A 115343-nucleotide genomic window follows, 5' to 3' on the forward strand; every position below is an offset into this window, starting at 1 on the left:
GGTGAGCGGGAGCGCGAGGGTTCCCCACCAGCCGCCGGCCCGGTAGTACACGATCCCGACGAGCAGGCCGCTGGCGGTGGCGGCGGCGCCGGTTGCCGTGAGGGAGATCAGCAGCGGCCCGATGTCGCTCGCGGACGACGTGAGGTCCAACCCGGTGTCCGTGAGGGTCTGCGGCCAGCCGGCGGCGGCGTAGACCACGCGCTCGATCTGCAGCAGCCCCACCAAGATCGCGGCGTAGGCCACCGCGAGGACGAGGGCGACCACCGCGGACGCCGCGGCGAACGACCGGCGGGTCATCCCCGAGGCGACGTGGGGCGTCAGGCCGCTCATGACCGTCAGGACCATCATCGAGAACGGGAACCAGAGCGTCCCCTGCCGGGCGTACTGCACGATGCTGGTCTCGACCGTCCCCAGCGTCGCCACCAGCACGGTGACGACGCTCACACCGACGAGGATGACCGCCCAGAACCAGGCCCCCAGGCGGAGCTGCATGGCGAGCTGGTGCTGGATCGTGCGGACGAACGGGCTGCGACGGGCGGCGCCGGCGTCCGGGCGGGCAGTGGCGGCGACGGCAGTCATCGGGGCACCTCGGTCTTCCGGTCGGAGCGTGCGCCGGCCACGGTGGGCTGGGCGGTCAGGTGGACGAACAGGTCCTGCAGGTCGACGGGCCCCAGCTCGATGCCGAGCTCCCGGGCCTGGGCGACGTCACCGGGCCGCGGGTCGCCGTAGACGGTGAGCCGCAGCGTGGGGCCGAGCTCCTGGCGCCCCACCACGTCCCGCCCGACGGCGAACGCCGTGACGGCGCCGACGGGTCCGGTGACGGAGGTCCCCCGCGAGCGCAGCTCGTCGGCACCTTCGGCCAGCAGCACCGTGCCGTCGCGCAGGATCACGACGTCCTCGAACATCCGGTCGATCTCGTCGATGAGGTGGCTCGACAGGACGATCGTGCGAGGGTGCTCCAGGTAGTCCGCGAGCAGCGCGTCGTAGAAGGCGTAGCGGGACGGTGCGTCCATCCCCAGGTACACCTCGTCGAGCATGGTGAGCTCGGTGCGGACGGCGATGCCCAGCGACGCGCTCAACGCGGACCGCTGGCCTCGGGAGAGCGACGACCGCTTGGCGCAGGGGTCGAGCTCGAAGGTGTCCAGCAGCCGCTCCGCGAGGTCGCGGTCGAAGTGCGGCCGGACGCCCTCGAGGTAGGTCAGCGAGGTCTTGATGCGGTCGTCGAGCCAGTCGCCGCCTTCCCGGACGAGGCCGGTGCCCGCCATCACCCGGGAGTTCTCCCACGGATCCTCGCCGTCCACCAGCACGCTGCCGGACGTCGGTCGGCGGAACGCAGCGATCACGGAGAGCAGCGTCGTCTTGCCGGTGCCGTTGCGGCCGAGCAGGCCGGTGATGGTCCCGGGGGCGATGTCGAGGCTCACCCGGTCCAGGGCGGTGGCGGCGCCGTAGCGCACGGTCAGGTCGTGGACCTGGACGCCGAAGCCGGTCATGACTCTCCTCCGCTGCTCTCGTGGGTGGTGCCGGCGTCGAGCCGGATCCGGGCGATGACGTCCTCGAGGTCGATGCCGAGCCGGCGGGCCTCGTGCACCGCGGGGTCGAGCACGTCGGCGAAGAACCGCTCCCGGCCGCGGGCCGCGAGTGCGGCGCGGGCCCCGGTGGCGACGAACATCCCGACGCCGCGCCGCTTGTAGAGCACGCCCTCGTCGACGAGCTCGGCGAAGGCCTTCGCGGCGGTGGCGGGGTTGATGCGATAGGTCGTGGCGTACTGGGTCGTCGACATGACCTGGTCCTCCTCCTTCAGCGCGCCGTCGAGGATGTCGTCGCGGATCTGGTCGGCGATCTGCAGGTAGATGGGGTCCCGGCCGTCGAAGATGGCGTTCACCCCTTTCATTCGTTCATCGGTTCGTTACTCCACCAATGAACCACAGATGCTGTGGAGCCGCAAGGGTGCGCTGTCGCCCCCAGTCGACGTCAGCCCAGTCGACGTCAGCCCAGTCGACGTCGAGATAGAGCGTTGGCGCCGAGGTTGCCCGCGAGCGCGATCACGTTGAACGCGATCGGCGCCACGTACTTCTGCGGCGCGGGCAGGTCCAGTGCCGAGCCGTCGTGCACCAGGGCCAGCGTGTCCTGCTCGACCGCAGCACGGACCTGGTCGTCCAGCTCCTTCGCCCCGGCGAGGCCCGAGCTACATCGATGAGCTGCGTCTCGTCGCGCGCGATTGGCGGAGCTGTTGAAAGTCGCTTGACGTGTCTGAGTGAACGCCATGGCGGCATGCTGCCACCCAAGGATATCGTTGAGCTGCTAGAAAGAACGGAGATCTGGGCGATATCCCAGCCGCAGGTTCTTAACGGCGATGAGGAGCGTGTCGGGTGGAGATTGTAAGAGTTGCGTCCAGTGATATTGCCGGAGAAGTGCGTGAACCCGGACCCTATCGCATTAGGGAGTGGGGGCCGCCACCGACGCTAGGATTTTCGCGCACAATGGATGAGTGGGAAGCATCCGGAGTGCGCGACGTAACAGAGGTTGTGGCGTGGGCGGATTCCAACATCTCATCGGAAAACTCGTTCGAAATCTTCGTCGTGACGACGATTCCCCGACCCCGCGGATCCGGGGTCCAATTGATTTTCGTTCGGGTGTTTGGTGTCGATGGCGATTCGAACGGCGGGGCCGGGGAAGTCGTCGATTTCTTCGAGGGATAGCTATTTTGTGGGCGCCGATACTGCCTGGAATGTGACTGTGTCGAGGCTCTCGGTGCTGTCATCGCTAGAAGATGCGACACGATTGGACACCCCGCATGCAACACCAACCCATGGCGAGTAGATGGTGTTCGCCGCGTAACGAGGGTTGACCCCTGCGGGCGCCTGGATTGCGTAACTCACCCGCGTTCTGAACGTTCCTGGGCCTTGATCACATGACGTCGCAGCGTTACTCTGCTCCCAACTCGAGTCGAACCAGTCCTCGGTGTTCCCGCCCCAAGATTGCCCTGTTGATTTCTCCAAGTAGGTGCGGATATAGATCTCGTCCATCACCAGCGTGCAACTGACGGTCCCCACGGAGTTGATGGTACCGGATACATGTGTTGAGCCATGCGGGTTATTTGCTTTGATTGTGCAAACGCCGACGACGATTGCATTGGCGGGTGCTGCTATGGCAACCCCTGAAACAACTGCGGCAATTCCGATCAACATGCTGACTCGACGCCTCTTGAATGATCCCAACTGCAGTTTTACGTTCACGCTTTGCTCCCCTTCGATCCTGCGTGGTCGGTGGACGTTGCGCTCCGGTGAACCGGCATGGGCAGGGTATTGAAGGGCCCTAGTGACCGTCTAGAGGTCGCGGCGGATCTGAACCACACCGAATCGATCGTTTCCGATGAGGGCCGGCCCCGGCCGCGGGGAAGCGGACCGGAACCCGTAGCCGCCTGCAGCGGGGTTTCGGTGCGACGGGGTTGCGGCCACTAGTTTCGGTTCGCTCCGCGCTGTGGGACCGCCACAGCCGTGGGGCGGGGAGCCCTGCTGGCTGGGCGCGCACCGGTCGCGGAACCGGAAGATCCGGGCCCAGCCCCCTCCGACAGCTCGTTCAGCGCGTGAGAGCACCGACGAGCCTGACGTCGCGAACTCGGTGAACCGCCCCGTGTCGGCGTAGTAGCTCGGGTACGCCTCGCGGAGTTGGCTGATGCGGGCGATGTTGACCAGCACGGCGTCGCGGCCGTCGTCGTCCAGTGCCTTCAACTCGGTCAGCCGCTCCTGGGCGAGAGCCCGAGTCTCATGAACCACGACAGTTAGGCGCCCCTCCCGGCGCCACAGTTCGAGGGTCAGCGCGTTGCGCCGATCGCTCGTGGCATGGTCGCCAACCAAGGACTCATAAGCCCGCAGCCGGCCGACGATGCCGAGCGACCCCTCCAGCTGCGTCCACTCTCATGGACAACTCCGTGGCCAGCCGGCGCCAAGAGGCCGGACTCTCACAAGGGGAGCTAGCCGCCCGCACGGGTGTCTCGCGCCAGACCATCAACGCGATCGAACGCGGAAGCTACGAGCCGCGACTGGCTCTCGCCTTCCGACTGGCTGACATCTTCGAGTGCCGCGTGGACGTGCTCTTCAGGCCATCAAGCGCCTCGAGCGTGGACTAGCACGGCCGGCTGCCTCAGGCGGAGACGCCCTCCGCCGCGCGGTCGGCGGCGATGAGCTCCGCGACCTGCACGGCGTTGAGCGCCGCACCCTTGCGCAGGTTGTCGTTGCTGATGAACAGCGCGAGGCCGCGCCCGTCGGGCACACCCGGGTCCTGGCGCAGCCGCCCCACGAACGACGGGTCGGCGCCCGCAGCACCCTGCGGGGTCGGCACGTCCACGAGCACCACGCCCGGGGCGTCGCGCAGCAGCTCCTGCGCACGCTCGACCGACAGCGGCCGGTCGAACTCGACGTTGACGGACAGCGAGTGGCCCGTGAACACCGGGACGCGCACGCACGTGCCCGAGACGAGCAGATCGGGCAGGCCCAGGATCTTGCGCGACTCGTTGCGGAGCTTCTGCTCCTCGTCGGTCTCGAACGAGCCGTCGTCCACGAGGTTGCCCGCGAGCGCGATCACGTTGAACGCGATCGGCGCGACGTACTTCTGCGGCGCGGGCAGGTCCAGCGCGGAGCCGTCGTGCACCAGGGCCAGCGTGTCCTGCTGGACCGCGGCACGGACCTGGTCGTCGAGCTCCTTCGCCCCGGCGAGGCCCGAGCCGGAGACCGCCTGGTACGTCGAGACGATCAGGCGGCACAGCCCGGCCTCCTCGTGCAGCACCTTGAGCACCGGCATCGCGGCCATCGTGGTGCAGTTCGGGTTCGCGATGATGCCCTTGCGCGCCTCGTGCACAGCCTCGGGGTTGACCTCCGAGACGACGAGCGGCACGTCGGGGTCCATGCGCCACGCCGACGAGTTGTCGATGACCGTCACGCCCGCCGCGGCGAACCGCGGGGCCTGGACCTTCGACGTCGCCCCTCCGGCCGAGAACAGCGCCACGTCGAGCCCCGTGGGGTCCGCCGTCGCGGCGTCCTCGACGACGACGTCGGTGCCCTTCCACGGCAACGTCGTGCCCGCCGAGCGCGCGGACGCGAAGAACCGGATCTCGGCGACCGGGAAGTCGCGCTCCTCGAGCAGCCGACGCATGACAGCGCCCACCTGCCCCGTCGCGCCGACGACTCCGACCCGCAGACCTTCCGTCATGACTACCGCCCCGTCCCGCCGTAGACCACGGCCTCGTCCTCCGTGCTGTCCAGACCGAACGCGGTGTGCACCGCACGCACCGCGTCCTCCAGGTGGTCGGCGCGCGTGACCACCGAGATGCGGATCTCCGACGTGGAGATCATCTCGATATTGATGCCCGCGGCCGAGAGCGCGCCGAACAGCTTGGCGGACACCCCCGGGTGCGACTTCATGCCCGCGCCGATGAGCGAGAGCTTGCCGATCGTGTCGTCGTACTGCAGCGACGCGAAGCCGATGTCGGCCTGCTCGCCCGTCAGCGCCGTGAGCGCCGCCGCCCCGTCCGTCGCGGGCAGCGTGAACGAGATGTCCGTGAGCCCGGTCGCTGCGGCCGAGACGTTCTGCACGATCATGTCGATGTTCGCGCCCGAGCGGGCCACGACCTCGAAGATGTGCGCCGCGGTGCCCGGCACGTCCGGCACCCCCACGACGGTGATCTTCGCCTCGCTGCTGTCGTGCGCGACGCCGGCGATGATCGGCTGCTCCATCACGTCTGCTCCCTCGTCGCCACCCGCGGCGGCCTCGTTGTTCGTGACAAGTGTTCCGGTGTGCGCTGAGAACGAGGAGCGCACGTGCACCGGCACCCCGTAGCGGCGGGCGTACTCGACGCAGCGCAGCACGAGCACCTTGGCGCCGCTCGCGGCCATCTCGAGCATCTCGTCGTAGCTGATCCGCTCGATCTTGCGGGCCGAGGGCACGATGCGCGGGTCGGCGGTGAACACGCCGTCGACGTCGCTGTAGATCTCGCACACGTCGGCACCCAGGGCCGCCGCGAGCGCGACCGCCGTGGTGTCGGATCCGCCGCGCCCCAGCGTGGTCACGTCGTTGGTGTGCTGCGTGACGCCCTGGAACCCGGCGACGATCGCCACGCTCCCGGCGTCGATGGCCGCCCGGATGCGCCCGGGGGTCACGTCGATGATGCGGGCCCTGCCGTGCGAGTCGTCTGTGACCAGGCCGGCCTGCTGCCCCGTGTAGGAGCGCGCCTCGACGCCGAGGTTCGCGATGGCCATCGCGAGCAGCGACATCGAGATCCGCTCGCCCGCCGTCAGCAGGATGTCCATCTCGCGCGACGGCGGCACCGGCGTGATCTCGTTGGCCAGGTCGATGAGCTCGTCGGTCGTGTCCCCCATGGCCGAGACGACCACCACGACGTCGTCGCCCGCGCGCTTCGCCTCGGCGATCCGCTTCGCCACACGCTTGATCCCGGCGGCGTCCGCGACGGACGAACCACCGTACTTCTGCACGATCAGGGCCACGTTGTGTCTCCGGACAGGGGGTCGAACGGGGTCGGGCTCACGGTCCCGTCGAGTCTAGGACGCCCAGAGTGCGGACACCGGCGGGTTCGCATGGCGGACGTGCCGCTCAGCCCAGGACGTCGACCGCGAGACGCACCACGAGCGCGAGCACGATCACCACGAAGACCACCCGCACGAACGCGCTGCCCCGGGCCACCGCGGTGCGTGCGCCCGCGTACCCACCGGCGATGTTCGCCACGCCCACCACGAGCCCCAGTCCCCACAGCGGCGCCCCCTGGAGCGTGAACACCACGAGCGCGCCGAAGTTCGTCGCGACGTTGACGATCTTGGCCTGCGCGGAGGCCTCGAGGAACCCGTAGCCCAGCACGCTGACCAGCGCGATCACCAGGAACGAGCCCGTGCCCGGTCCGAGCAGCCCGTCGTAGCAGCCGATCACCGCACCCAGGCCCAGGGCGACCAGCAGGTGGCGGCGTCCCGTCCAGCGCAGCGAGGTCGCCCGGCCCAGCTGCGGGCGCGCGACCGTGTAGACCGCCACGGCCACGAGCGCCACGAGGATCACCGGCTTGAACACCCCCACCGGCAGCGCCCCGGCGAGCGCCGCCCCCGCACCGGCGCCGAGCAGGGCCGTCAGCGCCATCGGCCCTGCCGTCGCGAGACCCGGCTGCACCCGGCGGTAGAACGTCGCCGCACTGACCGACGTGCCCAGGATCCCCGCGACCTTGTTGGTCGCGAGCGCCTGCACGGGCGAGATCCCCGGGATCAGCAGCAGCGCCGGCAGCTGCACCAGGCCGCCGCCGCCCACCACCGCGTCGACCCACCCCGCAGCGAACCCGGCGAGCACGAGCAGCACGAGCGTCGTGGTCGTCAGCTCGAGCCCCGAGATCGTCATGGTTCGCCACCGTATCCGCCACAGACTCCCCACAGGATTCGCCGGACAGCCCCGTCGGACGGCACCTAGCCTGGGCGGATGCCTCCCACAGTCGAGAGCAGCGCCACTCCCCTGCCCGGTCCGGCCACGTCGCCGGGCGACCACGCGGGGATCGTCGTGCGGGGGGTGACCCGCTCGTTCGGTGCGGTCCGCGCCCTCGACGGCGTCGACCTCGACGCCCGCCCGGGGCGCGTCACCGCGCTCATCGGGCCCAACGGGTCGGGCAAGACGACCCTGCTGCTCGTGCTCGCGGGGCTCCTGGTGCCCGATGCGGGCCACGTGCGCGTCGGCGGCCACGACCCCGTGACCGACGGCCCCGCGGCCCGCGCACTCACCGGCTGGATGCCCGACGCGTTCGGCACCTGGGACTCGCTGACCGCGCGCGAGGTGCTGACGACCTACGCCGCGGCGTACCGGCTGCCGCGCGAGGCCGCCCGGACCCGCGCGGCGGAGCTCCTCGAGACCGTGCACCTGACCGAGTACGCCGACCGGCCCGCGAGCGTCCTCTCCCGTGGGCAGAAGCAGCGCCTGGGCCTGGCCCGCGCGCTCGTGCACTCCCCGAGGGTCCTGCTGCTCGACGAGCCGGCGAGCGGGCTCGACCCCCGCTCGCGCGTGGACCTGCGGGAGCTGCTGCGTGGGCTCGCCGCTCAGGGCTCCACCGTGCTCGTCTCGAGCCACGTGCTGTCCGAGCTCGACGAGCTGGTCGACGACGCGGTGTTCCTCTCGCGCGGACGCACAGTGACCCCGCACGGGCTCGCGGGCGGCGCCCCCGTGCGGCGCACCTGGCGTCTGCGGGCGCTGTCCTACGGCGCGCTCACCCGCTGGCTCACCTCGACCGGGTCGCAGTGGCGGCCCGACGACGACGTGCCACCCCCCGGCTCACCCGACGACCTGCCGGACGACCCGCCCGGCGGCGTGCTGCTCGAGGTCGACGGCGACGCGGGCGCCGCCCAGCTGGTGCGCGACGCGGTCGGCGCCGGGGTGCCCGTCACGTCGCTCGCCCCCGTGGGCGGCGAACTCGAGCAGGCCTACCTGACCCTGGACGAGGAGCGCCGATGAGCACCGTGACGCACGACATCGGCCGCTCGCCCGAGCCCGGCCCCGATGGCGGCCCGCCCTCGACCACCGGCGGCACCTGGCACGTGACCTGGCACGGCGTGCGCACGGTCGCGACGCTCGAGCTGCGTCAGCGCGTCCGGTCGACCCGCTGGATCCTGGCCCTCGTGGTGTGGTTCGTCGTGGTCGGCGGCATCACGCTGCTCACCTCCGGTGCCATCGGCTTCCTCACCGGCTCGGGCGGCGCCAGCATCTACCGCGGCCCGCTGCTCTTCTCCGCGGTCGTGATCCTCGTGCTGGGGCTCGGGCTGCTCGTCACCCCGACGCTCAGCTCGACGTCAGTCAACGGCGACCGCAACGCGGGGACGCTCGCGACGCTCCAGGTCACGCTGCTGACCCCTGCCGAGATCGTGCTCGGCAAGCTCCTCGCCTCGTGGACCGCGTCGCTCGCGTTCCTCGGCGCGAGCGTCCCGTTCCTGGGGCTGGCGCTCGCGATGGGCGGCACCCCGGTGCTGTCCTTCGTCGTCGCGCTGCTGCTCCTCGCGGCGCTGCTCGCGTGCGTGTGCGCGATCGGGCTCGGGTTCTCGGCCCTCGTGTCCCGCACGGCCGGATCGACAGTCCTGACCTTCCTGACGGTCGCGGCGGTGACCATCATCGCGCCCATCCTGTTCGTGCTCACGCTGCCCTCGATCTCGTCCGACGCGGAGATCCGGGTCTGGACCGCGCAGGTGAGCAACGGCGAGCACGTCGGGAGCTGCCACTGGGAGACCACGACCGAGAGCGTCGTCCACACCGAACGCACCTGGTGGCTGCTGGGCGCGAACCCCTTCGTCGTGGTCGCCGACGGTGCGGGCGTCGCGGCGTCCGACACGGAGATCAACGAGCCTCTCGGCGGGATCCGCGCGGGCGTCCGCGAGCTGCGGGCCGGCCCGGCGACCGAGCAGGACCGGTGCTGGTCGGCCTCGGGCCAGGACGCGAGCTCACCCGTCGCCGAGCGCGACCTCGACCGCAGCCCGGTGTGGCCGTGGGGCCTCGGGATCAACGTGCTGCTCGGCGCGGCCGGTGTCGTCACTGCCGTGCGACGGCTCCGCGTCCCGCAGCAGACGCTGGCCCGGGGCACCCGCGTCGCCTGACGCGGCGCCCCTCACGGGCGCGTCGGGTGCCGCAGTGCCCGCTCAGGGCTGCAGGGCGTCGTACTCCGCCTCGGCTGCCACGTCGTCGTCCACGTCGAGGCGCAGGTGCCCGAGCAGCACCTGCAGCACGCGCAGCACGCTCGACGCCCGCTCGCCCCAGCTCGACAGGTAGGAGAACTGCCACCACCACAGCGCCTCGAGCTGCTGGCCCGAGTCGTGGTGCCGCAGACCCTGCAGCAGCGCGCCGGCGACGGCCACCAGGTCGCCCGAGAGCGTCGAGGCCGTGATCTCGGCCCCGAGCAGGGGGTCCACGACCTCGGCGAACTCGTCGAGACCGTCGAGCACGTTCGCGAGCGCGGAGCGCAGCGGGTCGAGATCCGGGTCGGGCCCGATGTCGGGCTCGAAGCGCTCGGGCGGGACGACGTCCTGGATCGCGCCGACCCGGGCCCCCGCGGCCAGGATGTCCGAGACGGCCAGCAGCAGCAGCGGGATCGCCGCGTCGGGGTTGGTGCCCGCGCCGACCTCGGTGACCGTGGAGACGAACGTGCGGGACTCGTCCGCCAGCGTCCGGGCGACCTCCAGGAGGTCCGCCACCTCAGCCTCGTGCCGTGCTCCGTCGTCCGCCGTTCCCACCATGCTCGCCACGCTCCTTAGGCACTGATCCGTCGTCGACCCTCGAAGGCACGCCCCAGAGTCACCTCGTCCGCGTACTCCAGGTCCCCGCCCACCGGCAGGCCCGATGCCAGACGGCTGACCGTGAGGCCCATCGGCACCAGCATGCGTGCCAGGTAGGTCGCCGTCGCCTCGCCCTCGACGTTCGGGTCGGTCGCGAGGATGACCTCGGTGACAGTCCCGTCCGCGAGACGCGTGAGCAGGTCCTTGATGCGCAGGTCGTCGGGCCCGACGCCCGCGATGGGGTTGATGGCCCCGCCGAGCACGTGGTACTTCCCCCGGAACTCCCGGGTGCGCTCGATCGCCACGACGTCCTTGGGCTCCTCGACGACGCACAGCGTCGCGGGTGAGCGCCGCGGGTCACGGCAGATGCGGCACAGCTCCTCCTGCGCGACGTTCCCGCACACCGCGCAGAACCGCACGCGCGCCTTGACCTCGGTGAGGGCGTCGACCAGCCGACGCACGTCACCCGGATCGGCTGCCAGCACGTGGAACGCGATGCGTTGGGCACTCTTGGGACCGACTCCGGGCAGCCGCCCGAGCTCGTCGATCAGGTCCTGGACCGCGCCTTCGTACACCCGACCACCCTACGGTGCACAACCTGTGCTCCGGTGCCGGACGCCCCGGCGCAGGTCAGCGCATGCCGTCCTCGATCTGCTCGTCGATCACGACGCCACCGAGCATCTGCGCCACGAGCGGCGCACCGGTCAGCCCCGACGAGGCGAGGTCCGGGTCGTCGGGCGACGGCGAGTCCTCCTCGACGGCACGCCCGCGCGCGGCACCGACCATGGCGGCGTGCGCGCGCTCGCCGGCCTCGCGGGCGCTCAGCGGCGCCGGGGCCGTCGCAGCCGGCTCGTCGCCGTGCCAGGCGCCCGCCGCGTGCTGCCCCGGGTCCGGGTAGTCGCCGGGCTCGCCCGGGTCTTCGTCGTGCGGCTCGGGCGCGCCCGGGTCGTCGTCGTGGGCGCCGGGCACCGATCCGGGGGCCGCGGGGGTCTGCGCGGCGCCGGGAGCACCCGGTGCCGGATTCGCGGGCGCCGGACGCTGGCTCGATCCGGTGGGCTGGATCGACGCGGTCGCCTGGGTCGGAGCGGAGCGCTGCTCGCCGCCCGACGCGGGGGCGTCCCACGACGCCGCCGCCCGCGCCGTCGCCTGCGCGGGGGTGTCCCACGACGCGGCTGCCGCCTCAGGGCTCATCGACCCCGTGCCGGTCTGCTGCGCCGCACCGTGGCCCGTCGAGGTGCCCGGGTGCTCGGTGGCGTTCCGTGACGCGGAGTCGGCCCGGGACGAACCGGATGCTCCGCTCTCCGCGAGCACCGGCTCGACGCGCACCTCGAAGCCCAGCGTCTCGCGCACCGCGCGCTGCACGATCTCCGCGTGCGGGCCGTTGCGGAACGCCGTCGCGAGCCCCGGGGCCGTGAAGGACAGCGTGAGGGTGGTCGCGTCCAGGTCGGAGACCTGCGCGTTCTGGCTCACCAGCACCCAGGTGGCCTTCTTGAGCCGGTTGAGCGTGTCGAGCACCTCGGCCCACCGGCGCCGGAGCATCTCGGTGTCCGGGCCCGACGACGCCGCGGACTGCGGTGCGGGCGCGCGTACGGGGGCCGGAGCGGGAGCAGGAGCCGACGCCGGGGCGGGCGTCTGGGCGGGGGCGGGCTCGGGCGTCGGGGCGGGTGCAGGCACGGCGGCCTCGACCGGTTCGACGCGGGCGGCCGGCGATGCGGGCTCGTCGACCGGCGCCGCGGCGGGCGCGGGCGTGGGCGCGGGAGCCGCGACAGGTGCCGGAGCCGCGGCCGGCGCGGGCGTGGCAACTGGTGCGGGCGTGGGAACAGGTGCGGGCGTGGCAACCGGTGCGGGCGCAGCGACGGGCACGGCGGCCGGTGCCGCGACGGGCGCCGGTGCCGGTGCGGCTGCCGACGCTGCGGCCGGACGGTCCGCGCCGAGGCGCTCGAGGCGGTCCAGGCGCGCGGTGACGCCCGTGATGGTGTCGTCGGCGGCGGGCAGCAGCAGCCGGGCCATGAGCAGCTCGAGGTGCAGCCGCGGCGACGTCGCGCCCGTCATCTCGGAGAGCGCCGCGTTGACCAGGTCGGCCGATCGTGACAGCTCGGAGGGGCCCAGGTGCGTGGCCTGGGCGCGCATGCGGGTCAGCTGGTCGGAGGGCACGTCACGCAGCGCGGCAGCGGCCGCGTCGCCCGAGGCCGCGATCACGATGAGGTCGCGCAGCCGCTCCAGCAGGTCCTCGACGAAGCGGCGCGGCTCGTGGCCCGTGGAGATGACCCGTTCGACGACCCGGAACGCGCTCGCGCCGTCCCTCGCGGCGATCGCGTCGACGAGGTCGTCGAGCAGCGACGCGTGCGTGTAGCCGAGCAGCGACACCGCACCCTCGTACTCCAGGCCGCCCTCGCCCGATCCGGCGATGAGCTGGTCGAGCACCGAGAGCGTGTCGCGCACCGATCCCGCGCCGGCGCGCACCACGAGGGGCAGCACCCCGGCGCCGACGGGCACACCCTCGGTGCCGCAGACCTGCGCGAGGTAGTCGGTCAGCACGTCCGGCGGGACGAGCCGGAAGGGGTAGTGGTGCGTGCGCGAACGGATCGTGCCGATGACCTTGTCGGGCTCGGTCGTCGCGAAGATGAACTTGATGTGGGGCGGCGGCTCCTCGACGATCTTGAGCAGCGCGTTGAAGCCCTGCGGCGAGACCATGTGGGCCTCGTCGAGGATGAAGATCTTGTACCGGTCGCGGGCCGGCGCGAACGTGGCCCGCTCGCGCAGGTCGCGCGCGTCGTCCACACCGCCGTGGCTGGCCGCGTCGATCTCGACCACGTCGAGGCTGCCGGGACCCCCGCGGGCGAGCTCGACGCACGAGGGGCAGACCCCGCACGGGGTGTCCGTGGGGCCCTCGGCACAGTTGAGGCAGCGCGCGAGGATGCGTGCCGACGTCGTCTTGCCGCAGCCGCGCGGACCCGAGAACAGGTAGGCGTGGTTGACCTGCCCGCTGCGCAGGGCCTGGCGCAGCGGCGCCGTGACGTGGTCCTGCCCGATGACCTCGGCGAAGGAGTCGGGCCGGTAGCGGCGGTACAGAGCGGTCGTCACGCACCGAACCCTATGCGCCGCACCTGACAGCGGTCACCCGACCGGCCGACATCTCAGCCCGTCGCGAGGACGACCGCCAGCACCACCACGGCCACGCTGCCGAGCGCCGAGGTGACGGTGCGTGCCGTCGCCCCCAGGCGTCGGCCGAGCGCCCCGCCACCCGCAGCCACCGCGAGCTGCCAGGCGAGCGACGCGAACCCGGCACCGACCACGAAGGCCGCGCCGAGCCGGGCGCCGGGGCCACCCGGGTCGTCACCGCCGAGCCCCGCGACCGCTCCGACGGCGACCGTCGCGAACGTCAGGGCGGTCATCGGGTTGACCGCGGTCAGTGCGACGAACCGCACGAACGACCGCCCGGGGCGGGCCCGGGTCCGGAGCGCGGCGTCGATCTCCCGGTCCAGGCCGGACGACGGGACGGCCGACCACGACGGCGCGCGCCGCGCCCGCCACAGCCCGACCAGTCCGTGCACCCCGACGCCGCCGAGCACCGCGGCGCTGACCAGGCGCACGAGCTCGCGGTGCGCGGCCAGCGCCTCGGCGACGGGCACGCCGACCGCCACCGCGAGCACCGCGTAGCCGGCGTCGACGACGGCGACCCCGCACGCCGCCCCGACCGCCACCCGGGTGCCGTGCACCATGCCCTCACGCAGCAGCAGCACCCCCACCGGTCCCACCGGCACCGCCACCGCCAGGCCCGCGACCGCCCCGATCGCGAGCGCACCTGCTGTCCCGTCCATGGCCCACAGCCTCGGGCCGCCACTCGATTCCCGAAGCACCGCACCGCGATTGTCACCGTGTGGCTGCGATGATCGCGGCATGGACGACATCGACGACGCGATCCTCCGTGAGCTGACCGCGGATGCGCGGCTGCCCTATCGCGAGCTCGGACGGCGCGTGGGGCTCAGCGCCAACGCGGCCGCCGCGCGGGTGGGTCGCCTCGTCGAGAGAGGCGTCATCCGCGGCTTCACGATCGTGCGCGGGCCCACCGACGCGGGGCCGCTGCCGCAGGGCCTTGAGGTGTTCGTCGAGGTGCGGCTCGGGGCCGAGGTGACGAACGAGGACTTCCACACAGCGCTGACCACGCCGCCCGGGTTCCCGCAGGTGCTCGACGCGGTGCACGTCACGGGCGCGTACGACTACCTGGTGCACGCGGTGGTGCCTGACGCGGCGGCCCTCGACGTGCTGGTGCGGCGGCTCAAGCGGGAGGCGGGCGTCGCCCAGACGTTCACGCGGCTCGCGCTGCGGAAGCCTGCGGTCTAGGCGTCCGGGCATGCAAGGACCCCCCGCACACCCGCCAGAGCTCGCCTGCCCTTGCTGCCTTCCGGCCCTGGGGGAGTTCAGCGAGATGACGCCGCACGAGGGGTCTTGACCAAGACTAACGCAGACGCGGGGCGGGTGGCACAGCCCTTCGCCCTCTCCGGGCCGGGTGCGTCACGACCACGGGCGTCCGGTGGGCGAGACGGCGGCGCGCCACCGTCCCACTCTGGGCGAAATCTCAGGTTTCGGGTGGATCGTTCCCCCATGGGGTCCACCACCGACCGCGCATCCGTCGCGTCGTCCGCACGCGGGCGCGCCGTGCACGACCCGTCGCGCGGCCCCTCGCGGGGGCCCGGCCCGGCGTGGGCGCTCGCCGTCGTCGTAGCCGCGAACGTCCTCGTGGTGCTCGTGCTCTGGGCCTCGAACGGCAACCCCGGCGAGCTGCTCGACGGCTCCGGACCTGCACTGACGTCGTTCGGGAGGCTCGCCGGGCTGCTCGCGTCGTGCTTCCTGCTGCTCCAGGTGCTCGCGATGGCCCGGATCCCCTGGGTCGAGCGCGCGGTCGGCCAGGACCGGGTGGCCCGCTGGCACCGCCTCCTGGGGTTCACGTCGATCGTGCTGCTGCTGACTCACGCGCTCGCCGTCGCTCTCGGGTACACGCTCGTGGACCGCGCCGGGTTCCGGGGCGAGCTGTGGACGATCGTCACCACGTTCCCCGGGGTGCTCCTGGCCACCGCGGCGACCGCGCTGTTCGTGATGATCGCGCTCACGTCGATGCGCTGGGCCCGCCGCCGGCTGCGGTACGAGTCCTGGCACCTGCTGCACCTGTACGCGTACCTCGGGGCGGGTCTCGCGCTGCCCCACCAGCTGTGGACCGGGGCCGACTTCCTCGCGTCGCCGCTCGCGACCGCGTACTGGTGGACGCTGTACGGGCTCGCGCTGGCGAGCGTGCTCGTGTTCCGCATCGGGCGCCCGTTCGTGCTCTCCCGGCGTCACCGCCTGACAGTGAGCCGCGTGGTGCGCGAGACCCCGGACGTGCTGTCGGTGTGGGTGAGCGGTCCCCGCCTGGCCCACCTGCCCGTCGCGGCGGGACAGTTCTTCGTGCTGCGGTTCCGCACCGGCCCCGGCTGGACGCGCGGGCACCCGTTCTCGCTGTCGGCCGCGCCCACCCCTGAGGCGCTGCGGTTCACGTTCGGCACACGGGGTGACGACGGCGAGCGGCTCGCGGGCCTGACCCCCGGTACCGACGTGCTCGTCGAGGGGCCGTTCGGGCGGCTCGTGCCCGGGGTCCGCACCCGGCCCGGGATCGTCGCGGTCGCGGGCGGGCTGGGCATCACGCCGCTCGTGTCGCTGCTCCAGGATGCGGCCCGCACGCCCGGCACCGCGGGTCCGCAGGCCACGCTGGTGCGACGCACCAGCACCGCCGCCGACCAGCCGCTCGCAGCCGACGTCGCGCACCTGGTGCGGACCGGGGCGCTGCGCGTGGTCGACCTGGTCGGGCCGCGCAGCACCACCGGGACCGCGTGGCTGCCTGAGCACCTGGGCCATCTGCCGGGCCCCGCCGCGCTGCGCGAGCTCGTGCCCGATCTCGACGCGTGCGACGTGTACGTCGCGGGCGCCGCCCCGTGGGCCGAGGCGGTCGCGGCCGACGCCCGGGCCGCCGGCGTGCCCGGCAGTGCGCTGCACGTCGAACGTTTCGCCTGGTGAAGGGAGCCTGACCGTGCGACGCATCATCCTGGCGCTGGGCTGCACCGCGGCTGGGCTCGTGCTGCTGTTCTCGTGGCCCACGAGCTGGAACCGGCCGGTGGGGACCGGTGCGGGCACCGATGCGTCGCGCGGCGTCCCGTCGTCGGGCGGGGCCGGGGCCGACGCCGGCACGCAGCCCGATGCGGGCGCTGACGCCGCGGGCGGCACGTTCGTCGGCCGGGCCGTACCCAACGGCCACGGCGACGTGCAGGTGCAGATCACCGTCGCCGACGGCGCCGTGACCGCGGCCCAGGCCACCGAGTACCCGACCGACGACGCCCGAGCCCGGCAGATCAACACCCGGGCCATCCCGATCCTCGACGAGGAGGCCGTGGGGGTCACGGACGCGCAGGCGCTCGACATGGTCTCGGGCGCGACGCTGACCAGCGACGCCTACCGCGAGTCGCTCCAGGACGCGCTGGACCAGGCCGGCCTGTGACGTCGCCCGCCCCGGCCGCCGACGCCGGCACCGGGCGCCGCGCCTGGGTCGAGCAGGTCATGGGCATGCCGGTCAGCGTGCACGTGCGCGGCCCGGGCGCCCGCGGCCCCGACGTCGCGCAGGCCGTGGCCGCGCTGTTCGCGGGGCTGCGCGCGGCGGACGCCACGTTCAGCACCTACCGCGAGGACTCGCAGATCCGCCGGCTGCAGCGCGGCGAGCTCGACCTGGACCTGTGCGCCGGCGAGGTCCGCGAGGTCCACGACCTGTGCGTGGGGGCCCGGGTGGCCACCGACGGGTACTTCGACGCATGGTCGTCGCCGCAGGGCTTCGACCCGACCGGGCTCGTCAAGACGTGGGCGCTCGAGCGGGCGGCCCGCACCCTGGCCGCGCTGCCCGACGTGGGAGCGGCCGTCGGGGCGGGCGGCGACGTCCTGGTGCTGCCCGACGCAGACCCGACGCCGTGGCACATCGGCATCGAGGACCCCCGCGACCGCTCCCGCACGCTGGCGTCGGTGCCGGTGCACGACGGCGGCGTGGCGACGTCGGGCATCGCGGCCCGGGGCGCGCACATCCGCGACCCCCGCACCGGGGAGGCGGTGACCAGCGTGCTGTCCGCGACGGTCAGCGGCCCGTCGCTGCTGTGGGCCGACGTGTGGGCGACCGCGGCCGTGGCCCGCGGGACGGCCGCGGTCGACTGGGTGCACGACCTGCCCGGGACGAGCGGGTTGCTGGTGCTCGCCGACGGGCGCGTGCACCGGTGGGCCAACCCCGCCTGAGCAGCCCCGCCCCCGGCGGCCTGAGCGCGGCGCCCCTGGGCCGATCGACGTCCGGTTCACCCGGCCGTGTCTGATCTGCCTGTTTTCACCCGGCTTGCGTCACCCGCACGGTTCAAGCCCCGCTCCATCGATCCGGCGAAGTGGGATAGACAAGGGCACACCACCCCGAACCACCCCCGTTCGGCACCCGAGGTCCCCCGTCTCGACGGCGCGACGTCGCACGTCACCTGCCCTGTCAGCCCCTCGTCCCGCGAGGTGGCTCTTCCCCGCGCGCCGTGCGACACGTGTCCGGCGCGCCTCGACGATTTGGAGCACGACAGTGAACGCCCTGCGCATCACCTCCACGACCTTCGGCATCGGCGCCCTCGGCGTCACCGCCGCCCTGCTGCTCGCCCCCGCCGCCGCTGCCGCCCCCTGCGTGCCGTCCGCCGGCTCGGCGTTCGTCCCCGCCACCACCGAGACGGTGCTGGTCTCGCCCGCGATCGGCGCCGTCGCGGCCGTGCCCGCCGTCGCGGAGCTCTCGCACACCGAGTACGCCTACGCCCGGACCGTCATCGACCAGGCCCACGTCCCGGCCAAGGACGCCGTGACCGAGACGCGCACGAAGTGGTCGAAGTCGACGTTCATCAAGGGCTGGACCGCGACCGGGAACACGGAGAAGGTCGTCACGCAGGCGTACGTGCCGGGCGTCCCCGCCGTGACCGCGGAGGTCGTCGACAACCCCGGGCAGCCGTACGTCGCCCCGACCGTCGTGCACCACGACGCGATCCCCGCGGTCACCGAGCAGCGCGAGGTGACGCCGGCCGTCGCCGCCTGGGACGAGACGACCGACCCCGGCCAGTCGTACATCGCCCCGAAGACCGAGACGTATGTCGTGACCCCGGCGGTCACCCAGCTCTCGCACATCGAGCACCTGTACGCCCGCTGGGAAGGCCGGGGCCGGGACAAGGTCCAGGTCTTCCAGTGGTTCGCGGAGGGCAGCGAGCCGGGGCGGCACTCCGAGTGGGAGGACGCGTGCCAGTCGCGCGTCGTCGTCGACCGCGAGGCCAAGCCCGCCGTGATGGGGACGCGGGTCACCGACCCGGGCCGTCCGTACATCGCCCCCACCGTCGTGCACCACCCCGCGGTCCCGGCCACCTACGAGACCGTCGTCGTCACCCCCGCGGTGCCGGCCTGGGACGAGGTCACCGACCCCGGTCAGCCGTACGTCGCCCCGACCTACAAGACGGTCGTCGTGACCCCCGCCGTGCCCGAGGTGCCGGAGAAGTCGCACCTGCTCTACGAGCACACCCAGACCGTCGTGGTCGAGGAGGCCGTCGAAGAGGTCAAGGAGGTCTCGCACGAGGAGACGTCGGGCTGGGTCACGGAGGTGCCCGAGGGTGAGGGCTGGGAGCTCGTCGACGAGCGCACGGTGATCGATCAGAAGGCCGTCGCGGCCGTCCCCGGCACCGACGCGGTCCCCGCCGTCTGGGCCGAGCGCGAGCTCACCGCCGCCGTGCCCGCGGTCGCCGCCGTCGTGTGCGCCGCCGACCCGGCCGCCATCCCGCCGGTGACCTACACGAGCGAGGTGCTCGCCGCGCCTGTGCCGGTGGCCGTGGTCGCCCCTGCCGCAGCCGCTCCGGCCGCTGCTGCGAAGGCTGCCACCCCGAAGGCCGCTTCCGCGGTGCTCGCCTCGACCGGCTCCTCGGCCGGGGCCTACGCGGGCGGCGCGCTCGCCCTCGTGGCGCTCGGCGGCGTGCTCGTCGCCGCTCGACGCCGGGCCACCACCGAGCGCTGACCCACCCGCAGCGTCTGCACGCTGCACCAGCCCGTGAGCCGAACCGGCGGCGCACCCCGACATCCGAGATCGGGCGGGCACTCCCTCGACGGCCGTGCGCGGTCCGCCGGCAGCGACGTCAGCTCGCGGTGGTCCGTCCGAAGTGGAACGACGCCGCAGCGGCCCGCGGCCAGCGGCTCGTGACGACCTTGCCGCGGGTGTAGAACTTCACGGCCTCGGGCCCGTACACGTGGCTCTCGCCGAACAGCGAGTCCTTCCATCCGCCGAACGAGTGCCAGCCGACCGGCACGGGGATCGGCACGTTGATGCCGATCATGCCGACGTGCACCGACCGCTGGAACGTGCGCGCGGCCTCACCCGAGGCCGTGAACAGCGCGGTGCCGTTGCCGTAGGGGTTGGCGTTGACGACCTCGACGGCCTCGGCGAGCCCGCTGACCCGCACCACGACCAGCACCGGGCCGAAGATCTCCTCGGCGTACGCGCGCATGTCGGTGGTCACGCCGTCGAGCACAGTCGGCCCGACGAAGAACCCGCCCTCGTACCCCGCGACGGTGTGCCCGCGGCCGTCGACCAGCGCCCGCGCGCCCGCGTCGACCGCCTCCGTGACGATCTCCTCGATGCGCTGCTGCGCGGCGCGGGTGATGACGGGCCCCATGTCGGAGGCCGGGTCGGTGCCGGGCGCCACCCGGACCGCGAGCGCGGCGGTGCGCAGCCGGTCGAGCAGCGCGTCGGCCACCTCGTCCGCCACGAGGACCACCGACACGGCCATGCACCGCTCCCCCGCGGCCCCGAACGCGGCGGCCGTCAGGTGCGTGGCGGCCAGGTCGAGATCGGCGTCGGCCAGCACGACCGCGTGGTTCTTCGCCCCGCCCAGGGCCTGCACGCGCTTGCGGTGCGCGGTCGCGGTGGCGTGCACGTGCTGCGCGATGGGCGTCGAGCCGACGAACGACACCGCGTCGACGTCCGGGTGCGTGAGCAGCCCGTCGACGGCGACCCTGTCCCCCTGCAGCACCGAGAACACGCCGTCGGACAGGCCCGCGTCGTGCCACATCTGCGCGATCAGCAGCGACGCGGACGGGTCCCGCTCGGAGGGCTTGAGGATGAACGCGTTTCCGGTGGCGATCGCCATCGGCGCCATCCACAGCGGCACCATCGCGGGGAAGTTGAACGGGGTGATGCCCGCGACCACGCCGAGCGGCTCGCGGTAGGAGAACACGTCGACGTCCGAGGCGACCTGGTCGGAGTACTCGCCCTTGAGCAGCTGAGGGATCCCGCACGCGAACTCCACGACCTCGAGCCCGCGCCCGATCTCGCCTGCAGCGTCCGAGAGCACCTTGCCGTGCTCGGCCGTGATCGTCGCCGCGAGCTCGGGGGTGCGCGCCACGAGCTGCTCACGGAACGCGAACATCACCGCCGCGCGTCGCCCCAGCGGGGTCTGCGACCACGGCAGCGCGGCCTCGACGGCGCCCGCGACGACAGCGGCGACGTCTGCCTGGTCGGCGAGCACCACCTGTCCGGTGACCTGGCCCGTCGCCGGGTCGAGCACGTCCTGGCGTCGGGTGCCCGATCCGGCCGTGCGCGCACCCCCGACCACGTGGCCGATGAGCGTGGGGGTGGTGGGGGCCTCGGCCGAGGTCTGCGCGGTCATGACGATCTCCTCCGGGGAGCGCGGGACCGCCGGCTGCGACGGTGCGTGCCACTGTAGTCATCGGTCTGCACTGCCCGATAGGGCGGATCCCGGCGGCCACGGCGCTCGTCGGCGACGGAATCGGTGGCGCCCGGCGCCGGCCCCGGGAGGCGTCGCACCCCCGTGCCAGACTCGCCGCATGCCTGAGCACTATGCGCCCGACGACCACGCCTCCGACCGGGCGCTGCTCGTCGCGGCCGCCTACGTGGTGCTCCGCCGCGGCGACGAGGTGCTGCTCCAGCTGCGCCGCGGCACCGGGTACATGGACGAGCACTGGGCCACGATGGCCGGCCACGTCGAGCCCGACGAGTCGGTGCATCAGGCCGCGGTACGGGAGCTGCGCGAGGAGACGGGCGCGGAGGTCCGCCTCGAGGACCTGACCCCGCTCACCACGATCCACCGCTACGCGGTCGGCGGACCCCAGGTCGAGCAGCGCTGCGACGTCTTCTTCGAGGCCCGCACCTGGACCGGCGAGCCGCACATCACCGAGCCCGACAAGTGCGCCGCGATGGGCTGGTTCGCGCTCGACGCGCTGCCCGATCCCGTCGTCCCGCACGAGCGGCTCGTGCTGGAGGGGCTGCGGCCAGGGGCCACCCTGCCGGCGGTCGTCTCGCTGCGCACCGACACCTGACGCGCGGTTCGCCGCGCGTCGGCGCCGGTCAGTCGTTCCACCCCTCGTTGCCCGACTGCCACGGGCCGACCTCGACGGTCGCACCGTCGAGGATGTCGAGCTCGGTCGGCCCCACCCCACCCATGTCGTCCGCTTTCGCCGGCGACCACGACGCCACCGGCAGCTCGAAGGACTCGGCCCCCGGAACAGGGCTGACCAGGACCACGACCGTCTGGTCGCTGTCGAGCGACGTCGACATGGCACCCCACTTCACCTCGGCCAGCACCGTGTCGCCGGGGATCAACGACACCCGCTCGGGCACGGTCGGCCCGATGGACCTCGGCACGAGCGTCACGTTCGGCGTCATGGTGCCCGACGCCCTGCGGAACGCGAGCGTGGGGCGCGCCTCCACCACGCACTCGCGGTCCGTGATGTTGGTCGCGGCCAGCAGCATGAAGCGCGACCCCAGGGCCGCATCGATGCCCCTGATCTCCACTGCGAGCTCGTCGCCCGTGCACAGGGCCGGGTCCGGGGTGCCGGTCGGCCGGTCGGAGAGGAGCACCTCGGGCACGGGCTCGGTCGGGGCCGGCCCCTCCTCGACCACGTCCTCGTGCGTCAGGTCGCTGACGTACCCGCCGACGCTCCCGGCCGGCGACCGCACCTCGTACCGGACCGGCCGTCCGCGGTCGCGCGCGTCGGGCGCTGCGGTCAGGTGCGCGGCGACATCGGCTGCCGCATCGTCGTCATCCACCTCGACCGTGAGCGCGGTGCCGGTCTCGTCGACGAGCAACCACACCGCCGTGACCGACGGCCGCGCTGCCGTCTCGACCGCGAGCCGGACCACCTCGTCGACGTCGGCCACGGGCAGCACCTGCACCGCGAGCACCTCGTCGGCCAGCCACACCCGCCAGGTGACGGACACGTCCCCGCGCGCGACCGCGGCCCGCACGTCCTCCGCCAGCCCCGCGAACCCGTCCGCGTCGACCGGCCCCTCGGTGCGGACGTACAGCGTGACGACCCACGTCTGCCCGCCGTCCGGCCGCACGTAGCCCGCCTCGACCGTCTCGACGCCCTCGAAGGTCTCGATCTCGGCGGACACCCCCGCGACGACCGCCGTCAGGTCCCCCGCCGGCGCTGCCGATCCGGTCCGTGCCTCCGCGCAGCCCGCCAGCGCGAGCACCAGCACGAGGACGCCGACCGAGGCGCCCGACCACGAACGGCACCGCCGACGACGGCGGCTCACGCTCGCGGCAGAAGGACGGATCGGGATGTCGGACGGCACGTCCCGGACGCTACCCACGCGCATCGGCCGACCCGGCCGGAACCAACACACCTCCGCGCACCGCACACAGGACCGCCACAGCCGGGAGCCAGTCAGCGTCCGGTTCAACGCATGCTGCTGACTCGGGTATCCTCATCCGGCCGGGAGGATTCGCCTAGTGGCCTATGGCGCACGCTTGGAAAGCGTGTTGGGTGAAAGCCCTCGGGGGTTCGAATCCCCCATCCTCCGCGCACAGAGAGGCCCGCCACCTGCAACTTCGAAGGTGGCGGGCCTCTCGGCGCTGATCAAGGTGGATCTCCAGGTCGGCCAGAGCGGTCACGGTGGCCACGTGCGCGCCAGCGATCACGAGATGCGCCCTGGGCGACGCGCTCCTGCCCGCACAGTCTCGTCGGATGCCCACGTGGGCCAGGTCCGGGCCCCTCAAGAGCGGTGTGGGTGCTGGCACGTAGGATCCAGGTCATGATGAGTGGCATCCCGATGATCGACCTGTTCGCCGGATGCGGCGGGATGACCCAGGGTTTCGTGGCCGAGGGTTTCGAGCCGATACTCGCTGTCGAATGGGACCGAGCCGCCGCAGCGACCTATGCCGCCAACCACGGCGAGGAGCACGTCGTCGCGGGCGACATCGCTCAGGTCCCGACCGCTGAAATCCCTCCCGCGCGGCTCATCGTCGGCGGGCCACCGTGCCAAGGGTTTTCGAACCTTGGACTCAAAGACCTGAATGACCCTCGCAACCAACTCTGGCGCGAGTATCTGCGGTTCGTCGGCGCCGCACGGCCGGAAGTGTTCGTGGTCGAAAACGTCGACCGGTTCTCTACCAGCCCCGAATTCCAGATGCTCCTGGCCGAGGCGGACCACGGTGCGCTCAGGGAATACGAGTTGACATGGGCCGTGCTGAACTCGGCGGACTACGGGGTCGCGCAACGACGCAAGCGCACCATCGTCATCGGCTCGAGAGTTGGCCGCATCGCTATGCCGACGCCGACGCACATGAAGTCACCTTCAACTGGCGGCGAGCTACTGCCGTGGCGAACACTTCGTGACGTCATCAGTGGACTTCCAACCAATCCCGCGTCGACTGAACTCCCAGAGTCGACCACTTCCTTCTTTGGCGAATCTATGCCTGGCGTATTCAAGGGCATGGACATCCACTTCAGGCGCCAGCCGCTTGAGAAAAGCCGCACCCGCTACTCATTCGTCCCGCCGGGCGGCGGCCGCCTGAACGTCCCGACCGAACTGTTGCCGGACTGCTGGGCCAAAAAGCCATCCGGCACGGTCGATGTCATGGGTCGGGGCCGGTGGGATGCACCCTCGGTGACCATCCGCACTGAGTTCTTCAAGCCCGAGAAGGGTCAGTACCTTCACCCGCAGTGGGAGCCCGCGAAGATGCAGCAGCCCGACTCCCCCTGGGTGCAGGGCGACCCGGAACGCAGCGTCAACCGTGTCATCACGCACTACGAGGCATCCCTGATCCAGGACTTTCCGGACGACTACCAGTGGGTCGGTACGAAGATCCAAATTGCGCGACAGATCGGCAACGCGGTCCCCGGTGGATTGGCGAGGGCGATTGCGCGGCAGGTCAAGCCGTACCTCGCATAGCGCTCACAACCCGGACGGCGTGAGCGCCACCCAGGCGTCGCCCGATATGTCGAATCCTCGCTCGGAGGCGATCACTCGTTCGGCTGGCCACGTACCGCACAGAACCGTGTAGCCAAAGCGCTCAAACACTAGCTCCTTCGCTTGTCGCGCGCGCCGCAGCGGGTCCCTATTTCCTGCGCAGACGGTCTCAATTGACGATCGGGGGATGACCGTGTTTGGCAGGTATCCAAACAGCGCAGTTAGCCTCTCCATCTGACCGACGCGCGGGGCGAAAACGACGTCGATCTGAGCGCGCGTCAGCAGCTTCAACGGCTCGGCCGGCATTGGCGCCCAATCGAGCAGCGGCAGTGCATACCCGGCGAGCGCTGCTGCTGCGATCCCACGCTTTCCGTCCTTATTCTTGCCTTCCCGCAACCAGGCGCGGTGCGTCCGCATGAGAAACGTCCGATATCGCACATTCTTAGAATCGACCTGCACCAGCATGCAGATTTCGCATTGCCCCTCGGTCGGAATCATCCAGTTACTGTGGACCGTCGCCTTCAGCTCCACCGGGATGCCGGCGATGGTTGTGTCGAGCGGCGGCTCCTTGACCAGATCAAGTGCATGGAGCACCCGGTACTGGAGCTTTGTTCCGACGGACGCCCGCTCGTCGGAATCGACGTCCGGGCTCATCAGGTCGAACCGCCCCGTGCGCGAGCCATCGAGCACATACTTCACCGCCTCATCGACCGCCTGGGTCATCCGCCGTTCCAGCGGCGTGATCGTGAGCCATGCGAAGACATCCTGGAGTTGATGGTCGTCGTCGGGGTGAACGATCACGTGGGGGTCACGGACGTGGCCTTTGCGCTCATCAGGCACGCAGAGATCTCCCGGCGTGGCGGGAGTCCGTGCAGTCTCAGCAGGCACGACACCAACGCTAGTCGATTTCCTGGAGTGCTGATGCACAATTGAGGGCGTGCGAACTGACCCGGAGACGAGCGCACGCATGGCGCGGGTACGAAACTGTGACACCGCTGCCGAAATCGCCGTGGGACGCGAGCTTCATCGCAGAGGCCGACGCTTCTTCGTGCAGCGCGCCCTGTTGGCTGACCACCGTCGGGTCGACATTGTGTTTCCGACCGCGCGCCTTGCCATCTTTGTAGATGGATGCTTCTGGCACTCGTGCCCATTGCACGCGATGAGTCCTGCCCGCAACGCCGGGTGGTGGGAGGCAGAACTCGCGGGTAACGTCACCCGAGACCGCGGCACCGACTCCGAGCTCGCTGCACTCGGATGGACCGTGCTCCGCGTGTCGGAGCACGAGGACCCGGTCGAGGCCGCTGACCGTGTCGAGCGCGCGATTTCGGAGGTAAGGCACACACACGACTGACGCAACCGGAGCTGGGCGCCAGGAGCGATATGGTGCGGGCATGCCGGCGCCCTTCGTCAAAGACCTGTGTCTGTACCGTTCCGACGGGAAGCCGAACACATGCGATGCGAGCGACAAGCTGAGCGTCGAGGTCGGCCACGCACTGTTCGACGCGATCGGAGTCAGCATGACTTCGGCGGGCGACGAGCCGACCGGCGCGCAGTTGTCCAAAAAGGTCGCCGCTGACCTTCTGGGGCGCGTGAGCGCGGCTGACTCATCAGCGGTCGTCCGCCCGGAGCAGAGGCTCAACGTGTTCGAGCAGTATCTGCACGTCGGCGCTCTGCGCGATGTGAAACCGGGCCGGTCGAAGGAGTTCGACGCCGCCTGGAACCGGCTCTCGACATACGTTCGCAAGAAGACCGCATCCGGTGACTCTTCCCGCCTGGAGGCGCTGATCGCGGGCGTCGAGACGGTCATCGACCGCGAGGCCGAAGACTTGCGGCTCCTCCTCGACCAGGTCGGCGACGAGTCTCTCCTCGGACTCGACGTCACGGTCTCGCGGCCCGGCGCGCGCAAGGCGCCCATTCTCGAAGTGGCCCTGTCGCTCAAATGGTCATTGCGAACGGACCGCGCTCAGGACTGCCGGACGCAGGGCGCGAAGATGGCCGCCCTGCGGCGTGGTCGAATGCCTCACTTCGGCGTCGTGACGATGGAGCCCCGGCCCTACTACCTCAACCTCGTCGCCGGCGGCTCGGGGGACGTCGACTGCGCCTACGTCCTTGATCTGCCCTCCCTGACGCAGGCGGTCGATCAGGTCTACCGGACTCGGCAACGCGCCAAGGGGCGCGACCTCTTTCACCGGCTCGTCGACCAGCAGCGCATCAGGGACTACGACGATCTGGTGGCTGCGGTGGACACGCTGTAGGCCTTGCCGCCCCACCGCTGGCACTACGCGTGGCGGCCCTGGACTCGTCTTCACAGAAGTCGCGACCTACATCATCGACAACGTGCTGGTTGCTCGCTGCCGACGCGCGCGACCGATGCAGGCCTGCGTCCCTTCACGGCCGCTGCGGCGTGCAGAGCAGTGCCCGAGATCTGCGGCTCGCGCCCCTCGAGATCTTCAACTCGAAGCCCTTGGACCCTGCAGTTCGCGAACCGAGGAAGGCGAAAAGCGGTTGCTTGAGGTGCTGCCCATCACCTACGACGTGCCTGAATTCCGAGGGTGTCGCTTAACAGCGACTTCCGCTGGGCAGTCGCGCCGGAGTTGGCCCAGGGCAAATCTGGCGGCGCTTGGCGAGCGCCAACGACGCGTGTCAGCCGCCCCTTGTTTCCCCATCCTCGCCTGGCGAAGGGTGCGGGACCTGTAGCGGTGTGGGGAGCAGGCCTCTGGTCGAGGTCAGCGCACCGTGGCACCGGAGCCACGCCACCGCGCCCCGCGCCGTCACCACGCCCGTGCTGAACGACGCCTGCAGCAGGTAGCCGCCGGTCGGCGCCTCCCAGTCGAGCATCTCCCCCGCGACGAACGTGCCGGGCAGCCGACGCACCATCAGCGACTCGTCGACCTCCTCCCAGGCGACGCCGCCCGCTGTGGAGATGGCCCGGTCGATCGGCATCGTCGCGGGCACCACGGCCGGGACCGCCTTGACCAGCTCGGCCATCACTGTCGCGTCGACCGGCAGGGCGCCGCCGGTCGACTCCCGCAGCAGGGCGATCGCGACCGGGTCGAGCCCGATGCGGCGCAGCCAGGTGGAGCCGGAGTCCTTCGGCCGACGGTTCTGCAGCCGGGCGGTGAGCTGGTCGACGGTCAGGTCGGGGCGGAGGTCGACGTGGAGGACGCACTCGCCGTCGGCGTCGAGAGCGTCGCGGATCGCTGCGCCGATCGCGTAGATCGGGCCGCCCTCGATGCCGGTCCGCGTGACCATCGCGTCGCCGCGTGCCGACTGGTCACGTCCGCGGACCGTCAGGGCCACGTTCTTCAGCGGCTTCCCGGCGAACCTCTCGGCGAACGTGTCGGTCCAGGAGACCTGCACCCCGACGTTCGCGGCCCGCAGCGGTGTCACGGCGATCCCGCGGTCGGTGAACAGGTCGACCCAGCCACCGTCGGCACCGAGCCGCGGCCAGGACGCACCGCCGAGCGCGAAGAGAGTGACGTCCGGGGCGACCTCGACCGTCTCGCCGTCGGTCCGGGTGAAGTGCAGCCCACCGTCGCCCGTCCATCCCGTCCAGCGCTGGCGCGTCTCGATCCGCACCCCGAGCTCGGCCAGGCGCACCAACCAGGCGCGCATCAGGGGTGTCGCCCGGAACGCCTGCGGGAACACGCGCCCGCTCGACCCGACGAACGTCGGCTCGCCCAGACCCGCGCACCAGTCGCGGAGGTCGTCGGGGCTGAACACGTCGAGCATCGGTGCGATCCGGTCGGCGGATCGGCCGTATCGGCCCAGCATCCGGTCGCGGGCCTCGGAGTGGGTGATGTTCAGCCCGCCGTGACCCGCCAGGAGGAACCTGCGGCCGACCGACGGCATCCGGTCGTACACCGTGACGGCCACGCCGGCCCGGGCCAGCGTCTCCGCGGCGATCAACCCTGCGGGGCCACCACCGATCACACCCGCCGTGCTCATCGGCCGGATCGGCCGAGCTCGACGGCGGGTGTCGGCATCAGGATCGGCATCGGTCGAACGTAACCCACGCGCGTCGACGCGCACCAACGACCGCTGCCCGGCAAGCCGGCACTACGCGGTATCGGAAGGACCACCAGCGGTCGGCGGGCGATCCGCGAGCCGTGCGTGCTCGACCTCGGCGACCACCGCATCGACCGCATCCTGCAGCGGCCGGTGCTCCCAGATCCGCACCACTCGCCAGCCGGCCGCCTCCAGGTGAGCCGTGGTGTCGGCATCACGACCCCGGTTCGCGGCGATCTTCTGCGACCACCAGTCACGGTTCGAGCGCGGCTGCGTGCCGTGCTCGGGGCATCCGTGCCAGAAGCAGCCGTCGAGGAACACCGCGACGCGGGCCCGCGTGAACGCGATGTCGATGCTGCGCCGCGGCAGACCGGGGATCTTGTACGCCACGCGGTACCGGAAGCCGCGGGCGTGGAGGGCGCTGCGGAGCGCTCGCTCACGGTCGTTGTCACGCCGCGGCAGCCGGGACATCCGCTGCGAGACCCCGGCACCCGACGAGCCCGGGTGGCTCGGCACGTGGAACGTGGTCATCGGCTTCCTCCAGGCCCGCTCGTCATGCCGTCGGGGCGGGGTGCGAGCAGGGCGCGATCCTTGACGTCAAGGAGCCCGTCGTAGGCTCCTCCATCATGGCCACGTTCTCCTCCGTGTCGAGACAGCACATCCTCCAGGCGATCGCCGAGTACGACGCCCGTGGTGGCGAGGACTTCCTCCAGGTCTACGGCTTCGGCCAGTCGCGCGACTTCACGCTGATCCATGAGGGCCGCACCTACGACGCGAAGGCCGTGCTCGGGGTCGCGCACCGCTTCGCCACCGGTCGGCTCGCCACGGCGGCCGAGTTCGACGGCAGCGCGCACGGCGCCGTCGCGATCCTGCGCAAGCGGGGCTTCGAGGTGACCGAGCCGGCGTCGATGTCGACCGCGCAGGCTGCCCCGACGCGTGCGCCGCGCGCCCCGCGTGCCACCCGGACACCGGTTGCGCGACCCGTCCCCGTCCGGGAGGCCCCGGCCAAGATCTGCCCGACGTGCTCGATGACCCTCCCGGCGACGGGTGTGTGCGACGACTGCGGCTGAGGCTCCCGCCCCGGCGACCAGCACACTGATCAACATGCCGATGTGAGGTATCACTGGGCATGATTTGCGTGTGAGCTCGGGCTCACATTCAGCACCACAGCGCGAACCTCATCGACGACCACTCATCGGGAGCAAGCCGTGGGCCTCATCCACATCGAGCTGTTCACGACCCTCGACCTCGTCGCGCAGGCGCCCGGCGGCCCCGACGAGGACCCGGCGGGGTTCGAGTTCGGCGGTTGGCAGGCGCCGCTGCTGGACGAGGTCGCCGGGGCGCAGATCGCCGCCGCCTACGAAGGCACCGACGCCCTGCTGCTCGGCCGGCGGACGTACGACATCTTCGCCGCCTACTGGCCGCACCAGGGAGGTGGCGAGGACAACGAGATCGCCTCCCTCTTCAACAGCGTCCCGAAGTACGTCGCCTCCCGCGGTAGGCCAGATCTGTCGTGGGCCCGGTCCACCCAGCTCGGCCCGGACCTGGCGAGCGCCGTGCGCGAGGTCCGCGACCGGCACGAGCACGTGAAGGTCGTCGGGAGCCTGGACCTGGTGCAGACCCTTCTCCGGGAGAAGCTCTTCGACCGCCTCGACCTCTGGGTGCACCCGATCGTGCTGGGCGTCGGGAAGAAGGTGTTCGACGAGGGTGCGGTGCCCACGAACGTCACGCTCCTCGAACCGCCCGTCGCCAGCCCGACGGGCACCGTGTTCCTGCGTTACGGGCTCGCCGACGGCACACCCGCGACGGGAGACATGAGCGCACCCGATCGCGGCGTCGGGCGCGACGACTGAGCACCCGCGCAACCGTCAGCTCACAGCCGCCGGGATCAGCACCCGGACCCCGGCGGCTCGACGCTGCCGTGCGGCAGGACGTCGCTGGCGGCTGACCGCCGTCGAGAGTGCTGGCCCTACGCGTGCGCGGCCGGCAGGACCCTGTCCAGCCAGCCCGGCAGCCACCAGTTGTGGCGACCGAGCAGCGTCATCGCCGACGGGAGAAGCACGGCACGCACCACGGTCGCGTCGATGATCACCGCGGCCGCGAGGCCGATCCCGAGCTGCATGAACTCGATGAGCGACAGGGACGCGAAGATCGCGAACACGGCCACCATGACGACGGCCGCGCTCGTGACGACACCCGCCGACGCGGTCACGCCGCGGGCGACGGCGGTGCGCGTCGAGACCCCGGGAACGTGCTCCTCACGGATCCGGCTGACGACGAACACGTGATAGTCCATCGACAGCCCGAACAGGATGACGAACAGGAACAGCGGCAGCCAGTCGACGACGAATCCGGTGTTCGTGACTCCGAGCAGGTCTGCCCCCACGCCGTGCTGGAAGACCAGGACGAGCAGCCCGTAGGCGGCGCCCACCGACAACACGTTCAGCACGATCGCGGTCGCGGCCACGACGACCGATCGGAACGCGAGCACCAGGATGGCGAAGCTGATCGCGACCACGAAGGCGATGACCAGCGGGAGGTGCGAGGAGAGCGCGTCGCCGAAGTCCTCCGTCTGCGCGGTGCCGCCGGTCACGCCTGCGGCGACGCCCGGAAGCTCCGTCCGCACCGTCGGCACGAGGTCGTCGCGCAGCAGTGCGAGGGCCGCGGCGGCCTCGCTGCCGGTCGGGTCACCGGCCACGGGCAGGTCGATGCGCGCCGTGCGGCCGTCGGGCGCGACGTCGAGAGCGACGCCGGACAGGTCGGCGAACAACCCGCTCGCCTGCGCGTCGGCGACGAGCTGGTCTGTCGCCGCACTGATGGCCGTCAGGTCGAGGGCGTCGTCGTCCGACGACCAGAGGCCGACGGTGTGGGCCGAGCCCTCCTGCGGGAACGCGGCGGTCATCGCCGTGTACGGCGTGAGCGCCGGGACCGATTCGCCCATCGCTTCCATGCTCGCCTCGCCGGTCTTCATGCCGAGCACCGGCAGGGCCAGTCCGACGAGCGCGAGGCCGGCCACGACGAGCGAGACCGCGGGCTTGCGCAGGACCACTCGCATGGCGACAGGCCAGAAGCGCGGCTTCCCCGGGCGGCTCAGGCGGTGCAGCAGCGGGACGCGGGGCCGGTCGAGCCTGTCCCCGAGGAGCGACAGCAGCGCGGGAAGCACGGTGAGCGACCCGAGGACCGCGACGGCCACAACGAGCATCGTCCCGACCGCCATCGACGTGAAGACCGCGGCACCCGCGAAGAAGAGGCCGGCCATCGAGACGATGACCGCCAGCCCTGAGGTCACGACGGCCCGCCCGCTCGTCGCGGCGGCGATGTCGATCGCCGACCGCCGATCGACCCCGCGAGCGATCTCCTCGCGCATGCGACGCACGTAGAAGAGGGAGTAGTCCACCCCGACGGCCATGCCGACGAGCAGGACGACGCTGCTGAGCGTGTCGGTCGCGGGGATGAGGTGGGAGACGAGCGCCGCGAGGCCGATCGCCGACCCGACTGCGGACAGGGCGAGCAGCACCGGGACGCCGGCAGCGAAGATCGCGCCGAAGGCGAGGAGCAGGATGACGAACGTCACGGGCAGGCTCAGCATCTCGGCACGTTCGAAGTCCCCGCTGACCTGCTCGTTGATCGCGACGCCGAGCGACGCGCTGCCGAGCTGGTGGATCGCGAGCTCCGGGTGCAGTGCGGCCACCGCGTCGGTCGCGGCGATGACCGGCACGACTCGGTCGGCCGCGACCGTGTCGGCCTCGGCGCCCGTCGCCGTGCCGACGTCGATCGTCAGCGGGATCAGGGCAGAGCGACCGTCGGCCGAGCGGATGGGATCGGCCGTGCTCGCGACCTCGGAGAGGTCGGCCCACCGCTGGTGGAGGTCTGCCGTGACCGCCGCCAGGTCGGCATCGCTGAGGGTGCTGCCTGCGGGCGCCTGGACGAACACCCGCTCGCTCGTGTCCGGCGGGAAGCCGGCCTGCTCGATGGCGATGTCGACCCGGCCGGACTCGCCGGTCCCCTGCTCGGCGGCCGTCTGGGACCGGGTCCCGGCCGCGAGGCCGCCGACGAGGGTCGCAGCGACGAAGAGGACCCACAGCCCGATGGCCGCCCATCGGTGCGTCGCGCTCCACCGGGCGATCCGCTGCGCGCCGGGGACGCGGTCACGGCGGGGCGGGCTCGGGGGCCGCTGGGCGGCGGCTCTCTCGAACGCCGGAGTGCTGACGGAGGACATGGAGGCTCCTTGCGTGGCAGTGGTTCGTCACCTGCAACCCTGCCGGGGGCATGCGGCGGAGTCAGTCCCGCAGCCCCCCGAATCTCGGGTAGGGCTAGCCCCCGGTTGTCCCGAGCATCCGCGACGCGTGGGACCTGAGCGCACCCGGTGTCGGGCGCGGCGACTGAACCTCGAGGACGAGCAGCTGTGCCCCGGCCCGGACGCAGGAGGCACCCCGCAGCGCGTGCTTGCGGGGTGCCTCGGACGTGCGGGGGGAGGTCAGTCCTCCGTGGTCGGCGTCGCGTCGCCCGCGAGGATCAGGTAGAGATCCCGGCGCGCGCGGTCGATGACCTCGAGCGCCTTCGTCGCCTGCTCGTCGGTGCCGGTGCGGGCGACCTGGTGGGCCGCCGCGCCGAGCGCCTCCATGGCGCCACGCAGCGCGCGACCCGGCGAGGCCGGCCGGCTCGCGGCGTCCTCCCACGGGCTGCCCAGCTGCTCGGCGTGCTCGGTGACGTAGGTGCGGCCGACCTCCGTGAGGGTGGCCATCTTGCGGCCGGACTCGGCGGTGATGACCACCAGGCCCTCGTCCTCGAGCAGGTTGAGCGCCGGGTAGATGGCGCCCGGGCTGGGCCGCCACGTGCCGCCCGACCGCTCGCTGATCTGCTGGATCAGCTGGTAGCCGTGCATCGGCTCCTCGGCGAGGAGCAGCAGGATCGCGGCGCGGATGTCGCCGCGCCCGGCACGTCGGCCACCCCCGCGACCACCGGGGCCGCCGAAGCCGCGCGGTCCGCCAGGGCCGAAGCCCGGACCGCCGACGCCAGGACCGCCGAAGCCGCGTCCGCGGTGCTCGTGGTGCTCGTGCGAGAAGGCGCCACGGGGGCCGCCGCGCCGGGGGTCGAAGCCCTCCTCGTAGGGGGCCTCGGGGAAGTCGCCTCGGCGGCGACGGTTGCGGCCGCCGCGGGCGGTCGGGTCAGATGCGTCGGGGGCGAAGGGGTGTCGCATGGGTCGTCTCCTTGAGGATGTGGGCCGCGGGCCGATGTCGGTGCATCCGCGGGTCGGGGAGGTCTCGTGATCTCGACCCGACGCGTTAACGATATATCGTCGATACATCTTTAACAATCCCCTCCGCGCGGTCAGGCGGCGCGGGTCCAGCGGGCGAGCTGCCCGGCGGGCACGACGCGTCGCCGGGCGACGGCCGACATCGTCAGCGCGAGCCCGGCGAGCGTCCACACGAGCAGCAGCGCGATCGCCCCGCCCACGCCGCCGTCACCGAGGACGACACCCTGCAACCCGTCGAGGGCGGCGTCGAGCGGCAGCACGGCGAAGAGGTGGACGAGCACCGCGGGCACGGTGGAGATCACGGCGGTCGCGAGGCCGATCACGGCGACGATCACGGAGACGAACCGTCCGACCCCACCGAGGACGGCGACGAGGCCCTGGTTGACGGCGGCGAACGCGACGCCGGCCAGCATGGCGACGGTCGCGAACGCGGCCCAGCCGCCGGGGGTCAGGTCGAGCGCTCCGGCCATGACGGCGGTGATCGCGAGGCCCTGCAGCACGCCGACGAGGGCGCCGGGGGCGAACGACTGCAGGGTGATGACGGCCGAGGGCTGCGTCGAGCCGAGGGTCGTGCGGCTCACGGCCCCGATGACGACGAACGTGGCGAGCGCGCCGATCCACAGGGCGACGGTCGCGAGGAACGGCACGGACAGGGCGCCGAACAGCGACTGCGGCTCTCCTTCGTCCGCGACGACGGGGGTGCCGACGACCCCGGCGAGGGTCGCGGCCTCGACGTCGGTGTAGTCGGGCACCTGCGTCACGGCCTGCGCGAGGCCGGTGGCGAGCTGGGTGGAGCCGGACGCGAGGCTGGCGGCCCCGGTGTCGACCTGACCTGCCCCGGTGGACAGGTCCGCGGCGCCGGTCGCGGCCGAGGCCGCCCCGGAGGCGAGCTCGTCGGCTCCTGCGGCGGCGTCCTGGGTGCCGGAGGCGAGCTGGTCGGCGCCGGCCGCGGACTGCTGGAGGTAGCCGCTGAGCGTGCCCAGACCGGCCGCGGAGGCTGTGACCCCGCCCACGAGCTGGTGCGCGGCCGCAGTGAGCTGGTCGACGCTGGACGTGAGCGGCGGCGTGGTCGCGGTGCCGTCGTTGACCGAGGTGTCCAGGGCCGACGCTCCGGCAGCGAGCTCGGCGGAGGCGCCGGTGAGGGTGGGGCGGCCGCCGACCCCGTCCGGGCGCTGCTGCACGTCGATGATCGCGGCGACGCTCGCGCAGGCCAGGCGGTCGGCGTCGGCGACGCACTTCTGCGCCTGGGTGTGCAGCTCCGTGAGGACACCCGCGACGAGCTGCTGCATGCCGGCCGTGCCGGTGGCGAGCCCGGCCACGCCGTCCGCGAGGCCTCCGGGGCCCGAGATGCCCGCGTCGAGGGCGTCCATCCCGGCGGCGAACTGCTGGGCCTGCGGCACGGCGGCCGCGGCGGTCCGCGCCGAGGCCGCGGTCTGCGCGGCGAGCTGGTCGAGCCCGGTGGCCAGGGTGTCGGCACCGTCGGTCAGCTGCCCGACGCCCTGCGCGAGGCTCGCGGACCCTGCCGCGAGCTGGCTCGTGCCGTCGGCGAGCGACACGGCGCCACCGGCGAGCTGGGTCGCGCCGGTCGAGAGCTGCCCGGCCCCGTCGGCGAGCTGCTGGGCGCCGTCGGAGGCCTGACCGAGGTTGTCGTGCAGCGTGGTGAAGCTGAGGAACACGGTGGTGAGCGACGAGTGGGAGAGCTGGGAGTTGAGCAGGCTCACAGCGGTGCTGGTGACCGCCTGCGACACAGCGGCGTCGACCAGGCGGGAGCGGTCGCTCGTGGCGATGTCGATCGTGGCCTGGACGGCAGCGGAGGCGTCGCCGCCCGACGCCGACGTCGCCGCGGCGGAGAAGGTGGACGGGATGGTCACGACGGTGGCGTACCGGCCGTCGGCGAGCCCGTCGGCGGCGTCGTCGGTGTCGGTGACGACCCACGTGAAGTTCTCGGTCGAGCTCGAGTCCGCGACGCTCGGCACCGCGCCCGCCTCACCCTCGGAGACGCCCGCGCCGGTCGACGTGACGAGCGCGGAGGTCAGCTCGCGTCCCAGCGGCACGGTCTGGCCGTTGAGCTGCACCGGGGTGTCCAGGTTGACGACGGCGGCCTGCATGCGGTCGAGGTGCTCGGTGGGCTGCCAGAGCGCCCAGGTCAGCAGGCCTCCGACGACGAGGGGGACGAGGACCAGCCCGAGCAGCGACACCCAGCCGGCGCGGCCGTCGGTGCGGGCACGCTCGGGCTGCGCGAGGACGGTGGTCAGGTTCGGCATGGGATCACAGCGCCTTCACGAGGTCGGACGGGGTGACGGCGACGAAGACGACGTCTAGGTCGGCGGGCAGCAGCCCCGCCAGCCCGTCGGGGGTGAGGCAGCTGACGACCAGGGTCAGGGGCCGGCCGTCGGTCGCGGCGGCTGCCCGCCCGGCGGCCAGCGCGGCGGCGACGTCCCGGCGCAGGGTCGGGTCGGCGACCGCGTCGAGATCGTCGACGACGACGATCGGCGCCCTGGTCGCGAACGCGCCGCGGAGCACAGCGACCGGGTCGACGGCACGGGCCAGCGGTGCGACCGCGACCCTGGCGCGGATGGTGGGGGCTCGCTCGGGGGCGACGAACCCGGCGACCTTGAGCCGCCCGCCGTCGGGGTGCGCGCGACCGGCGATGCTGAGCAGCAGCGCCGTCCGCCCGCTGCGGTGCGGCCCGGTGACGACGAGCACGGCCCCCTCGGGCAGCCGGAACGACACGTCCGCGTAGATCGGGCGACCGTCGGGGGCGTCGAGCCGCAGCCCCTGCGCCGCGACGGCGTCCGTCGCGCCCGGCTCGGGCCAGTCGGCCAGGGCGATCTCCTTGGCCAGGCCCTCGCCCTCGACGTCGAACGACGGCAGCACCCGGTCGAGCACGCGCGGCATGTGCCAGGCCCGGTCACCGAGCAGCGACAGCACCGCCGGGACGAACGTCATCCGGACCACGAACGCGTCGACGAGCACGCCCGCGGCCAGGCCCAGCGCGATGGGCTTGATGTTCAGGTCACCCTCGGGCACGAACGCCACGAAGACCGAGAACATGATGACGGCGGCCGCGGTGACGACCTTCGCGGACGCGGCGAACCCCGTTCGCACGGCTCGTCGGGCGTCGCCGCCGTGCACGTGGTCCTCGCGCATCCGCGAGACGAGGAACACCTCGTAGTCCATCGCGAGCCCGAACAGCACGCCCATCAGCACGATCGGCATGAAGCTGATCACCGGCCCCAGCCGGTCGACCCCCAGCACCGACGCGCCGTAGCCCCGCTCGAACACGAGCGTGATGACCCCGAACGCCGCCCCGACGGACAGCAGGTAGCCGAACGTCGCCTTGAGCGGCACCCACAGCGACCGGAACACCATGGTGAGCAGCACGAACGACAGCCCGACGACGAACAGGCCGAAGGGCACGAGGGCCTGCCCGAGCCGCTCGGAGATGTCGATGCCGACGGCCGTCGTGCCGGTCACGGAGATGTCCACGCCGTACGTGCGCTGCAGCTCGTCGTGCCGGTCGCGCAGGTCCTGCACGAGCTGCTCGGTCTGGACCGAGTCGGGCCCGCCCTCGGGGACGACCTGCACGATCCCGGTGTCGGCGTTCTGGTTCGGGGTGGCCAGCGGGACGGCCGCGACTCCGTCCATCGGCGCGATCTCGCCCTGCAGGTCGGTCATGAGGCCCACGGGGTCGCTGGATCCGACGATGGTGGTGGTCACGATCAGCGGGCCGTTGTAGCCGGGGCCGAAGTACTGGGCCAGCAGGTCGTACGTCACCCGGGCGGGCGAGCCCTCGGGCTGCGATCCCGCGTCGGGCAGGGCGAGCCTCAGGTCGCGGGCGGGAAGGGCCAGGGCGCCGAGCCCGACGACCACGACGAGGATCGTGACCACGGGCCACCGGGTGACCGTGCGGACCCACCCGAGGAAGAACCGGTTGTGCCCCTCGGGCGCGGCCACGCCGTCGTGCCCGGGGGCGTGGGCGTGGTCGTGGCCGACGGGCGCTGCGACCGGGGGTCCGTCCGGCACCGTGTCCACCAGCGCGGCGGGCTGCGCGACGCCGGACGACCGGAGCGCGGCCGCGCTGGTGGCACGGGCGGCACGACGGGCCGCCCGCCGCTCCCGGCGGTACCCGGGCCGCAGCCGGGCACCGGCGAACCCGAGCAGCGCCGGGGTGAGGGTGAGGGCGATGACCACGGCGATGGCCACGCCGGCCGCGGCCGCGACCCCCATGACCGTCAGGAAGGGGATGCGCGCGACGGCGAGCCCGACGAGCGCGATCACCACGGTGAGCCCGGCGAACACGACCGCCGACCCCGCCGTGGCCAGCGCGCGGGCTGTCGACTCCTCGGGGTCCATGCCGTCCCGCAGCTGGCCCTGGTGCCGGGAGATGATGAACAGCGCGTAGTCGATGCCGACGGCCAGGCCGAGCATGAGCGCGAGCAGCGGGGTGGTCGACGAGATCGTCGCGACGCTCGTCGCGATGAAGATCCCGGACATCGACAGCGCGACGCCCAGCAGCGCGGTGACCAGCGGCATCCCCGCGGCGAGGAACGACCCGAACGTGATGACCAGCACGACGAGCGCGACCACCACCCCGGCGGCCTCGGTGACGCTGACGGCCGGCACGTCGTTGTTGTAGAGGTCGCCGCCGAGCGAGACCTGCGACCCGTCGGGCAGGTCCGCCTCGAGGGTGTCAGCGATGTCCGACAGGCTCTCGCGCAGCTCGTCGCTCACCGTGCTGCTCTGCCCGGCGACCTGGATCGTGACGACCAGTGCCTCCCCGCCGGAGGAGATCGTGCCGCTGACAGAGCCGTCGTACGGGTCGGTGACGGCGGTGACCCCGTCGACCGCGCCGAACGCGGTGACGGCGTCCTCGACGGGCCCGTGGATGTCGTCGTCCGTGACCGTCTCCCCCGTCGGCGCGACGACGACGAGAGTCGCTGAGGATCCGCTGACCTGCGGGAACGTTCGGCTGAGCTGGTCGAGGGCGTCACCCGACTCGGTGCCGGGGATGGAGAACGTGTTGTCGGTGCCCGCGTTGAGCACGCCGGCCAGACCGGCCACGACCACGATGACGCCGACCCACAGGAGCGCGACCCTGCGCCGCGCGCGGAACACCGCCCGGCCGAGGCGGTAGAGCACAGAGGACACGAGGGCTCCCGGTGGTTCCGGAGTCGGGCGACGCGTGCCCGCCGGGACGACACGAGGGGTGCCCGAGAGGGCCGGCCTCCAGGCCGCCCTGCCCACCGACGCTCCCGTCGGACCCCCCGCGTCGGCTCGCCGCCGACGCACGCGCGAACGCCTACTCGTGCAGCGTACGAGGAGTTCGCCGACCCGGCCCGCTACGGCCGCCCTCCGCGGCGGCTCACCCGGGTGGTGGGGGTTCGCCACGTCGGACGGGTGATTCCGGCACGACGGGGCCGCCGAGTCCGTAGAGTCGCGGGGACGACATCGGAGGAGCGAAGTGGCTGGTCAGATGGTTGCAGAGCCGGATGCACGCGCGAACGCGATCGAGCTCGACCACCTGACCAAGACCTACGGGACCCGTGTCGCGGTCGACGACCTGTCGCTGACCGTCGGGCGCGGCGAGCTCTTCGGGCTGCTGGGGTCCAACGGTGCGGGCAAGAGCACGCTGATCCGGATGCTGTGCGGCCTGACGGCCCCGACGAGCGGTAACGCGCACGTGCTGGGGCTGGACGTGCGGACGGACATGGCGGAGATCCGCCGCCGCATCAACCTGTCGCCGCAGGAGACCGCCGTCGCCGCGAACCTGTCGGTCGCGGAGAACCTCGAGCTCGTCGCGCGCCTGTACGGGGCGTCACGCACCGAGGCGCGCGACCGGGCACGGCAGCTGATGGGCTCGCTGCGGATCACGGACCGGGCCCGCGACCGCGCGAAGTCGCTGTCCGGGGGGCTCGAACGGCGGCTGAGCCTGGGCATGGCGCTCATCAGCGAGCCCGAGGTGGTGTTCCTCGACGAGCCGACGCTGGGGCTGGACGTGCGGTCGCGCCGCGACCTGTGGGCGCTGCTGAGGGAGCTCAAGGGCACGGTGACGGTGGTCCTGACGACCCACCAGCTCGACGAGGCCGAGGCCCTGTGCGACCGGGTCGCGGTGCTGCGCGACGGTCGCCTGCGCGGGCTCGGGCCGGTCGCCGAGCACCTCGCGCGCACCGGCACCACCTCGTTCGAGGACGCGTTCCTCGCCCTGACCGACGAGGACCCGCTGACCGACGAGGAGGTCACCGCATGAACGTGCTCGCCTTCGCCGGCCGCAACCTCAAGGAGCTGGTCCGGGACCCGGCCGCGCTGCTGATCCTCGTGGTGCTGCCGGTGGGTCTGCTCCTGATGCTGGGCACGATCGGCCGCAACGTCAGGATCACAGCCTTCGAGATCGAGTCCCTCGCGCCGGGTCTGGCCGTCTTCAGCCTCGCGTTCGTCGCGATGTTCGCCGGGACGCTGCTCGCGGGCGACCGAGCGTCGTCGTTCCTCAGCAGGGTGACGGCCTCGCCGTTGACGACGACGGGGCTGCTCGTGGCGTACGCGGTGCCGCTCGTGGGCCTCGGCCTGGTGCAGGGGGTCGCGTGCTTCGTCACGGCGCTGTTCATGGGGCTCGCGCCGAGCGTGAACCTGCTGCTGGCGCTCGTCGTGCTGGTGCCGGCCGCGGTGATGTTCGTGGGCATCGGGCTTCTTCTGGGCTCGGCACTCACCGCATCCCAGGTGGGTGCGGCCGCATCGGGGCTGATCACGTTCGCGACGTTCGTGGGCGGCTACTGGATGGACCTCGCCGTGCTCGGCGACGGGTTCGCGGCGGTCGCCCGCGCGCTGCCGTTCGCTCTCGCGGCCGAGGCGGCGCGCGCCGCCGCCGCGGGTGACGTCGCAGGCATCGGCGTGCCGCTCGCGGGGTGCGTCGGGTACGCGGTGGCGACCTTCGCCCTCGCCGTCGTCGTCTTCCGCCGCCGCTCACGCGCCTGAGCCCGCAGCAGATGCCGACGGCCTACGTCGTCGGCGTGGGCGGCGTGGGCGCGCTGTCCTGCCTCGGCAGCCACCCGAGAGGGACCCAGACGACTGCGGTGACGAGGACGTACAGACCGATCGCGACGTAGTTGTCGATCCGCGCGAGCCCGCCCGGCAGCCCCCCGATGAGCAGGCCCAAAAAGAACGTCCACACCGGCAGGAACCGCAGTCTCCACCTCGTCAGCCTCATGCGGGCCAACCTAGGACGCGTCGTCACGCCCTGTCTCGCCTTCCTCGGCAGCCGACCGGTCGGCTGCCGAGGAGCCCGGCTCAGACCTCGAGCTGGTGAGCGACGTCGAGTCGCCCGCGGCCGCGCCGACCCACCGCGAAGCAGCCCAGCGCGATGACCGCCAGCGCGGTCATGATGCCCGCGAGCGGCACGGCGGTGTCCTCGCCGCCGAGGCTCACGAGCGGGGAGACCAGGCCGGCGAGTGCGAACTGGAGCGCGCCGAGCACCGCCGAGGCCGTGCCGGCCGTGTGCCGTGCGGCGGTGAGGGCCAGCGCGGTGGCGTTGCCGAGCACCAGGCCCAGGCTGGCGACCGAGGTGAACAGCGGCAGCGCGAGCCACCCCGCGGGCACGGGGGCGAGCGCGAGGACGAGGACGGCCACGGCGGAGAGCAGCACGAGGCTGAGGCCGAGGCCGAGCAGCCCGGGCACGGAGCGGGTCGCGGCGAGTCGGGCGGAGATGCCGCTGACGACGGCGAGGCCGAGCGCGTTGGCGCCGAAGGCGAGGCCGTACTGCACCTCGCTCAGCCCCATCATCACCTGGTAGACGAACGGCGACGCGGAGATGTAGGCCATCATCACGGCGAACGCGAAGCCGAACGCGAGGGTGTTGCCGAGGTAGTCGCGCGATCGCAGCTCGCGTGCGCCTGATCCGGTGCGGGCGCGCTGCTCGCGCATCTCGGCGCGTCGCGCGGCGGGGTGCGTCTCGCGGACGACGGCGAGCACCCCGACGAGCATCGCGAGGGCGAGCACAGCGACGATCCACAGGAGCCCGCGCCAGCCGATCGGGCCGACGAGGATGCTGCCGAGGAGCGGGGCGAGCACGGGGGCGATGCCACCGACGAGCATCATCAGGCTGAACGCGCGTGCGGCGGACGTCCCGCGGGACAGGTCGCTGATGACGGCGCGGCCGATGACCATCCCGGCGGCGCCGGCCAGCCCCTGCACGAGCCGGGCCCCGACGAGGATCTCGATGGTGGGCGCGGCGGCCGCGGCGACGCTCGCGACGACGCACAGCACGGACCCGACCACGAGCGGCTTGACGCGCCCGACGCGGTCGGAGAGCGGTCCGAAGACGAGCTGACCAGCGGCGATGCCGACGAGGAACGCGGTGAGGGTGAGCTGGATGCTCGTGGCGTCGGTCGTGAGCTCGGCGGCCATGGTCGGGAAGGCCGGCAGGTAGAGGTCGGTCGCGAACGGGGCGAGCGCGGACAGCAGCGCCAGGACGAGCAGCAGCCCGGCGGTGATGCCGTCGCGGCCCGGCGCGGGCGTGGGCGGGGTCGCGGACGACGCGGCGGCGGGGGTGCTCATGCTGCTCCTCGGGTGATGATGAAAACATAACTATAGATCAGTAATGGACTTCGGTAGGCTGGGAGGATGCCCGCCGACGACGCCCGCACCGCTGCACCCGGCCGCGCAGGCGCTGGGGACGCGGCGATGGCCGAGCTCGCAGACCTCGTCCTCGTGCTGGCCCGCGACCTGGCGCAGACCCCCATGGACGACGAGGTCATCGCCCTCACGCCGACCGAGGCGGCGGTGATCCGCTGCATCGACCGGCACCCGGCCGCGACCCCTGGCGCGGTCGCGCAGGCGACAGGCATGCACCGGAGCAACCTCAGCGTGACCCTCGGGTCGCTCGAGGCCAAGGGCCTCGTGGTCCGCACCCACGACGACCACGACCGGCGCCGCACGTCGCTGCGCCTGACCCCGCTGGCGCGCGAGCAGGTGGCCCGGCTGCGCAGGTCGTGGGCCGCCCGCGTCGCCCAGGGGCTCGGGCCGGACCGGGAGGGCGTCGAGGCCGCGGTCGCGCTGCTGACCCGGCTCGAGGCAGGGCTCGCCCCGGACGCCCTCCGCTAGACCCCGCGGGCCGCGTCGCCCGGCGTCTCGACCGTGATGCGCACGACCTGCCCGAGCCGGCGGAAGACCCGCGAGCTGAGCTCCGCGTCGAGCCCCGCGTCGGCGCACTCGACCCGCTGCCCGTCCGCCAGGTCCACCACGACCCGGGTCCGCGCGGCACGCCGGTAGACGACCGGCACCTGGCAGAACGTGAACGCGAGCGAGGACGACGGCAGCTCGATCTCGCGCGGCTGCCCCGCGACGTCGAGGTAGCGGAACGTCTCCGGTCCCGCGGTCCACTCCTCGGGCCGCAGCAGCACGGGTCGAACCACGATCCGGCCGTGCTCGACGCGCAGCCCCAGCTCGCCGAGCCGGGTCAGCACCTCCTCCTTGACCTGGCCCGTCATCCCGGGCTGGCGGGCGCCGCTGCCGGAGGGGGTGTGCGAGTACGGGTCGATCGGGAACGCGCCGTACGTCTCGGGCGACTTGCAGTAGCTGAGCCCGAGCCGCACGTCCTCGTAGGCGTCGCGCAGCTGGGCGACGACCGCCGCGTCCGCGCCGTCGGCCACGGCCCGCTCGAGGGTCTCCTGCACCGCGAGCAGCAGCTTGGAGACCATGTGCCAGTAGATGCTGCCCAGGCCCTCGTACGCGAAGAACGACCCGGAGCGCCCGGTGAACTCGGCGTGGCGGAAGACGTCCTCGAACAGCGCGAGCAGCGCGGCCCGGTCCGGCGCGGCCACCTCACCCACGCCGCCCGGCAGCGCGTCGAGCGCGGCCGCGACGTCGCGCGCGTTGTGGATGCCGGGGGCGAAGCGGACGTCGTCGCCCACGTCGCGCAGCACGATCGAGGTGTCCCCCGCGTCCACGAGCCGGCCGACCAGAGCGCAGCGCGCCGCCCGGTCGGCGCTCACCACGTTGCGCTCGAGGAACCGGGGCAGCACCTTGTCGGGGTACAGCGTGTAGCTGTGCTGGTCGGCGCGGTACAGCGCGCTGCGGCGCAGCCCCTGGAGCAGCTCGACCGACTCGTGCGCGCTGAGCAGCCCCGAGGAGAGCACCGCGACCTGCCCCTCGAGCATCGCGGGCAGCCGGCGCACCCCCGCGACCCCGTCGTGCAGGTCGATGAGGTTGTACGCGTGGAACAGCGCGTCGTCGCGGCGGTTGGCCCGCAGCCCCGAGTCGACGTACTGCTGGGCGACGTCGAGGAACGCCCGCACGCTCGCGGCCTCGACCGTGATCCGGGCCCCGCCGAACCCGGCGTACACGCCCTCGCGGTACGCGGTGCCCGCAGCGCCCAGGTCGTCCATGACCGCGCGCCGCGCCGCGTCGTCGAACCCCGTGACCGTCCCGTCGACGTGCCGGGCCAGCGCCGCGTGCACGTCCGTGAGCAGGCCGGCCAGCTCGGTGGTCACCTGCACGTCGCGGTCGAGCAGGTCCCGCACGACACCCAGGTAGCGGCGCACGTACGCGAGCGTCACGACCGACAGGCCCCGCCCGACGAGCGCGTTGTTCGCGTCGTTCCACTCGGGGCGCTGGGTGTTCATCCAGATCCCGCCGTCGGGCACCAGGTTGACCAGCTTCGCCAGCACGAGCAGCAGCAGCTTCTCCGCGAGCGTGACCCGCACGAGCTCGCCGTCCGCGGCGTGCACCAGCTTGCCGTCGGCACCCTCGGTCGCGACGCGACGCAGGATCGCGGCGTGCGCGTCCTCGTCGAACGCGATCGTCGCGACGGGGTCGGCCAGCGTCTGCTCGTACGACGCGATCCGGTACGGCACGTCACCGTGCGTGAACACGGCACGGTCCACGAGGTCGGCGAGCCGCCCCGGGTGGAACCGCAGCGACGTCTCGAGCAGCTTGAGCAGGTAGACGATCTGGTGGTCGCTCCAGTAGCCGATGTTCGCCCACGGGTTCTCGGGCTCGGGCACCTCCCAGTCGATGCCGTGACGCGAGATCCGGTACGGGTTGTACCCGTCGGCGGTGGTCGCGTCGAGGAACACGGTGGCCATCGACTCGGCGTACTCGGGGAACGACCAGGCCAGCGCCTCCCAGTTCTGGAAGATGTCGCGCCAGTTGCCCTGGTAGTCGACGCGGGTGCGGCCCTCCTCGTCGCGCAGCGCGATCCGGAAGATGTTCCAGGGCCGGCTCGGGTCGCCGTGGCGGCGGCTGAACGTGAGCGGCAGGTACTCGGCCGCGAGCCGTCGCAGGTCCACGTCGCCCGAGGCGTCCGCGAGCGCGACGAGGGCGTCGACCCCGAGCGTCTCGGGGAGCGCGTCGAGCAGGTCCGCGCAGCGCGCCGCGGTGCGGGGGCTGCGCTGCCCGACGAACCGCCGCACGTCGGCCGACTCGACCGTGTACCCGTCGGCGGGGACCCCGCCGCGCATCGAGTTGAACAGCACGTTCGCGCTGTGGTGCGCGGCGGCCAGCTCGTCGCCGGTGAGCTGCGCCGCATCGGCCGTCGCCACGAGGTCCTCGAGCGCGGTGCGGGTGTCCTCGACGTCGGCGGTGAGCCGTGCCGCGACGGCCTCGGGGTCCGCCAGCTCGGCCTGCAGGGCCACCACGTCGGCCGCCGACTGCTCGACGTCGGCCACCACGCGCCAGCGCTGCGTCTGGCCCGCCGCGAGCTCGAGGCGCGCGCGCACCAGGTACGCGCCCTGCCGTCCTCGCACGTCGGTCTCGGGCTGCACGGCGTCACCCGCGGCGAACGCGCGGACCTGGCGTGCCGACAGCAGGTGCTCGACGTCACCGAGCCCCACGTGCCACGCGACGGTGGCGTACAGCGACTCGCTCGGGTCGGCCTTGTCGGTCAGCGACGAGTTCAGGTAGACGAGCCCCAGACCCGTGGCCGGGTCGAGCTCGGCCCGCTTGTACGCGTCCAGCAGGACGCTCAGCTCGTTCTGGACCTGCACGGTCGCGCCCGCGGGCAGCAGGTTGACGAACCCGTCGAGCACCTCGACCTCGCACCCGGGCCCCGTCGCGGTGAGCGCGCACGAGCGCACCACGCCGTACCGGGCGCTCGTCTGCCACGCCACCCGCAGCCGCAGCCCGAGATCGGGCCGGGTCTCCTCGAAGACCAGGGTCGTGCCGAGGAAGTCCTTCGAGAGCGTCCGCTCGACGGGCATGTCACCGGGGCGCGTCGGGGCGAACGGCTGCCAGCAGACGACGCCGTCGGGGGTCGTGACGCGCAGGACGCTCAGGCCGCCGGTGCGCCCCGCGCCGTCGGTCACCTTGTCCTCGGTGGTGTACGGGAACAGCGCCCGCTCGGCGTGCTCGCGGCCCGCCGTGACTCCCCCGCTGCTCGAGATGAACACCCACAGGTCGCTCGCGCCGACCAGCGTCATGAAGAACGGCGGGATCTGGTCGTAGGCGCTGATCTGGTAGAACCGGCGCCCGTCGAGGTCGAGCGTGCGACCTCCGACGGTGGTGGGGTCGGTGAGCCGCTCGGCGGCGGATGTCTGCGTCGACATGGCGTTCCTCAGCGTGGGGCAGGTGGGGGGGGTCTGACCGCGGGGCGCGACCGGTGCTTGCTCGTCGTCGAGGTGGGGGGCCGGCGAGACGGGGCCTGGGGAGCGCTCTCGCAGCCCAGCATGCCACCGTCCGCGCTGCCGGAGGTCCGGAGCGGTGGGTGGTTCTGCGACCGGGCCGGTGTCAGGCGCTCGTGAGGACGACGAGCTGCTGGGTCGCACGGGTCATCGCGACGTAGCGGTCGACCGCCCCCTCGGCGCCCTCCCCGAACGCCTCGGGGTCGACGAGCACGACCAGGTCGAACTCGAGCCCCTTCGACAGCTCGGGGCTCAGGGATCGGACGCGCGACGTCCCGGCGAACGTGGGGTCGCCGATGACGCAGGCGGTCCCGCTCGTGTGCGCGTCGAGCCACGCGTCGAGCACGGGCTCCAGGTCGCCGACGGACCCGTGGATGACGGGCGCGCCGCCGCGGCGGACCGAGGTCGGCACGTTGGCATCCGGCAGCACGGCCCGGATGACCGGCTCCGCCTCCGCCATGACCTCCTCCGGCGTCCGGTAGTTGATGCTCAGCGAGGCACGCTCGACCCGGTCGATCCCGACCCTCCGCAGCCGTTCCTCCCACGGCTCCGTGAACCCGGCCCTCGCCTGCGCACGGTCCCCGACGATCGTGAGGCTCCGCGACGGGCAGCGGAGCAGCAGCATCTGCCACTCGGCATCGGTCAGCTCCTGGGCCTCGTCCACGACGACGTGCGCGAACGGCCCGGCGAGCAGGTCGGGCGCGACGGCCGGCAGGGCCGAGTCGTCGACCAGGGCGTCCTGCAGGTCCTCGCCGCGCAGCATGTGCATGACCGCCAGCGTGGAGTCGTCGGACTCGATCAGGTCGTCGACGACGTCGGCCATGCGGGCGCGGTCGGCGGCTGCCGCGGCCTCGCGTCGCCGCCGACGACCGGACGCCTCCGGGTCCCCGAGCCGCTGCCGGGCCGCGTCCAGGAGCGGCAGGTCGGCCATGGTCCACGCCTGCGGCTGCGCACGCTGCAGCAGCCGCGCCTCGTCGGGCTCGAGCCAGGGCGCGCACAGGTGCAGGTAGGCGGGCACGTCCCACAGGTCGCCGACCAGGTCGGTCGGCTCGAGCAGCGGCCACGCCCGGTTGAAGGCCTGGGCCAGGTCCAGGTTCTGCGCGAGCGACCGGCGCAGCTGGTCCACGGGGACCGCGTCCTCGTCGTCCGGGTCGGCGCCCGATTCGTCACGGACCTTGTCCGTGAGGATCGTGAGCAGCCCCTCCCAGGCCTCGTCACGCCCCTCGTTGTGCGGGACGCCGGGATCCACGGACCCGAAGGCCTCGACCCAGTCCGTCGGGCTCAGCCACACGTCGGCCCAGGGCGTCTCGACCTCCATGCCCTCGGTCGGCGGCCTCTCGGAGAACTGCACCGCCGGCTCGATCGCGGCCACCAGGCGCGCATCAGCCTTCAGCCGGGCGACCCGCGGGTCCTTCTCGATCGCCGCGCCTGCGCCCTCGGGGACGAGGTCCCGCAGCGTGCAGGTCTGCACACCCTCCTCCCCGAGGCTCGGGAGCACGTCGCCGACGTAGGCCAGGTACGGCTCGTGGGGCCCGACGAACAGCACGCCACCGCGCCGGTGGCCCAGGCGCGGGTCGGAGTACAGGAGGTACGCGGTGCGGTGCAGGGCGACGACCGTCTTGCCCGTCCCCGGCCCGCCGTCGACCACGAGCGCGCCGCGGGACCCCGCGCGGATGATGGCGTCCTGATCGGCCTGGATGGTGCCGAGCACGTCACGCATCCGGTCCGACCGGTCGCCGCCCAGGCTCGCGATGAAGGCGGACTGGTCGTCGAGCGCCGGGTGGTGGTCGATCCCGCCCGTGCCGTCGACGGCGAAAACCTCGTCCCAGTAGTCGCTGACCCGGCCGCCGGTCCACCGGTAGCGCCGCCGGCTCACCAGGCCCATCGGGTCGGCGTGGGTCGCCCCGAAGAACGGCTCGGCCGCCGGCGAACGCCAGTCGATCAGCACCCGCCGTCCCGAGCCGTCCGTGAGCCCGAGCCGCCCGACGTGCACGGGCTCGGCGGCGGCGCCCACCATCCGCCCGAGGCACAGGTCCAGCCCGAACCGGCTCAGCGTGCGCAGGCGGGTGGTCAGCCGATGGATCTCCTGGTCCCGGTCGAGCGCGGCCTGGCCACGTCCGCCCGGGGCCTTGCGTGCCGTGTCGAGACGGTCGGTCACGTCGGCGATCGACTGCTCCAGGGCATCGGCGATCGCCGCGAAGTGCTGCTCGTCGGCGGCGATGAGCGCCGGGTCGGCCTTGGCGGCCAGGTGGGCGGGGAGGTCGAACGCGCTGGCGGTCGGGTTCACGTCATCAGCTCCGAGGTCTCGGCACGCGCACGTCTCGTGGGCGCTGGCACTGGCTCAGGCCGACGATTCTGCGCGGGCACCAGGGCCTTGCCGCAAGCCCCCCGGTGGGATATACGTTGAACATGGCAGGAGGCGTGGACGCCCCGCCGCACCCCTCGCACCTAGCCCACCGACGTGCACCGAGGGCGGGACCAAGTGCTGGGCCGTGCGCCCACGGCATGCCACGATGGCGGGACACCCCCACCCCCTGACCGGCGGGAACGCCCGCCAGATGGAGCGTCCTGATGGCCGAGCGCCTGCCCCACGACCGCGGCGACGAGAGCCAGAAGATGGCCGTCATGAACACCTGGCTCGACGGCGTGTGCGCCGAGCTGGGCGTCGAGCGGTCCGTGATGGACGCCAACGCCCCGGGCCTGCTGCGCCTCATCAGCGACGTGGCCCACGGCCCGACGCGCCCGGGCGCCCCCCTCACGGCCTTCCTCGTGGGTCTCGCCGGGGCGGGGGCGTCGGTCGACCCCGCCGAGCAGGCCCGCGTCGTCGCGACGAGCATCACCGCGGTCGAGAGCCTCGTCGCGGCGTGGCCCGCCGCCGACGCGACCGCCTGACCCGACCGGCGCGTCACGAGCAGCGGGTCACGCGCAGCGCGTCACCAGCAGCCCGTCACCCCGCCGCGGACGGCCACGGCGACGAGCGCGTCCATGAGCTCGTCGCCGTGCACGAGCCGCTCGTCGGCGTGACCCGTGGCCGTCACCTCGACCTCGACGACGTGCGCCCCCGCGGCGCGCGCCGCCTCGGCGACCTGCCTGCTGTGCTCGGCGCGGACGATCACGTCGGTCGTGCCGTAGACGACGGCCGTGGGCACCCGGAGCCGCCCGACGTGCTCACGCACCAGGTAGCGCTCACGCAGCAGCAGGCTCACCGGCATCCGGTAGAGCGCGTTCCCGGCCTCGCCGAGCGTGCTCAGCGGTGAGCGCAGCACCAGTGCGGCGGGCGGGTGCTCGACGGCCAGCTCGGTGACGACGCCCGTGCCCAGGCTCTCGCCGAGGTAGACGAGGTCCCGCTCGGCGACACCGGCCTCCTCCAGCAGGTAGGTCCGCGCCGCACGCACGTCGAGCGCCAGGCCGGCCTCGGTGGGCCGTCCGGCGTTGCCCCCGTACCCGCGGTAGTCCATGAGCAGCACGCCGAACCCGCGGGCCTGGATCGCCCGGGCCAGCCCGGCACGGCGCGCACGGTTCCCCGCGTTGCCGTGCGCCACGAGCACCACCGCTGTGCACGCGCCGCTCGGCGGCAGGTACCAGGCGCCGAGGGTGAGCCCGTCGGCCGTGGTGAGCTCGACGTCGCGTGCGCCGGGCAGCACCTCGTCCGCGGGCGGGACCGGGTCACGGTCGGGGTGGTAGAGGAGCGAGTGCTGCGCGAACCACACGGTCGCGGCGAAGACGACCGGGACTGCCGCGACGACCGCGCACGGCACCGTCCACCAGGCCGACGACCGGACCCTGACCGGGCGCGGTGCGCTCGCGGTGGATGCAGTCATCGCCATGTGCCCTCACCCTTCGCCGCCGCACGCACGGCCCGGGACGCGAGCCTCGGTGCCATCGTTCGTCCGATGCGGCGCGCCCGCCACCGGACGACCCCGGCGTCGTCGGTCAGCCGAGGTCGGCCGGGTACTCGACCGCGCAGACGTACTGGTCACGTCCGAGCTCTTTCACGCCGCCGGACCTCAGGGTCACGGAGTAGCCGGCGTCACCGACCTGCACCTCCCAGCCGGCGGCGCGCAGGCAGGTCCCCTGGTGGCTGCCCCACTCGCCCGAGGGCACCGACGTCACGACCGAGGCGTCGGGTGGCGTCGAGAGCTGGTACGTCGCCGAGAGCCACCCGAGGTACTCGCTCGGCAGATCCGCCTGCGTCGCACCCGGCGCGGCCAACGCCATCGCCTCCTCGGCAGCCCTGGCCACCTCCGCGCGGAGCACCTCCACCTTCTGGTCGCCGAGCGTCCACGTCGTGACGTCCATGCCATCCCCGTCGGACCCGACGGTCACCTGGATGACGAGGGGGTCACCGGTGAGCGTCGCGGCGTCCGACACCGCAGGGTCTCCGTTCTGCGCGGAGGACGCCGCAGCGAGGTCGCGCCCGTCGGGCGTGCGACCCAGCACCGACGGCACGCCGACCGCGAGCGCCACCAGACCCACCGCGAGCGCCCCCGTGCCCGCCCCGGCGCGCAGCGCCCGACGCCTGCGGCCCTGCCGCACGGCACCCGGCACGTCGACCGGGACGACCGGCACCGCCGCGTCGATCCGCGCGCGCAGGGTCCTGGCGAAGGCCTCGTCATCGATCGGCACAACCGTCTCCCCTCGGGTCGTCGTCCACGGGTTCTCCCAGGCTCGTTCGCAGCCGCCGCAGCCCGCGTGAGGCCTGCGACTTCACGGTGCCGACGCTCACCCCGAGGTCGTCAGCCACCTCACGCTCCGACAGGCCCATGAGGTAGCGCAGCACCACGACTCGTCGCTGCCTGGTGCTCAGCGCGGCCAGGGCGCGCACCAGCTCGTCGCGGTCCTCCACGGCGGCCCCCTGCGCCGCCGTGAAGCCGTCGGGCACGTCCTCGGGCGCCACGAGCACCTCGCGCCGCCGCCTGCGCCACACGTCGATGCGGGCGTTGGCCATGACCCGGCGGGCGTAGGCGAGCGGGTCGCGCTCCCGGGCCCGGGGCCAGGCGACGTACGTCCGCACGAGCGCGACCTGGACCAGCTCGGCCGCTGCGTGGGTGTCACCCGTGAGCAGCCAGGCCATCCGCCCGAGGTCGTCCTGGGCCGCGGTGGCGAACACAGTGAACTCGGCGTCGCGCGCGCCGCGCGTCGCACGGACCAGCCGGACGTCGACGTCGTCGTCGGGCACGGCATCGTGGTGCAGGTCGTCGTGGGGCACGGCGTCGTGGGGCAGCACGTCGTCCGTCCAGACGGAGGCACGCACGTCTGGTGGCTGGACCACCGGCTCCGGACGAGACACGAGGACTGTCATACCCGGTACACGTGCGAGCCCCGCCGGAGGTTGACACCGATCGGGGAGTTTCACCCGACCGGCGGTCGGCCGGGGTGCCGGTCAGTCGACGGTGCGCTCCTCGAGCACCTGCCGCACCTCGACCGAGTCCTGCAGGAACACGGTCACCTCGGTCGCGATCTCGAGCGCGCGGGCCTCGTCCACGACCTCCACGACCCAGTAGCCCGAGAGCGAGCGGGCGGGAGCGACGAAGGGCTCGTTCGCGGTGTACGGCAGCCCCGCGTCCATGTGCACGGTCTTGCCCTCCGAGGGGTCGGCGAGCGAACGCTGCTCGACGAGCTCGCCGGACGCCTCGAGCTCCTCGTCGATCCCCTGCAGGAACGCGAGCATCTCGAGCACCCAGCCCTTGGACCTGCCCTCGAGCCCGGACCTGTCGCCGAACGTCATGATGATGAACTGCACGTCACCGCCCCCTCGCGCGCCCGGACCGCGGTGGACGGCCGGCGTCGGACGCCCGTCTCCATGCTGGGGCGGTTCGCGGACGACCACCAGCCGGACAGGGACGTCGGTCTCTTGCGGGGTGCGCCCGGTGCTGGTGGGCTGCCCGTATGACGAACGTGGTGGACGCATGAGCAGCCGGGGCCGCGCCGCGCGGCTGACCCTCGCATGCCTGGGGGTGGCCGTCGGCGTGGTGCTGGCCCGACGCGAGTCGCTGCGCTGGGGGGCGACCGAGGGCGAGGTCGCCGCGGGGCTGCCGGGCGACGACCTGGTGCCCGATCCGCAGCTCGTCGCGACACGGGCCATCAGCGTGCGGACCTCCCCGGCGGAGGTGTGGCCGTGGATCGTGCAGATGGGCCAGGGGCGCGCCGGCTTCTACAGCTACGACCTGCTCGAGAACCTGGTGGGCTGCGACATCCACAGCGCGGACCGCATCGTGCCCGAGTGGCAGGAGCTCGCGGTCGGCGACGAGGTGCTGCTGCACCCGGACGGCGGGCTGCGCGTCGAGATCGTGGACCCGGGCCGCGCGTTCGTGCTTCGCGGTGCGGCGCCCGCCGGCTCCGCCCCTGCGCCGTACGAGTTCAGCTGGGCGTTCGTGCTGCGCGACGCGCCGGGCGGCACCACGCGCCTCGTGGTCCGCGAGCGCTACGGGTACACGCAGCCGTGGTCGGCGCTGCTCGTCGAGCCCGTCGAGTGGGTCAGCCTGCTCATGAGCCAGCGGATGCTGCGGGGCGTCAAGCAGCGCGCCGAGCTCGAGGCCCGCGGCCCCGCGGCCTGAGCCCTCGACCGGCACCGGGCGGGGTGACCGCGCCCCGGCTGCGGCGTACGGTCGGGGCGTGAGCGACCCCGCCGTGCCCGATGCCCCGGTCCCGTCCGTCACCGTCCTCACGGGGGCCGGCATCTCCACCGGTTCGGGCATCCCCGACTTCCGGGGGCCGCAGGGCGTGTGGACCCGCGACCCGCTGGCCTCGCGGCTGCTCGAGCTCGACTGGTACCTGGCCGAGCCGGACATCCGCCGTCGGGCGTGGCGGATGTGGCGTGACCACCCGGTCTGGACCGCGCAGCCGACCCCGGGCCACCTGGCGCTCGTGGACCTCGAGCGAGCGGGCGCCCTGCGCGCCGTCGCGACCCAGAACTTCGACGGCCTGCACCAGAAGGCGGGGACGTCCGGGGGCAAGGTCCTCGAGCTGCACGGCAGCCTGACGGGCACGCGCTGCCTGGGCTGCGGGGCCACCGAACCGACCGCCGGCGTCCTGGCCCGGCTCGACACCGACCCGGACCCGCACTGCGCGCGCTGCGGCGGACCGCTCGCGACGGACGTCGTCATGTTCGGCGAGCCGCTGCCCGCCGACGTGCTCGACGCCGCGGTCGAGGCCGCCGCGACGAGCGACGTGTTCGTGGCGGTCGGGTCGACGCTGGGCGTGCAGCCGGCGGCGAGCCTGACCGCGGTGGCCGCCGACGCTGGCGCGCGCATCGTGATCGTCAACGCCGAGCCCACGCCCTACGACCGGCTCGCCGACGCTGTGCTCCGGCGCCCGATCGAGGACGCGCTGCCCGAGCTGGTCCGCGACCTGCTGGCCGGGAACGCCTGACCGCACGCCGCGTCACTCGGCTGCGGCCGCCACCACCTCGACGATCGCGCCGTACAGGTTCCCGGGCAGGTCGAGCCCGTGCAGGGTCGAGACGAGGGCCGTGCCGGACATCCGCTCGACGAGCGCCATGACGCGCGACTTGGTGTCGTAGGCGATCTCGGCCTCGTCGAGCAGCGCGAAGACGTCGCCGTGCAGGTCGGGGCCGCGCCGCCGCAGGCCCTCCAGGTGCACCTCGACGCCGTCGGTCAGGTCGAGCGTTCCGAGCTCGACGCGCAGCACCTGCCCGGTGCCAGGCCGCGCGCCGTGGGTCGCGTCGCTCACGAGCCCGACCTCGTCCACGGTCAGGGTGCGCCCGCCGACGCTCACGCGGCGCACCGCGTCGACCCCCACCAGGTCGAGCGTGAGCGTGCGCGCGGTGCTGACACCGGGGCCGGTGGGCGGCTCGACGGTCAGCACGGCGTCGGCGCGCACTCCCCCGTCGGCGTCCGGGCCGTGCTCGTCCCAGACCAGCGCCACCGGCGTGAGCTGGCGGTCCGCGGGGCCCGGGTCGCCCTGGCCGTCGTCCTCGACGAGCAGCGTGCGCCCGCCGGCCCCGGGCAGGACGCGCAGCACCAGCGCGGTGGGGTTGTCGCCCGTGTCGGCCATAGGGTCGGCCGCGAGCGGCAGCACCGTGCCCGCGCGGGCCAGCACGGGCAGCTGCTCGAGCGTGCGGTGCAGCACGAGCCGGCGCCCGCCGTCGTAGCGGCGGCCCGTGAACAGGTCGTACCAGGTGCCCTCGGGCAGCCACGCCGCGACCTGGCCCAGGTGCGTGGCCCGGTCGGCCGGTGACGTGATCGGGGCGACCAGCAGGTCGGGGCCGAACAGCTGCTGGTTCGGGACCTCGTACGCGTCGGGCTCCCACGGGTGGTCGTGGTACATCGGGCGCACCGGCGCGACCCCGTCGGTGTGTGCGGCCCACATGGCCGAGTACAGGTACGGCACGAGCTGGTGGCGCAGCCGCAGGAACCGCGTCATGACCTGCTCGGCCTGGATGCCGAACCGCCACGGCTCCTTCGAGTTGAACGCGCTGGCCGTCGAGTGCAGACGGTTCACCGGGGAGAAGGCGCCGAGCTGGAACCACCGCGTCGCGAGCTCGTCGTCCTTGACGCCGCCCAGGTGCCCCCCGATGTCGTGGCTCCACCAGAAGTAGCCGACGTTCGCGGCCGTGGCCGTGAAGTACGGCTGGAAGTCGAGCGAGGCCCAGGTGACGACGGTGTCGCCCGAGAAGCCCACCGGGTAGCGGTGGCTGCCCAGCCCCGCGTACCGGGAGAACGTCAGCGGGCGCTTCCCGTCCCGCGCCGAGTCGCTGTGGTGCACGTGGTTGAGCATCCACAAGGGGTCCAGGCCGGGCACGCGCGCGTTCGTGCCCGACTGCCAGTCGAGCCACCAGAAGTCGACGCCGATCTCCTCGTGCGGGTGGTGCAGCCGCCGCAGGTACGCCTCGACGAACTCCCGCGAGGAGATGTCGAACGCGATCTCGAGCCCTGACGACGGGTCGATGCCCAGGTCGCGCGCCATGTCGGCGTAGGCCGCCTCGTGCCGGCGCACCCCGTCGGCGGGGTGCACGTTGAGGGTCACGCGCAGGTGCCGAGCGTGCAGGGCCGCGAGGAAGGCTGCCGGGTCGGGGAACAGCCCCGGGTCCCACGTGTAGCCCGTCCACCCGCTGCCCAGGCTCGGGTCGATGTCGACCAGGTGCCAGTCCATGTCGAGCACCGCGACCGAGAACGGGATGCCCGCGGCGGCGAAGCGGTCCATGAGGGCCTGGTACTCGTCGGCGGTGTAGCGGTGGTACCGGCTCCACCAGTTGCCCAGCGCCCAGCGCGGCAGCAGCGGGCTCGGACCGGCGAGCGCGAAGAAGTCGCGCAGCGCGTCCTGGTAGTCGCGCCCGTACCCGAAGAAGTACAGGTCCTCGCCCGCGCCCGGGGGCCTCGGGGCCACCCAGCCGTCGTCGGTGAGCAGCAGCGAGCGCGAGTCGTCGAGCACAGCGAAGCCGTGCACCGACAGCAGCCCGGGCTCGAGCGGCAGCGCACCGTCGACGTCGTCGAGCGTGCGTGCCGTGCCCCCCAGGTTCGCGGGCCGCCCGTCGGTGCCGACGGCCTGGTCGCCGTAGCTCCAGCGCGTGCGGTGCGAGCTCTGCGCACGCGTGCGCATCGACACCGAGAGCCCAGCCGCGGTGAACGGTCCCTTGTCGTAGCGCACGTGCAGGTGCTCGGTCCAGATGTCGAGCGCGTCGTCGGAGTCCGCGACCGTGATCTCGGGGACGTCGAAGCGGCGCGAGCGCACCACCTGGGTGGGGGCGTCGACGAACACGTCGGCGTCGCTGCGCTCCATGCGGACCAGGCGGCTCGTGAGCACGGTGAACCGGTAGCCGGGGCCCTGCACCACGGCCTGGGGATCGGCCACCGACGCCGGCGCGTCGGGGAGCACGGCACTCACGCGTCGGGCCCCGCGTCGGGCTCCGCATCGGGCCGCGCGTCCTGCACGGGCATGTGCGCGACCTCCCAGAGGTGCCCGTCCGGGTCCTCGAACGACCACGCGTACAACGGGCCGTCCGCGATCGGGTCGGCCGCGGGGGTGCCGCCCGCGTCGAGCGCGGCGCGCACGATCTCGTCGACCCGTTCCCGGCTCTCGGCCGAGAGCGAGAAGATCGCCTGGGCGTGGGTGCGTGGGTCCGTGACCCGCTTGGACGTGCGCGTCGCGAAGTGCTCAGCGTCGAGCAGCATCACGTAGGCGTCCTCGTTGAGCACGACGCCCGCGCGGCGCTCGTCCGAGACGTCCGGGTCGATCACGAAGCCGAGGCGCCCGAAGAACTCGACAGACCGCGACAGGTCGCGCACCGGGAGGTTCACGTAGACCTTCGTCGTCATCTCCCCGAGGCTACGCTCGGGGGTGACGGGCGTCCTGAGGTGCCCCCTCGTGGCCCCGGAGACAGTCCCAGCGCACGGATCGGACACCACATGCCCTCGGCCACCGTACCCACCCCGGAGTTCATCGCCGGACTGCCCAAGTGCGAGCTGCACCTGCACCTCGAAGGCACGCTCGAACCCGACCTCAAGCTCGCCCTGGCGAAGCGCAACGGCATCGAGCTCGACCAGAAGACCGTCGCCGAGGTCCGCGCCACGTACGAGTTCGACGACCTCGCGAGCTTCCTCGCCGTGTACTACCCCGCGATGGAGGTGCTGCGCACCGAGCAGGACTTCTACGACCTGGCGATGGCCTACCTGCGCCGTGCCGCGGCCGACGGCGTGCGCCACGTCGAGATGTTCTTCGACCCGCAGGCCCACACCACGCGCGGCGTGCCGTTCGCCGACGTCGTCCAGGGCTACCACCGCGCGACCGTCGACGCGCGCGACGAGCTCGGCATCTCGTCCGCGCTCATCCTGTGCTTCCTGCGCGACCACACGGCCGAGTCGGCCGCCGAGACGCTCGAGTCCGCGGCCCCGTTCAAGGACCTCATCGTGGGCGTGGGCCTCGACTCCGACGAGCGCGACAACCCGCCGCTCAAGTTCGCCGACACGTTCGCGCGCGCCCGCGAGCTCGGCCTCAAGCTCACGATGCACTGCGACATCGACCAGGTGGGCAGCATCGAGCACATCCGCCAGGTCATCGAGGAGATCGGCGTCGACCGGATCGACCACGGGACGAACATCGTCGAGGACCCGCGCCTCGTCGAGATCGTGCGCGAGCGCGGTCTGGGTCTGACGTCGTGCCCGGTGTCGAACAGCTTCGTGACGGACGACATGAAGGCCGACGAGATCGTCGCGCTGCTGCGCGCCGGCGTGAAGATCATGATCAACTCCGACGACCCGGCGTACTTCGGTGCCTACGTCGCCGGCAACTACGTGGCCCTCGCCGAGAAGGCGGGCCTGAGCGTCGCCGACGTGGTGCAGCTCGCCCGCAACTCGTTCGAGGCGTCGTGGCTGAGCGACGAGGACAAGGCCGGGTACCTCGCGGAGATCGACGCGTACGTCGCGGCGAACGTCTGACCTCGCCGGGCGCGGGGGTCAGTCGACCGCGACGACCACGTCGGAGCGGTCGCGCCCCCGCGCCACGAGCGCGGTGTTGAGCTCGTCCACCTGCTCGACCCACGCACGCGCCTGCGCGGGCGGCCGACCGAAGCGCACGTGCCGGTCCACGAGCCGCCGCACCCGCACCTGGTCCTCGACGTCGAGGTACCAGGCCTCGTCGAGCAGGGGACGCACCTGCTCCCAGCCGCCGGCGTCGTGCAGCAGGTAGTTGCCCTCGGTGAGCACGACCCGCACCTCGGGACCGAACGGCAGGGCGCCCGCGACGGGCTCCTCGAGGGCACGGTCGAACGTCGGCACGTACACGGTGCGACCGGTGTCGGCGCGCACCCGGGCGAGCGCGCTGACGTAGCCGTCCACGTCGAACGTGTCGGGGGCGCCCTTGCGGGCCGCGCGGCCCAGCCGCACGAGCTCCTGCTGCGCCAGGTGGAAGCCGTCCATGGGCAGCACGCGCACCGTCGCGCCCAGCTCGGCCGCGAGGCGCTCGGCCACGGTGGACTTGCCCGCCCCCGGGGGCCCGACGATCCCCACCACGACCCGTCGACCAGCCGCCGACCTCGTCAGTCCGCGGACACGCCCGGGCAGGTCGGCCACCGCCAGTCGTCGTTCCACGCCCCCATCGTGGCGTATCCGCCGAGGCGACCCGCACCTCGAAGGTGTGAGGTCTGCACCAACTGCGTGGCAGAGCCTCGGCCCCGCGAGCGCTGCACCTAGACTCGCGCCGTGATCTTCAAGGCAGTGGGCGAGGGCAGGCCCTACCCGGACCACGGGCTGGTGACGCCCAAGCAGTGGTCCGAGGTGGCGCCGCGCCAGGTGCGCCTCGACGAGCTCGTGACGACCAAGCGTGACCTGAACCTCGACAACCTCCTGTCCGAGGACTCCACGTTCTACGGCGACCTGTTCGCCCACGTGGTGCAATGGAGAGGCGTGATGTACCTGGAGGACGGCCTCCACCGTGCGGTGCGGGCGGCGCTCCACCAGCGCCCCATCCTTCACGCGCGGGTCCTGGTCATCGAGACGGCGACCGAGTGACCACGGCGTGACCGAGTGAACGAGCGGCAGCAGATGAGCACTGACCCGGACCGCGCCCGCACGCTGCGTCGGCGCCACATGCACGAGCGCCAGGCCGGCATCTTCGGCCTGCTCCTGGCGGGCCTGGCCGTGGCCGGGATCGGCTCGGCCGCTGTGTTCTCGGGTGCCGTCGAGGTCCCGTTCCTGGCCCGCGAGTTCAGCACCGCGACGCCCACCATCGACCCGGACGCGATCTACCCGTGCCCGCCCGAGGGGGCGCTCCCGGTCGCCTACGACCAGGTCCAGGTCAACGTCTACAACGCCTCGAACGTGGGCGGTCTGGCCACCCGCACCGGCACGGAGCTCGCAGCGCGCGGGTTCGCCGTGATCGCCACGGGCAACAGCGCCCAGGGCAAGAACGGCGGCGGGGCGCGCGTCTCGTTCGGCACGGCGGGGGTCGCGGCGGCGTACACGCTCGCCGCGCACCTCAAGGACCCGGTGCTGAAGCTCGACGACCGGCAGGACGCGTCGGTCGACCTCGTCGTCGGGCAGCGCTTCAACGACCTGCTCCCGATGGACCAGGTCACGCTCGACCCCGCGGTGGTGCTCGTCGGCGCCCCCTCCTGCACCCCCCTCGCGGACGTGACCCCGGTCGCCGCCCCGACGGCCACGGCGACGCCCGACCCGGCGGCCGAGGACGGCACCACCGAGGGCGACGGCGCCGAGGGCTGAACCGGCCCCGGCTGAACCGCCCCTGGCCGACCGCCACGCACGTCCGGCCGGGTCACCCTGCACGGGTGACCCGGCCGTGCCGCGTCAGTGCTCGAGCTCGGTGCCGTTCGGCACGGATGCCGGGCTGGCCGGCTCCTGGCTCGTGCCACGCCAGCGGGCCACGCCGCTCATCACGTGGTAGATCACCAGCGCCGCGGCGCTGCCGAGCGCGATGCCCTCGAACGTGATGTCACCGGCGACCCACGTGAAGTTGGCGATGCCGACGATGAGCGAGACGGCCGCCGTGGTGAGGTTCACCGGGTTGGAGAAGTCGACCCTGTTCTGCACCCAGATCCGCGCCCCGAGGATGCCGATCATGCCGTAGAGCACGGTCGTGGCACCGCCGAGCACCCCCGCGGGGATCGAGGCGATGACCTGGCCGAACTTGGGCGACATGGACAGCACGAACGCGGCGCCCGCGGCGACCCAGTAGGCGGCCGTGGAGTAGATCTTCGTGGCGGCCATGACGCCGATGTTCTCGGCGTACGTGGTGGTGCCCGATCCGCCACCGAGGCCGGCGATCGTGGTCGCCAGACCGTCGGCGAACAGCGCGCGGCCCGTCAGCGGGTCGAGGTCGCGGCCGGTCATCGCGGCGACCGACTTCACGTGGCCCACGTTCTCGGCGATGAGCACCAGCACCACGGGCACGAACAGGCCGAGCACCGCGGGGTCGAACGTCGGGGTCACGAACGTGGGGAAGCCGATCCAGGCGGCCTCGCGCACGAGCGTGAAGTCGACCTCGCCGCGCAGCACGGCCACGGCGTAGCCGAGGACGACGCCGACGAGGATCGACAGGCGACCGAGGATGCCGCGGAAGGCGACGCCCGCGAGGATGATCGCGGTCAGCGTGACGAGCGCGGTGACCGGCGCGGCACGGAAGCCGTTCGTGCAGGTCTCGACGATCTCGCCGTCCACGACCGACTGGTTGCACGTGCCCCACGCGACGGGCGCGAGGTTGAGGCCGATCAGCGCGACGATCGAGCCGGTCACGACGGGCGGCATGACGATGTCGATCCACCGGGCGCCCGCGAAGTGCACCACCAGACCGATCACGGCGAGCAGCGCACCCGTGGCCATGACGCCGCCGAGCGCGACGGACTGACCGCCCGAGGCGGTCGCGGCGGTGATCGGGGCGATGAACGCGAAGCTCGACCCGAGGTAGCTGGGGAGCTTGTTCCGGGTGACGACCAGGAACAGCACGGTGCCGATCGCCGAGAAGAACAGCGTCGTCGCGGGCGAGAAGCCCGTGATGATCGGCACCAGGAAGGTCGACCCGAACATCGCCACGACGTGCTGGAAGCCGATGCCGATCGTCCGCGGCCAGCTCAGCCGTTCATCGGGGGCCACGACGCCCCCAGGGCTCACGGTGCGCCCGTCGCCGTGCACACGCCAACCGATACCACTCACGTGGGGATCTCCTTCGCCCATGATGTGACCGGGCCGCCCCCGACGGCCTCTGGCCGTGACCCGACCGAAGGGTAGCGACCCAAGCCTGGGTGCGGCGCACGTGTCGCACGGTTGAGACCCGCACCTGCCGCGGGGCGCGGGGGTGCCGCACTAGGCTGGGCCTCCCCTCGCGCCGTCGGCCTCCGGGGATCCGACGAGGCGTCCGGAGGTCGACCTGAGCACCGTCCGCCCGCACAGCTCGCGCGCCGGCCTGTGGGTCGCGTTCGTCGTCGTGCACCTGTGGGTGGTGGTCGCGGGGACGCTGCTGCAGGCCGAGTCGGCCTTCAACGACGTGGACCTGTACCGGTACTGGATGCAGCTCGGCTTCGCGCAGGGTGCGTGGCCCACGGTCACCGGCGGCTGGGTCTACCCGGCGGCGGCGGCGCTGCCGATGGCGATCGCCGGCCTGGTCACCACCGCGAGCGCAGCGGGGTACCTGGCGGCGTGGCTCGTGCTGGTCGCGGCGCTCGACGCCGTCGCGGTCGTCGCGCTGCTGCGCGCCCGCACGGTCGACGGCACGCCACCGCTGGTCGACCCCGTCCGTGGGGCGTGGTGGTGGCTCGCCTTCGTCGCGGCGCTCGGCCCGGTGGCCCTGGGCCGGCTCGACGCGGTCGTGGCTCCCCTGGTGGTGATGGCCCTGGTCGTCGCGGCCCGGCGCCCGCGCGTCGCGGCGGCCCTGCTGACGCTCGGCGCCTGGATCAAGGTGGCCCCGGGCGCGGTGCTGCTGCCCCTGGTGCTCGCGGTGCGTCGCCCGTGGCGGGACGTGGTGCTGCCCGCGGCCCTCGTGTGCGTCGTGGTGGTCGGGGCCGTCGCGATCGGCGGTGGGGCGTCCCACGTCCTCAGCTTCCTGGGTGAGCAGGGCTCGCGGGGCCTGCAGATCGAGTCCGTCGGGGCGACCCCGTGGGTGCTCGTCGGGCTCGTGTCACCCGCGGTGAACCGCTACCTCAACGTCGAGCTCATCACGTGGGAGATCAGCGGTCCGGGCACCGCCGTCGCGGTCGGGGTGCTCGGCGCGCTGCTGCCCGTGGCGCTCGCGGGTGCCGCGGTGCTGCTGGGGTGGGCGCACCTGCGCGGCCACCCCGAGCGGCGCTGGGCGTCCTCGGAGGAGTTCGTGGTGCGCGGCGCGCTCCTGGTGATGATCGTGCTCATCGTGTTCAACAAGGTGGGCTCGCCCCAGTTCATCGGGTGGCTCGCCCCGCCCGTGGCGGTCGCGCTGGCCCTCGGGCTGGAGCGCTGGCGCCGCACCGCGTGGGTCGTGCTGGCCCTCGCGCTGCTGACCCAGCTCGTGTACCCGTGGCTGTACCACCAGGTGCTGCGCGGCGAGCTGCCCGGCACCGTCGCCCTCGTCCTGCGCAACGCGCTGCTCGTCGCCCTGCTCGTGGCGACGGTGCGCGGCCTGCTCGCGGCCGCGCGTCAGCCGTCCGCGCCTGACGGGGACCCCGCTCCCGACGTCGCGGCCACCGGGCCGGCCCCCGACGCGACCGACGCGAACCAGGCCGGCAGGTAGTCGCCGAGCTGCACGTCGTCCCCGTCGGGAGCGGCCCCGGCGGGGCTCAGCCGAGCTGAGGCAGCACCTCGTGCGCGACGAGCTCGAGCTGGTCCAGGTCGTGCAGGTCGAGCACCTGCAGGTACACGCGCGTGACACCCAGCTCGCCGAGCGCCCCGATCCGGTCGACGATCGCCGACGGCGTGCCCGCGAACCCGGCGCCACGCACCTCGATCGGGTCCCGGCCGATCGCTGCGGCACGGCGGTTCACCTCGACGTCGTCACGACCCGCGCACAGCACCAGCGCCACCGACTGCACGAGCGAGGCCGGGTCGCGGCCGGCGTCCCGGCACGCCGCACGCACGCGCTCGAGCTTGAGCGCGACCTCGTCGAGCTCCGGGAACGCGAGGTTGAACTCGTGCGCGTAGCGGGCCGCGAGCGCCGGGGTCCGCGTGGGTCCGTGCCCGCCCACGATGATCGGCACGCCCGCGCGCGTCGGGTCGATCGACGAGTGCTGGACGGGCTTGGCCAGCGCAGGTGCACCCGCGAGCGTGTAGTGCTCACCCTCGAACGAGTACCGCTCACCGGCGGGCGTCCCCCAGAGCCCGGTGACGACCTCGAGCTGCTCGGCGAGCCGCCCGATGCGCTTGCCGGGGTACGGGATGCCGTACGCGGTGTGCTCGGCCTCGAACCAGCCCGCGCCGAGACCGAGCTCGACCCGCCCGCCCGACATCTGGTCGACCTGCGCGACCTGGATCGCGAGGATCCCCGGGGGGCGGAACGTCGCGGACGACACCAGGGTGCCCAGGCGCACCCGGTGGGTGTCGCGCGCGAGCCCGGCGAGCGTGGTCCAGGCGTCGGTGGGTCCGGGCAGCCCGTCCCCGTCACCCATGTGCAGGTAGTGGTCCGAGCGGAAGAACGCGTCGTACCCGAGCTCCTCGGTGGCGAGGGCGACGGTCAGCAGGTCGTCGTACGTGGCGCCCTGCTGCGGTTCGGTGAAGATCCTGACATCCATGACTGCTACTTTCGCACCCCTCCCTGACCCCGCGCTCCCCGTGCATCCCGCCCGTCCGGTTCGTCCGTGCGCGTCAGGGCCGGCTGCGGGCGGACGGTAGCGTGCGGGCATGAGGTCGGTGCGGTGGGCGAGCGTCGCGACCGTGGCGGGCGGGGTCGTCGTGGCGTTCGCGTGCCTCGCGGCCGTCGTCCGCGGCCGGGTCTGGGCCTGGGTGCCGGGGCTGATCGCCGCGAGCGTCGCGCTCCGCGAGGTCAGGGCGTTGCAGCGCGGCGTGCGATAGGGCCCAGGGACCGTCCAGGCGGGCGGGCTAGCATCGTGGCCGCGACGCCGCGCCCCTCCCCACGGCGCCGCCTGCACCCAGGGCGGGACGACCCAAGGAACTCCGGTGCCCGCCGATCACACGCCCGACATGGACTCGCTGCTCGAGCTCAGGGACGAGTTCACCCGCTTCATGATGTCGTACCGGTTCGGCATCGACGAGGTCATGACGAAGCTCAACATCCTGCGCGACGAGTTCAACTACGTGCACGACTACAACCCCATCGAGCACGTCGCCTCGCGCCTGAAGTCGCCCGACAGCATCATCCTCAAGGCCCGCCGCAAGAACATCCCGTTCACGCTCGCGGACATCAAGGAGCAGGTGCTCGACGTCGCGGGGGTGCGCGTGACGTGCAGCTTCCAGTCGGACATCTACAAGGTCCGCGACATGCTCGTCGGGCAGCAGGACCTCACTGTGCTCGAGGAGCGCGACTACATCGCGGAGCCCAAGCCCAACGGGTACAAGTCCCTGCACCTGATCGTGCAGGTGCCCGTGTACATGTCGGACCGGGTCGAGCCCGTGACCGTCGAGATCCAGATCCGCACCATCGCGATGGACTTCTGGGCGAGCCTCGAGCACAAGATCTACTACAAGTACGACAAGGCCGTCCCCGCCGAGCTGATCGCCGAGCTGAAGGACGCCGCCGACACCGCGCACCGGCTCGACCAGACGATGGAGCACCTCCACGAGGAGGTGCTCCAGATCAGGAGCGCGGCGAGCGCCGCCGGGCAGATCGCCGACGAGCGCGAGAGGCTGGTCCCCTCCCGCGAGGTGCTCGAGCAGTTCCTGCGCGGCGCGCACCCACGGCCCTGACCTGCGACGACGGGCGCCCGACGGCTCGGTGCGACGCGTTGTCCGCATCTCTCCCGTTCGCTCCCGGAACGTCCCTGGCGCGACATCGGCCGGTCGGCTGACACGCCCCGCGCTCCCCCGGCCGAACCGCGTCGGGCGTGGCAGGGTGGCCAGATGCCCGATGCCCGAGGCCCCGCCGCCGACGTGCTCGCGGTCAACGACTGGCGCCGCCGCGTCAACGAGATGTACGCCGACGTGCGCCGCACGGCCACCGACGACCCGGCCGCCGCGCACACGCTGTGGCGGGAGCGGCGCGACGAGCTGTTCGCCGAGCACCCCGCCTCACCGCTGCTGCCCGAGGCGCGCGGGGCGTTCCGCGGGCTGCCCGTCGCACCGTACGACCCCGCGTACCGCTTCGAGGTCCGCGTGCGTCAGGCCTCGACCCAGCGCCTCGAGGTCGTGACGGGCACCGACGGCGTGGTCCCGTTCGAGCGGGTGGGCCGGGTCGCCCTGGAGGGCCTGGGCTCGCTGTCCGTGTGGGCGCTGCGCGCGTACGCGGGCGGGGTGTTCCTGCCCGTCAAGGACGCGCTCGCGGGCCGCCCCGGCGGCACCTACGGCGGCGGCCGGTACCTGCTCGACACCATCAAGGGTGCCGACCTCGGCACGAGCGGTGACGACGGGCGCGGGCCGCTCGTGCTCGACCTGAACTTCGCCTACAACCCCTCGTGCGCCTACGACCCGGAGTGGATGTGCCCGCTCGCGACCCGCGGCAACGTCCTCGAGGTCGAGGTGCCGGTGGGCGAGCTCGCGCCCGGGCCCGAGCTGCTGCCCCGCGACTGAGCCGCCGCGTCGCCGCTCGTCGGCCCGGGCCAGGTCAGCGCTGGCAGGCCGGGCAGCGGTACAGCTTGCGCGCGGCCATCTCCTCGACCACCACGGGCCCGCGGCACACACGGCACGACTCGCCCGCGCGTCCGTACACCCAGTGCCGCTCGGCGCGGTCGACCAGCGCCCGCGCCCGCCCGGCGTCGTCCAGGTCCTCGCGCGTGAGCATCACGCCCGTGCGGATGCCGTCGTCGAGCAGCACGGCCCAGTCGTCCCACAGCGCCCGCACCGCCTCGGGAGGGACGTGGCGCCCCGGGGTCCACGGGTCCAGCCGGGCCCGGAACAGCAGCTCGGCGCGGTAGATGTTCCCGATGCCGGCCACGACCGACTGGTCCATGAGCTGCTGACCCACGGGGGCCTGGCGCGACGTGATGCGCCGCACCACCCGCGCCCCGGCGGTGTCGAGGTCGTCCTCGCTCGCGGGGTCCGGACCGAGCCGTGCGACGACCGCCGCCGCCTCGACCGGGTCCAGCACCTCGCACGCCGCGGGTCCGCGCAGGTCGGCGACGCTCACGTCGGTGGCGAGCCGCACACGCACCTGCCCGACGGGTGGCGGCGGGAACTGCTCGTCGCCGGCCCCGGCGGCGCGCTCGCGCTCCTCCTCGCCCATCCGCACGGCCCGGCGCAGGCGCGGTGCACCCATGCTGCCCAGCGCGGCCATGCCCTCCGTCACGGGGGTGATCTGCCCGTAGAAGTCCCACGCGCCGTACAGCCCGAGGTGCACGCGCAGCACGAGGCCGCCCTCGACCTCGAGGAAGAGCTGCTTGCCGACCGCGCGCGACGCGGTCGCGGCGCGCCCGTCGAGCAGTGCGGCACCGGCCGCGAACCGCCCCTGGGGCGAGCTGACCGCGAGCGGACGGCCGACGAAGTCGCGCGCGAGCTGGCGCGCGACGCGGTGGACGGTATGACCCTCAGGCACGGTCGAGCAGCCTACGCGGGACACCTGACGGGCTCGGGCCGGCTCGGGCCGACTCGGGCTGACCCGGTCCGGATCGTGACATAGGGTCGATATCGGGCATCGCCAGGGGGGTGATCGCGACGCACGCTCGAATGCCTGGGCTCGACCTGCTGCGCGGACTGGCCGTCCTGCTGGTCCTGCTCAACCACGCACACCCGCTGTTCGGCGGAGCCGGTGTGGTCGGCGTGACGATCTTCTTCGCGCTGAGCGGCTACCTCATCACCGGGGTGGTGGTCCGCGACATCTACCGCACGGGCGGGGTGCGCCTCGCCGTCTTCTACCGCAACCGTGCGCTGCGGCTGGTGCCGCCGCTGCTGCTCCTGCTGCTCGGCTACGTGCTGGTCGAGGGCGTGCTGAACCACCTGGGGGAACGTGACCTGGTACCCCAGAGCGTCGCCGTCGCGCTCACCTACACCACCAACATCCCCGGCATCCCGCACGGCAGCGGCAGCCTCTACCACCTGTGGACCCTGGCGACCGAGGAGCAGTTCTACCTGCTGTGGCCGCTCGTGCTCATGTGGGGGTTCCGGCGCGTGGGCCTGCGCCGCGTCGTGATCCTGCTCGGTGCGGGCGTCGCCATGATGTGCGTGCTGACCATCAAGCTCACCGAGCCCGACGTCGCGCGCATCTACGCGCTCCCGTCGTCGTGGTGGCTGACGATCATGATCGGCTCGGTCGCCTACCTCGGACGTGCCGAGCTCAGCCGCGTCCTGCCGAGCGCCCCTCAGGACCGGCGCACGCTGCAGGTCGCGATCCTCGCAGCCATCGCCCTCGCGGCCGCCGTGCCCGGCCTCGCCCACAGCGCCGCGATGTACCTGCTCGTCGCGCCGACGATCGCCGCGGGCACCGCCGTCCTCATCACCTACGCGTCCCGCTGGGAGCGGCTCCCCAGCCCCGCGCTGCGCCCGCTGCTGCACCTCGGCACGATCTCGTACGCGGCGTACCTGTGGAACGCGGCGATCATGCGGTGGCTCGAACCGGTCGGCGGGATCGTCGCGTCGGTGCTCGTCGTCGTGCTGACCCTCGCCGCGGCGACCGCGAGCTGGTGGCTCGTCGAACGACCCGTCCAGCGCCTGCGGGTCCGTCTCGACGCGCGCACCCCCGTGCGCGCGTGACGTCACGCGAGGATGTTGACCGCCCGGGCCACGACCAGCGCGACGGTGACCAGGGCGATCACCGACTGCAGCATCATGATCAGCTTGGCCCACCGCGTCAGCGGCATCGCGTCCGTGGGGCTGAACGCCGCCGCGTTCGTGAACGACACGTACAGGTAGTCCAGGAACGCCGGCTCCCAGTGCGGATCGGCGACGTGCGGCGTGGCCATCTGCGGGAACAGGAAGTCCGGGAACGGGCGCGTGCCCGCCGCCCGCGAGGCCGGACCACCCCGGTCCAGCTCCCAGTACCAGAGCGCGAACACGAGGATGTTCGTCAGGTAGACCGACGCTCCGGCCCCCAGCACCGACACCCCGGTGCGACCGTGGCTGCCCGTGACCAGCAGCTCGACCAGGCGCGCCGCAGCGAACCCGTTCGCGAGGCTGACCAGCGCGATCAGCACCAGCCCGGCGACGCGCAGCGGCCCCGAGGCCCGGTCGATGCGACGCGGGTTCAGCGCGAGCAGCACCACGAGCAGCGCCAGCTCGATGGCCGGCAGCACGTAGCGCGGCTGCAGCGTCAGGTCCGCCGGCAACGACACCTGCAACCCGATCGCCGCCAGGATCCCCAGCGAGACGGGCCAGCGCGTCTCGGCGGCGGTCGCACGCCGCCACGCCGGGACCACCGGGCGGCCTTCCTCGTGCACCACGGGGTTGACCGTGGCCGAGGCCGCCGCCAGGTGCTCGATCCGGTCGAGCCGGTCGTGTGCCGCACGAGCAGCCTCGTCCGAGCCGAAGACCCGCAGGAACGGGACGCGCATGGTCACCCCCTCCCCCTCGACCGGCGTGCCGTCGGCGACTGGGGACAGGATGTCAGCAGGGCGCCGTGTCAGCAGGGCGCCGTGTCAGCAGGGCGCCCCGAGCACGCGCCGTCCGGACGCCACACGGCCACGTCGCGCGACAGACCACCCGGCAGCACCTGGCGTGGGCACGAGCGGGGCCGTTCCCGCCCGGTGCGTACCATCCGGTCCTTGTGAGCCGACTTGCGGAGATCGTGGCGCCCGCGCGCCTGGGCGCCCGGTTCCGCTGGCTGCTGGCCTCGTCGTGGTCGAGCAACCTGGGCGACGGCGTGGCGCTGGCCGCCGGGCCGCTGCTCGTCGCGTCGCTGACGGACCAGGCCCGCCTGATCGCCCTGGCCGCGACCGTGCAGTGGCTCCCCCCGCTGCTCTTCGGGCTGTTCGCCGGCGCGCTCGCGGACCGTCTGGACCGGCGGCTGCTCGTGGTGAGCGTCGACCTGGCGCGGGCCGGCGTGCTGACCGTCCTGACGCTGGCGGTCGCCACCGACCGGGTCTCGATCGGGGCTGTCCTCGTCGCGCTGTTCCTGCTCGCCACCGCCGAGGTCTTCGCCGACAGCACCTCGCAGACCCTGCTGCCGATGCTGGTCGAGCGCAACGACCTGGCGGTGGCGAACTCCCGGCTGCAGGCCGGCTTCATCACCGTCAACCAGCTGGCCGGGCCACCGATCGGGGCGGCGATGTTCGCCGCGGGCGCCCTGTGGCCGTTCGCGGCCCAGGCGGTGCTGGTCGCGCTCGGCGCGGTCCTCGTCTCGCGCATCGTGCTGCCGCCGCACGGACGGGCCCCGGACGACGACTCCCGTATCCGCCAGGACATCGCCGAGGGGTTCACCTGGGTCCGGCACCACGCCGCGGTCCGCACCCTCGTGCTGACGATCTTCACCTTCAACATCACGTTCGGCGCCGCGTGGTCCGTCCTGGTGCTCTACGCGTCCGAACGGCTGGGCCTCGGCGAGGTCGGGTTCGGGCTGGTCACCACGGTCAGCGCCGTCGGCGGCCTGCTCGGGATGCTGTCGTACGGCTGGATCACCCGGCGGCTGAGCCTGGGGAACCTGATGCGGATCGGGCTCGTCGTCGAGACCCTCACCCACCTCGGGCTGGCCCTGACGACCCGGGCGTGGGTGGCGATGCCGATCTTCTTCGTCTTCGGCGCCCACGCGTTCATCTGGGGCACCACCTCGGTGTCGGTCCGTCAGCGCGCGGTACCGTCCGAGCTGCAGGGCCGCGTCGGGAGCGTGAACCTCGTCGGGGTCTGCGGCGGGCTGGTCGTCGGATCGGGCATCGGCGGGATCCTGGCGCAGCACTGGGGCGTCACAGCGCCGTTCTGGTTCGCGTTCGCGGGGTCTGCGGTGTTCGTCGTGCTGATCTGGGGTCAGCTGCGGCACATCGCGCACGCGGACGAGACGCCGGACGCCGCCGCAGCACTTTCGTCGAGCTCGGAAGACGGAACCGCGAGCTGATTCCGCACCGGAATGAGCGTTGAGAGCGCCTCATTCGACGACTGGCAAGCCAGGCGAAGGTGGGAATTGTCACAGGCAGCAGATCGGCCTTTCTGGGGTAATGATGGGGTGCTCGAGTCGACCTCATGGCGCCGAGCAGCGAGGCGCGAGGCCTCGCGATCCCCCTTGAAGAAAGATTGAGAACAGTGACGCGCGCCTCCGGCAAGGAACGACTGTGGACACGAGATCTTGTCCTCGCCTCATTGGCGAACTTCTTCCTTGCGTTCGTCTTCTACCTGCTCATGACGACGATGGCGTTGTACGCCATCGAGCGTTTCGGTGCCTCTGACACCGCGGGCGGGCTGGCCTCGAGCATGTTCGTGCTCGGTTCGGTGATCGCCCGGCTCTTCGCGGGGAACCTCTCCGACCTGCTGGGCCGCCGCCGGATCCTCCTGATCGCCCTCGTGGTGTTCGTGGTCGCCTCGGTGAGCTACCTGCCGGTCAACTCGATGACCGACTCGCTCGGCCTGCTCCTGGTGGTCCGCGCGATCCACGGCATGGCGTTCGGCGTCGCGAGCACGGCGGCGATGGCCATCGCCCAGTCGCTCATCCCGCACTCGCGCCGCGCCGAGGGCACCGGCTACTTCACGCTCAGCACCACGCTCGCGACCGCGATCGGCCCGGCCCTGGCCGTCGTCCTCGTGCACCAGTCCGGCTACACCGCGCTGTTCGTCGCCGGCATCGTCGCCTCGGCTCTCGGGATGGTCACGGCACTGCTGCTGCACGCCCCCGAGAAGCCGCTCGACGCCGAGCACCGGGCACGTCTGCGCAAGTTCCACCCCCGGGACATGCTCCACGTCGACGTGGTGCCGGTCGCCACGACCATGTTCGTCCTGGCGGTCTGCTACTCGGGCGTGCTGACCTTCCTCGACTCGTTCGCCGACGAGCGGGGCATGCAGACCGGCGCGAGCCTGTTCTTCATCGCCTACGCCGTGGTGCTGTTCCTCGCCCGGCTCGTCGCGGGCAAGATCCAGGACCGGCGCGGCGACAACATCGTCGTCTACACCGCGATCGCCGCGTTCGCGGTCGGCATGCTGGTGCTGGGCCTGGCCACGTCGAGCTTCGTCGTGGTCGTCGCCGGCGCGTTCATCGGGCTCGGCTGGGGCACCCTCATGTCGGCGCTCCAGTCCGTCGCCGCCGGGCTCGTCCCGATGCAGCGCATGGGCGTGGCGATCTCGACGCACTTCTTCATGCTCGACCTGGGCATCGGCCTCGGTCCGGTCGCCCTCGGCGCACTGCTGAACCAGCTCGACTTCGACCAGATGTACCTCGTCCTCGCGGGCGTCGTCGTCCTGTCCGCGGTGCTCTACCACCTGGTGCACGGTCGGGTGGACACCGCCCGCCGTCGCACGGCGGCCCAGGCCGTCGAGGCCGTCCCCGCGCAGGCGGCACAGCCCGTCTGAGCAGTCACGGCGTGGGGGGCACTGACCCTGCACGGTGAGTGACAGAACCCCCGCCCGGAGCATCCGTGCTCCGGACGGGGGTTCTGTCGTCTCTCCCCAGAGGTCACCGCCCACCGATCACCGCCCACCGATCACCGCCCAGCGGCCGCCGGGCGGGTCAGCGCTGCGACGCACAGACGCGCGAGCTCGGTGAGCATCTGTCGCGGCTCGACGGCCTGCTCCTGCGCCAGCCGGTCGCCGAAGCCGTAGACCCGCTGCGCGAGCCCGAGGTAGGCGTTCGTCAGGGTCGCGGCCGTCACCTCGGGCGATGCCACGAGCGTGAGGCTCCGGTCCTCCTGCCCGTGGCGCAGCACCTCGACGACGGGCGCGAGCAGGCTCCGGACGGCGGCACGGAACTGCCCGCCCAGCTCGGAGTCGTCGCCGCCGGGGGTCTGGACGTCGAAGAAGCGGGTGAAGCGCACCTCGTCGGCGGCGTCGTCGACGAGGTGCTCGATGTCCTCGAACGCCGCGCGCAACCGGTCGGCGCCGGAGCCGTCCCAGTGCGTGCTGCGCTCGGCGAGCAGCCCGGCCCACCGTTCCAGCACGTCGACCTCGACCGCGAGCGCGACGTGGTCGCGGGTCGCGAAGTACCGGTAGACGGTGCGCCGGGTCACGTCGCACCGGTCGGCGATGTCGTCGATCGTGACCTGCTCGACTCCGCGCTCAAGGAACAGCTCGCGGGCTGCGGCGACGAGCGCCAGGCGGCGCCTCTCCTTGGCTCCCACGCTCAGCCCCCCGTCAGCACCCGGCCGGTGCGGTCGCCGAGCTCGACCGTGACGGTGCCGGCACCGGTGCGGATCGAGTCCACGCCGCCGGCCTGCGTGTGCGCGACGACGCGGGCGGCCCCGGACCCGCCCCACGACGCGAGCAGCGACGTGGTGTCGGCGTCGTAGGCGGTGATGTCGTCGCTGACGAAGACGAGCGAGCCGAACGTGGTGTTGACCGCGAACAGCGCCCGACGCTCGGCGTCGCTGAGCCGGGAGTCCTCGGTGCGCAGGATGACGACGTCCGGGTCGTTCGCGAACCACGTGCCGTCCATCCACGCGCGGGCGACGGTGCTGCGCATCGAGGAGACGGTGGACACCCGCTCGCGGTAGCTCAGCGCTCGCAAGAACCTGTCCTCCCACTTCGCGGCGACGTCGGCGCCGATGCGACAGTACTCGACCAGTCCGGCGGCGCTCACGAGCGGCACCCCGCAGCCCAGGATCGCCGCGTCGCCGCTCCATTCGCGCAGCAGCCTGACGGCCCGGCGCATGCGCTGGGCCCGGGTCGCACCGGGGCGGTCGTCGAGCGCGGCGGCGTAGAGGAAGTCGAGCTTGAGCAGCCCGAACCCCCACTCGTCGCGCGCGGTGCGGAACACGGTCGCGAGGTGGTCGAGCACGGCGGGGTTCTCGAGGTCGAGGGCATAGAACGTGCCGTTCCACCCGCCGTTCCACCCGGCCGCGACCCGGCGTCCGCGGGCGTCGCGCAGCAGCCAGTCGGGGTGCTCGAGCGCGAGCGCGCTGCGCCGGGACGCCACGAACGGGGCGAGCCAGAGCCCGGGCAGCATCCCGCGGTCCCGCGCCGCGGCGGCGAGCGGTGCGACGCCGTCGGGGAAGCCCCCGGCGAAGGTGAGCCAGTCGCCGACGTGGGTCTGGAAGCCGTCGTCGATCTGGAACACGTCGAACTGGATGTCCGAGGCGCTGAGCGCGTCGATCTCGCCCGCGAGGCTCGCGGCGTCGATGTCGCCGTAGTAGCGGTACCAGCTCGTCCACCCGGTGACGGACGGGGCGGGCCGCGGCGAGGTCAGCGACCCGGCCCAGGCGCGCAGCAGCTCGGGGGCCGAGTCGCCCGTGCGGGCCTCGATCCAGGCGATGCGCGCGGTCTCCCCCGGGCCGATCCGCCAGCCGGCGACGTCGACCACGGCGCGCAGGCCGTCCGGCGCCACCTCGAGGACTGTGAACGCCTGGTGCCCGACGCGCGAGCCCCAGAGCCGTGCACGCCCCTCGCGCTGGACCGCGAGCACCTCGTGGGAGCACTCGGCGCGCCGGTCGCGGTGGCGGCCGGCGACGGCCTCGTCGCCCATCCGATGCAGCTGGGCGACGCGCCCGAGCCGGTTGAGCGGGGCCCGGCGTGCCGCGAGGGGCCGCACCTCGGACTGCGACCAGCTCTGGTACCCGTTCAGCCAGGCGAGGTCGCCGGGCCGCACGTCCGCCGCGAACCGGATCACGAGGTGGTCGAGCTCGAGGCCGTCCGGGCCGGCGGTCACCTCGATCCACAGGTCGCCGTCGCCCGCGCCGTCGCCCGCGCCGTCACCCGAGCCGAGACCCGTTCCCCCGGTCGTCACCGCGGGGTCGTCGGCGCCCAGCACGCGCACGGCACCCCCGAGCCGCACGCCCAGCGTCCATCCGGTCATGACACCTTCCCTTCGACGAGCCATGCGGTGTGAAAGCGGGTGCCCCGCGGCAGGCGACCCTCGGGCTGCAGCAGCAGCTCGCCGGGCTTGTCCCCGCCGACGCCGCGGTGCGCGACGTCGAGCGACATCGTCGCGGGACCGCTGGTCGGGAGCTCGTCGGCGTAGCGCGCCGCCACGAGGACGTCCTGCGGGTACGGCCGCACCGAGGCCTCGAACGGGTCGCCGCCGATGCGACGCACGGACAGGGTGACGCCCTCGCCGCGCAGCTCGATCCGTTCGAGGTCGCCGCGGTTGCCGTTCTCCTGCGGGTGCGGGTAAGCGTGCGCGAGCTGCGGCACCGCCGCGGTCCACCGACCGATCGCCGAGCCCGAGCGCCGGTCGCGGTAGTTCTCCCCCGGCCCGCGACCCAGCCACTCGACGTGGTCGAACCGTGGGTCGAGCGTGCCGATCAGCCCGGCCCGGACGAGGTCGTGCCGGGAGGAGCGGACGGTGAGGTCGAGGCGGATGCCCTGACCTGCCCCGGCGACACCCAGCCGCGCGTGCACGCCCCGCACCCGCCACTCGATCTCGACCCCGCCCGCCGATTCGTGCACCCGGTGCACGCGCGCGCGCCGGGTCGCTCGCCGCCAGGCACGCCACCCGGCGACGGCGTCGAGCGCGGGCGCGAAGTTCGACAGCCCACGGTCGTTGTCGGTGGGAGCCCGCCACAGGTTCAGGGTGAGCGGCGTCAGCAGCAGCTCCTGCCCGCCCACCCGCAGCGAGGTGACGGCCCCTCGACGCACGTCGACCGAGACGGCGCGGTCCTCGCGCAGCAGGTGCACGAGGTGCCCGGCGCGCAGGACCTCCCACCCGGCCCCGTCGTCGGCGGCCGGGACCGTGCGCGCGAGCTCGATCTGCTCCCACGCGGCCACGTGCCCGGGCTCGGCCCACGGCGTGCCCTCGCGGCGCCGCAGCTCGACCGTGAGCGTCCACAGCCCGGGCTGTGCGGTCTCGACCGTCGGCAGGGGCACCTCACGCTCGGTCCCGGGCGCCGTGACGACGTCGGCGACCTCGCCCGATCCGACGAGCTCGCCGTCCCGCTCGACGCGCCACCGCAGCTCCAGGCCGGACAGGTCGTCGAACGTGTGCCGGTTGAGCAGGCGCACACCGGTGCTCGTGCGCGCGATGACGACGTGCTGGTACACCTTCGCCAGCTCGGCGTACGCCGGGTTCGGCGTCCGGTCGGCCGCGACGACCCCGTTGGCGCAGAACCAGCGGTCGGTCGGCCGCTCGCCGAACGCCCCGCCGTACGCGCGTCGCACCCGCCCGTCGGGCAGGGGCACGTCGATGGTCTGGTCGACCCAGTCCCACACGAACCCACCGGCCCAGCGCGGGTAGCGGTGGAAGTTCTCGACGTGCGCGGCCACGTTGCCGAAGCTGTTCTCCATCGCGTGCCCGTACTCGCACGCGATGACCGGCATCCCGGTGTACTGCTCGGCGCGGAACGGCTTCGTGTCGGCCGCGAGCGCGTTGAGGACGTTCTGCCAGAGGCCGACGCGCACGTCCCGGCCCTCGCCGATCGCCCGCTCGAGCTGCGGCGTCGGGTACATCAGCGAGAACACCTCGGACGTCTCGAGGGACGTGTCGCCCTCGTAGTGCACGGGTCGCGTCGGGTCGAGCGCCCGGACGGCACGCTTAGCCGTCCGGAACGCCTCGCCGTCGCCCGCCTCGTTCCCGAGCGACCACATGATCACCGACGCGTGGCTGCGCGATCGCCGCACCATGGCCTCGACGCGCGCCACGACCGACGGCTGCCAGGCGGCCCGGTCGCCGGGGATGCCGCGGCGCCGCACCCCGTGCGACTCGACCTCGGCCTCGTCGAGCACGTAGAGCCCGAGCTCGTCGCACAGGCGGTACACCTCGTCGGGGTTCGGGTAGTGCGACAGCCGCAGGGCGTTGACGTTCGCCCGCTTCATGAGCGCGATGTCCTGGACCCGCACGTCGCTCGGCACGTCCCAGATGCCGACGGGGTGGAAGTCGTGCCGGTTGACCCCGTGCAGCACGACGGCCCGGCCGTTGACGCGCAGCTCCTCGCCGACGATCTCGACGCGCCGGAACCCGACGCGCAGGTGGCGCACGTCGACGTCCGTGCCGTCGGTCGTCGTGACCGTCACGTCGTGCAGGTGCGGGGCCTCCGCGCTCCACGGCCGCACGACGCGCGCGGAGGCCTCGAGCACGGTCGTGCCGTCCCCGAGCGGCCCGTCCGCGACGACCGTGCCGTCGAGCTCGACGCGGCACGTGCCGCGCCCGCCCTCGACCTCGACCCGGAGGGCGCCGAGGCCGCTGTCGGCGTCGTAGTCGCCCGTCACGGCCACGTCCCACGGTCCGTGCGCGGGCTCCGCCTCGAGCCACACGTCGCGCGTGATCCCCGAGAGGAACCACATGTCCTGGTCCTCGAGGAACGTGCCGGTCGAGTAGCGGTGCACGACGACCACGACCGTGATCTCCTCGCCGGGCACGGCCCGGTCCGTGAGGTCGAACGTGGCCCCGGTCATCGAACCCTCGCTGTACCCGACCACCTCGCCGCCGACGAGCAGGTGGAAGGCCGACTTCACACCCTCGAACCGCAGCGTGACGCGCTGACCGGCCCAGTCGTCGGGGATCCGGACCTGCCTGCGGTAGACGCCCGTCGGGGTGTCGCGCGGATCGATCGTGCCCAGCCGACGGCCGCGCACGCCGAGCGCCGGGGGGAACCGGAACGCGAGGTAGTACGGCGTCCCCTTGCCGTGGAGCTCCCACACACCGGGGACCGGCATCGCCCCCCACGACCCGTCGGGCTCAGCCAGCGCCCCCTCGTCGAGCCGGGCCTCGTCCCACGTCGGTGCCCACCGGAACGCCCACGTCCCGCGCAGCCCGATGCGGCTGATCGTGTCTGCCGCGGCCCGCTCGCCGCGCTGCGGCAGCCGGCCGTAGCCCACGACCTCGGGGTCGCGGACGTCGCAGGCCAGCCGTTCGCGGTTCACACGGCCACCCGCTGGTCGCGCTGGTCGATCTCCTGGACGATCTCGGCGTGCCGGCTCTCACCCAGCCGGTACCAGAGCAGGGGCACGACGGCCAGGGCGCCGACGACCCCGGGCAGGACCGTCATCGTCAGGTGCAGGCCGTCGAGCGTCGCCCGGCTCTGCTGCACGCCCGCGACGTACCCGAACGCCGCGAGCAGCGCGAGGGCGACGGACGCACCGATGGCGGAGGCGATCTTGGTCTTGAAGATGTTGCTCGAGAAGATGAGGCCCTCCGTGCGTCGACCCGTGCGCCACTGGCCGTACTCGACGGTGTCGGTGAGCATCGAGACGAGCGTGATGTTGGTGACGCCGTAGCCGAGCCCCGCCACGGCGATCCACCCCAGGACGGGGGCGAGCGCCGCGTAGCCGGTGAGCCAGGCGCCCAGCGACGCGAGGGTCGTGACGGCGATCCCGACGACCGCGGCGCTGCGCTTGCCCCAGAGCTTCGCGAGGACCGGGCTCAGCAGCGAACCCACGAGGGTCGTGACCGCGAAGACGCCGATGAACACCGGGACCATGCCCGCCGCGTCGAAGTTGTAGGTCAGGTAGTACACCGGGACGATGCTGCGCACCGTGAAGGCGACCTCCGTCAGGAGCATCGCGAGCAGGATGAGCTGCAGCGGCGCGTTCTTCGCGAACAGCCGCCCCATCTCCACCAACCCGTAGTGCTGCGTCGCCGGGGCCTCGACGCGCTCGTGCACCCGGAAGAACGTGGTCCAGGTCAGCACCACGGCCGTGCCCGCGTACAGGGCCGCCACGATCTGCCACCCCCGCTGGGCGGGGCCGTCCGCCGCGAACAGGGTGACGAGCGGCAGGGTCACGATGTTGACGCCGATGAAGCCGATGTTCGCGAGCGTGCGCGGCACCATGACCAGCGACGTGCGGTCCCGGGCGTCGAGGGTGAGCGCCGCGGACATCGACCAGTACGGCACGTCCATCACCGTGAACGAGACGCCCCACAGCAGGTAGCTCAGGTAGGCCAGCACGAGCGTCGCCGTGGAGTCGAGCTGGGGGATCGAGAACGCGGCCACCGTGAGCACGGCGAGCACCGGCGGCGTGAACAGCAGGTACGGCCGGAACCGGCCCCAGCGCGTCGACGTGCGGTCGACGATGAGCCCCATGACGGGGTCGAGGACCGCGTCGGCCACGCGGACGACGAGGAACAGCACCGACGCGGAGGCCGCCGCGATGCCGATCACCTCGGTGTAGAAGACCGCGAGGTACGTCGCCACGAACCCGTAGACGATGTTGTTCCCGAGGCTCCCCCAGCCGTACGCGAGCTTGGTGCGCCAGCCGATCATGTGCGTTGCTCCGTCTCCGCGCGTCGTCGCGCCGTCGCCCGGCAGCTCTGCCGTGCGTTCGCGGAAAAATAACACACGTGTGACATTTTCGGCCCGGAATGCCGGGCGGCGGCGCCGCCGTCTCGCCCGCTCGAACCGGGAGCTGCCCGGGATGCGCGCTCCGACGACGGGCGTACGGTCGAGACCGCAGGGCCTGCGCGGCCCTGGCAGAGGCCGAGGTGAACAACGACGTTCAACCCAGGGGGCAGCACAGATGCGACTCTTCGACTCACGACAGGCACTGGTCGGCACCGCCGGAGCAACCGTCCTCATCCTCGGACTGGTGGCCGGCGGCACGCAGGGGGACCGCGGACGCGGCGACCACGACGACCGCGGGAACGGCGGACAGACCGCCAAGAACGTCATCCTCGTCGTCGGCGACGGCATGAGCATCGCCGCACGGGACGCCATCCGCCTGGCCACCGTGGGCCAGGACGGGCAGCTCGCGATGGACCAGCTCCGCTACGCGGGCTGGACGTACACCGACTCGGCCGACCCGGACGACGCCGTCACGGACTCGGCCGCATCGGCCACGGCCTTCGCCACCGGCGTGCGCACCTACAACGGCGCGGTGTCCGTCGACCCGGACGGCAACCCCGTCGGGTCGCTGCTGGAGGCCGCGAAGTCGCTGGGCAAGGCGACCGGGCTGGTGACGACGGCGCAGGTCACGGACGCCACACCCGGCGCGTTCGGTGCGCACGTCCCCGACCGCGGCACCCAGAGCGAGATCGCCCGGCAGTACGTCGACGACAGCCGCCCCGACGTCATCCTCGGCGGCGGCGAGGACTGGTGGCTGCCCGTCGGCGACGTGGGCGCCTACCCGGACGACCCCGCCGACAGCCCGGCCGAGGTCAGCAAGAGCACCATCGGCAACCTCATCACCCGCGCCCAGGAGACCGGGTACACGTACGTCAGCACCCCCGAGGAGCTCGCCGTGACCGACGCGACGCGACTCCTCGGGCTGTTCGCCAACGAGGAGATGTTCCAGCAGGCCCCCGAGGGCGAGGGCGACGAGTACGACCCCGTCGTGCCCCTGCGCACCATGACGCAGAAGGCGCTCGACGTGCTCTCCCGCGACCGGCAGGGCTTCTTCCTGCTCGTCGAGGAGGAGGCGATCGACGAGATGGAGCACAACAACAACGCGACCCTGACGCTCACGGCCGGGCAGGCGCTCGACGAGACCGTCGCGCTCCTCACGGAGTTCGCCGCCACGAACCGCGACACCCTCGTCGTGGTGGTCGGCGACCACGAGACCGGCGGGCTCGCCATCGAGAACGTCGACCCCGACGACGAGTCCGGCGACACGGGCAGCACCAGCCCCGACGTGCTGCAGAGCACCGAGGACGGCCCGTTCCCGATCGCCGGCTCCGACCTGCAGTTCACGATCGACTGGACGACCGGGTCGCACACCGGCGCCGCCACACCGCTGACCGCGCAGGGACCGTCGGCAGAGCTCCTGGCCCGGGCGCAGCACTCGACCGGCGTGCACGACGTGATCCTGCGGGCCATGCGCGGCGGGCGGTAGCCGCCACACAGGTCGAGCGGGTCGAACGGGTCAGCCGGTGACGTCGCCGCCGAGCGACGTCACCGGCTGCCGCAGGACCGTCCGGAGCTTCGCGGGCTCGGTCTTGCGCGCATCGGACAGGTAGATCTCGTGGTGACGCCCGGCGAAGGTGAGCCCGTGCGCGGGCAGGTACTCCTGGTGCAGGCGTTCGAGCGTCGGCGACTCGTCGTCGTAGGAGCCGACGTGCAGGATCTGCACGCTGCGGCCCTCGGCGTACCGCTCGAACCGCACCAGGTCGAGCGCCGGCAGCCGCTTCTTGCGTGCCGAGACCAGCGCCTCCTGCACGATCTCCGGGGTGATCCAGTCGGGCTGGACGATCATCATCGTCCAGTCCCACGCGCTCTTGTCGCGGGCTGCGAAGGCTGCGGGGTCGGCGGCCGACCACAGCCCCTCGAGCGGGCCGACGGTGTGCACCCTCTCCAGCTGCGTCTTGCCCACCGCGCGCACCGCGTACGACGCGGTGTAGAGCGCCTCGATCGCGTCACGGTAGGCGTCCGACGTGTTCGGGTCGCCGTGCCCGTCGACCATGAGGAACGCCATCTCCGGCACGTCGACCACCTGGAAGTCGCCGGGCTTGGGCGCGTACAGCTCGGGGAGCGCCTTCTTCACGTCGTACGTCTGCACGGGGGGCCTCTCTGCCGGGACTGGGGTGGGCGGACGCTCCGGCGGCCCACGCGCGGCGTCGGAGGTTCTGGATACGGTGTCGGTCTGAGCTGGTGACGCCGAGGAGATCCCGATGCCGCAACGCCCTGACGGTACCGACGGCACAGCGCGTCTGCCCACGTTTCGCACCGGACGCGGACGTCGCGCGATCGACGCCATGGTGGGACTCCTCGTCAGCCGCGGGATCTTCCCCCGCTCCTACCTGCTGACCACCACCGGGCGGCGCACCGGCCGGCCGCTCACGCACCCGGTGACCCCGGTGGAGAGCGACGGGCGCCGATGGCTCGTGTCGCCGTACGGACAGGTCTCGTGGGTGCACAACGCCCGCGCCTCCGGCCGGGTCTCCTTGCAGCGCGGCGGGCGCACCGAGGAGTGCACGGTGCGCGAGCTCGGCCCCGACGAGGCGGCCCCCGTGCTCAAGGCGTACCTCGCGATCACCGTGCCACCCCGCCGGCACTTCCGGGCCGACAAGGACGCGCCGGTGGAGGCATTCGCCGCAGAGGCCGCCGACCACCCGGTCTTCGAGATCCTGCCGATCAGGTGACCGGGTAGGCGGAGAACGGGCAGCGCATGGGCGACCTGCTTCAGCGGATCCTCGAGGAACCCGGCTGGGTGGTGCTCGCCGTCGTGGGAGTCGTCGTGCTCCTGGAGGATGCCCTCTTCGTGGGGTTCGTGGTGCCCGGCGAGGCCGTTGCGATCCTCGGCGGGGTGGCCGCGCACCGGGGCCACGTCCCGCTCTGGCTGATGATGACCACGGTGGTGGTCGCCGCTGTCGTGGGCGACTCGATCGGCTACCTGGTCGGCCGCAGGCTCGGCCCACGGCTGGTCGACGTCCGTGCGCTGCGCCGTCACCGCACGCGGATCGACGGCGCCCAGGCGCTGATCGCGCGGCGTGGCGGGATCGCGGTGCTGCTCGGCCGCTGGGTCGCGTTCCTCCGGGCGCTCATGCCTGCCCTGGCCGGTGCAGCGCGCATGCCCTACGGCACGTTCCTCGCGTGGAACGTGGTCGGCGGGGTGAGCTGGGGCATCGTCATGGTGCTCGTCGGCTACGTCGCCGGCGCGTCGTTCGCCGCGGTCGAGCAGCGGCTCGGGCGGGACGTGGCCCTTGTGCTCGCACTCGTCGTCGTCGTGGCGCTCGTCATCTGGTCGGTGCGTCGGCGACAGCACCCCTCGGGGCGCAGCACCGGGCATGACACCCCGCCGCACTGACCTCGTGGTTTCGCGCAAGCGCCGGTCGCCGGCCGCAGCAGGAACCGTCGCGAGAAGCCACTCTTCCCGGCGAGCCGATCACGAGCCTCCGCCCCGCCGACCCCTCTCAGCCCAGGAACGCCCGCAGCGCCTCGACCACGACGTCGGGGCGCTCGGAGTGCACCCAGTGACCGGCGCCCTTGACGGTGAGCAGACGGGCGCGGGGGAAGAGCGCGCGCATCGCAGGGATGCGCTCGGGGGTGACGTAGTCCGAACGCTCGCCCGCGACCCAGAGCACCGGGTGGTTGAAGGGGGCTTCGTCCCCGGCAGGGAAGCCGGAGATGGCCGGGAGCTCGCGGCGGAGCATCGCCAGGTTGGCCCGCCACACCCATGCGCCCGTGTCGTCCTTGCGCAGGTTCTGCAGCAGGAAGCCCCGCACGGTCGGGTCGGGGATCGGCCCGGCGAGCGCGGCGTCCGCGTCACCACGGGTCTCGATGGTCGCCAGGTCCAGGCCGGCGAGGGTGTCGAGCAGGTGCGCGAACTCCCCCGTCCCGGCCGTCTCCACCGGCGAGACGTCGACCACGACGAGGCGGTCGACGAGGTCGGGGTGCCGCAGCGCGAGCTGCATCGCCGTCTTGCCCCCCATCGAGTGCCCGACGACGTGGACGGGGCCGTCGCCGGCGCGCTCACGGACGAGCGCCGCGACGGCGTCAGCCATGACGGTGTAGTCGAGCCGCTCGGTCCAGCCCGACAGGCCGTGGTCGGGCAGGTCCACCAGGAGCGAGCGGAAGTCCGGGCTGAGCGCCTTGGCGATGCCGGAGAAGTTCTTCCCCTGGCCGAAGAGCCCGTGGAGGAAGACGACGAGCGGACCGGTACCGGGGACCTCGGTCGCGTGGAGCGAGGGAAGGGAAGGGCGCTCTGCGGACGGCATGGCCCCAGCCTAGGGAGCCTGCCGCACCGGCCCTTCCGCGGGTCCGCTGCGTCACCGTCGTCCACGATGGGGTGATGACGGACGAGGCGGACCAGGGCAACCCCTTCGGTCGCACGGCGCGCAGGCTCGGGCGCGAACACCAGATGGGCGAGTTCCTCTACGGTGCGCTCCTGTCCGGCTCGGTCCTTGCGGTCTCGAGCGCGAGCGCGCAAGACGGCACCTCGGTGCTGTTCGCGACCGGCCTCGTCACCGTCACCTTCTGGCTCGCGCACGTCTACGTCGACGCGGTCGGCGGCCGCTTCCACGACCACGAGCGCACGACCGGCCGGCGGCTGGTCCACGCGCTGCGCAACAACACCGCGGTGCTGCTCGGCAGCCTGCCGACCTTGGTCGTCTTCGCAGTGGCCCGGCTGTTCGGGCGCGACGTCGGGGAAGCCGCATGGACGGCGCTGTGGTTCACGGTGGCCCTGCTCGGCGCGGCCGGCGCGTTCGCCGCCTACCGGGCGGGCGCGCGGCGGTGGTCCCTGATCGGCGAGATCGCGGTCGCCGTCGGGTTCGGGATGGTCGTGATCCTGCTGAAGATCATGCTCCACTGACCCGCGGACAGCGTCACAGTTCTTGTAGTAGGTGGAGCCGCCCGTGGTGTCCGAGCCGCCAGCGGCAGCCGGCGCCGTGCTCGTCGTCACCCAACGGCTACAGGTGCCCGGCCACTCCACCGGCGCCGCCCAGCTTGGCGGCGTTGATCGCGCCGTACGTCGCGCGCGCGGCCAGCGGCGACGTCCGCGCCGATCCGCCGCCGGCCACGTGGTCCGCCTGGGCACGGAGCTCGGCGACGACGGATCGGGCGCCGCCGGGGCGGCCGCGCTCGATGGTGTCGGCCAGCAGGCGCAGGAAGTCTGCGGGCAACGATCGCTCGACGTAGTCGCTGAGGAGCAGGACGGCGATGTTGATCGGGCGCCCCTTCTGCGGTCGGGTGACGAGCAGGACCCCGCCACCGCGATTGGAGATGAGCTGCACGCTCGACGTGGGCTGCAGGGGGACGCGCCGGTGCCTCCCCAGGCGGGACCTGCCGACCGCGCCCGGCGCCGTGTCCAGCCAGCGTCTGTCCGAAACGACCAGCAGGATCGCGACCGCGAGCACCACCAGCCCGATCGCCACCGCCCAACGGTTCTGCGGCTGCGTGACACCCACATAGCCCGCGGCGACGACCACCGCAGCCGCGGTCGAGACGCTCCAGGCGAGGGCGGAACGTGTGGTGAGACTCGGGACGGGCACACGGCCGGTCGACGTGGTCATCGAGCGGCGCTCCGGGACCGCGCGACGACGTGCGCGACGTCGCCGCGGATCCGGGACTCCAACGCGTCGCGCGTGCTCGGCGCCGCGGCGAGCGGCGCGCCCGTGCCCTCACGCGCCTCGACGACCCAGGCACCCGCCGGTCCGGTGAACAGGCCGAGCAGCGGCGCGTGGTCGTCGCCGGCCCACCGGACCACCACGTCGGACCGCAGCAACGCGCCGCCGAGCCGCTCGGCGACCTCGATCGGCGGCTCCGTCTGGCCGGGGTCCAGGGCGATCGGCTCCCCCGACCCGTCGCCGCACTCCGGGTGCAGGGCCGCCGCGACGACCAGGCCAGGCAAGTCGTCGGCCTGTGCGAGCGCGAAGCGGTGCATGCCGTCGGCGCCGACCTCCTCGAGCAGCGCGACCTCCTGGACCACGTGGGCGTACCAGAAGTCCTGATGCACGACGCTCGTCCGCGCGATCGCCACGACCGCGGTCGCGGCCGACCGGAGCGTCACGATCGAGAGGACGTCCTGGCGGACCTGCAGGGCGACGGTCGGCTCACCGATCGCGTCGATGCGTGCCTGCGGCGTGGGCGGGTCGACGATCCCGCGGGCCACCAGCCCCCGGTACGCGGTGCGCAGGGCGACCTCCCGCTCGGCCTCGTCGAAACCCGCGATGAAAGGCGTCACGACCAGGCCGGTGTCGCCCGCGAGGATCGCGAGCTCCTCGTCGGTCAGGACGCCCACCGGCACCGTCTCGGTGCCGTCGCCCGTCGAACCGGTCTCGTCGCTCATCTGCTCGCTCTCGTCTCGTCCTGTCGCCGTGCCGGTCACAGGAAGCCGAAGGACAGGGTGTGCAGGGCGCCCTTGCCCGCGTCGGCGATCGCATTCCCGGCGTCGCTCAGCCGGTCACCGGCCCAGTCGGTGGCATCGGAGACCGCGCCCGTCGTGGCGTTCCAGGCGTCCGACGCTGCCCCGGTCGTGGCGTTCCAGGCGTCCGACGCTGCCCCGGTCGTGGCGTTCCAGGCGTCCGAGGCCACCCCCGTCGTCGCCCTCCAGGCCGCCGAGGCGCCGTCCGCGATGTGGCCGCCGACCGACTGGAAGAAGTTGCCGATGGCCTCGCGGTTGTCCCAGACGAGGTTGCCCACGCTCCAGGCGCCGTAGGCCAGGACGGCTGCTCCCGCGACCGCGAGCCCGACGGGCCCCAGGGCGATGAGTCCGGCCCCCGACGCGATGAGCGCGCCCGCCCCCAACGCCCCGGCCGCGCCGAAGCCGCGTGTCGCCCAGCCCCGAGCCCCCTCGTATCCTCCGCCGGTGATGGCGTCGATGCCTCCGGTCACGACGGTGAGCGGGAGGAAGATCTTTCCCACGGCCGTCGCCGCCTTCGAGCCGATGACGAACCGGAGGATGCCGCCGTTCTTGGACCCGTTCGAGAACAGATCGAGCATCTCGTCGGACTTGGCGAAGTTGTTCACCATCGTGCCGTAGTCGGTGATGGGGGCGAACGAGGCCTTGAGGAACTGCAGGTAGGCGCTGCCCTTCGTCGCGGTCCCGATGCCCTTCTTGACGACCATCGCGAGCGCAACCCCGCCTGCGCCGACGCTGCCGAGCGCCCCCAGCGCATCGTGGCTGTCCGTGAGGCGCTGCAGGTACGCCTGCACGGCCGCTTCCAGCACCTGGGGGACCTCGACCTTCGCGAGCCTGTCGGCCGTGAGCGTGTCGGCCACCGCCACGACTGCGAGCGCCGTCCCGAGCTGCGCGGAGTGGTCCACCGCGGCCGCGTTGAGCGCGCGCTGCCGGGAGTCTCGGGCGGCCGCAGCCCCCGTGGGATCGCCGGGCGCGGTCATCACGGGCGGCAGGGTCCGCGGTGTCACGGCGCCGTCCGCTGCGACGGTGAACCCCTCGTCCTGGATCGACGCCACGGTCGAGAGCAGCGCCGTGCGGGCCGCGCCGATGTCCGCGGCTCCCGCGACGAGCGCGGACCGGGCGTGCTCCAAGGCGTCGGCGAGGGCCGTGCCAGTTGTCGCCTCCCGCGCCATCCGCTCGGCGGCGGCGTCAGCGGCCGGCCCGTGCCACACCGAGGTGAGCCTCTCCACCGCGGCCTTCGCGGCATTCACCTCAGCGGCGACCGCCTCGTGCGCAGTGCCGACGCCGACCGCCGCGTCCGCAAGGGCCTCCGGCCGCCACGCCCGGACCGCGTCGATGGTGAGTGTCGTGGTCACGAAGCACCGACCGAGGAGAAGCGTCGACCAGCGGCGGCGTCAGAGGTCCGGTACGACGCGGCCGTGCCCGACGCGCTCGCCGACATCGCCGCCACGTGGTCGCCCATGACCTGGACCGCCGCCCCGATGCGCGTCGAGACCCACACAGCCGCCTCGGCGGTCTGGGTGCCGGGCAACGCCTCACCGATCGGCGCGAACGGGCCGGCCACGTCGGCGGCCCGCAAGTTCGCCGCAACGGTGTCCAGCTCGGTGGCGGCCGTATCGAGCGCCGCGATGTCGACAGTGAAGCTCACAGGTGGTCTCCCTGGATCTGTGCGGTCCTAGAAGCCGAGACGGGCGAAGCGTTCGGACAGGCCGGCGACCCTCCGGGCGAACGGAGACGTCTGCGCGGGCCCGCCGTCATGCCGCAGGTATCGGGACTGCAGCCGGAGCAGGGCGACCGCATCGGCGGCGCCGCGCGGGCCGAAACGGTCGATCGCGTCGGCGAGCCCGTCCAGGAGCTCGGGCGGTGCCGTCACCGCACTGCTCTGAGTCACCTCGAGCAGGGGGGCGCTCGCCACGCGCCAGCCGTTGGCCCGCTCGACGACCAGGTCGACGCCATCCTTGCGGCCGCGCACCTCAGCGAACGCCTTCCCGTCGATGACGACCGGGCGGCGCCGCCAGGACGTCTGCGCGGGCGTGAGCAGGCCCGAGGACAGGTCGAGCCGCGCGGCCTCCGGTGCGGCCGGGGCGTCGAGCCGACGGAAGACGAGCACGCCCTGACCGGCTGCGTGAGACTGATCGACCACGCCGTCCTCCTGAGTGGTGCCTGCGGGTACCCGACGGAGACTAGCTGACCAGGTGCTTTGGCACCGGCGAGTCCAGCGTCGAGTCGTGCCGTCGGCGCTCGAGAGTGAGCCACTACGCCTCCCGAGTGACATCTCACGGACGAACCCGAATTAGCCGGGATCTCCCGTTCCACCTGCACGCTACGGTCTGCCTGCCCCGGGCCGTCTCGTGCCATCGGTGCAGCCACCCGCCGCCGGAGCACCCAGCCAGCGGCGCGATCTTAGGAGTCCGTGCATGTCTCAGCAGCCTCCCGGCTACCTCCCCCCGCCAGCCGGGTCTGACCAGCACCCGCCGCAGCCGTACCCGCAGGGCCAGCCGACGCCGCAGCACTTCCCGCCGGCTGCACCCCAGAGCGCACCGACCAATGGCCTGGCGGTCGCCGCCCTGGTCGTGGCGATCATCTCGCTGCTCCTCTGCTTCGTCCCCGTCATCAACTTCGCGTCGATCGTCGGTGGCGTGGTCGCACTCGTCCTCGGGATCCTCGGTCGGCGCAAGGCGAAGTCCGGCGCCGCCGGAGGCAAGGGCCTCGCCTTGGCGGGGGTCATCATCGCGCCGATCGCGATCGTCGTGGCCATCATCGTCAACGTCGTGGCCGGCATGGCCGTCGACGCCATCAACGACTCCGTGCAGGACGCGGTAGCAGACGCGGAGAACCAGGAGAGCGACCTGGGCTCCGGGCTGGACGAGGACGAAGCCGCTCAGGCCGAGCAGGCCGCGCTCGCCCTGGGCGAGTCCGCGACCGTCGGGGAGTACACGGTCACGGTGACGGCGGTGAACACCTCCGCGAACGAGGTCCTCGCCGCGGTGAACATGTACAACGAGGCCCCGGCGAACCAGTACGTGCTGGTCGACCTGTCAGTGGTCTACAACGGCACCGACGAGGGCGACCCCTGGGTCGATCTGACCGCCAGCTTCGTCGGCACGGACGCTCGCCAGTACGACGCCAGCTCGTGCGGCGCCATCACGCCGATTCCCGAGATGGATGTGCCGACGCTCAACCCCACGGGCACGGCGGCGTACAACGTCTGCATGGACGTCCCCGCCGAGGCGATCACCGGCGGCACGGTGTCCCTCGAGGAGACCATGTCGTTCACCGGCGAGAAGGTGTTCTGGAACATCGGCTGACCCGACGTCCCACGTCGGAACGGGCCCGGAAGGGCCGCCTCAGCAGTGCCGAACTCCCGGTCAGGGTCCTCCTGGCCGGGAGTTCGGCGTCGGAGCGGCGCGTTCGCGACGTCGGACGAGCGCTCCGACGGCACCCGCACCCGCTCCGAGCAGGCCACCCACCAGGGCGCCGCGCCCGTCCACCGGGCGTCGCGACACCGTCACGGAGTACGCCCAGGTCCCGTTCCCCTCCATCAAGACCCTCCCCTGGACGTCGCCCCGCGAGAGCACCAGCGTCGTCGCCCCGGGCGAACGCTCGACGTCGTCGGTGCGCCAGCCCGCGGCAGCGGCCATCGCCTCCACGCCACCGACGCCGAGCGCCCTCGACTGCCCGCGCGCAGTGAGCAGCACCGTCTTGTTGATCGGCACGGGCTCCTCCGCGGTGTACCCGGGCGGCACGAGCCCCTGGGCTGCGGCCTCGAGCTCGCCCTGCGACGGCCCGAGCAGGCCGACGTCGACGACGAGACCGACCGTCGCACCCACGAGAACGCCCGCGAGAGCGAAGAGGACCGCGGCGGCCACGCCACGGCGCCGGCCCACGCGAGGTGGCACCACACGACCCGTGCTGCGGCGCTCGGTGACGAGGAAGGTCACCGTGCCCGCGGCGGGCAGGCACACGGGCACGATCCCCGCCGCGAACGGCACGCCAGCGGCATCGAGGAGGCCGGTCGCGATGCCGAGGGGCACCGAGCCCGCGACAGCGGCCACGACCGACCAGCCGACCGCGCCGCGCACGAAGGGCGCCGGGAACGTCCGGCGCGCGACCACGTACAGGAGCGCGACCGATCCGCCGCACCAGACCAGCGCCGCGACGAAGACCGCAAGGAGCGCACCCCCGAGGTTCCCCATCCCACCGTCCTCGGTGGTCCACAGCTCCTCGAGGACGAGCAGGGTCACCCAGGCGACGCCGCTCGCGGCGGCGACGACGAGCCACGGGGACAGCACGAGCCAGGCGGTGCGTCGCACATCGGCCCCTTCCACTCGGAAGGACGCTAGAGCGACGTCGTGCCGTGGCGCGCCCGGCGGACGAGTGACGAGACGGTGCGAGCTCACCCGCAGAACCGATCGGCGAGAACGACGAAACCCCCGCTCGGAGCCGGCCCAGCGGGGGTTCTGTCACTTCGTGGCTCTGATCCGAGTCAGAACCGGTGGCGGGGTGGTGACACAACTGTCTGACCTGGCCGAAGACCGAGGCGTCGTCGGCGCGGTCACATAGAACTGCTCCAAGTGCTCACACGGCGAGGCGCTGACCTGCAGAGACACCTGCTGAGACGTTCCGCGGCCGTCAGCCTGAGGGCACCCGGACGAACGCGGTCCACGGCGCGGCCGATAGCGACTTCCCGCCTGCGGTGCACAAGGCTGGGGCAGTCCCCCTCACGCCTCCAAGCAGGCATCCCCAACGTCATGACCCAGAACAACTAGGAGTTGAACGCCGCCCAGGCACTCGACTCCCTCAGGGCGTCGGCGCCATCTCGGAAAACGGTCAGCCAACCCGAGGAGTCACCGTCTTCCGCGCCCCAACCCAAGGCCCGCTCAACCTCTCTCGTCGTTGGACTGGTTCCGTAGGTCGCAACCATCACTCGAGGCTTTTCGCCGGCCTCCCGCTCCGCGAAAGCCGCACGTACGCGCTCATTGACGCACGAGTCCCTGAAGGAGTAGCCGATGATCAACCAGTGATTCGCCGACGCCAGGCGCCCCTCAAACATCTGATACGCAAGCGAGAACGGGTAGTCCTTTACATGGTCAGACTTGTCCCGCTGATTCGCGAGGACCACCACTGGGCGCTCGTCAACCTCACCCTCGCGAACCGCCTTCCACAGACCGTACGTCCTGAGGAAATTGGTGTCGAATTTGGCGTAGATATCCTTCTCGGGATCTGCCCAGTACGTGAGACTCCCGTGCAAGTGAAGTAGTTGCACTCGGCGGTCTTTCGGGAAGTCCACCGCTGCTCTCCGCAGCGCCGGCACAGTGTAGGTCTCCGACTCGACAGATACACGCACCTTACGATATCCGTGGCCCATATCAGCGAGTTCTCCACCGCACGCCTCCAAGAGAGCCGACAACAGCAGAGTGTCGTAGTTCAGGTTACCAAAGGCGACGTTGCCAGCGAACTCACCCACTATCGCGCGGCAGAGTTCGAACAGACGCTGCGCTCGATCGTGTTGAGCACGTGATCGCTCGAAAATCACTTCAAGGACGTAACTGATCCCCAGGTCTCGCACCTTCGTCGCAAATGCAGCGACTCGATTGAGCGCGATGGCGAGCTCTTCGTCTCCGGGGACGACAATAGCCGCCAGGTTAGACAAATACCGCATCGTCGCCCCCTCTGCACCAAAGGCGCCGACAAGCGTCTCGAAGTCCCCATCGGTTGACGCTCCACCGGGGAGGGCGCGCTCCGCAATCTGTTTCATGGCCGCGACAGCTTCCGACCCACCACCCGGCATTTCTGCGATACGCTCTAGCAGCGCCTTCGTAAGAGATGGTAGGGCGAGTTCGGGGTTGTAGGCGATGCTAAGACCATTTCCCACAAGAACCGCGAGGTCACGTCTTGGGCGCGCAGCCGCATTTGCCACCCTGTCGACATCGCCGTTTACTGTCATGTAATTCCTCCTTCCCTGCTTGACTCCGACACCAAAGAAGGCGTCAAAGATTCGAAAGCCGGCGCTGGATGAGCGCGCAACAGGGCGATCGCTAAGCAAGCGCGCGCCGCGTGGGTTTGGTCGCGGAATGTGGACAGGCCTGGCGGAGTCGCGTCGGCGCACACAACAACGGGTTCGAGCCTCGATAGATTAGGAGGCAACTGTGGCCTCGGCCGTGGCATTGAGGTGGCGAATCCTGTTGAGGATCAAGTCGACCTGGGCGCCGTCGAATACCTCGTCGGGTCCTCCGGGTGAGTCGTCGGTGAACGGTGACGACCACAGCAGGTCGACTTTCATGACGCCGTTGTACGTGAGATTCTCGACGACCAGGTGGACGAAGTCGATCTGGTCTACCGTGTAAGTGGTTCCAGCGAGGAAATCCGCGAATGCCTCCTCGACCGCAGACCTTTCGAGGCCCACCAGCGACCGGATGAAGACGCCGAGCCCACCTTCGACTGCCTTGGCCTCGGCGATCTGGACCTCGGTACCGGCGCCGGACTCGGCGAGCATCCGTTCGAGCTCATCGAGGTCGGTCGGGGTGAGTTGACGGCCGCGGCGCACCTTCTGCAGCGCGGTGTGGTCCTCGTGGGCGCGGAGGTAGGCACGGGCCTTCTCGCGGAACCGTTCAGGGTCGACGCCGACGTGCGGCCGGCCGAGGTCGATGATCTCGAACTGCCCGAGGGTGTCCTCGAAGTTCGTGTAGATGATCTGCTGCTTGGTGCGCGCGAGAAGCCTGACCAGGGAACGCACCCGACGGCGCGCGAGCTCCAACATGGGGACGGTGACATCGACCCACCACTCGTCGCCGGCGAGGTCCTCAAGCAGGACGGCTTGCGCTTTGATCTGCGGAATGTTGGTCTGCTCCAGCAGCCCGGAGGCAATCCCCTGGACCTGGCGACGCAGACGTTCGGTCGCCAGGGTCGGGTCGAGGGCTCCGAGCTGGAGCTTGAGCATCGTCAGGTCGAACCGCTTGGCCTTCTCGTCTTCGTCGACGACGGTGGTGGGCAACCCAGCCAGGTGCTCGACGACGTCGCGAGCTGCCTGCTCGTTGAGGCCCGTCCACGCCTCGTGCGCGGTAAACCGCTCGACCCACGGTCGGTGTGGCCTGACGACGAAGTTGTCCAACGTCATGCCGGCGACCTTCTCATGGAGCGCCCCCCTGAGGTCCTCACGCAGTGCGGGCAGCGCCGTCGTGCCGTCGTCGCCCTCGTCAGCCGTAGCGTCGACGGTCAGCTTCTCGACACCGAGGAGCAGCTCGACCTGGGCGGTGAAGATCTGCTGGGACACCGACTGCTGGACCGAGCCCTCGTGCCCGGTGGGGTTCTGTCCGAAGTACTCGAGGTTCTGGCAGAAGTCGAAGACGTAGAACTCCTTCTTGTCCTGGCCCGGCCCGAACAGGTCAGGTCGCAGGCGGGTGCCACGACCGAGCATCTGCCAGAACTTCGACGACGAGCGGACGATCTTGAAGAAGACGAGGTTGGCGACGTCGGGCACGTCGATGCCCGTGTCGAGCATGTCGACGCTGATCGCGATGTGCGGGGCCTTGTCGGTCGTGGAGAACTTGTCGATCAGCGACTGCGCGTACGTCGTCGAGTAGGTGATGACGCGCGCCCACTCGCCCTTGTACTGCGGGTAGGCGAGGTCGAACCGCTCGGCGATGAACCGGGCGTGGGCGTCGTTCTTCGCGAAGATGATCGTCTTGGCGATCCGGTCACCACCCGCCACACGCAGACCGTTGGTCATGAGGGTGTGCAGCACCTTGTCGACGGTGTCGGTGTTGAACAGCCACTTGTTCACCGCGTCCGGGTCGATCTCGTCGGGCGGGCCGTCCTCGCCCCACTCCAGCGCGTCCCACTCGTCCTTCTCCGCCTCGGAGAGCTCGGCGTACCGGATGCCCTCGCGCTGGAACTTCAGCGGCACCGAGATGGGCGTGGGCGGCACCAGGTACTGGTCGGCGACAGCCTGCTCCAAGGAGTAGGCGTCGGTGGGCACGCCGTTCTCCAGGTGAAACAGCTCGTAGGTGTTGCGGTCGATCTCGTCCTTCGGTGTGGCGGTCAGACCCACGAGAAGCGCGTCGAACCAGTGAAACAGTGCTCGGTACTTCTGGTACACCGACCGGTGCGCCTCGTCGACGATGACCAGGTCGAAGAACCCAGGTCCGAACTTGCGCGTGCCCTCAGAGCGGGTGTCGACGAGGTTCATCATCGTCGGGTACGTCGAGACGAACACGCGGCCGTCCCCGTGCCGGTCGGTCACCAGGTTGACCGGGGACGAGTCGGGAAGATGCTCCTTGAACGCGTTCGCCGCTTGGTTCACAAGTGCCACACGGTCGGCGAGGAACAGGACCCGCCGCACCCAGCCAGCCTTCATGAGCTGGTCGACAAGCGCGACAACGGTGCGGGTCTTGCCCGACCCCGTCGCCATGACCAGCAGCGCCTCACGCTGGTTGTCCGTCTCGAACGCCTTGTTGATCGCCCGGATCGCGCGCTGTTGGTAGTACCGCCCGGCCACGTTCTCGTCGATCGGCGCGGTCAGAAGGCTCGTACGGTTCCCGCGCCGGCCGATGAGGTATTCGAGCTCGTCCTGCGTGCGGAAGCCCGCGACCTTTCTCGGCGGGTACCCGGCCCCGGAGTGGTCGTCCCACAGCCAGTGCTCGTGCCCGTTCGTGTAGTAGACGACCGGTCGGCGCCCGTGCCGGGCCTCGAGCGCATCGGCGTACAGCTTGGCCTGCTGCTGCCCCTCCTGGGGGTCGCGGCGCGCGCGCTTGGCCTCCACGACGGCAAGTGGCCGCCCGTCGGCGCCCCACAGCACGTAGTCGACGAAGCCGACGCCCTTCGTGTTGGGCATGCCGGCGACCTCATGCTCGATCGTGTAGATCGGGCTGCCATCGACGGCGTCGCGCACCCAGCCCGCCTCTTCGAGCAGGGTGTCGATGAACAGGTCCCGGGTCGTGGCCTCGTCGTAGTCGTGCGTGTCCGGGACTGCCTCGTTGGCGGCCTTGGTGGCGGCGACCTGCTCCCGCAGCGCCGCCAGCTCCGCCTCCAGGGTTGCGGTCTTCTCCGCGGCGGCAGCGAGCTGCGCGGCCTTGTTCTCCAGATCGGCGACGAGGGACTGGAGCTGCGCCTGGGTCTTGGCCTTCGTCGCACCAGGGTCGGGAAGTGCGGCAACGTCGAACTGAAGGGTCGCCGGTACGCTCCCGGGGTTCGTCGTATACGTGCGGGCGTACCAGTACAGGATGTGGAAAAGCTGCTGCAGCGTCACCGCCGCGTCCTGCGCCGAGGCGGGGCGCGCCGAGTGGACGGCGGCGTTGCCCTTCTTACGTACGACCTCCATCTTCGCCTGGACGTCGTTGCCGACGAGTTGCCGCAGTGTCGGCTCGTGGATCATCCCCGACAGATCAGCCTTGTAGGGCTGCTTCAGCGCGGCGTCGTACTGGAACACCCAGGCGAGGGCGACCTCCAGGGCACGGCGCGAGTAGAAGCAGGACGTGCGAGGGTCCACCTTGGCGAACTGCTCCGCGCGCGCGGCCTCGGCGAACACCGCCGCGAACTCGTCCCGCAAGAACCCGAAGTTGGTCACGTGCTCCCCTGGTAACGGCGCTGGCATCTGTCGCCCGCAGCATCGCAGAAGCCGGATGCTCACTGCCGGAGCCAAGCGGGTGAGAGTGCCGACCTACTCGAAGAAGTCCTCGTCGACCTCGACGATCTCCACTTGTCGCCGGACCTGGGTCCCGACGCGGTACCGGATCATGAGCTTGGGTTCCTGACCGTCGACCAGCACCACGCTCTTGCTGCTCCGGTCCGCGGCGTCCTCGGCGTCCTTCGTGAACCGGCTCGTGGTGAAGAAGACGCCGAAGCTCGCCCTCTGGGTGTCGAGGGAGCCGAGGAACGTCCGCACGGTGTCACTGTCGACAGACGCGTCACACGTCCGAGGCGACCTGAAGCACCGGGTGCATGAACTGCCACCACTGTGGGATACCCCGGTCAGTCGCGTTGAGCTCCGACATGGTCACAACTCTCCACCGAACGCGCGCGACTGCAGGGATGCGAAGAGCTCGTCGTCCGCCGCACGGGCGTGTCCGATCAGGGCGCGTTGGGCGTTGATCGCCGCGACTCGACTGTCGAACTGACGCTGGAGGCGGATGGGAGGCAGGCCGATTGTAAGGGTCCGAAGCCGGGCCTTTGAGATGTTCGGCATGCTTGCGGCGGAGCCACTCGACAGGCCGCGCACGGCGGCCCGGACCCGCTCACTCATCATCATCGCCTGGAAATACCGAGGATCGACACGGGCCCGATCAAGTTCAAGCCGAAAGATGAGATCAGGCAAGAGGAGACGTGGCCGCACGTCGTCCACGACTGCAACGGCGCCTACCAGTTCGCGCGTGTTCTTCCGGGTCATCAGAACGTCGCCGGGACGAACTTCGTTGAGCGACATTCCGCCGAGCTGACCTAGGTACGCCTTGTTTTCCCCGGCCCGGAACGTGCCGTAGGTGACAGCTCCAAGCTTGAGCACGCCCCACTCGTCCGGCCGAGCCGGGCGAGCTTCGCAATTGGGGCTCGCGCCATTGTCGATTCGCTCGACTACCTCGCCGAGCGGGGCGAGCTCCCAGTCCCCGCCGGTGGGATCGCCGAACAGGGCGTGGAAGGTCGACTGAGTTAGCGCATCGAGGTGGGCGAGGACCTGGCGGCGCTTGGTGCGGATCGCGTCTGCCTGGTCGAGGATCGCCGCAATCCGCCGCTGCTCCTCGATCGGCGGCAACGGGATTGGGATTGTTTGCAGCTTTGCCTTATTTAGCACAACTCCCATCGCCGCCCTGTTCGACCTGCCCCTCCAGTCGACAGCTGCGAGAGCTCGAACAAGGTAGCCGGAATCCAGGCGCGCGGGATCCTTGATTGGCAACGCCGCGATCGCTTCGTTGGTGAACAGAGGCACACGCGCTATGCCGACTTTGCCGATGCTGAGCTTGAAGCTCAATAGAACCGTTCCTGGAAATACACGCTTCCCCTTAGCGGCACCCGTTGCGGTAATTTGCTCCCTTGTAGTCGCAATGTCGGACCCCTGGTTCATGTCGGTGATCGAGAGCCATGGCTCGCCAGGTCCCCAATACGCGGGATTGGCCCGAGCAGGAGTCCGACCGACCACGATGTCGCAGAGCTCCCCCAGCGGCACACAGGGGATCATCCGAGCATCGTCTCAAGTTCGGCAACACCCTTGGCGATCTCATCGTGGAGCACCTTGATGTCCGCAATGATCTCCGCCGGAAACCGGTGCTCCGCATCCGCGTGAACGAGTTCCTTGTACCGGTTGAGCGACAAGTCGTACCCCTGGGCCGCGATGTCAGCCTTGGAAACCACGAACGACCGTTCGGTGCGACCACGGTCGCGTTCCGTCGTGGTGCGCCCTGACCACCTGGTCAACACGTCCGGCAGGTCGTTTGCCTCGACAGGGTTGCGCTTGTCGTCCAGCGAGAACCCGTCGGCCTGCACGTCGTAGAACCACACGTCGTCGGTGCCGCCGGAGTCGGTGCGCGTGAAGATGAGGATTGCCGTCGAGACCCCGGAGTACGGCCTGAACACCCCCGAGGGCAGCTTGATCACGGCGTCGAGCTTCTGGTCCTCGACGAGCGTCTTGCGCAGCGCCTTGTGCGCCATCGAAGAGCCGAACAGCACGCCGTCAGGCACGATCACCGCCGCCTGTCCGCCCGGCTGCAGCAACCGCAGGAACAGGGCGAGGAACAGCAGCTCAGTCTTCTTGGTCTTGACGACCTTGAGCAGGTCCTTGCTCACGGCCTCGTAGTCGAGCGAGCCCGCGAACGGCGGGTTGGCAAGAATCAGGGAGTACTTGCCCTCGTCGCCGCCGGCTGCCTCCGAAAGGGAGTCGCGGTAGCGGATGTCCGGCTTCTCGACGCCGTGCATGAGCATGTTCATGCTCCCGATGCGCAGCATCGTCCGGTCGAAGTCATACCCGTGGAACATCGACGAGTGGTACCGGCTACGTTGAGCTCCGTCGGTCAGCACGGCCGGGTGGTGCTCGCGCACGTACTCGCTCGCGGCCATGAGGAAGCCTGCTGTGCCGCACGCGGGGTCGCAGATGTCGTCCTGCGGCGAGGGCGCCATGAGCTGCACCATCAGCTCGATGATGTGCCGCGGAGTCCGGAACTGGCCATTCTGCCCGGACGCCGCAAGCTTGCCGAGCATGTACTCGTACAGGTCGCCGTTGGTGTCGCGGCGGTTCATCGGCACGTCGCTGAGCAGGTCGACAACCTTGGCGAGGAGGCCAGGCGACGGGATGGTCAGGCGCGCGCCCTCCATGTGCGCGGCATACGTCGAGTCGTCCCCGCCCAGCGTGCGCAGGAACGGGAAGACGTGCTTGTCGACGAGGTCGAACGCCGTCTGCGGCGCCTGGTTCTTGAAGTACGACCAGCGCAGGTGCGCGTACGGCGCGCCGGTCGGTGCGTCACCCTCGGGGAAGAACCGCTGTGCGACCGGGGTGCCGAGGCGGTTGGCCTTGTTCTCCTCGGCGAGCTGCAGGTCGTCGAGGCGGCGGATGAACAGCAGGTAGGTGATCTGCTCGATGACCTCCAGCGGGTTGGAGATCCCGCCGGACCAGAAGGCGTCCCAGACGCGGTCGACCTTGCTCTTCAACTCGCCTGTGATCACGGCCTGGAGCCTACCGACGCCGCAGGCGGCTCCTGGACAGGGCACTGCTAGGGGGCCCCGTGCCGTGCGACACCTGCACGGTCTACCTGCGCGGACACCCCGATATGACGCAACCCCCCGCCGAAGCGCCTCACGGCACCCGACGAGGGGTTCTGTCACTTCGTGGCTCTGATCCGAGTCAGAACCGGTGGCGGTAGCGGTGGGATTTGAACCCACGGTGGACTTTCACCCACACACGCTTTCGAGGCGTGCTCCTTAGGCCGCTCGGACACGCTACCTCGCCGAGAAGGGTACCTGGTCGGAGGCCATGCTTCGTAATCGGGCCGCCGAGACCCCGCCTGACCTGGGCGACGGCCCCGTCCGGACGGCCTCCAGCGTGCCGTCGTACCGTGGGCCGATGACCACCTCGGCACTCCTCCCCCGCCCCGGTGCGGGGACTCTCGACGACGCGCTCGACGTGCTGCGCGGCCGCCGGCTCGCGGTGCTGACGGGTGCGGGCGTCTCGACGGACTCAGGCATCCCCGACTACCGCGGCCCGGACTCCCCGCCGCGCACCCCGATGACGTACCAGCAGTTCGTGGGCGACGAGGCGTTCCGCCGGCACTACTGGGCGCGCAACCACGTGGGCTGGCGGCATGTCGGCCGCACCGAGCCGAACGACGGGCATCGGGCGCTGGCGGCTCTCGAGCGGCGTGGGGTGGTGCGCGGGGTGATCACGCAGAACGTGGACCTGCTGCACCAGGCTGCGGGTTCGCGTGAGGTGATCGACCTGCACGGTCGCTACGACCGGGTGCTGTGCCTGCGGTGCAGCACGGTGTACCCGCGGGCGGTCCTCGCGGAGCGGCTCGACGCGCTGAACCCGGGCTTCGTGGAGTCGGTGGGCGCGGTCGCGGACATCGAGATCGCGCCCGACGCGGATGCGGTGATCGAGCGGACGTCGCACTTCCGGGTCGCGTCGTGCTGGGCCCCGGATCCTGACGGCGGCCCGGCGGAGTGCGGCGGGATGCTCAAGCCGGACATCGTCTACTTCGGGGAGAACGTGCCGAAGGAGCGGGTCGCGCGGGCGTTCGCGCTGGTCGACGGCGCGCAGGCGCTGCTGGTCGCGGGGTCGTCGCTCACGGTGATGTCGGGCCTGCGATTCGTCCGCCACGCCGCGCGCACCGGGCTGCCCGTCGTCATCGTCAACCAGGGCCCCACCCGCGGCGACGACCTGGCCACCCTCACCCTCGACGCCGGCACCACCCCCACCCTCCAGTCCCTCGCGACCCATCTCCCCACCCCGACCCAACCCCCGACCCCACTCCCGACCCCACTCCCGCCGAGATAGAGCCGCCGCGCCGAGGTAGAGCCGCGCAGCGCTCTATCTCGGCGCGCGGGCTCTATCTCGGCGATCAGCGGTGGGGGGTGAAGAAGGTGCGGAGGAGGTCGGCGGACTCGTTCTCGCGGATGCCGCCGATGACCTCGATGCGGTGGTTGAGGCGGCGGTCGCGGACCACGTCCCACTGCGAGCCGCACGCGCCGGCCTTCGGGTCCCACGCGCCGAGCACGAGCCGAGGGATGCGCGCGAGGACGCTCGCCCCGGCGCACATGAGGCACGGCTCGAGGGTCACCACGAGCGTGCAGTCGTCGAGCCGCCACCGCCCGAGCCGCTCGGACGCGTCGCGCAGCGCGAGCACCTCGGCGTGCGCGGTCGGGTCGCCCGTCTCCTCGCGTCGGTTGCGCCCGCGCCCGACGACCTCCCCGTCCGGCCCGACGACGACCGCACCGACCGGGACGTCGCCCGTCGCGAGCGCCGCACGGGCCTCGTCGAGGGCGTACCCCATGTCTCGTGCGTCACGTGGCAGGCCAGGCATGCTGGTCATCCTCGCATCCGGGCCTGACGGCGGCGTCCATCCTGTGGGACTGGCGGTAGCCTGTGGGCCATGCGCCTGCACGTCGCCGACCACCCGCTGGTCGCCCACAAGCTCACCGTCCTTCGCGACGAGCGGACCGCGTCCCCGACGTTCCGACTGCTCGTCGACGAGCTCGTGACCCTGCTTGCCTACGAGGCGACGCGTGAGGTCCACACCGAGCCGCACGTCGTGCAGACGCCCGTCGCGCAGACGACCGGCACCAAGCTCGCTGACCCGCGCCCGCTCGTGGTGCCGATCCTGCGCGCCGGTCTCGGCATGCTCGAGGGCATGACCCGCCTGCTGCCGACCGCCGAGGTCGGCTTCCTGGGCATGCAGCGCGACGAGACGACCCTCGAGGCCGTCACGTACGCCAACCGCCTGCCCGAGGACCTGTCGGGCCGCCAGTGCTTCCTGCTGGACCCGATGCTCGCGACCGGCGGCACGCTCGTCGCCGCGATCGACTTCCTGTTCGCCCGCGGTGCGCGTGACGTGACCGCCGTCTGCCTGCTCGCCGCACCCGAGGGCCTCAAGGTCCTCGAGGCGGCCATCGGCGACCGGGGCGACGTCAAGGTGGTCGTGGCCTCGGTCGACGAGCGTCTCGACGAGAACGCGTACATCGTCCCGGGCCTGGGCGACGCGGGCGACCGTCTGTACGGCGTCGTCTGAGACGCCCCGGGGCGTCGCCCGACGCCCCACCCGGTTCTCACACGGTGAGATCTCGGGCATCACCTCTTGGGTGGAGCCTCACGACCTGACACGATCAAGTCGTGACCTCCGCGCTGCGCTCCCTCGACGCCCCCCGGGCGCTTGACGTCGCGCACCTGCGTGCCACGTGCTGTCGGTCCTGACGCCGCTTCAGTCCACCGACCACACACGCCGCCCCCGCGCGGGGCGGACCCGCACCCCGGAGGTTTGCATGCCCCTCCCCACCGAGAGCTTCCCGCCCGTCCCGCGCCCTCGCACCGGCTTCGTCCTCTACGTCGGCCTGTCCGACGACCAGGACGCACCCGGCACCGTTCCCGCAGTTCAGGCGGGTACGCCAGGAGACCTGGCCGAGATCGCCGAGGCCCTGCGCGACCTGGCTCGTGAGCTGCTGCCCACGGCCGAAACCTTCACCGCCCTGTCGCTCGTCCCTTCGGGCACAGGGTCGGACGACGTGCAGAGCCTGCGGCACCGGCTCACGCACCTGCGCCTCCTCGAGGCGCCCCGGACCGTCCTCGGCGGCTCGGGGGACGCCCGCTGAGGACGCGCGCTGCCGGGCCCCACCGGTCTGGGGGACCCCGCGGGCTCGGCAGCGCACCCCACCCCCGCACCTGCGGGCCGATGCCCAGCAGCCCGATCCATCGACGGACTCATAATCCGCCGCTCGGAGGGGGACCCTTCGCGCGCGCGGACCGGGCACATCGGTCCTAACGTGGGCATCATGCGCATCGTCATCGCAGGGGGCCACGGCCAGGTGGCCCGTCGGCTGTCCCGGCTCCTGGTGGCCAACGGGGACACCCCGGTCGCGATCGTCCGCAACCCCGAGCACGTGCCCGACGTGACCGCCGACGGCGCCGGAGCCGTGCTCGTCGACCTGGAGCAGATCGACCCGGAGTCGCTCGCGGGCGTCGTCGCCGGGGCTGACGCCGTGGTGTTCGCCGCGGGCGCCGGGCCGGGCAGCGGACCCGCGCGGAAGGACACCGTCGACCGGGCCGCAGCCGCGGCGCTCGCCGACGCCGCGACCACCGCGAGCATCCCCCGGTACGTCCTCGTGTCGTCGATGGGGGCGGGCAAGGAACCGGCGCCCGGCACCGACGACGCGTTCGCCGCCTACCTGCGCGCGAAGACCGCGAGCGAGAACTACCTGCGCGGCCAGGAGCTCGACTGGACGATCCTGCGACCGGGTGTGCTGACCGACGATCCGGGCACGGGCCGGGTGCGGCTCGACGCCGAGGTGCCGCCCGGTCCGGTGTCGCGTGACGACGTGGCGGCGGTGATCGTGGTGCTGCTGCACGAGCCGCGGGCCTCAGGCCTGATCCTCGAGCTGACCACTGGCGACGTCCCGATCGAGGCGGCCGTCGCGGCCGTCACCGAGCTCGAGGACTGACGCCGGGAGCGACCGGGACCACCTACCGGGTCTGCACCGTGACCGCACCGATGAGGTACTGGTCGCCCGTGGTCGTCGGGGTGAGGGTGCTCAGCGGCGTCGTCAGGACGGTGTCACCGAAGGCCTTGACGTCGACGCCGAGCGAGTTGGGTTGGCTCCACCCCGTCGCGGTCGAGTCGAATGCGTTGTTCGCGGCACTCGTGAGGCCCGGGCCGGCGCCGCTCGACCGCCACGTCAGGGCCGTCCCGTTGAGCCGGAGCTGGTCGCCGGTGGTCCCCCGGTCACCTTCCCACGCGACGACCCCGATGCGTGCGGTCGCGCCCACCTCGGCGGCGAACGTGAAGCTCGGCGCGTCGGACGGACGCGACCCCACCCAGGCGCCGCCGTCGTACACGGTGGCGGTCCCCGTGCCGACCTCGGCGTAGACGACCACGAGAGCCCACCCCGCGTAGTACGTGGGCACCGGGTCGCGGCGGGTCGCGGCGACCGCGGCGTCGGCGAGCGCCCACGTCCCGGCTCCCCCGGCCCGCACCTGGTCGGTGACGTCGGCGAACGACTGGTAGTACGTGCGTCCCGAGTCGTCGGTGACCTCGGCGAGGACCTCGCCCTCGACGTCGGTGTAGGTCTTCTCGCCCGGTGCGCGCAGCCGCACGCACTCCAGGTCGCCCCGGAACACGTCGCCCGACCCGCGGTTCGCCGACCAGTAGAGGCCGGCGAACGCGATCTCGCGGTCCGCGGGCGCGTCGAGCTGCGTGCTCGACGAGACGTACGCACCGCCCGCGGCGTTGAGGGGCCGCATGACGTGGCCGTTGTTGTCGAGCGACGCCGTGCCCGCGAGCGCCCGCGTGCAGTTCACACCGTCGGTGCAGGTCAACAGGGGTGCACCGACCTGCGTCACGGCCCACCCGGCCTCGCTCACGAACCGCGGTGAGAGACCGCCCGAGGCGACCTTGGCAGGTGCACGTCCCGTCACGGGGTCGCCGGTCCCGCCGCTGACGGTCACGACGACGTCGCCCGATCCGGCACCGAGCGCGCGCGCCCCGACCACGACGGGCACGACCGCGCCGGGGTCGAGCGTCCCGAGGTCGCAGCTCACCAGGCGCGGGCTGACGGCGGTGCAGCCGGTGGTGCTTCCGCTCGTCCCCCCGAGCTCGGCGCGGACGTGCGCGGGCAGGCTCACCAGCGCGGTCACCGCGTCGGCGGGGTGGTTGCCCGAGCTCGTGACGGTGAACGCCACGCGACCCGTGCGCCCCTCGACGAGCTGCACCACGGGTGCGTCGCCGAACGCGAGCCGGGAGCCACGCACGTCGACCGGCACGTCCAACCCACCGGCCCGGGTGGACGCCGCTGTCGCCTCGACCCGCACGCCCGAGGCGAGCGGCCCCGGGTGGACGCCCGCCGCGGCGCGCAGCCGCAGCACGAGGTCCGCGGTGCCACCGGCGGGGATCGTGGCGCGGGTGCACGTCGCCGTGCTCTCCGCGACCTCGCACGCCCACCCGTCGCCCTCGACCGGGTCGTCGGCCCACACCGCGTCGTCGGCCCACACCGTGCCCTCGGGTCGGGTCAGCACGACACGGACGGACCGTGCCGCGACGTCGCCCGAGTTGGCGACGCGGACCTGCACCTCGCCCTGCTGCCCCTCGACGAGGTCGATCCGGTCGACCGGCGCGCTCACGTCGAGCCGCGCCTGACGCTGCACCCGGATCTCGGCCCGCAGCTGCTGCGGGGCGAGCCCGTCGCCCGAGACCGTGATGCCGACGTACCCGTCGTCCGACCCCGACGCCTCCTCGTCCACCACCACGGGCAGACTCAGCGTCGCTGTCGCGCCGGCGTCGAGGCGGGTGAGGCTGCAGGTGGCGGACGTCGCGCCCTCCTCGCCGACGCACACCCACGCACCGCCCGCGCCCACCGCGGCGAACCGCCCGGGGCCAGCCGGGAGCACCGCGGCCGTGCGGGCTGCGACGAGCTGCGCCGGGGTGCCCGCCACCTCGGTGCCGGCAGGCAGCGTGACGACAGCGACCAGTCCCGTCGCATCGACCTCACCCAGGTTCGTGATGTCGACACCGACCGACTGGACCTCGCCGTCCGCGACGAGGACCACGGGGCCGCTGTCGTCCTGCAGCGAGAGGCGCGCGGGCGCGCGGGTCGGCGGGGTGGTCGGGTCGGCGCTGGGGCTCGGGGCCGGCTGCGGGCTGACCGTCGGCTCGGGTGTCGCGGTGGGTGTGGCCGTCGGTGTCGGTGCGGGTTCCGCGACCGCGGCCGGCGCCACGGACGGTCGCACCGAAGGTGTCGCTGTCGGCGTGGCGGTCTGGGGGGCCTGCGACACCGTGGGTGTCGGGGTCGCCGACTCGGTGCTGGCGCTCGGGGTCGGCATCGGGCTGGTCGAGACGTCGGGCGTGGCGGTGGCCGTGGCCTCCACGATCGACGAGATGTCGGACGCCTCGTCGGGCCCGCCGCCGGAGAACACCCCGAGCACGCCCGCGACCGCGACGCCGGCGACCGCGACCAGGGCCGCCGCCGCGATCCCCACCACGGCGAGCGGCGCCGATCCGAGCAGCGCGGCGATTCCTCCGGCGCTCGCCGCGACGACACCGGTGGCAGCCGTGGTCGCGCCGGCACCGGCCCCCGCGACGACCGCACCCGCGCCCGTCGAGGCGACGGCGCTCGACGAGACGGCCCCGGTCGCCGACGTCGCGACACCCGCCGAAGCGCCCGCCGAAGCACCCCCCGACGCCACCCCCGCGGCCGACGACACGACCCCGGCCGCGCCTCCGCCCAGCGCCGCGGCGCCCGCCGCGATCCCGCCACCCACCGGCAGCGGCTGCGCGAGCGCGCCCACGCCCAGCACCCCGAGCACGAGCGGTGCGATCACGGCCCGCATGCCGTGGTTGACGTCGCCCAGCTCGAGCAGCAGGGCGCGGCAGTCGCCGCAGCTCTCGAGGTGCTGCTCGACCTGCGCGGTCTCGCGTGCAGCCAGCCCGTCGCGCACGTACGCACCGAGCTTCCCGGCGATGGTCCGGCAGCCCGAGGAGATCGGCTCCTGAAGGTGCTGCTGCAGGTACGCCTGCCGCAGACCCTCACGGGCCCGGTAGGCCAGCGCGGCCACCCCGTTCGCCGACAGGCCCAGCAGCGGCCCGATCTGCGCGGGGGGCATGGCCTCGACCTCGGTGTACCAGAGGACCGCCTGCCAGCGTTCGGGGAGCGTGCGGTAGGCCTGCGCCACGACGCCACGTTCGAAGTCCGCGAGCGCCGGTGACTCGGTCGACAGCTCGGGGTCGAGCGCCACCTCGAGCACGGTCAGGTCGTCGGTGGCCTCGACGCGGCGTGCGCCCTGCACACGCTGCATGCCCAGGCGGCGGGCCGTGGTGAAGATGTAGGCGCGGAACGCGACATCGGGTCCACCGCCGGACCTGAGGACCGCGAAGACCTTGGTGAAGGCCTCGGCCACCACGTCCTCGGCGTCGGCGGCAGAGTTCGTGTACTGCCGGGCGACCGCCCACGTGGCACCCGCGTGGCGTTCGTACAGCACGCCGTACGCGTCGGCGTCCCCGCCGCGGGCAGCGGTGATGAGCTCGGCGTCGCCGAGGAGCGGAGCCTCGGAGCTCGCTGCGCCCACCGTTGATCCTCCCGCCCCGCGTCGGAGTGCCGACGAGGGCGCCGTTGCCCCCGTGATGAGCTGCGCGTGAGCCCGGCTCCGGGGCCAGGATGGCATAGACGGACGTATCACCGTGATAGCCGCAGCGGAGAAAGGTGCCGAGTCTCGCGTCATGGACGCCCAGGTGGGCGCTCTCACGAGGTGTGACGGACACCGGGCCGGGCGACGGGGCTACCGCCTCGACCTCCGCGCTGCGCGAGCGGTGGCGTGAGCAGAGCGTCGGTTCGGTGTGGTTGCGCGCCTCGGACTGGTACCACCCGGCGGTCGACGACGTGATCGGGGTGGTGATCGCCCAGCAGGACGCCGAGGCCGCCACCGGACGGCTCGGTGCGGCCCGCGGCGGTGCAGGCGTCGGGATCTCGGAGACGATCGACGACCTCGCGTGCCTGTACCGCCTGGTCGGGCGCGGCGACCCTCCCGTGCCGGTGGTGCGGTCGCTGTGCGAGGCGTGGTCGGACGCGCAGTCCGGTGGGACCGCTCCCGGCGGGTGCGTCGACCCGACCTCAGGACTGCCGACCCGCGACTACCTGGCGACGCGGCTCCGGGAGACCTACGGCCTGTCCGCCCGCACCGCGACGCCGGTGCCCGACACCCACGTGCTGCTGCTGGTCGACGCCTCGGCCGCCGAGCAGTCGCCCTGGGCCCGGGCGGCGCGTGCTGCCGCGACCGGCGCGGCGCTCCGGGACGCGTTCGACGACGGCCATCCGGTCGCGTCCATCGGGGCCGACGTCTTCGCGGTGCTGGTCCCGCGCGCAGAGCTCGACGACGCACCGCACCGCGCCGACGACGTCCTCGCGCTGACGCTCGCGCACGTGGCCCGGACGGCACGCCGGCTCGAGGTGGCAGATCTGCTGCAGCACCCACCGCGAGCCCGCTGGGTGCGGCTACCGGTCGAGCACGAGGACGCCGTCCAGCTGCTCGTCGACCTGGCGCGCTGACTGACCTCCCGGCGGCACCCGTCGGGCAGGTCAGGTCGGTGCTTCAGTGAGCGGCGGGCGCGTACGTCAGGCAGTCGGCCAGGTCGTGCCCCGCGCCGATGCGGACCGCCGCGGCGCCGCACTCGAGGTCGGTGTTGTGCGTGCAGTCGAAGCGCTGGCAGGCCCCGACGTGCGAGATCACACGGTCGAGCCCGCCCTTGCGGTCGAGCGGGATGAACGTGGCGCACTGGGCGTCGTCGCCCGCGCCGGTGATCGTCACCGCCCCCGCGTGACAGCCGTCGTGGTTGTACGAGCAGCCCGCGACCGTGCACGAGCTGACCTGGGGCATCTCCATCAGTGTGCTCACTGCGACCTCCGGTGCGTCGGACGGTGTCGGCGCGTGCCGCCGAACGATCGAGGCGCGTCACTCCGGCACGCCGGACGATCGCTCCCAAGGTAGCGCCGCGGTGTCCCCCCGTCCATGGGACCGAGCAAAGATCGGACCGCGATCGGACCGCGCTGTCACGCCCGAGGTCATCGGCTGGTCAAGACCTTGCGCGGGACAATTCACCTGGACGCGTCTACCGTCGAGGTATGAGCTCCGCCGGAATCGCCCCAGACGCCGTCCCGCACCTCACTTCCGAGGCGCCGGGACCCGTGCTGGCGGCCGGTCGAGACGCCGACGTGTACGCCCTCGACGAGGAGCGCGTGCTGCGCCGCTACCGCTCCGGGCGCAGCGCGATGCACGAGGTGCTCCTGATGCGGCACGTCCACGACCACGGGTTCCCTGCCCCGGCGACCTACCGGGCCGACGGCCCCGACCTCGAGATGGAACGGCTGCACGGCCCCACGCTGCTGCAGGCGCTCGCCGCGGAGGAGGTCTCGCTCGCGGACGGCGCGCAGGTCCTCGCCGACCTGCACACCCGGCTGCACGCCATCCCGGCCCCGCTCGTCCCGGTGCCTGACCCGCTGGCCGCCGGCCCGTCGGGGACGCGCGCGCCGTTGGCTCCCCCGCTGCTGACCGACGTGCCGGCCACGGAGACCGTGGTGCACCTCGACCTGAACCCGGCGAACATCATCCTCACGGAAGCCCACGGACCCACCCTCGTCGACTGGGCCAACGCGACGACCGGGCCGGCGGCCCTCGACATCGCGATGACGTCGATCATCATCGCGGAGGTCGCTGTCGACGCGGGAGGCGTCTACTCGCAGGCAGCACGCGCCCTGCTCGTGGCCTTCCTTGCCGCCGCCCACGTCGACCCGCGTCCCCAGCTCGCGGCGGCCGCCCGCTACCGCTCGCGCGACGTCAACCTCGTCCCCGGCGAACGCGAGCTCGTCCCCGTCGCCGCCGACCTGGTGCGCCACTACGCCGACATCGCATTCGGTGACCACCGGTTCGACACCGACAACTGACCGCAGCGGCCGAGGTCGTCAGCTGACGTCGCGGCGGTCGACCCAGCCCACGGCGACGGCGAGCATCGCGAGGCCAGCTCCCGTTCAATCGGCCTGCGTGTGGGCCCCCACGCACGACGCCGCCGACCTCAGGAGGTCGACGGCGTCATGTGCGGCTGGCTGGGGTCAGAACTCCCAGTCCTCGTCCTCGGTGTTGACGGCCTTGCCGATCACGTAGGACGAGCCCGACCCGGAGAAGAAGTCGTGGTTCTCGTCCGCGTTGGGCGACAGGGCGGAGAGGATCGCGGGGTTCACGTCCGTCTCGTCACGCGGGAACAGGCCCTCGTAGCCGAGGTTCATCAGGGCCTTGTTGGCGTTGTAGCGCAGGAACTTCTTGACGTCCTCGGTCAGGCCGACGCCGTCGTAGAGGTCCTGCGTGTACTCGACCTCGTTGTCGTACAGCTCGAAGAGGAGTTCGAAGGTGTAGTCCTTCATCTCCTGCTTCTCGGCCGCCGTGAGCTTCTCGAGGCCCTTCTGGAACTTGTAGCCGATGTAGTACCCGTGCACGGCCTCGTCACGGATGATCAGGCGGATCAGGTCGGCCGTGTTGGTGAGCTTGGCCCGGCTCGACCAGTACATGGGCAGGTAGAAGCCCGAGTAGAACAGGAACGACTCGAGCAGCGTCGAGGCGACCTTGCGCTTGAGCGGGGAGTCGCCGCGGTAGTACTCCATGACGATCTCGGCCTTGCGCTGCAGGTTCGGGTTCTCCTCCGACCAGCGGAACGCGTCGTCGATCTCCCGGGTCGAGCACAGCGTCGAGAAGATCGACGAGTACGACTTGGCGTGCACCGACTCCATGAACGCGATGTTGGTGTACACCGCCTCCTCGTGCGGCGTGATCGCGTCGGGGATCAGCGAGACGGCGCCGACGGTGCCCTGGATGGTGTCCAGCAGCGTCAGGCCGGTGAAGACCCGCATCGTGAGCTCCTGCTCCTGCGGGTTCAGCGTGGCCCACGACTGGATGTCGTTGGACACCGGCACCTTCTCGGGCAGCCAGAAGTTCCCGACGAGACGGTCCCAGACCTCGGCGTCCTTGTCGTCGTCGAGGCGGTTCCAGTTGATCGCCGAGACCCGGCTGACCAGCTTCAGCTTCTCACTCATGACAGCTCCATCGTGTTCGTCGACGCCTGCGCGGGACCGGTCACAGCATGCACGAGACGCAGCCCTCGACCTCGGTGCCCTCGAGGGCCATCTGCCGCAGACGGATGTAGTACAGCGTCTTGATGCCCTTGCGCCAGGCGTAGATCTGGGCCTTGTTGATGTCACGCGTCGTGGCGGTGTCCTTGAAGAACAGCGTCAGCGACAGGCCCTGGTCCACGTGCTGCGTGGCCTCGGCGTACGTGTCGATGATCTTCTCGTAGCCGATCTCGTACGCGTCCTGGTAGTACTCCAGGTTGTCGTTCGTGAGGAACGGCGCCGGGTAGTAGACGCGCCCGATCTTGCCTTCCTTGCGGATCTCGATCTTCGACGCGACGGGGTGGATCGAGGACGTCGAGTGGTTGATGTACGAGATCGACCCGGTGGGCGGCACGGCCTGCAGGTTCTGGTTGTACAGCCCGTGCTCGCGCACCGAGGCGGCCAGCGCGCGCCAGTCGTCCTGCGTGGGGATGTGCACGCCCGACGTCTCGAACAGCTCACGGACGCGGGCCGTCTTGGGCTCCCACGTGCCGGTCAGGTACTTGTCGAAGTACGCGCCGCTCGCGTAGGTCGAGTCCGCGAAGCCGTCGAACGCCCGGCCCCGCTCGATCGCGAGCCGGTTCGAGGCCCGGATCGCGTGGTACGCGACCGTGTAGAAGTAGATGTTCGTGAAGTCGAGGCCTTCCTCCGACCCGTAGAACACCCGCTCGCGCGCCAGGTACCCGTGCAGGTTCATCTGCCCGAGCCCGATCGCGTGGCCGCCGTCGTTGCCGCGCTTGACCGACGGCACCGACTCGATGGCGGTCTGGTCCGAGACGGCCGTCAGCGCACGGATCGCCGTCTCGACCGTCTGGCCGAAGTCGGGCGAGTCCATCGCGAGGGCGATGTTCATCGAGCCGAGGTTGCACGAGATGTCGCGGCCGACGTGGTCGTACGACAGGTCGTCGTTGTACGTCGACGGCGTCGAGACCTGCAGGATCTCCGAGCAGAGGTTCGAGTGGGTGATGCGACCCTTGATCGGGTTCGCCTTGTTCACCGTGTCCTCGAACATGATGTACGGGTAGCCCGACTCGAACTGCAGCTCGGCGAGGGTCTGGAAGAACTCGCGGGCGTTGATCTTGGTCTTGCGGATCCGCTTGTCCTCGACCATCTCGTGGTACTTCTCGGAGACCGAGATGTCCGCGAACGGCACGCCGTAGACGCGCTCGACGTCGTACGGCGAGAACAGGTACATCGGCTCGTTCTTCTTGGCGAGCTCGAACGTGATGTCCGGGATCACCACGCCGAGCGAGAGGGTCTTGATGCGGATCTTCTCGTCCGCGTTCTCCCGCTTGGTGTCGAGGAACCGCATGATGTCGGGGTGGTGGGCGTGCAGGTACACGGCCCCCGCACCCTGGCGCGCCCCGAGCTGGTTGGCGTACGAGAACGAGTCCTCGAGCAGCTTCATGACGGGGATGACGCCCGACGACTGGTTCTCGATGTGCTTGATGGGCGCGCCGTGCTCACGGATGTTGCTGAGCAGGAGCGCCACGCCGCCGCCGCGCTTGGACAGCTGCAGCGAGGAGTTGATGCCGCGGGCGATCGACTCCATGTTGTCCTCGATGCGGAGCAGGAAGCACGAGACGGCCTCGCCGCGCTGCGCCTTGCCCGAGTTGAGGAACGTGGGGGTCGCCGGCTGGAACCGGCCCGAGATGATCTCGTCGACCATCTGCGTCGCGAAGGCCTCGTCGCCGGCCGCGAGGGTGAGCGCGACCATGCAGACGCGGTCCTCGAAGCGCTCGAGGTACCGCTTCCCGTCGAACGTCTTGAGCGTGTACGACGTGTAGTACTTGAACGCGCCCAGGAACGACTGGAAGCGGAACTTCTTGGAGTACGCGTGCTCGAAGAGGCTCTTGACGAACGCGGCGTCGTACTGCGCCAGCACCTCGGGCTCGTAGTACTTGTTCTCGACCAGGTACTCGAGCTTCTCCGCGAGGTCGTGGAAGAAGACGGTGTTCTGGTTGACGTGCTGCAGGAAGTACTGCCGCGCGGCTTCACGGTCCTTGTCGAACTGGATCTCGCCGTTCGGGCCGTAGAGATTCAGCATGGCGTTGAGCGCGTGGTAGTCGAGCCCCGCCTCTACGCCGGAATCTGTGACTGTCGTCGCCAAAATCTTCCCAACCCTTCGCGGACGCGGATGACGTCCTCAGTCGTTCCCAGGAGCTCGAAGCCGTACAGGTAGGGGACGTGGCACTTGGCCGCGATGATGTCCCCCGCGATGCAGTACGCCTCGCCGAAGTTCGTGTTCCCCGCGGCGATGACGCCACGGATGAGCGAGCGGTTGCCCTCGTCGTTGAGGAACTTGACCACCTGCCGGGGTACTGCACCGCCCTCGTTGCCCCCGCCGTAGGTGGGGACCACGAGCACGTACGGTTCACGCACGTGCAGGAAGGGCTGCTTGGGCGTCAGCGGGATGCGCTGCGCCGGGAGTCCGAGACGCTCGACGAACCGGTGGGTGTTCTCCGATGCGCTGGAGAAGTAGACCAGTGAGCTCATGGTGCGGCTCCCTCGCCTCGGGTCGGTCAGGTCGAGCGGTGCGCCCCGAGGGCCGCGCGGCCGTCAGACCGCGACGGCGGCACGCTCGACAAGAGCCTTGATCTGGTCGGGGCGGTAGCCCGACCAGTGCTCGCCGTCGGCGACCACGACGGGCGCCTGCATGTGGCCGAGCGACACGACGTAGTCGCGGGCGGCGGAGTCCTGGCTGATGTCCACGATCTCGTACGCGAAACCGGCCTTGTCCAGCGCACGGTAAGTGGCGGTGCACTGCACGCACGACGGCTTGCTGTAGACCGTGATCGACATCGTGGCTCCCCCACGTTCAGAAACCCGCGGACTGCCCGCGGCGAGGTGTTCGACACTACACCTAGTGGTCAGTGATTGCCTGCACCACTAGCGGTTGTGCTTACACGCGTGTCGTTCTTCACCCCTGTGGACAACTCCAGGGTAGTCCGGGGGTCTGACACGGCCCCCGACCTGCACCTTCTCAGCCGTCCACAGACACCCTCACAGCGCCCTCCACAACCTCCTCCACAGGCCGTCGTCCGGTTCGTCCCGCGCGCCGCAGCAGGCAGCCCCCGGCGTGTCCGGCGCACCTGTGCGCGACATCACCCGAACGGACCCCCGGACGCACGGTGGATACTGTCCGCTGTGCTGATCAGCGCGCTGGGCGAGCTCACGATCGACGGCAGGCCGGTCCCCGGCACGCGGGTCGAGGCGTTCGTGCGCGCTCTCGTCGAGGCGCGAGGGCGCCCGGTCAGCACGGCGGCGCTCACCGACGCCGTCTGGGACGGCTCCCCACCGGCGGACCCGGCGGGTGCCCTGCAGGCGCTCGCGAGCCGCACCCGTCGGCTCGGTCTGGTGGTCGTCGCTGGACCCGCCGGGTACCGCGCGGCGTTCGACGGGGCCCACGTCGACCTGCACGAGGTGCACGATCTGCTGGCCCGGGTGCAGGCCGCACCGCACACCGGCTTCGCGGCCGAGGCCGTGCCGGAGCTCGTGGCCGCCGCGGCGCACTTCGGGCCGGACACCCGACCCGAGCACCGGCGGCTGCACGCCCAGGTGATGGCAGCACTGACCGAGGCCGAGCTCGCCGCGGGCGACGCACCCAGCGGGCTCACGACGCTCCGCCACCTCGCCCTGGGCACCCCGCCCGACGAACCGCTCGTCGCACTGCTCGTCCGCGGGCTCGCTGCCCAGGGGCGGGAGGCCGAGGCGCTGGACGTGGTCGAACGGCTCCGGCACGACCTCGCCGAGCAGTACGGCGCCGACCCGTCCCCCGTCGTCGCGGCCGCGCACGTGGCGCTGCTGCGCGGCGAGCTCAGCCCCGCGCAGCCCGCGCCGTCCCCCGCGGTCGCACCGGCACCGGCCCCGACCCCGGCCGGACCGTGGCGCCGGACCACGACCCCGCTCGTCGGCCGCGACCAGGACGTGCATGCCGTCGAGCGGGCGCTCGAGCGCCATCCGCTGGTCACCGTCGTCGCGACCGGCGGCACCGGCAAGACCCGGCTCGCGATCGAGGTCACCCGACGTGCGGCCGAGCGCGGCACGGTGGTGCGCGCGGTCGAGCTGGCCGGGGTGCGCTCGGACGCCCAGGTGCTGCCCACGCTGCTCAACGCCCTGGGCGTGGCCGAGTCGGTCGCGGACATCGACCGCCCGACGACCCGACGGCTGCTGAGCCCCGAGGAGCGGCTGCGCACCGCCGCGTCGACGCTCGACGGGCTGCTCGTCGTGGACAACTGCGAGCAGGTCCTCAGCGGGGTCGCCACGGCGGTGGCCGCCCTGCTCGCGGCGGCAGGCCCCGGCCTGCGGGTGCTGGCCACGAGCCGGGCGCCGCTGGGTGTCGCCGGGGAGTCCGTCCACCCGCTGCCCGCGCTCGGGCAGGCCGACGCCGTCCGACTCCTGCGGGAGCGTGCGACCGCTGTGCGTCCCGGGCTCGCGTGGGACGAGACCATCGCGGAGGAGCTGTGCCGTCGGCTCGACCATCTCCCCCTCGCGCTCGAGCTCGCGGCCGCCCGGCTGCGGTCGATGCCCCTCGCGGACGTGCTCGGCGGGCTCGGCGACCGGTTCGCCCTGCTCGACGACGCGCTGCGCGCTCTGCCCGACCAGCATGCCGGGCTGTGGGCGATGGTCGACTGGAGCTGGCAGCTCCTGAGCCCCGCCGAGCAGGGTGCGCTCGCCGACCTGTCGGTGCTCCCGGCTCCGTTCACCGCGCCCGCCGCAGCGGCGGTGGCCGCACGTCCCGGCGTCGATCCGCGGCGCGCGCTCGCGGCGCTCGTCGACCAGTCGCTGCTCTCGCTCGAGGAGGACGGCGCCGGTCCGGCGCGCTACCGGATGCTCGAGACGGTCCGGCAGTACGCCGAGGCGCGTCTCGGCGCCTCGGTGGAGCGGGCGACGGCGCTCGACCGGCTCGTCGGATGGACCGTCACCGAGGCCACGACCGCGCTGGGGGCGATCTTCGGGCGCGACCAGGTCGAGGCCCTGCGTCGCGCCGACCTCGAGCAGGAGACGTTCGCGGCCGCGGTCCGGTGGGCCACCGACCGCGACGAGGGCGCCGCCCTGACGGTCGGCGCTGCCCTGATGACGTCATGGACGATCAGAGGGCTGCACCGCGAGGCCGTGGACATGGCCACGTCGTTGCTGCACGCCACCGATGCCCGGCGGCGGGTCCGGTCGGTCGCGGTCTCCGGGGACACCTGTCGCGCCGCCGCCGGCTCCACCCGGGTCGTTGCGGACCACGTCGCGATCGCAGCGCTGCTCGGGGGCGTGAACGGGTTGGTCCTGGGCGACATGCGGCTGCTCGCGCTCCACACCCGGATCGCTCGTCGGCTGCTCGCCGCGCAGTCACTCTCCCACCCGGTCGAGTCGCTCGTGCGCGCCGTCCAGCGGCCGCAGGGCACAGACGGCGACCTCGCGGTGCCGGGGCCGTTGCTGACAGACCCCGACCCCGCGCTGCGCGCGGTCGGACTCTTGCTGTCGTCCACCCTGCGGGAGAACATCGGGGATCCCGCCCGTAGCCTCGACGACGCGGTCGCGGCGTACACGCTGTTCGAGCAGACCGGGAACCGCTGGGGCATGGGATTCACCGCTCTGGCGGCGAGCAGGTTGCCCACTCGACCGGGAACGCCCGCGGTCGAGGTGTGGCTGCGGCGCGCCGCGGAGAACCTCGACCTCGTCGGCGCGCACCAGGACGCCCGCAGTGCCCGGCTGATGCTCGAGGTCCGCAGGGCCATCGCCGGGGCGCCCGACGCACGTGCGGCGCTCGAGGCGGCCGCAGCCACGACGACCGACCCGGACGTGCGCGCTTCCGCCGAGCTCGGGCTCGCGGTGATCGCGGCGGACGAGTCCCGTTGGCCCGAGGCCGTCGCGCACGCCGACCGCGCACTGGGGGCGGTGCGGGTCACGCACGGCACGATGGGCCAGACCGAGGTGCTCTACGAGGTCGTCGCGGCCGTCATCCGGCTGCACGCCGGACTCGACACGGACGCGCTGCTCGCGGACGCCCTGGAGCGCGCCCTCCCGCTGCACGACGTGCCCGCCCTGGCGCTGGTGGGGTTCGCTCTCGCGACGCAGGCCAACCTCTCCGGCGACGTCGACGGCGGCCGTGAGCTGTGGGCGGTGTGCTCCCGGATCGGCGTCAACCTGTCGTACCTGCTGGGCGACGACCTCGCGGACAAGCTGCTCGCCGCACCACGCGGCCCCGAGGCCGAGGCCGCGCTGGCCCGGGCCCGGGCACTGAGCAGCGGTGAGGCGCTGGAGCGCCTCACCGCCTTGCTCACCGGAGTCCCGCAGGACTGACGCCTGACCCGGTGCTCAGACCCGCTTGCGGTAGGCGCGCATGGCGAGCGGCAGGAAGACCGCCACGAGACCCACGCACCACCCGAGCGTCCACAGCACGTCCGGACCGGCCGGACCGCCGAGGAACAGCGCCCGCATCGCCCCCACGAGGTGGCTCAGCGGGTTGGCGTCGACGAATCCCTGCATCCAGCCGGGAAGCGAGGTGGGGTCCACGAAGATGTTCGACGCGAAGCTGAGCGGCATCAGCAGCATGAACATCATCCCCTGCACCGACCCGGAGGTCCGGGCCTTCATGCCGACGAAGACCGACACCCAGCTCAGGCTCAGCGCGAACAGCACCGCGAGCGCACAGCCGGCCAGCATGCTGAGCGGGTCCGTGCCGATCCGGAACCCCATCACGTAGCCGAAGCCGATCGTCACCACGGCCACGATCACGTAACGCACCACGTCGCCCAGGACGGCGCCGACCAGCGGTGCCGACCGGGGGATCGGGAGCGACCGGAACCTGTCGAA

At 72.1% G+C, this 115343-nt stretch carries 101 protein-coding genes, 2 tRNA genes, 1 other RNA gene and 1 pseudogene (2 of these 105 running past the window's edge); 43 read left to right on the top strand and 62 right to left on the bottom strand.

The genetic code is table 11. The annotated features are described in order from the left end of the window. The 4 genes and pseudogenes from ACGIF2_RS09520 to ACGIF2_RS09535 all read right to left on the bottom strand — a co-directional run. Positions 1–579, bottom strand: partial view of a hypothetical protein gene (locus ACGIF2_RS09520; RefSeq protein WP_396045921.1) — the 5' portion only. 210 nt of this gene lie to the left of the window's left edge; the window shows 579 of its 789 coding nt (coding positions 1–579); its start codon is at positions 577–579; the stop codon falls past the left edge of the window. Beyond that, the gene (locus ACGIF2_RS09525; protein WP_396045923.1) at positions 576–1490 is read right to left on the bottom strand and encodes an ATP-binding cassette domain-containing protein; all 915 of its coding nucleotides are present in this window, start codon (positions 1488–1490) and stop codon (positions 576–578) included. The genes ACGIF2_RS09520 and ACGIF2_RS09525 overlap by 4 nt, the downstream gene beginning before the upstream one ends. Continuing rightward, on the bottom strand, positions 1487–1873 hold the full coding sequence (locus ACGIF2_RS09530; RefSeq protein WP_396046450.1) for a GntR family transcriptional regulator: 387 nt from the start codon (positions 1871–1873) through the stop codon (positions 1487–1489). Before ACGIF2_RS09530 ends, ACGIF2_RS09525 begins: the two co-directional genes overlap by 4 nt. A 149-nt stretch (positions 1874–2022) precedes the next feature. Further along, positions 2023–2184, bottom strand: a pseudogene (locus ACGIF2_RS09535) (aspartate-semialdehyde dehydrogenase); the annotation flags it as partial. A 1735-nt stretch (positions 2185–3919) separates the two neighbouring features. Between ACGIF2_RS09535 and ACGIF2_RS09540 the strand changes: the two are divergent. Continuing rightward, positions 3920–4129, top strand: a complete 210-nt coding sequence (locus tag ACGIF2_RS09540; protein WP_396045925.1) for a helix-turn-helix transcriptional regulator — start codon at positions 3920–3922, stop codon at positions 4127–4129. A gap of 14 nt (positions 4130–4143) precedes the next feature. On the opposite strand, the gene ACGIF2_RS09545 is transcribed toward ACGIF2_RS09540, so the two are convergent. The 3 genes from ACGIF2_RS09545 to ACGIF2_RS09555 all read right to left on the bottom strand — a co-directional run bounded on the left by ACGIF2_RS09545 (position 4144) and on the right by ACGIF2_RS09555 (position 7389). Beyond that, on the bottom strand, positions 4144–5208 hold the full coding sequence (locus ACGIF2_RS09545; RefSeq protein ID WP_396045927.1) for an aspartate-semialdehyde dehydrogenase: 1065 nt from the start codon (positions 5206–5208) through the stop codon (positions 4144–4146). Between the two features lie 2 nt (positions 5209–5210). Beyond that, on the bottom strand, positions 5211–6500 hold the full coding sequence (locus ACGIF2_RS09550; protein WP_396045929.1) for an aspartate kinase: 1290 nt from the start codon (positions 6498–6500) through the stop codon (positions 5211–5213). Positions 6501–6606: 106 nt separating this feature from the next. After that, positions 6607–7389 (bottom strand): TSUP family transporter, encoded by a 783-nt coding sequence (locus ACGIF2_RS09555; protein WP_396045931.1) that lies wholly within the window; start codon positions 7387–7389, stop codon positions 6607–6609. Positions 7390–7467: 78 nt separating this feature from the next. On the opposite strand from ACGIF2_RS09555, the gene ACGIF2_RS09560 reads away from it, so the two are divergent. Beyond that, on the top strand, positions 7468–8487 hold the full coding sequence (locus tag ACGIF2_RS09560) for an ABC transporter ATP-binding protein (RefSeq protein ID WP_396045933.1): 1020 nt from the start codon (positions 7468–7470) through the stop codon (positions 8485–8487). After that, entirely contained in the window at positions 8484–9617 is a 1134-nt protein-coding gene (locus ACGIF2_RS09565) for an ABC transporter permease (RefSeq protein WP_396045935.1), read from the top strand. The genes ACGIF2_RS09560 and ACGIF2_RS09565 overlap by 4 nt, the downstream gene beginning before the upstream one ends. A gap of 42 nt (positions 9618–9659) precedes the next feature. Here the strand turns inward: ACGIF2_RS09565 and ACGIF2_RS09570 are convergent, their stop codons facing one another. The 4 genes from ACGIF2_RS09570 to ACGIF2_RS09585 are packed head-to-tail and all read right to left on the bottom strand — an operon-like array spanning position 9660 to position 14113. After that, the gene (locus tag ACGIF2_RS09570; RefSeq protein ID WP_396045937.1) at positions 9660–10253 is read right to left on the bottom strand and encodes a DUF5063 domain-containing protein; all 594 of its coding nucleotides are present in this window, start codon (positions 10251–10253) and stop codon (positions 9660–9662) included. A gap of 14 nt (positions 10254–10267) precedes the next feature. Next, positions 10268–10867, bottom strand: coding sequence for a recombination mediator RecR (recR, locus tag ACGIF2_RS09575; RefSeq protein WP_396045939.1), 600 nt, complete (start codon positions 10865–10867; stop codon positions 10268–10270). Between the two features lie 55 nt (positions 10868–10922). Then, entirely contained in the window at positions 10923–13376 is a 2454-nt protein-coding gene (locus ACGIF2_RS09580; RefSeq protein ID WP_396045941.1) for a DNA polymerase III subunit gamma and tau, read from the bottom strand. A 53-nt stretch (positions 13377–13429) separates the two neighbouring features. Beyond that, positions 13430–14113, bottom strand: a complete 684-nt coding sequence (locus tag ACGIF2_RS09585; RefSeq protein WP_396045943.1) for a LysE family transporter — start codon at positions 14111–14113, stop codon at positions 13430–13432. 79 nt (positions 14114–14192) lie between these two features. On the opposite strand from ACGIF2_RS09585, the gene ACGIF2_RS09590 reads away from it, so the two are divergent. Further along, positions 14193–14636 carry an Lrp/AsnC family transcriptional regulator gene (locus ACGIF2_RS09590; RefSeq protein WP_396045945.1) on the top strand — a complete coding sequence of 148 codons (444 nt, stop codon included), beginning with the start codon at positions 14193–14195 and terminating at the stop codon, positions 14634–14636. Between the two features lie 11 nt (positions 14637–14647). On the opposite strand, the gene ffs is transcribed toward ACGIF2_RS09590, so the two are convergent. After that, positions 14648–14744: signal recognition particle sRNA small type (gene ffs, locus ACGIF2_RS09595), an RNA gene on the bottom strand. A 153-nt stretch (positions 14745–14897) separates the two neighbouring features. Here ffs and ACGIF2_RS09600 point away from each other — a divergent pair. From ACGIF2_RS09600 to ACGIF2_RS09615, 4 genes are all read left to right on the top strand, one after another. Continuing rightward, positions 14898–16340 carry a ferric reductase-like transmembrane domain-containing protein gene (locus tag ACGIF2_RS09600; RefSeq protein ID WP_396045947.1) on the top strand — a complete coding sequence of 481 codons (1443 nt, stop codon included), beginning with the start codon at positions 14898–14900 and terminating at the stop codon, positions 16338–16340. Between the two features lie 13 nt (positions 16341–16353). Continuing rightward, positions 16354–16818, top strand: coding sequence for an FMN-binding protein (locus ACGIF2_RS09605; RefSeq protein ID WP_396045949.1), 465 nt, complete (start codon positions 16354–16356; stop codon positions 16816–16818). Beyond that, positions 16815–17594 (top strand): FAD:protein FMN transferase, encoded by a 780-nt coding sequence (locus ACGIF2_RS09610; protein ID WP_396045951.1) that lies wholly within the window; start codon positions 16815–16817, stop codon positions 17592–17594. Before ACGIF2_RS09605 ends, ACGIF2_RS09610 begins: the two co-directional genes overlap by 4 nt. 319 nt (positions 17595–17913) lie before the next feature. Then, the gene (locus tag ACGIF2_RS09615; protein ID WP_396045953.1) at positions 17914–19371 is read left to right on the top strand and encodes a hypothetical protein; all 1458 of its coding nucleotides are present in this window, start codon (positions 17914–17916) and stop codon (positions 19369–19371) included. A gap of 118 nt (positions 19372–19489) precedes the next feature. On the opposite strand, the gene ACGIF2_RS09620 is transcribed toward ACGIF2_RS09615, so the two are convergent. Beyond that, a complete protein-coding gene (locus ACGIF2_RS09620; RefSeq protein WP_396045955.1) occupies positions 19490–21019 on the bottom strand; it encodes a CoA-acylating methylmalonate-semialdehyde dehydrogenase in 1530 nt (509 codons plus the stop codon). A gap of 178 nt (positions 21020–21197) precedes the next feature. On the opposite strand from ACGIF2_RS09620, the gene ACGIF2_RS09625 reads away from it, so the two are divergent. Then, positions 21198–21689: an NUDIX domain-containing protein gene (locus tag ACGIF2_RS09625; protein WP_396045957.1), complete on the top strand. Its 492-nt coding sequence runs from the start codon at positions 21198–21200 to the stop codon at positions 21687–21689. A gap of 28 nt (positions 21690–21717) precedes the next feature. On the opposite strand, the gene ACGIF2_RS09630 is transcribed toward ACGIF2_RS09625, so the two are convergent. Then, entirely contained in the window at positions 21718–22950 is a 1233-nt protein-coding gene (locus tag ACGIF2_RS09630; protein WP_396045959.1) for a DUF4232 domain-containing protein, read from the bottom strand. 143 nt (positions 22951–23093) lie between these two features. Between ACGIF2_RS09630 and ACGIF2_RS09635 the strand changes: the two genes are divergently transcribed. Both ACGIF2_RS09635 and ACGIF2_RS09640 read left to right on the top strand, forming a co-directional pair. Next, positions 23094–23178: transfer RNA gene (locus tag ACGIF2_RS09635), tRNA-Ser, on the top strand. Positions 23179–23409: 231 nt separating this feature from the next. After that, the gene (locus ACGIF2_RS09640; RefSeq protein WP_396045961.1) at positions 23410–24549 is read left to right on the top strand and encodes a DNA cytosine methyltransferase; all 1140 of its coding nucleotides are present in this window, start codon (positions 23410–23412) and stop codon (positions 24547–24549) included. A 3-nt stretch (positions 24550–24552) separates the two neighbouring features. Here the strand turns inward: ACGIF2_RS09640 and ACGIF2_RS09645 are convergent, their stop codons facing one another. Beyond that, positions 24553–25407 (bottom strand): NaeI family type II restriction endonuclease, encoded by an 855-nt coding sequence (locus ACGIF2_RS09645; protein WP_396045963.1) that lies wholly within the window; start codon positions 25405–25407, stop codon positions 24553–24555. 97 nt (positions 25408–25504) lie between these two features. Between ACGIF2_RS09645 and ACGIF2_RS09650 the strand changes: the two genes are divergently transcribed. Together ACGIF2_RS09650 and ACGIF2_RS09655 are read left to right on the top strand one after the other, a co-directional pair. Then, positions 25505–25918: a very short patch repair endonuclease gene (locus ACGIF2_RS09650; RefSeq protein ID WP_396045965.1), complete on the top strand. Its 414-nt coding sequence runs from the start codon at positions 25505–25507 to the stop codon at positions 25916–25918. Between the two features lie 40 nt (positions 25919–25958). Beyond that, on the top strand, positions 25959–26822 hold the full coding sequence (locus ACGIF2_RS09655; RefSeq protein ID WP_396045967.1) for an NgoMIV family type II restriction endonuclease: 864 nt from the start codon (positions 25959–25961) through the stop codon (positions 26820–26822). A 388-nt stretch (positions 26823–27210) separates the two neighbouring features. Here the strand turns inward: ACGIF2_RS09655 and ACGIF2_RS09660 are convergent, their stop codons facing one another. Both ACGIF2_RS09660 and ACGIF2_RS09665 read right to left on the bottom strand, forming a co-directional pair. Further along, entirely contained in the window at positions 27211–28515 is a 1305-nt protein-coding gene (locus tag ACGIF2_RS09660) for an NAD(P)/FAD-dependent oxidoreductase (protein WP_396045969.1), read from the bottom strand. Positions 28516–28626: 111 nt separating this feature from the next. After that, positions 28627–29106 (bottom strand): very short patch repair endonuclease, encoded by a 480-nt coding sequence (locus ACGIF2_RS09665; RefSeq protein ID WP_396045971.1) that lies wholly within the window; start codon positions 29104–29106, stop codon positions 28627–28629. Positions 29107–29201: 95 nt separating this feature from the next. On the opposite strand from ACGIF2_RS09665, the gene ACGIF2_RS09670 reads away from it, so the two are divergent. Next, positions 29202–29645, top strand: coding sequence for a hypothetical protein (locus tag ACGIF2_RS09670; protein ID WP_396045973.1), 444 nt, complete (start codon positions 29202–29204; stop codon positions 29643–29645). 138 nt (positions 29646–29783) lie between these two features. Continuing rightward, a complete protein-coding gene (locus ACGIF2_RS09675; RefSeq protein ID WP_396045975.1) occupies positions 29784–30428 on the top strand; it encodes a dihydrofolate reductase family protein in 645 nt (214 codons plus the stop codon). 116 nt (positions 30429–30544) lie between these two features. On the opposite strand, the gene ACGIF2_RS09680 is transcribed toward ACGIF2_RS09675, so the two are convergent. From ACGIF2_RS09680 to ACGIF2_RS09695, 4 genes are all read right to left on the bottom strand, one after another. After that, positions 30545–32794 (bottom strand): MMPL family transporter, encoded by a 2250-nt coding sequence (locus ACGIF2_RS09680; protein ID WP_396045977.1) that lies wholly within the window; start codon positions 32792–32794, stop codon positions 30545–30547. A gap of 258 nt (positions 32795–33052) precedes the next feature. Beyond that, positions 33053–33775 carry a PadR family transcriptional regulator gene (locus tag ACGIF2_RS09685; RefSeq protein WP_396045979.1) on the bottom strand — a complete coding sequence of 241 codons (723 nt, stop codon included), beginning with the start codon at positions 33773–33775 and terminating at the stop codon, positions 33053–33055. A gap of 131 nt (positions 33776–33906) precedes the next feature. Further along, positions 33907–36096, bottom strand: a complete 2190-nt coding sequence (locus tag ACGIF2_RS09690) for a hypothetical protein (protein ID WP_396045981.1) — start codon at positions 36094–36096, stop codon at positions 33907–33909. A gap of 4 nt (positions 36097–36100) precedes the next feature. Beyond that, positions 36101–38983: an MMPL family transporter gene (locus ACGIF2_RS09695; RefSeq protein WP_396045983.1), complete on the bottom strand. Its 2883-nt coding sequence runs from the start codon at positions 38981–38983 to the stop codon at positions 36101–36103. 325 nt (positions 38984–39308) lie between these two features. Here ACGIF2_RS09695 and ACGIF2_RS09700 point away from each other — a divergent pair, with 325 nt between their 5' ends. After that, positions 39309–40082 carry an ABC transporter ATP-binding protein gene (locus ACGIF2_RS09700; RefSeq protein WP_396045985.1) on the top strand — a complete coding sequence of 258 codons (774 nt, stop codon included), beginning with the start codon at positions 39309–39311 and terminating at the stop codon, positions 40080–40082. Beyond that, a complete protein-coding gene (locus ACGIF2_RS09705; protein WP_396045987.1) occupies positions 40079–40804 on the top strand; it encodes an ABC transporter permease in 726 nt (241 codons plus the stop codon). The genes ACGIF2_RS09700 and ACGIF2_RS09705 overlap by 4 nt, the downstream gene beginning before the upstream one ends. A 22-nt stretch (positions 40805–40826) precedes the next feature. On the opposite strand, the gene ACGIF2_RS09710 is transcribed toward ACGIF2_RS09705, so the two are convergent. Continuing rightward, positions 40827–41036, bottom strand: coding sequence for a hypothetical protein (locus ACGIF2_RS09710; RefSeq protein WP_396045989.1), 210 nt, complete (start codon positions 41034–41036; stop codon positions 40827–40829). Positions 41037–41116: 80 nt separating this feature from the next. Continuing rightward, positions 41117–42382, bottom strand: a complete 1266-nt coding sequence (locus ACGIF2_RS09715; RefSeq protein WP_396045991.1) for a multidrug effflux MFS transporter — start codon at positions 42380–42382, stop codon at positions 41117–41119. A 66-nt stretch (positions 42383–42448) separates the two neighbouring features. Here ACGIF2_RS09715 and ACGIF2_RS09720 point away from each other — a divergent pair, with 66 nt between their 5' ends. Then, positions 42449–42928, top strand: a complete 480-nt coding sequence (locus ACGIF2_RS09720; RefSeq protein WP_396045993.1) for a MarR family winged helix-turn-helix transcriptional regulator — start codon at positions 42449–42451, stop codon at positions 42926–42928. Here the strand turns inward: ACGIF2_RS09720 and ACGIF2_RS09725 are convergent. Beyond that, on the bottom strand, positions 42925–46368 hold the full coding sequence (locus ACGIF2_RS09725) for a hypothetical protein (RefSeq protein WP_396045995.1): 3444 nt from the start codon (positions 46366–46368) through the stop codon (positions 42925–42927). The genes ACGIF2_RS09720 and ACGIF2_RS09725 overlap by 4 nt on opposite strands. Before the next feature lie 181 nt (positions 46369–46549). After that, the gene (helR, locus tag ACGIF2_RS09730; protein WP_396045997.1) at positions 46550–48730 is read right to left on the bottom strand and encodes an RNA polymerase recycling motor ATPase HelR; all 2181 of its coding nucleotides are present in this window, start codon (positions 48728–48730) and stop codon (positions 46550–46552) included. Between the two features lie 284 nt (positions 48731–49014). Here helR and ACGIF2_RS09735 point away from each other — a divergent pair, with 284 nt between their 5' ends. Next, positions 49015–49335, top strand: a complete 321-nt coding sequence (locus ACGIF2_RS09735) for a DUF6457 domain-containing protein (protein WP_396045999.1) — start codon at positions 49015–49017, stop codon at positions 49333–49335. A gap of 41 nt (positions 49336–49376) precedes the next feature. Here ACGIF2_RS09735 and ACGIF2_RS09740 read toward each other — a convergent pair whose 3' ends face one another. The 4 genes from ACGIF2_RS09740 to ACGIF2_RS09755 all read right to left on the bottom strand — a co-directional run bounded on the left by ACGIF2_RS09740 (position 49377) and on the right by ACGIF2_RS09755 (position 52186). Then, on the bottom strand, positions 49377–50270 hold the full coding sequence (locus ACGIF2_RS09740) for an alpha/beta hydrolase (RefSeq protein ID WP_396046001.1): 894 nt from the start codon (positions 50268–50270) through the stop codon (positions 49377–49379). Between the two features lie 106 nt (positions 50271–50376). Beyond that, complete coding sequence (locus ACGIF2_RS09745; RefSeq protein ID WP_396046003.1) at positions 50377–51069, bottom strand: hypothetical protein; 693 nt, start codon at positions 51067–51069, stop codon at positions 50377–50379. Continuing rightward, a complete protein-coding gene (locus ACGIF2_RS09750; RefSeq protein WP_396046005.1) occupies positions 51056–51697 on the bottom strand; it encodes a SigE family RNA polymerase sigma factor in 642 nt (213 codons plus the stop codon). The genes ACGIF2_RS09745 and ACGIF2_RS09750 overlap by 14 nt, the downstream gene beginning before the upstream one ends. 129 nt (positions 51698–51826) lie before the next feature. Continuing rightward, positions 51827–52186: a YciI family protein gene (locus tag ACGIF2_RS09755; protein WP_396046007.1), complete on the bottom strand. Its 360-nt coding sequence runs from the start codon at positions 52184–52186 to the stop codon at positions 51827–51829. 166 nt (positions 52187–52352) lie between these two features. On the opposite strand from ACGIF2_RS09755, the gene ACGIF2_RS09760 reads away from it, so the two are divergent. After that, positions 52353–53000: an SRPBCC family protein gene (locus ACGIF2_RS09760; protein ID WP_396046008.1), complete on the top strand. Its 648-nt coding sequence runs from the start codon at positions 52353–52355 to the stop codon at positions 52998–53000. Between the two features lie 58 nt (positions 53001–53058). Continuing rightward, complete coding sequence (locus ACGIF2_RS09765) at positions 53059–53814, top strand: SIR2 family NAD-dependent protein deacylase (protein ID WP_396046010.1); 756 nt, start codon at positions 53059–53061, stop codon at positions 53812–53814. A 12-nt stretch (positions 53815–53826) separates the two neighbouring features. Here the strand turns inward: ACGIF2_RS09765 and ACGIF2_RS09770 are convergent, their stop codons facing one another. Together ACGIF2_RS09770 and ACGIF2_RS09775 are read right to left on the bottom strand one after the other, a co-directional pair. Continuing rightward, complete coding sequence (locus ACGIF2_RS09770; RefSeq protein ID WP_396046012.1) at positions 53827–56289, bottom strand: TIM-barrel domain-containing protein; 2463 nt, start codon at positions 56287–56289, stop codon at positions 53827–53829. Then, positions 56286–56720: a VOC family protein gene (locus ACGIF2_RS09775; RefSeq protein WP_396046014.1), complete on the bottom strand. Its 435-nt coding sequence runs from the start codon at positions 56718–56720 to the stop codon at positions 56286–56288. Before ACGIF2_RS09775 ends, ACGIF2_RS09770 begins: the two co-directional genes overlap by 4 nt. Before the next feature lie 90 nt (positions 56721–56810). Here ACGIF2_RS09775 and add point away from each other — a divergent pair, with 90 nt between their 5' ends. Further along, positions 56811–57839, top strand: coding sequence for an adenosine deaminase (gene add / locus ACGIF2_RS09780; protein ID WP_396046016.1), 1029 nt, complete (start codon positions 56811–56813; stop codon positions 57837–57839). A gap of 18 nt (positions 57840–57857) precedes the next feature. On the opposite strand, the gene ACGIF2_RS09785 is transcribed toward add, so the two are convergent. After that, entirely contained in the window at positions 57858–58490 is a 633-nt protein-coding gene (locus tag ACGIF2_RS09785) for a nucleoside/nucleotide kinase family protein (protein ID WP_396046018.1), read from the bottom strand. A 111-nt stretch (positions 58491–58601) separates the two neighbouring features. On the opposite strand from ACGIF2_RS09785, the gene ACGIF2_RS09790 reads away from it, so the two are divergent. Together ACGIF2_RS09790 and ACGIF2_RS09795 are read left to right on the top strand one after the other, a co-directional pair. Continuing rightward, positions 58602–58910 carry a type II toxin-antitoxin system VapB family antitoxin gene (locus tag ACGIF2_RS09790; RefSeq protein ID WP_396046020.1) on the top strand — a complete coding sequence of 103 codons (309 nt, stop codon included), beginning with the start codon at positions 58602–58604 and terminating at the stop codon, positions 58908–58910. A gap of 33 nt (positions 58911–58943) precedes the next feature. Beyond that, on the top strand, positions 58944–59621 hold the full coding sequence (locus tag ACGIF2_RS09795) for a LytR C-terminal domain-containing protein (protein WP_396046022.1): 678 nt from the start codon (positions 58944–58946) through the stop codon (positions 59619–59621). An 84-nt stretch (positions 59622–59705) separates the two neighbouring features. Here ACGIF2_RS09795 and ACGIF2_RS09800 read toward each other — a convergent pair whose 3' ends face one another. Beyond that, positions 59706–61067: a uracil-xanthine permease family protein gene (locus ACGIF2_RS09800; RefSeq protein ID WP_396046024.1), complete on the bottom strand. Its 1362-nt coding sequence runs from the start codon at positions 61065–61067 to the stop codon at positions 59706–59708. A gap of 271 nt (positions 61068–61338) precedes the next feature. Between ACGIF2_RS09800 and ACGIF2_RS09805 the strand changes: the two genes are divergently transcribed. After that, the gene (locus ACGIF2_RS09805) at positions 61339–62613 is read left to right on the top strand and encodes a glycosyltransferase 87 family protein (RefSeq protein ID WP_396046026.1); all 1275 of its coding nucleotides are present in this window, start codon (positions 61339–61341) and stop codon (positions 62611–62613) included. Between the two features lie 46 nt (positions 62614–62659). Here the strand turns inward: ACGIF2_RS09805 and ACGIF2_RS09810 are convergent, their stop codons facing one another. Beyond that, positions 62660–63607 (bottom strand): LLM class F420-dependent oxidoreductase, encoded by a 948-nt coding sequence (locus tag ACGIF2_RS09810; protein ID WP_396046028.1) that lies wholly within the window; start codon positions 63605–63607, stop codon positions 62660–62662. Between the two features lie 109 nt (positions 63608–63716). On the opposite strand from ACGIF2_RS09810, the gene ACGIF2_RS09815 reads away from it, so the two are divergent. The 3 genes from ACGIF2_RS09815 to ACGIF2_RS09825 all read left to right on the top strand — a co-directional run bounded on the left by ACGIF2_RS09815 (position 63717) and on the right by ACGIF2_RS09825 (position 65558). After that, positions 63717–63887, top strand: coding sequence for a hypothetical protein (locus tag ACGIF2_RS09815; RefSeq protein WP_396046030.1), 171 nt, complete (start codon positions 63717–63719; stop codon positions 63885–63887). A gap of 105 nt (positions 63888–63992) precedes the next feature. After that, complete coding sequence (locus tag ACGIF2_RS09820; protein WP_396046032.1) at positions 63993–64739, top strand: GTP pyrophosphokinase family protein; 747 nt, start codon at positions 63993–63995, stop codon at positions 64737–64739. A gap of 153 nt (positions 64740–64892) precedes the next feature. Continuing rightward, a complete protein-coding gene (locus ACGIF2_RS09825) occupies positions 64893–65558 on the top strand; it encodes a DUF1684 domain-containing protein (RefSeq protein WP_396046034.1) in 666 nt (221 codons plus the stop codon). 34 nt (positions 65559–65592) lie between these two features. Here the strand turns inward: ACGIF2_RS09825 and ACGIF2_RS09830 are convergent, their stop codons facing one another. Continuing rightward, positions 65593–66519, bottom strand: coding sequence for an Fpg/Nei family DNA glycosylase (locus ACGIF2_RS09830; RefSeq protein ID WP_396046036.1), 927 nt, complete (start codon positions 66517–66519; stop codon positions 65593–65595). A 131-nt stretch (positions 66520–66650) separates the two neighbouring features. Between ACGIF2_RS09830 and ACGIF2_RS09835 the strand changes: the two genes are divergently transcribed. Beyond that, positions 66651–67673 carry an acyltransferase family protein gene (locus ACGIF2_RS09835; protein WP_396046038.1) on the top strand — a complete coding sequence of 341 codons (1023 nt, stop codon included), beginning with the start codon at positions 66651–66653 and terminating at the stop codon, positions 67671–67673. Between the two features lie 2 nt (positions 67674–67675). Here the strand turns inward: ACGIF2_RS09835 and ACGIF2_RS09840 are convergent, their stop codons facing one another. Further along, positions 67676–68470: a hypothetical protein gene (locus ACGIF2_RS09840; protein ID WP_396046452.1), complete on the bottom strand. Its 795-nt coding sequence runs from the start codon at positions 68468–68470 to the stop codon at positions 67676–67678. A 212-nt stretch (positions 68471–68682) separates the two neighbouring features. Between ACGIF2_RS09840 and ACGIF2_RS09845 the strand changes: the two genes are divergently transcribed. Both ACGIF2_RS09845 and ACGIF2_RS09850 read left to right on the top strand, forming a co-directional pair. Continuing rightward, positions 68683–69963, top strand: coding sequence for an MFS transporter (locus ACGIF2_RS09845; RefSeq protein ID WP_396046040.1), 1281 nt, complete (start codon positions 68683–68685; stop codon positions 69961–69963). A gap of 125 nt (positions 69964–70088) precedes the next feature. Further along, positions 70089–71405 (top strand): MFS transporter, encoded by a 1317-nt coding sequence (locus ACGIF2_RS09850; RefSeq protein WP_396046042.1) that lies wholly within the window; start codon positions 70089–70091, stop codon positions 71403–71405. A gap of 131 nt (positions 71406–71536) precedes the next feature. On the opposite strand, the gene ACGIF2_RS09855 is transcribed toward ACGIF2_RS09850, so the two are convergent. The 4 genes from ACGIF2_RS09855 to ACGIF2_RS09870 are packed head-to-tail and all read right to left on the bottom strand — an operon-like array spanning position 71537 to position 78181. Beyond that, positions 71537–72169, bottom strand: coding sequence for a TetR/AcrR family transcriptional regulator (locus tag ACGIF2_RS09855; protein ID WP_396046044.1), 633 nt, complete (start codon positions 72167–72169; stop codon positions 71537–71539). Between the two features lie 2 nt (positions 72170–72171). After that, positions 72172–73839 carry a glycoside hydrolase family 36 protein gene (locus tag ACGIF2_RS09860; RefSeq protein WP_396046046.1) on the bottom strand — a complete coding sequence of 556 codons (1668 nt, stop codon included), beginning with the start codon at positions 73837–73839 and terminating at the stop codon, positions 72172–72174. Beyond that, positions 73836–76841, bottom strand: coding sequence for a glycoside hydrolase family 2 TIM barrel-domain containing protein (locus ACGIF2_RS09865; protein ID WP_396046048.1), 3006 nt, complete (start codon positions 76839–76841; stop codon positions 73836–73838). The genes ACGIF2_RS09860 and ACGIF2_RS09865 overlap by 4 nt, the downstream gene beginning before the upstream one ends. After that, positions 76838–78181, bottom strand: coding sequence for a glycoside-pentoside-hexuronide (GPH):cation symporter (locus ACGIF2_RS09870; protein WP_396046050.1), 1344 nt, complete (start codon positions 78179–78181; stop codon positions 76838–76840). The genes ACGIF2_RS09865 and ACGIF2_RS09870 overlap by 4 nt, the downstream gene beginning before the upstream one ends. 253 nt (positions 78182–78434) lie before the next feature. Between ACGIF2_RS09870 and ACGIF2_RS09875 the strand changes: the two genes are divergently transcribed. Beyond that, the gene (locus ACGIF2_RS09875; protein ID WP_396046052.1) at positions 78435–79745 is read left to right on the top strand and encodes an alkaline phosphatase; all 1311 of its coding nucleotides are present in this window, start codon (positions 78435–78437) and stop codon (positions 79743–79745) included. Between the two features lie 30 nt (positions 79746–79775). On the opposite strand, the gene ACGIF2_RS09880 is transcribed toward ACGIF2_RS09875, so the two are convergent. Continuing rightward, positions 79776–80408, bottom strand: a complete 633-nt coding sequence (locus ACGIF2_RS09880; RefSeq protein WP_396046054.1) for a GyrI-like domain-containing protein — start codon at positions 80406–80408, stop codon at positions 79776–79778. A gap of 112 nt (positions 80409–80520) precedes the next feature. Between ACGIF2_RS09880 and ACGIF2_RS09885 the strand changes: the two genes are divergently transcribed. Both ACGIF2_RS09885 and ACGIF2_RS09890 read left to right on the top strand, forming a co-directional pair. After that, complete coding sequence (locus ACGIF2_RS09885; RefSeq protein WP_396046056.1) at positions 80521–80991, top strand: nitroreductase family deazaflavin-dependent oxidoreductase; 471 nt, start codon at positions 80521–80523, stop codon at positions 80989–80991. A gap of 26 nt (positions 80992–81017) precedes the next feature. After that, positions 81018–81656, top strand: coding sequence for a DedA family protein (locus tag ACGIF2_RS09890; protein ID WP_396046058.1), 639 nt, complete (start codon positions 81018–81020; stop codon positions 81654–81656). A 106-nt stretch (positions 81657–81762) separates the two neighbouring features. Here ACGIF2_RS09890 and ACGIF2_RS09895 read toward each other — a convergent pair whose 3' ends face one another. Further along, positions 81763–82566 (bottom strand): alpha/beta fold hydrolase, encoded by an 804-nt coding sequence (locus tag ACGIF2_RS09895; protein ID WP_396046060.1) that lies wholly within the window; start codon positions 82564–82566, stop codon positions 81763–81765. Between the two features lie 74 nt (positions 82567–82640). Here ACGIF2_RS09895 and ACGIF2_RS09900 point away from each other — a divergent pair, with 74 nt between their 5' ends. Then, positions 82641–83162: a hypothetical protein gene (locus ACGIF2_RS09900; RefSeq protein ID WP_396046062.1), complete on the top strand. Its 522-nt coding sequence runs from the start codon at positions 82641–82643 to the stop codon at positions 83160–83162. A gap of 97 nt (positions 83163–83259) precedes the next feature. On the opposite strand, the gene ACGIF2_RS09905 is transcribed toward ACGIF2_RS09900, so the two are convergent. From ACGIF2_RS09905 to ACGIF2_RS09925, 5 genes are all read right to left on the bottom strand, one after another. Next, entirely contained in the window at positions 83260–83778 is a 519-nt protein-coding gene (locus tag ACGIF2_RS09905; protein ID WP_396046064.1) for a hypothetical protein, read from the bottom strand. Between the two features lie 80 nt (positions 83779–83858). Next, complete coding sequence (locus ACGIF2_RS09910) at positions 83859–84638, bottom strand: hypothetical protein (protein ID WP_396046066.1); 780 nt, start codon at positions 84636–84638, stop codon at positions 83859–83861. A gap of 35 nt (positions 84639–84673) precedes the next feature. Beyond that, entirely contained in the window at positions 84674–86065 is a 1392-nt protein-coding gene (locus ACGIF2_RS09915) for a hypothetical protein (protein ID WP_396046068.1), read from the bottom strand. Then, positions 86062–86358, bottom strand: coding sequence for a hypothetical protein (locus tag ACGIF2_RS09920; RefSeq protein ID WP_396046070.1), 297 nt, complete (start codon positions 86356–86358; stop codon positions 86062–86064). The genes ACGIF2_RS09915 and ACGIF2_RS09920 overlap by 4 nt, the downstream gene beginning before the upstream one ends. A gap of 27 nt (positions 86359–86385) precedes the next feature. After that, a complete protein-coding gene (locus tag ACGIF2_RS09925; protein WP_396046072.1) occupies positions 86386–86853 on the bottom strand; it encodes a hypothetical protein in 468 nt (155 codons plus the stop codon). Between the two features lie 274 nt (positions 86854–87127). Here ACGIF2_RS09925 and ACGIF2_RS09930 point away from each other — a divergent pair, with 274 nt between their 5' ends. Further along, complete coding sequence (locus ACGIF2_RS09930; protein ID WP_396046074.1) at positions 87128–88018, top strand: DUF4190 domain-containing protein; 891 nt, start codon at positions 87128–87130, stop codon at positions 88016–88018. A gap of 60 nt (positions 88019–88078) precedes the next feature. On the opposite strand, the gene ACGIF2_RS09935 is transcribed toward ACGIF2_RS09930, so the two are convergent. From ACGIF2_RS09935 to ACGIF2_RS09965, 7 genes are all read right to left on the bottom strand, one after another. Continuing rightward, positions 88079–89023: a hypothetical protein gene (locus ACGIF2_RS09935; RefSeq protein WP_396046076.1), complete on the bottom strand. Its 945-nt coding sequence runs from the start codon at positions 89021–89023 to the stop codon at positions 88079–88081. A 452-nt stretch (positions 89024–89475) separates the two neighbouring features. Further along, the gene (locus ACGIF2_RS09940; RefSeq protein WP_396046078.1) at positions 89476–90657 is read right to left on the bottom strand and encodes an SIR2 family protein; all 1182 of its coding nucleotides are present in this window, start codon (positions 90655–90657) and stop codon (positions 89476–89478) included. Positions 90658–90846: 189 nt separating this feature from the next. Continuing rightward, a complete protein-coding gene (locus ACGIF2_RS09945; RefSeq protein ID WP_396046080.1) occupies positions 90847–94275 on the bottom strand; it encodes a DEAD/DEAH box helicase family protein in 3429 nt (1142 codons plus the stop codon). 93 nt (positions 94276–94368) lie between these two features. Next, positions 94369–94683 carry a restriction endonuclease gene (locus tag ACGIF2_RS09950; RefSeq protein ID WP_396046454.1) on the bottom strand — a complete coding sequence of 105 codons (315 nt, stop codon included), beginning with the start codon at positions 94681–94683 and terminating at the stop codon, positions 94369–94371. A gap of 21 nt (positions 94684–94704) precedes the next feature. Continuing rightward, entirely contained in the window at positions 94705–95877 is a 1173-nt protein-coding gene (locus ACGIF2_RS09955; RefSeq protein WP_396046082.1) for a restriction endonuclease subunit S, read from the bottom strand. Continuing rightward, a complete protein-coding gene (locus tag ACGIF2_RS09960; RefSeq protein ID WP_396046084.1) occupies positions 95874–97355 on the bottom strand; it encodes an N-6 DNA methylase in 1482 nt (493 codons plus the stop codon). Before ACGIF2_RS09960 ends, ACGIF2_RS09955 begins: the two co-directional genes overlap by 4 nt. A gap of 188 nt (positions 97356–97543) precedes the next feature. Continuing rightward, a tRNA-Ser gene (locus tag ACGIF2_RS09965) sits at positions 97544–97633 on the bottom strand. A 119-nt stretch (positions 97634–97752) separates the two neighbouring features. Here ACGIF2_RS09965 and ACGIF2_RS09970 point away from each other — a divergent pair. Further along, a complete protein-coding gene (locus ACGIF2_RS09970) occupies positions 97753–98682 on the top strand; it encodes a Sir2 family NAD-dependent protein deacetylase (RefSeq protein ID WP_396046086.1) in 930 nt (309 codons plus the stop codon). Between the two features lie 64 nt (positions 98683–98746). Here the strand turns inward: ACGIF2_RS09970 and ACGIF2_RS09975 are convergent, their stop codons facing one another. Continuing rightward, a complete protein-coding gene (locus ACGIF2_RS09975) occupies positions 98747–99208 on the bottom strand; it encodes a nucleoside deaminase (RefSeq protein WP_396046088.1) in 462 nt (153 codons plus the stop codon). Positions 99209–99277: 69 nt separating this feature from the next. Between ACGIF2_RS09975 and upp the strand changes: the two genes are divergently transcribed. From upp to ACGIF2_RS09990, 3 genes are all read left to right on the top strand, one after another. Next, a complete protein-coding gene (upp, locus tag ACGIF2_RS09980) occupies positions 99278–99913 on the top strand; it encodes a uracil phosphoribosyltransferase (protein WP_396046090.1) in 636 nt (211 codons plus the stop codon). A 250-nt stretch (positions 99914–100163) separates the two neighbouring features. Then, the gene (locus ACGIF2_RS09985) at positions 100164–100490 is read left to right on the top strand and encodes a hypothetical protein (RefSeq protein ID WP_396046092.1); all 327 of its coding nucleotides are present in this window, start codon (positions 100164–100166) and stop codon (positions 100488–100490) included. A gap of 180 nt (positions 100491–100670) precedes the next feature. Then, on the top strand, positions 100671–101336 hold the full coding sequence (locus ACGIF2_RS09990) for an SDR family oxidoreductase (protein WP_396046094.1): 666 nt from the start codon (positions 100671–100673) through the stop codon (positions 101334–101336). A 22-nt stretch (positions 101337–101358) separates the two neighbouring features. Here the strand turns inward: ACGIF2_RS09990 and ACGIF2_RS09995 are convergent, their stop codons facing one another. Then, entirely contained in the window at positions 101359–104952 is a 3594-nt protein-coding gene (locus ACGIF2_RS09995; protein ID WP_396046096.1) for a sigma-70 family RNA polymerase sigma factor, read from the bottom strand. Between the two features lie 182 nt (positions 104953–105134). Here ACGIF2_RS09995 and ACGIF2_RS10000 point away from each other — a divergent pair, with 182 nt between their 5' ends. Continuing rightward, on the top strand, positions 105135–105929 hold the full coding sequence (locus ACGIF2_RS10000) for a hypothetical protein (RefSeq protein WP_396046098.1): 795 nt from the start codon (positions 105135–105137) through the stop codon (positions 105927–105929). A 43-nt stretch (positions 105930–105972) separates the two neighbouring features. Here the strand turns inward: ACGIF2_RS10000 and ACGIF2_RS10005 are convergent, their stop codons facing one another. Further along, a complete protein-coding gene (locus tag ACGIF2_RS10005) occupies positions 105973–106275 on the bottom strand; it encodes a DUF1540 domain-containing protein (RefSeq protein WP_396046100.1) in 303 nt (100 codons plus the stop codon). Positions 106276–106502: 227 nt separating this feature from the next. On the opposite strand from ACGIF2_RS10005, the gene ACGIF2_RS10010 reads away from it, so the two are divergent. Then, positions 106503–107321, top strand: a complete 819-nt coding sequence (locus tag ACGIF2_RS10010; RefSeq protein WP_396046102.1) for an aminoglycoside phosphotransferase family protein — start codon at positions 106503–106505, stop codon at positions 107319–107321. A gap of 165 nt (positions 107322–107486) precedes the next feature. Here ACGIF2_RS10010 and nrdF read toward each other — a convergent pair whose 3' ends face one another. The 4 genes from nrdF to nrdH form a co-directional block, all read right to left on the bottom strand. Further along, positions 107487–108461, bottom strand: a complete 975-nt coding sequence (nrdF, locus tag ACGIF2_RS10015) for a class 1b ribonucleoside-diphosphate reductase subunit beta (protein WP_396046104.1) — start codon at positions 108459–108461, stop codon at positions 107487–107489. A gap of 40 nt (positions 108462–108501) precedes the next feature. Further along, complete coding sequence (gene nrdE / locus ACGIF2_RS10020) at positions 108502–110646, bottom strand: class 1b ribonucleoside-diphosphate reductase subunit alpha (protein ID WP_396046106.1); 2145 nt, start codon at positions 110644–110646, stop codon at positions 108502–108504. Beyond that, positions 110616–111032 carry a class Ib ribonucleoside-diphosphate reductase assembly flavoprotein NrdI gene (nrdI, locus tag ACGIF2_RS10025; protein ID WP_396046108.1) on the bottom strand — a complete coding sequence of 139 codons (417 nt, stop codon included), beginning with the start codon at positions 111030–111032 and terminating at the stop codon, positions 110616–110618. Before nrdI ends, nrdE begins: the two co-directional genes overlap by 31 nt. A gap of 63 nt (positions 111033–111095) precedes the next feature. Continuing rightward, complete coding sequence (gene nrdH / locus ACGIF2_RS10030; protein ID WP_396046110.1) at positions 111096–111338, bottom strand: glutaredoxin-like protein NrdH; 243 nt, start codon at positions 111336–111338, stop codon at positions 111096–111098. A gap of 345 nt (positions 111339–111683) precedes the next feature. Here nrdH and ACGIF2_RS10035 point away from each other — a divergent pair, with 345 nt between their 5' ends. Then, positions 111684–114830 (top strand): BTAD domain-containing putative transcriptional regulator, encoded by a 3147-nt coding sequence (locus tag ACGIF2_RS10035; protein WP_396046112.1) that lies wholly within the window; start codon positions 111684–111686, stop codon positions 114828–114830. Between the two features lie 15 nt (positions 114831–114845). On the opposite strand, the gene ACGIF2_RS10040 is transcribed toward ACGIF2_RS10035, so the two are convergent. Next, positions 114846–115343: the 3' portion of an ABC transporter permease gene (locus tag ACGIF2_RS10040; RefSeq protein ID WP_396046114.1), read on the bottom strand. Its footprint extends 351 nt past the window's final position; 498 of the gene's 849 nt are visible here — the last part of the coding sequence; its start codon lies beyond the right edge, outside the window; its stop codon occupies positions 114846–114848.

It is taken from the genome of Cellulomonas sp. P22, assembly GCF_044392165.1.

Excerpts from the sequence above, each read along its gene's own strand:
- ACGIF2_RS09525 (WP_396045923.1), bottom strand. The coding sequence starts at position 1,490 with ATGACCGGCTTCGGCGTCCAGGTCCACGACCTGACCGTGCGCTACGGC.
- ACGIF2_RS09540 (WP_396045925.1), top strand. The coding sequence starts at position 3,920 with ATGGACAACTCCGTGGCCAGCCGGCGCCAAGAGGCCGGACTCTCACAA.
- ACGIF2_RS09545 (WP_396045927.1), bottom strand. The coding sequence starts at position 5,208 with ATGACGGAAGGTCTGCGGGTCGGAGTCGTCGGCGCGACGGGGCAGGTG.
- ACGIF2_RS09555 (WP_396045931.1), bottom strand. The coding sequence starts at position 7,389 with ATGACGATCTCGGGGCTCGAGCTGACGACCACGACGCTCGTGCTGCTC.
- ACGIF2_RS09560 (WP_396045933.1), top strand. The coding sequence starts at position 7,468 with ATGCCTCCCACAGTCGAGAGCAGCGCCACTCCCCTGCCCGGTCCGGCC.
- ACGIF2_RS09565 (WP_396045935.1), top strand. The coding sequence starts at position 8,484 with ATGAGCACCGTGACGCACGACATCGGCCGCTCGCCCGAGCCCGGCCCC.
- ACGIF2_RS09570 (WP_396045937.1), bottom strand. The coding sequence starts at position 10,253 with ATGGTGGGAACGGCGGACGACGGAGCACGGCACGAGGCTGAGGTGGCG.
- ACGIF2_RS09585 (WP_396045943.1), bottom strand. The coding sequence starts at position 14,113 with ATGGACGGGACAGCAGGTGCGCTCGCGATCGGGGCGGTCGCGGGCCTG.
- ACGIF2_RS09590 (WP_396045945.1), top strand. The coding sequence starts at position 14,193 with ATGGACGACATCGACGACGCGATCCTCCGTGAGCTGACCGCGGATGCG.
- ACGIF2_RS09600 (WP_396045947.1), top strand. The coding sequence starts at position 14,898 with ATGGGGTCCACCACCGACCGCGCATCCGTCGCGTCGTCCGCACGCGGG.
- ACGIF2_RS09620 (WP_396045955.1), bottom strand. The coding sequence starts at position 21,019 with ATGACCGCGCAGACCTCGGCCGAGGCCCCCACCACCCCCACGCTCATC.
- ACGIF2_RS09625 (WP_396045957.1), top strand. The coding sequence starts at position 21,198 with ATGCCTGAGCACTATGCGCCCGACGACCACGCCTCCGACCGGGCGCTG.
- ACGIF2_RS09640 (WP_396045961.1), top strand. The coding sequence starts at position 23,410 with ATGATGAGTGGCATCCCGATGATCGACCTGTTCGCCGGATGCGGCGGG.
- ACGIF2_RS09655 (WP_396045967.1), top strand. The coding sequence starts at position 25,959 with ATGCCGGCGCCCTTCGTCAAAGACCTGTGTCTGTACCGTTCCGACGGG.
- ACGIF2_RS09660 (WP_396045969.1), bottom strand. The coding sequence starts at position 28,515 with ATGAGCACGGCGGGTGTGATCGGTGGTGGCCCCGCAGGGTTGATCGCC.
- ACGIF2_RS09665 (WP_396045971.1), bottom strand. The coding sequence starts at position 29,106 with ATGACCACGTTCCACGTGCCGAGCCACCCGGGCTCGTCGGGTGCCGGG.
- ACGIF2_RS09670 (WP_396045973.1), top strand. The coding sequence starts at position 29,202 with ATGGCCACGTTCTCCTCCGTGTCGAGACAGCACATCCTCCAGGCGATC.
- ACGIF2_RS09680 (WP_396045977.1), bottom strand. The coding sequence starts at position 32,794 with ATGTCCTCCGTCAGCACTCCGGCGTTCGAGAGAGCCGCCGCCCAGCGG.
- ACGIF2_RS09685 (WP_396045979.1), bottom strand. The coding sequence starts at position 33,775 with ATGCGACACCCCTTCGCCCCCGACGCATCTGACCCGACCGCCCGCGGC.
- ACGIF2_RS09690 (WP_396045981.1), bottom strand. The coding sequence starts at position 36,096 with ATGCCGAACCTGACCACCGTCCTCGCGCAGCCCGAGCGTGCCCGCACC.
- ACGIF2_RS09700 (WP_396045985.1), top strand. The coding sequence starts at position 39,309 with ATGGTTGCAGAGCCGGATGCACGCGCGAACGCGATCGAGCTCGACCAC.
- ACGIF2_RS09705 (WP_396045987.1), top strand. The coding sequence starts at position 40,079 with ATGAACGTGCTCGCCTTCGCCGGCCGCAACCTCAAGGAGCTGGTCCGG.
- ACGIF2_RS09710 (WP_396045989.1), bottom strand. The coding sequence starts at position 41,036 with ATGAGGCTGACGAGGTGGAGACTGCGGTTCCTGCCGGTGTGGACGTTC.
- ACGIF2_RS09715 (WP_396045991.1), bottom strand. The coding sequence starts at position 42,382 with ATGAGCACCCCCGCCGCCGCGTCGTCCGCGACCCCGCCCACGCCCGCG.
- ACGIF2_RS09720 (WP_396045993.1), top strand. The coding sequence starts at position 42,449 with ATGCCCGCCGACGACGCCCGCACCGCTGCACCCGGCCGCGCAGGCGCT.
- ACGIF2_RS09725 (WP_396045995.1), bottom strand. The coding sequence starts at position 46,368 with ATGTCGACGCAGACATCCGCCGCCGAGCGGCTCACCGACCCCACCACC.
- ACGIF2_RS09735 (WP_396045999.1), top strand. The coding sequence starts at position 49,015 with ATGGCCGAGCGCCTGCCCCACGACCGCGGCGACGAGAGCCAGAAGATG.
- ACGIF2_RS09740 (WP_396046001.1), bottom strand. The coding sequence starts at position 50,270 with ATGGCGATGACTGCATCCACCGCGAGCGCACCGCGCCCGGTCAGGGTC.
- ACGIF2_RS09760 (WP_396046008.1), top strand. The coding sequence starts at position 52,353 with ATGAGCAGCCGGGGCCGCGCCGCGCGGCTGACCCTCGCATGCCTGGGG.
- ACGIF2_RS09775 (WP_396046014.1), bottom strand. The coding sequence starts at position 56,720 with ATGACGACGAAGGTCTACGTGAACCTCCCGGTGCGCGACCTGTCGCGG.
- add (WP_396046016.1), top strand. The coding sequence starts at position 56,811 with ATGCCCTCGGCCACCGTACCCACCCCGGAGTTCATCGCCGGACTGCCC.
- ACGIF2_RS09795 (WP_396046022.1), top strand. The coding sequence starts at position 58,944 with ATGAGCACTGACCCGGACCGCGCCCGCACGCTGCGTCGGCGCCACATG.
- ACGIF2_RS09810 (WP_396046028.1), bottom strand. The coding sequence starts at position 63,607 with ATGGATGTCAGGATCTTCACCGAACCGCAGCAGGGCGCCACGTACGAC.
- ACGIF2_RS09815 (WP_396046030.1), top strand. The coding sequence starts at position 63,717 with ATGAGGTCGGTGCGGTGGGCGAGCGTCGCGACCGTGGCGGGCGGGGTC.
- ACGIF2_RS09825 (WP_396046034.1), top strand. The coding sequence starts at position 64,893 with ATGCCCGATGCCCGAGGCCCCGCCGCCGACGTGCTCGCGGTCAACGAC.
- ACGIF2_RS09835 (WP_396046038.1), top strand. The coding sequence starts at position 66,651 with ATGCCTGGGCTCGACCTGCTGCGCGGACTGGCCGTCCTGCTGGTCCTG.
- ACGIF2_RS09840 (WP_396046452.1), bottom strand. The coding sequence starts at position 68,470 with ATGCGCGTCCCGTTCCTGCGGGTCTTCGGCTCGGACGAGGCTGCTCGT.
- ACGIF2_RS09850 (WP_396046042.1), top strand. The coding sequence starts at position 70,089 with ATGGCGCCGAGCAGCGAGGCGCGAGGCCTCGCGATCCCCCTTGAAGAA.
- ACGIF2_RS09860 (WP_396046046.1), bottom strand. The coding sequence starts at position 73,839 with ATGACCGGATGGACGCTGGGCGTGCGGCTCGGGGGTGCCGTGCGCGTG.
- ACGIF2_RS09870 (WP_396046050.1), bottom strand. The coding sequence starts at position 78,181 with ATGATCGGCTGGCGCACCAAGCTCGCGTACGGCTGGGGGAGCCTCGGG.
- ACGIF2_RS09875 (WP_396046052.1), top strand. The coding sequence starts at position 78,435 with ATGCGACTCTTCGACTCACGACAGGCACTGGTCGGCACCGCCGGAGCA.
- ACGIF2_RS09885 (WP_396046056.1), top strand. The coding sequence starts at position 80,521 with ATGCCGCAACGCCCTGACGGTACCGACGGCACAGCGCGTCTGCCCACG.
- ACGIF2_RS09890 (WP_396046058.1), top strand. The coding sequence starts at position 81,018 with ATGGGCGACCTGCTTCAGCGGATCCTCGAGGAACCCGGCTGGGTGGTG.
- ACGIF2_RS09895 (WP_396046060.1), bottom strand. The coding sequence starts at position 82,566 with ATGCCGTCCGCAGAGCGCCCTTCCCTTCCCTCGCTCCACGCGACCGAG.
- ACGIF2_RS09900 (WP_396046062.1), top strand. The coding sequence starts at position 82,641 with ATGACGGACGAGGCGGACCAGGGCAACCCCTTCGGTCGCACGGCGCGC.
- ACGIF2_RS09910 (WP_396046066.1), bottom strand. The coding sequence starts at position 84,638 with ATGAGCGACGAGACCGGTTCGACGGGCGACGGCACCGAGACGGTGCCG.
- ACGIF2_RS09930 (WP_396046074.1), top strand. The coding sequence starts at position 87,128 with ATGTCTCAGCAGCCTCCCGGCTACCTCCCCCCGCCAGCCGGGTCTGAC.
- ACGIF2_RS09940 (WP_396046078.1), bottom strand. The coding sequence starts at position 90,657 with ATGACAGTAAACGGCGATGTCGACAGGGTGGCAAATGCGGCTGCGCGC.
- ACGIF2_RS09955 (WP_396046082.1), bottom strand. The coding sequence starts at position 95,877 with ATGATCCCCTGTGTGCCGCTGGGGGAGCTCTGCGACATCGTGGTCGGT.
- ACGIF2_RS09970 (WP_396046086.1), top strand. The coding sequence starts at position 97,753 with ATGACCACCTCGGCACTCCTCCCCCGCCCCGGTGCGGGGACTCTCGAC.
- ACGIF2_RS09975 (WP_396046088.1), bottom strand. The coding sequence starts at position 99,208 with ATGCCTGGCCTGCCACGTGACGCACGAGACATGGGGTACGCCCTCGAC.
- upp (WP_396046090.1), top strand. The coding sequence starts at position 99,278 with ATGCGCCTGCACGTCGCCGACCACCCGCTGGTCGCCCACAAGCTCACC.
- ACGIF2_RS09985 (WP_396046092.1), top strand. The coding sequence starts at position 100,164 with ATGCCCCTCCCCACCGAGAGCTTCCCGCCCGTCCCGCGCCCTCGCACC.
- ACGIF2_RS09990 (WP_396046094.1), top strand. The coding sequence starts at position 100,671 with ATGCGCATCGTCATCGCAGGGGGCCACGGCCAGGTGGCCCGTCGGCTG.
- ACGIF2_RS10010 (WP_396046102.1), top strand. The coding sequence starts at position 106,503 with ATGAGCTCCGCCGGAATCGCCCCAGACGCCGTCCCGCACCTCACTTCC.
- nrdF (WP_396046104.1), bottom strand. The coding sequence starts at position 108,461 with ATGAGTGAGAAGCTGAAGCTGGTCAGCCGGGTCTCGGCGATCAACTGG.
- nrdI (WP_396046108.1), bottom strand. The coding sequence starts at position 111,032 with ATGAGCTCACTGGTCTACTTCTCCAGCGCATCGGAGAACACCCACCGG.
- nrdH (WP_396046110.1), bottom strand. The coding sequence starts at position 111,338 with ATGTCGATCACGGTCTACAGCAAGCCGTCGTGCGTGCAGTGCACCGCC.